At 56.7% G+C, this 113,987-nt stretch carries 106 protein-coding genes, 5 tRNA genes and 1 pseudogene (1 of these 112 running past the window's edge); 31 read left to right on the top strand and 81 right to left on the bottom strand.

The window, feature by feature from the left end:
• The 7 genes from EII23_RS13120 to EII23_RS01855 form a co-directional block, all read left to right on the top strand.
• Positions 1–1,017, top strand: the 3' portion of a protein-coding gene (locus tag EII23_RS13120) for a hypothetical protein (protein ID WP_221620358.1). Its footprint begins 249 nt before the window's first position; the window shows 1,017 of its 1,266 coding nt (coding positions 250–1,266); its start codon lies off the left edge, out of view; its stop codon occupies positions 1,015–1,017.
• Complete coding sequence (locus EII23_RS01880) at positions 1,014–1,565, top strand: bifunctional adenosylcobinamide kinase/adenosylcobinamide-phosphate guanylyltransferase (protein ID WP_221620356.1); 552 nt, start codon at positions 1,014–1,016, stop codon at positions 1,563–1,565. Before EII23_RS13120 ends, EII23_RS01880 begins: the two co-directional genes overlap by 4 nt.
• Positions 1,559–2,203 (top strand): hypothetical protein, encoded by a 645-nt coding sequence (locus EII23_RS01875; protein ID WP_124791541.1) that lies wholly within the window; start codon positions 1,559–1,561, stop codon positions 2,201–2,203. Before EII23_RS01880 ends, EII23_RS01875 begins: the two co-directional genes overlap by 7 nt.
• A gap of 90 nt (positions 2,204–2,293) precedes the next feature.
• Positions 2,294–2,369, top strand: a tRNA-Ala gene (locus EII23_RS01870).
• Between the two features lie 600 nt (positions 2,370–2,969).
• Positions 2,970–3,749, top strand: coding sequence for a hypothetical protein (locus tag EII23_RS01865; protein ID WP_124791539.1), 780 nt, complete (start codon positions 2,970–2,972; stop codon positions 3,747–3,749).
• Positions 3,750–4,475: 726 nt separating this feature from the next.
• Positions 4,476–5,306 carry an abortive infection family protein gene (locus EII23_RS01860; RefSeq protein WP_124791538.1) on the top strand — a complete coding sequence of 277 codons (831 nt, stop codon included), beginning with the start codon at positions 4,476–4,478 and terminating at the stop codon, positions 5,304–5,306.
• 28 nt (positions 5,307–5,334) lie between these two features.
• Entirely contained in the window at positions 5,335–6,312 is a 978-nt protein-coding gene (locus EII23_RS01855; protein WP_124791536.1) for a hypothetical protein, read from the top strand.
• Between the two features lie 32 nt (positions 6,313–6,344).
• Here EII23_RS01855 and EII23_RS01850 read toward each other — a convergent pair whose 3' ends face one another.
• The 3 genes from EII23_RS01850 to EII23_RS01840 form a co-directional block, all read right to left on the bottom strand.
• Positions 6,345–6,971: a hypothetical protein gene (locus EII23_RS01850; protein ID WP_124791534.1), complete on the bottom strand. Its 627-nt coding sequence runs from the start codon at positions 6,969–6,971 to the stop codon at positions 6,345–6,347.
• A 438-nt stretch (positions 6,972–7,409) separates the two neighbouring features.
• A complete protein-coding gene (locus tag EII23_RS01845) occupies positions 7,410–8,012 on the bottom strand; it encodes an Eco29kI family restriction endonuclease (RefSeq protein ID WP_124791532.1) in 603 nt (200 codons plus the stop codon).
• The gene (locus EII23_RS01840; RefSeq protein WP_124791530.1) at positions 8,012–9,220 is read right to left on the bottom strand and encodes a DNA cytosine methyltransferase; all 1,209 of its coding nucleotides are present in this window, start codon (positions 9,218–9,220) and stop codon (positions 8,012–8,014) included. The genes EII23_RS01845 and EII23_RS01840 overlap by 1 nt, the downstream gene beginning before the upstream one ends.
• A 446-nt stretch (positions 9,221–9,666) precedes the next feature.
• On the opposite strand from EII23_RS01840, the gene EII23_RS01835 reads away from it, so the two are divergent.
• From EII23_RS01835 to traI, 3 genes are read left to right on the top strand one after another with little or no spacing between them, the layout of a single operon-like run.
• Positions 9,667–10,302, top strand: a complete 636-nt coding sequence (locus tag EII23_RS01835) for a lytic transglycosylase domain-containing protein (RefSeq protein ID WP_124791528.1) — start codon at positions 9,667–9,669, stop codon at positions 10,300–10,302.
• A complete protein-coding gene (locus tag EII23_RS13605) occupies positions 10,196–10,456 on the top strand; it encodes a plasmid mobilization protein (RefSeq protein WP_124791609.1) in 261 nt (86 codons plus the stop codon). Before EII23_RS01835 ends, EII23_RS13605 begins: the two co-directional genes overlap by 107 nt.
• Positions 10,453–12,144, top strand: a complete 1,692-nt coding sequence (gene traI, locus EII23_RS01825) for a TraI/MobA(P) family conjugative relaxase (RefSeq protein ID WP_124791526.1) — start codon at positions 10,453–10,455, stop codon at positions 12,142–12,144. Before EII23_RS13605 ends, traI begins: the two co-directional genes overlap by 4 nt.
• Here traI and EII23_RS13600 read toward each other — a convergent pair whose 3' ends face one another.
• The gene (locus tag EII23_RS13600) at positions 12,145–12,387 is read right to left on the bottom strand and encodes a helix-turn-helix domain-containing protein (RefSeq protein ID WP_124791607.1); all 243 of its coding nucleotides are present in this window, start codon (positions 12,385–12,387) and stop codon (positions 12,145–12,147) included.
• A gap of 31 nt (positions 12,388–12,418) precedes the next feature.
• Between EII23_RS13600 and EII23_RS01815 the strand changes: the two genes are divergently transcribed.
• Complete coding sequence (locus EII23_RS01815) at positions 12,419–13,459, top strand: IS481 family transposase (protein ID WP_072312028.1); 1,041 nt, start codon at positions 12,419–12,421, stop codon at positions 13,457–13,459.
• Positions 13,460–13,738: 279 nt separating this feature from the next.
• On the opposite strand, the gene EII23_RS01810 is transcribed toward EII23_RS01815, so the two are convergent.
• From EII23_RS01810 to EII23_RS01665, 30 genes are all read right to left on the bottom strand, one after another.
• On the bottom strand, positions 13,739–13,933 hold the full coding sequence (locus EII23_RS01810; protein WP_124791524.1) for a hypothetical protein: 195 nt from the start codon (positions 13,931–13,933) through the stop codon (positions 13,739–13,741).
• A gap of 300 nt (positions 13,934–14,233) precedes the next feature.
• Positions 14,234–14,464 carry an ATP-binding protein gene (locus tag EII23_RS01805; RefSeq protein WP_124791522.1) on the bottom strand — a complete coding sequence of 77 codons (231 nt, stop codon included), beginning with the start codon at positions 14,462–14,464 and terminating at the stop codon, positions 14,234–14,236.
• 27 nt (positions 14,465–14,491) lie between these two features.
• Positions 14,492–15,199 (bottom strand): cytochrome c biogenesis CcdA family protein, encoded by a 708-nt coding sequence (locus EII23_RS01800; protein WP_124791520.1) that lies wholly within the window; start codon positions 15,197–15,199, stop codon positions 14,492–14,494.
• Between the two features lie 2 nt (positions 15,200–15,201).
• A complete protein-coding gene (locus EII23_RS01795) occupies positions 15,202–15,561 on the bottom strand; it encodes a co-chaperone YbbN (RefSeq protein ID WP_124791518.1) in 360 nt (119 codons plus the stop codon).
• Between the two features lie 62 nt (positions 15,562–15,623).
• Positions 15,624–16,676: an ACR3 family arsenite efflux transporter gene (gene arsB, locus EII23_RS01790; protein ID WP_124791516.1), complete on the bottom strand. Its 1,053-nt coding sequence runs from the start codon at positions 16,674–16,676 to the stop codon at positions 15,624–15,626.
• Between the two features lie 12 nt (positions 16,677–16,688).
• Positions 16,689–16,982, bottom strand: a complete 294-nt coding sequence (locus tag EII23_RS01785) for a thioredoxin family protein (RefSeq protein WP_124791514.1) — start codon at positions 16,980–16,982, stop codon at positions 16,689–16,691.
• 31 nt (positions 16,983–17,013) lie between these two features.
• The gene (locus tag EII23_RS01780) at positions 17,014–18,159 is read right to left on the bottom strand and encodes a permease (protein ID WP_124791512.1); all 1,146 of its coding nucleotides are present in this window, start codon (positions 18,157–18,159) and stop codon (positions 17,014–17,016) included.
• An 85-nt stretch (positions 18,160–18,244) separates the two neighbouring features.
• Entirely contained in the window at positions 18,245–18,610 is a 366-nt protein-coding gene (locus tag EII23_RS01775; protein WP_124791510.1) for a helix-turn-helix transcriptional regulator, read from the bottom strand.
• Between the two features lie 61 nt (positions 18,611–18,671).
• Positions 18,672–19,133 (bottom strand): rhodanese-like domain-containing protein, encoded by a 462-nt coding sequence (locus EII23_RS01770; protein WP_124791508.1) that lies wholly within the window; start codon positions 19,131–19,133, stop codon positions 18,672–18,674.
• 72 nt (positions 19,134–19,205) lie between these two features.
• The gene (locus EII23_RS01765) at positions 19,206–19,943 is read right to left on the bottom strand and encodes a rhodanese-like domain-containing protein (protein WP_124791506.1); all 738 of its coding nucleotides are present in this window, start codon (positions 19,941–19,943) and stop codon (positions 19,206–19,208) included.
• 36 nt (positions 19,944–19,979) lie between these two features.
• Positions 19,980–20,531, bottom strand: a complete 552-nt coding sequence (locus EII23_RS01760; RefSeq protein ID WP_260424556.1) for a disulfide bond formation protein B — start codon at positions 20,529–20,531, stop codon at positions 19,980–19,982.
• Between the two features lie 539 nt (positions 20,532–21,070).
• Complete coding sequence (gene topA / locus EII23_RS01755) at positions 21,071–22,888, bottom strand: type I DNA topoisomerase (protein WP_124791502.1); 1,818 nt, start codon at positions 22,886–22,888, stop codon at positions 21,071–21,073.
• Between the two features lie 63 nt (positions 22,889–22,951).
• Complete coding sequence (locus tag EII23_RS01750; RefSeq protein ID WP_124791500.1) at positions 22,952–25,201, bottom strand: zincin-like metallopeptidase domain-containing protein; 2,250 nt, start codon at positions 25,199–25,201, stop codon at positions 22,952–22,954.
• A complete protein-coding gene (locus EII23_RS01745; protein WP_124791498.1) occupies positions 25,185–25,397 on the bottom strand; it encodes a hypothetical protein in 213 nt (70 codons plus the stop codon). The genes EII23_RS01750 and EII23_RS01745 overlap by 17 nt, the downstream gene beginning before the upstream one ends.
• Positions 25,398–25,399: 2 nt before the next feature.
• A complete protein-coding gene (gene traF, locus EII23_RS01740) occupies positions 25,400–25,906 on the bottom strand; it encodes a conjugative transfer signal peptidase TraF (protein ID WP_260424550.1) in 507 nt (168 codons plus the stop codon).
• Complete coding sequence (locus EII23_RS01735) at positions 25,884–27,917, bottom strand: type IV secretory system conjugative DNA transfer family protein (protein WP_124791495.1); 2,034 nt, start codon at positions 27,915–27,917, stop codon at positions 25,884–25,886. The genes traF and EII23_RS01735 overlap by 23 nt, the downstream gene beginning before the upstream one ends.
• Before the next feature lie 64 nt (positions 27,918–27,981).
• On the bottom strand, positions 27,982–29,202 hold the full coding sequence (locus EII23_RS01730) for a TrbI/VirB10 family protein (protein WP_260424549.1): 1,221 nt from the start codon (positions 29,200–29,202) through the stop codon (positions 27,982–27,984).
• A 9-nt stretch (positions 29,203–29,211) separates the two neighbouring features.
• Positions 29,212–29,742, bottom strand: a complete 531-nt coding sequence (locus EII23_RS01725; protein ID WP_124791493.1) for a hypothetical protein — start codon at positions 29,740–29,742, stop codon at positions 29,212–29,214.
• Positions 29,742–30,674 carry a P-type conjugative transfer protein TrbG gene (gene trbG, locus EII23_RS01720; protein ID WP_124791491.1) on the bottom strand — a complete coding sequence of 311 codons (933 nt, stop codon included), beginning with the start codon at positions 30,672–30,674 and terminating at the stop codon, positions 29,742–29,744. The genes EII23_RS01725 and trbG overlap by 1 nt, the downstream gene beginning before the upstream one ends.
• Positions 30,675–30,682: 8 nt before the next feature.
• Complete coding sequence (locus tag EII23_RS01715; protein WP_124791489.1) at positions 30,683–31,405, bottom strand: type IV secretion system protein; 723 nt, start codon at positions 31,403–31,405, stop codon at positions 30,683–30,685.
• A 15-nt stretch (positions 31,406–31,420) separates the two neighbouring features.
• Entirely contained in the window at positions 31,421–32,554 is a 1,134-nt protein-coding gene (trbL, locus tag EII23_RS01710) for a P-type conjugative transfer protein TrbL (protein ID WP_124791487.1), read from the bottom strand.
• 8 nt (positions 32,555–32,562) lie between these two features.
• A complete protein-coding gene (gene trbJ / locus EII23_RS01705) occupies positions 32,563–33,363 on the bottom strand; it encodes a P-type conjugative transfer protein TrbJ (protein WP_124791485.1) in 801 nt (266 codons plus the stop codon).
• Between the two features lie 49 nt (positions 33,364–33,412).
• The gene (locus EII23_RS01700; RefSeq protein WP_124791483.1) at positions 33,413–35,839 is read right to left on the bottom strand and encodes a conjugal transfer protein TrbE; all 2,427 of its coding nucleotides are present in this window, start codon (positions 35,837–35,839) and stop codon (positions 33,413–33,415) included.
• Entirely contained in the window at positions 35,833–36,129 is a 297-nt protein-coding gene (gene trbD, locus EII23_RS01695; protein ID WP_124791481.1) for a conjugal transfer protein TrbD, read from the bottom strand. The genes EII23_RS01700 and trbD overlap by 7 nt, the downstream gene beginning before the upstream one ends.
• Positions 36,126–36,473: a TrbC/VirB2 family protein gene (locus tag EII23_RS01690; RefSeq protein WP_124791479.1), complete on the bottom strand. Its 348-nt coding sequence runs from the start codon at positions 36,471–36,473 to the stop codon at positions 36,126–36,128. The genes trbD and EII23_RS01690 overlap by 4 nt, the downstream gene beginning before the upstream one ends.
• A complete protein-coding gene (locus EII23_RS01685; RefSeq protein ID WP_124791477.1) occupies positions 36,442–36,657 on the bottom strand; it encodes a Com family DNA-binding transcriptional regulator in 216 nt (71 codons plus the stop codon). Before EII23_RS01685 ends, EII23_RS01690 begins: the two co-directional genes overlap by 32 nt.
• Complete coding sequence (gene trbB, locus EII23_RS01680) at positions 36,654–37,640, bottom strand: P-type conjugative transfer ATPase TrbB (RefSeq protein WP_311768146.1); 987 nt, start codon at positions 37,638–37,640, stop codon at positions 36,654–36,656. Before trbB ends, EII23_RS01685 begins: the two co-directional genes overlap by 4 nt.
• On the bottom strand, positions 37,640–38,104 hold the full coding sequence (locus tag EII23_RS01675; protein ID WP_124791473.1) for a hypothetical protein: 465 nt from the start codon (positions 38,102–38,104) through the stop codon (positions 37,640–37,642). The genes trbB and EII23_RS01675 overlap by 1 nt, the downstream gene beginning before the upstream one ends.
• A 9-nt stretch (positions 38,105–38,113) precedes the next feature.
• Complete coding sequence (locus tag EII23_RS01670) at positions 38,114–38,842, bottom strand: conjugal transfer protein TraL (RefSeq protein WP_124791471.1); 729 nt, start codon at positions 38,840–38,842, stop codon at positions 38,114–38,116.
• A 19-nt stretch (positions 38,843–38,861) separates the two neighbouring features.
• Positions 38,862–39,233: a TraK family protein gene (locus EII23_RS01665; protein ID WP_124791470.1), complete on the bottom strand. Its 372-nt coding sequence runs from the start codon at positions 39,231–39,233 to the stop codon at positions 38,862–38,864.
• Between the two features lie 317 nt (positions 39,234–39,550).
• Here EII23_RS01665 and EII23_RS01660 point away from each other — a divergent pair, with 317 nt between their 5' ends.
• The 3 genes from EII23_RS01660 to EII23_RS01650 all read left to right on the top strand — a co-directional run bounded on the left by EII23_RS01660 (position 39,551) and on the right by EII23_RS01650 (position 41,544).
• Entirely contained in the window at positions 39,551–39,856 is a 306-nt protein-coding gene (locus tag EII23_RS01660; RefSeq protein ID WP_124791468.1) for an immunity protein, read from the top strand.
• 18 nt (positions 39,857–39,874) lie between these two features.
• The gene (locus tag EII23_RS01655; RefSeq protein ID WP_124791466.1) at positions 39,875–40,099 is read left to right on the top strand and encodes a hypothetical protein; all 225 of its coding nucleotides are present in this window, start codon (positions 39,875–39,877) and stop codon (positions 40,097–40,099) included.
• Positions 40,100–40,350: 251 nt separating this feature from the next.
• A complete protein-coding gene (locus tag EII23_RS01650; protein WP_124791464.1) occupies positions 40,351–41,544 on the top strand; it encodes a site-specific integrase in 1,194 nt (397 codons plus the stop codon).
• A 15-nt stretch (positions 41,545–41,559) separates the two neighbouring features.
• Here EII23_RS01650 and EII23_RS01645 read toward each other — a convergent pair.
• The 3 genes from EII23_RS01645 to EII23_RS01635 all read right to left on the bottom strand — a co-directional run bounded on the left by EII23_RS01645 (position 41,560) and on the right by EII23_RS01635 (position 42,144).
• Positions 41,560–41,636: transfer RNA gene (locus tag EII23_RS01645), tRNA-Glu, on the bottom strand.
• A 9-nt stretch (positions 41,637–41,645) separates the two neighbouring features.
• Positions 41,646–41,720: transfer RNA gene (locus EII23_RS01640), tRNA-Gln, on the bottom strand.
• A gap of 348 nt (positions 41,721–42,068) precedes the next feature.
• A tRNA-Val gene (locus EII23_RS01635) sits at positions 42,069–42,144 on the bottom strand.
• Positions 42,145–42,295: 151 nt separating this feature from the next.
• On the opposite strand from EII23_RS01635, the gene EII23_RS01630 reads away from it, so the two are divergent.
• The 3 genes from EII23_RS01630 (at position 42,296) to EII23_RS01620 (ending at position 45,910) form a co-directional block, all read left to right on the top strand.
• The gene (locus EII23_RS01630; protein WP_124791462.1) at positions 42,296–43,186 is read left to right on the top strand and encodes a transglutaminase-like cysteine peptidase; all 891 of its coding nucleotides are present in this window, start codon (positions 42,296–42,298) and stop codon (positions 43,184–43,186) included.
• A gap of 10 nt (positions 43,187–43,196) precedes the next feature.
• The gene (locus tag EII23_RS01625; protein ID WP_124791460.1) at positions 43,197–45,290 is read left to right on the top strand and encodes an HD domain-containing phosphohydrolase; all 2,094 of its coding nucleotides are present in this window, start codon (positions 43,197–43,199) and stop codon (positions 45,288–45,290) included.
• A 197-nt stretch (positions 45,291–45,487) separates the two neighbouring features.
• Positions 45,488–45,910, top strand: coding sequence for a hypothetical protein (locus EII23_RS01620; RefSeq protein WP_124791458.1), 423 nt, complete (start codon positions 45,488–45,490; stop codon positions 45,908–45,910).
• 381 nt (positions 45,911–46,291) lie between these two features.
• Here EII23_RS01620 and EII23_RS01615 read toward each other — a convergent pair.
• The 14 genes and pseudogenes from EII23_RS01615 to EII23_RS01550 form a co-directional block, all read right to left on the bottom strand.
• A pseudogene (locus tag EII23_RS01615) lies at positions 46,292–46,436 on the bottom strand (integrase core domain-containing protein); the annotation flags it as partial.
• A 93-nt stretch (positions 46,437–46,529) separates the two neighbouring features.
• Entirely contained in the window at positions 46,530–47,510 is a 981-nt protein-coding gene (locus EII23_RS01610) for a plasmid pRiA4b ORF-3 family protein (RefSeq protein WP_260424554.1), read from the bottom strand.
• A 167-nt stretch (positions 47,511–47,677) separates the two neighbouring features.
• Positions 47,678–48,133, bottom strand: a complete 456-nt coding sequence (locus EII23_RS01605; RefSeq protein WP_124791454.1) for a hypothetical protein — start codon at positions 48,131–48,133, stop codon at positions 47,678–47,680.
• Positions 48,134–48,168: 35 nt separating this feature from the next.
• Positions 48,169–49,071, bottom strand: coding sequence for an NAD(P)-dependent oxidoreductase (locus EII23_RS01600; RefSeq protein ID WP_124791452.1), 903 nt, complete (start codon positions 49,069–49,071; stop codon positions 48,169–48,171).
• A gap of 128 nt (positions 49,072–49,199) precedes the next feature.
• Positions 49,200–50,906 carry a formylglycine-generating enzyme family protein gene (locus EII23_RS01595; protein ID WP_260424548.1) on the bottom strand — a complete coding sequence of 569 codons (1,707 nt, stop codon included), beginning with the start codon at positions 50,904–50,906 and terminating at the stop codon, positions 49,200–49,202.
• Positions 50,896–52,152, bottom strand: a complete 1,257-nt coding sequence (locus EII23_RS01590) for an ABC transporter permease (RefSeq protein WP_260424547.1) — start codon at positions 52,150–52,152, stop codon at positions 50,896–50,898. Before EII23_RS01590 ends, EII23_RS01595 begins: the two co-directional genes overlap by 11 nt.
• A 6-nt stretch (positions 52,153–52,158) precedes the next feature.
• Positions 52,159–52,947, bottom strand: coding sequence for an ABC transporter ATP-binding protein (locus tag EII23_RS01585; protein WP_124791450.1), 789 nt, complete (start codon positions 52,945–52,947; stop codon positions 52,159–52,161).
• 7 nt (positions 52,948–52,954) lie between these two features.
• Complete coding sequence (locus EII23_RS01580) at positions 52,955–54,937, bottom strand: vWA domain-containing protein (protein WP_124791448.1); 1,983 nt, start codon at positions 54,935–54,937, stop codon at positions 52,955–52,957.
• Positions 54,938–54,955: 18 nt separating this feature from the next.
• Positions 54,956–56,032 carry a sel1 repeat family protein gene (locus EII23_RS01575; protein WP_124791446.1) on the bottom strand — a complete coding sequence of 359 codons (1,077 nt, stop codon included), beginning with the start codon at positions 56,030–56,032 and terminating at the stop codon, positions 54,956–54,958.
• Between the two features lie 5 nt (positions 56,033–56,037).
• A complete protein-coding gene (locus EII23_RS01570; protein WP_124791444.1) occupies positions 56,038–58,659 on the bottom strand; it encodes a virulence factor SrfC family protein in 2,622 nt (873 codons plus the stop codon).
• Positions 58,660–58,671: 12 nt separating this feature from the next.
• Complete coding sequence (locus EII23_RS01565; RefSeq protein WP_260424546.1) at positions 58,672–61,812, bottom strand: virulence factor SrfB; 3,141 nt, start codon at positions 61,810–61,812, stop codon at positions 58,672–58,674.
• The gene (locus EII23_RS01560; protein ID WP_124791441.1) at positions 61,813–63,183 is read right to left on the bottom strand and encodes an SrfA family protein; all 1,371 of its coding nucleotides are present in this window, start codon (positions 63,181–63,183) and stop codon (positions 61,813–61,815) included.
• Positions 63,180–64,244, bottom strand: a complete 1,065-nt coding sequence (locus tag EII23_RS01555; RefSeq protein ID WP_124791439.1) for a S1C family serine protease — start codon at positions 64,242–64,244, stop codon at positions 63,180–63,182. Before EII23_RS01555 ends, EII23_RS01560 begins: the two co-directional genes overlap by 4 nt.
• 48 nt (positions 64,245–64,292) lie before the next feature.
• Positions 64,293–65,078: a YMGG-like glycine zipper-containing protein gene (locus tag EII23_RS01550; RefSeq protein ID WP_124791437.1), complete on the bottom strand. Its 786-nt coding sequence runs from the start codon at positions 65,076–65,078 to the stop codon at positions 64,293–64,295.
• A 280-nt stretch (positions 65,079–65,358) separates the two neighbouring features.
• On the opposite strand from EII23_RS01550, the gene ilvA reads away from it, so the two are divergent.
• Positions 65,359–66,894, top strand: a complete 1,536-nt coding sequence (gene ilvA / locus EII23_RS01545) for a threonine ammonia-lyase, biosynthetic (protein WP_124791435.1) — start codon at positions 65,359–65,361, stop codon at positions 66,892–66,894.
• 67 nt (positions 66,895–66,961) lie between these two features.
• Here ilvA and EII23_RS01540 read toward each other — a convergent pair whose 3' ends face one another.
• The 4 genes from EII23_RS01540 to dctP form a co-directional block, all read right to left on the bottom strand.
• Positions 66,962–67,444, bottom strand: a complete 483-nt coding sequence (locus tag EII23_RS01540) for a universal stress protein (protein WP_185702269.1) — start codon at positions 67,442–67,444, stop codon at positions 66,962–66,964.
• Between the two features lie 88 nt (positions 67,445–67,532).
• A complete protein-coding gene (locus EII23_RS01535; protein ID WP_124791432.1) occupies positions 67,533–68,846 on the bottom strand; it encodes a TRAP transporter large permease in 1,314 nt (437 codons plus the stop codon).
• Position 68,847: 1 nt separating this feature from the next.
• A complete protein-coding gene (locus tag EII23_RS01530) occupies positions 68,848–69,447 on the bottom strand; it encodes a TRAP transporter small permease subunit (protein WP_124791430.1) in 600 nt (199 codons plus the stop codon).
• 89 nt (positions 69,448–69,536) lie between these two features.
• Entirely contained in the window at positions 69,537–70,853 is a 1,317-nt protein-coding gene (gene dctP / locus EII23_RS01525) for a substrate-binding domain-containing protein (protein WP_124791599.1), read from the bottom strand.
• A 656-nt stretch (positions 70,854–71,509) separates the two neighbouring features.
• Between dctP and EII23_RS01520 the strand changes: the two genes are divergently transcribed.
• The 4 genes from EII23_RS01520 to EII23_RS01505 all read left to right on the top strand — a co-directional run bounded on the left by EII23_RS01520 (position 71,510) and on the right by EII23_RS01505 (position 73,958).
• Complete coding sequence (locus EII23_RS01520) at positions 71,510–71,848, top strand: hypothetical protein (RefSeq protein WP_124791428.1); 339 nt, start codon at positions 71,510–71,512, stop codon at positions 71,846–71,848.
• A gap of 129 nt (positions 71,849–71,977) precedes the next feature.
• Complete coding sequence (locus EII23_RS01515; protein WP_124791426.1) at positions 71,978–73,294, top strand: MFS transporter; 1,317 nt, start codon at positions 71,978–71,980, stop codon at positions 73,292–73,294.
• A gap of 35 nt (positions 73,295–73,329) precedes the next feature.
• Positions 73,330–73,572, top strand: coding sequence for a type II toxin-antitoxin system Phd/YefM family antitoxin (locus EII23_RS01510; protein ID WP_124791425.1), 243 nt, complete (start codon positions 73,330–73,332; stop codon positions 73,570–73,572).
• Positions 73,569–73,958: a type II toxin-antitoxin system VapC family toxin gene (locus tag EII23_RS01505; protein WP_124791423.1), complete on the top strand. Its 390-nt coding sequence runs from the start codon at positions 73,569–73,571 to the stop codon at positions 73,956–73,958. The genes EII23_RS01510 and EII23_RS01505 overlap by 4 nt, the downstream gene beginning before the upstream one ends.
• A gap of 14 nt (positions 73,959–73,972) precedes the next feature.
• Here the strand turns inward: EII23_RS01505 and EII23_RS01500 are convergent, their stop codons facing one another.
• Positions 73,973–74,866, bottom strand: coding sequence for a glycyl-radical enzyme activating protein (locus EII23_RS01500; RefSeq protein WP_124791421.1), 894 nt, complete (start codon positions 74,864–74,866; stop codon positions 73,973–73,975).
• Positions 74,867–75,195: 329 nt separating this feature from the next.
• Here EII23_RS01500 and EII23_RS01495 point away from each other — a divergent pair, with 329 nt between their 5' ends.
• Positions 75,196–77,607: a pyruvate formate lyase family protein gene (locus EII23_RS01495; RefSeq protein WP_124791420.1), complete on the top strand. Its 2,412-nt coding sequence runs from the start codon at positions 75,196–75,198 to the stop codon at positions 77,605–77,607.
• 80 nt (positions 77,608–77,687) lie between these two features.
• A complete protein-coding gene (locus EII23_RS01490) occupies positions 77,688–78,029 on the top strand; it encodes an ErpA-related iron-sulfur cluster insertion protein (protein ID WP_124791418.1) in 342 nt (113 codons plus the stop codon).
• 197 nt (positions 78,030–78,226) lie between these two features.
• Here the strand turns inward: EII23_RS01490 and EII23_RS01485 are convergent, their stop codons facing one another.
• On the bottom strand, positions 78,227–79,717 hold the full coding sequence (locus EII23_RS01485; RefSeq protein WP_124791416.1) for a sigma-54-dependent Fis family transcriptional regulator: 1,491 nt from the start codon (positions 79,715–79,717) through the stop codon (positions 78,227–78,229).
• Positions 79,718–79,947: 230 nt separating this feature from the next.
• Here EII23_RS01485 and EII23_RS01480 point away from each other — a divergent pair, with 230 nt between their 5' ends.
• Positions 79,948–80,772, top strand: a complete 825-nt coding sequence (locus tag EII23_RS01480; protein WP_221620354.1) for an MBL fold metallo-hydrolase — start codon at positions 79,948–79,950, stop codon at positions 80,770–80,772.
• A gap of 127 nt (positions 80,773–80,899) precedes the next feature.
• Here the strand turns inward: EII23_RS01480 and EII23_RS01475 are convergent, their stop codons facing one another.
• From EII23_RS01475 to EII23_RS01455, 5 genes are all read right to left on the bottom strand, one after another.
• Positions 80,900–82,783: an aryl-sulfate sulfotransferase gene (locus EII23_RS01475; protein WP_124791412.1), complete on the bottom strand. Its 1,884-nt coding sequence runs from the start codon at positions 82,781–82,783 to the stop codon at positions 80,900–80,902.
• 88 nt (positions 82,784–82,871) lie between these two features.
• The gene (locus EII23_RS01470; RefSeq protein WP_124791410.1) at positions 82,872–83,183 is read right to left on the bottom strand and encodes a co-chaperone YbbN; all 312 of its coding nucleotides are present in this window, start codon (positions 83,181–83,183) and stop codon (positions 82,872–82,874) included.
• A 14-nt stretch (positions 83,184–83,197) separates the two neighbouring features.
• Positions 83,198–84,124 (bottom strand): NAD(P)/FAD-dependent oxidoreductase, encoded by a 927-nt coding sequence (locus tag EII23_RS01465; RefSeq protein ID WP_124791408.1) that lies wholly within the window; start codon positions 84,122–84,124, stop codon positions 83,198–83,200.
• A gap of 16 nt (positions 84,125–84,140) precedes the next feature.
• Complete coding sequence (locus EII23_RS01460; protein WP_124791406.1) at positions 84,141–85,676, bottom strand: SLC13 family permease; 1,536 nt, start codon at positions 85,674–85,676, stop codon at positions 84,141–84,143.
• A 122-nt stretch (positions 85,677–85,798) separates the two neighbouring features.
• Positions 85,799–86,494 carry a Crp/Fnr family transcriptional regulator gene (locus tag EII23_RS01455; RefSeq protein ID WP_124791405.1) on the bottom strand — a complete coding sequence of 232 codons (696 nt, stop codon included), beginning with the start codon at positions 86,492–86,494 and terminating at the stop codon, positions 85,799–85,801.
• Positions 86,495–86,825: 331 nt separating this feature from the next.
• Here EII23_RS01455 and EII23_RS01450 point away from each other — a divergent pair, with 331 nt between their 5' ends.
• On the top strand, positions 86,826–88,364 hold the full coding sequence (locus tag EII23_RS01450; RefSeq protein ID WP_185702268.1) for an outer membrane homotrimeric porin: 1,539 nt from the start codon (positions 86,826–86,828) through the stop codon (positions 88,362–88,364).
• 62 nt (positions 88,365–88,426) lie between these two features.
• Here the strand turns inward: EII23_RS01450 and EII23_RS01445 are convergent.
• Positions 88,427–88,502, bottom strand: a tRNA-Lys gene (locus EII23_RS01445).
• Between the two features lie 245 nt (positions 88,503–88,747).
• Between EII23_RS01445 and EII23_RS01440 the strand changes: the two genes are divergently transcribed.
• Entirely contained in the window at positions 88,748–89,257 is a 510-nt protein-coding gene (locus EII23_RS01440) for a nitroreductase family protein (RefSeq protein WP_124791403.1), read from the top strand.
• Between the two features lie 23 nt (positions 89,258–89,280).
• On the opposite strand, the gene tilS is transcribed toward EII23_RS01440, so the two are convergent.
• From tilS to EII23_RS01415, 5 genes are read right to left on the bottom strand one after another with little or no spacing between them, the layout of a single operon-like run.
• Positions 89,281–90,339: a tRNA lysidine(34) synthetase TilS gene (gene tilS, locus EII23_RS01435; protein WP_260424545.1), complete on the bottom strand. Its 1,059-nt coding sequence runs from the start codon at positions 90,337–90,339 to the stop codon at positions 89,281–89,283.
• Between the two features lie 6 nt (positions 90,340–90,345).
• Positions 90,346–90,681, bottom strand: coding sequence for a hypothetical protein (locus EII23_RS01430; RefSeq protein ID WP_124791401.1), 336 nt, complete (start codon positions 90,679–90,681; stop codon positions 90,346–90,348).
• The gene (gene hemA / locus EII23_RS01425; RefSeq protein ID WP_124791399.1) at positions 90,681–91,970 is read right to left on the bottom strand and encodes a glutamyl-tRNA reductase; all 1,290 of its coding nucleotides are present in this window, start codon (positions 91,968–91,970) and stop codon (positions 90,681–90,683) included. Before hemA ends, EII23_RS01430 begins: the two co-directional genes overlap by 1 nt.
• Before the next feature lie 12 nt (positions 91,971–91,982).
• The gene (gene ccsA / locus EII23_RS01420) at positions 91,983–92,810 is read right to left on the bottom strand and encodes a cytochrome c biogenesis protein CcsA (protein ID WP_124791398.1); all 828 of its coding nucleotides are present in this window, start codon (positions 92,808–92,810) and stop codon (positions 91,983–91,985) included.
• A complete protein-coding gene (locus tag EII23_RS01415) occupies positions 92,797–93,486 on the bottom strand; it encodes a bifunctional precorrin-2 dehydrogenase/sirohydrochlorin ferrochelatase (RefSeq protein ID WP_124791396.1) in 690 nt (229 codons plus the stop codon). The genes ccsA and EII23_RS01415 overlap by 14 nt, the downstream gene beginning before the upstream one ends.
• A gap of 196 nt (positions 93,487–93,682) precedes the next feature.
• On the opposite strand from EII23_RS01415, the gene EII23_RS01410 reads away from it, so the two are divergent.
• On the top strand, positions 93,683–95,248 hold the full coding sequence (locus tag EII23_RS01410; protein ID WP_124791394.1) for a lysylphosphatidylglycerol synthase domain-containing protein: 1,566 nt from the start codon (positions 93,683–93,685) through the stop codon (positions 95,246–95,248).
• Positions 95,249–95,404: 156 nt separating this feature from the next.
• Positions 95,405–96,070 (top strand): tetratricopeptide repeat protein, encoded by a 666-nt coding sequence (locus tag EII23_RS01405; protein ID WP_185702267.1) that lies wholly within the window; start codon positions 95,405–95,407, stop codon positions 96,068–96,070.
• Between the two features lie 12 nt (positions 96,071–96,082).
• Here the strand turns inward: EII23_RS01405 and recJ are convergent, their stop codons facing one another.
• From recJ to EII23_RS01360, 9 genes are all read right to left on the bottom strand, one after another.
• Positions 96,083–97,816, bottom strand: coding sequence for a single-stranded-DNA-specific exonuclease RecJ (gene recJ / locus EII23_RS01400; RefSeq protein ID WP_124791390.1), 1,734 nt, complete (start codon positions 97,814–97,816; stop codon positions 96,083–96,085).
• Positions 97,813–98,748, bottom strand: coding sequence for a lipopolysaccharide assembly protein LapB (locus EII23_RS01395; protein ID WP_124791388.1), 936 nt, complete (start codon positions 98,746–98,748; stop codon positions 97,813–97,815). Before EII23_RS01395 ends, recJ begins: the two co-directional genes overlap by 4 nt.
• A 9-nt stretch (positions 98,749–98,757) precedes the next feature.
• Positions 98,758–99,468 carry an orotidine-5'-phosphate decarboxylase gene (pyrF, locus tag EII23_RS01390; protein ID WP_124791386.1) on the bottom strand — a complete coding sequence of 237 codons (711 nt, stop codon included), beginning with the start codon at positions 99,466–99,468 and terminating at the stop codon, positions 98,758–98,760.
• A 23-nt stretch (positions 99,469–99,491) separates the two neighbouring features.
• Positions 99,492–100,100, bottom strand: coding sequence for a guanylate kinase (gene gmk, locus EII23_RS01385; protein WP_124791384.1), 609 nt, complete (start codon positions 100,098–100,100; stop codon positions 99,492–99,494).
• The gene (locus EII23_RS01380) at positions 100,100–100,354 is read right to left on the bottom strand and encodes a DUF370 domain-containing protein (protein WP_124791382.1); all 255 of its coding nucleotides are present in this window, start codon (positions 100,352–100,354) and stop codon (positions 100,100–100,102) included. Before EII23_RS01380 ends, gmk begins: the two co-directional genes overlap by 1 nt.
• Before the next feature lie 3 nt (positions 100,355–100,357).
• Positions 100,358–101,239 carry a YicC/YloC family endoribonuclease gene (locus EII23_RS01375; RefSeq protein ID WP_124791380.1) on the bottom strand — a complete coding sequence of 294 codons (882 nt, stop codon included), beginning with the start codon at positions 101,237–101,239 and terminating at the stop codon, positions 100,358–100,360.
• A gap of 104 nt (positions 101,240–101,343) precedes the next feature.
• Complete coding sequence (locus tag EII23_RS01370; RefSeq protein ID WP_124791378.1) at positions 101,344–101,586, bottom strand: zinc ribbon domain-containing protein; 243 nt, start codon at positions 101,584–101,586, stop codon at positions 101,344–101,346.
• 231 nt (positions 101,587–101,817) lie between these two features.
• Entirely contained in the window at positions 101,818–103,185 is a 1,368-nt protein-coding gene (locus tag EII23_RS01365) for a MiaB/RimO family radical SAM methylthiotransferase (RefSeq protein ID WP_124791376.1), read from the bottom strand.
• Positions 103,186–103,207: 22 nt separating this feature from the next.
• Entirely contained in the window at positions 103,208–106,465 is a 3,258-nt protein-coding gene (locus EII23_RS01360; protein ID WP_124791374.1) for a DEAD/DEAH box helicase, read from the bottom strand.
• A 109-nt stretch (positions 106,466–106,574) separates the two neighbouring features.
• On the opposite strand from EII23_RS01360, the gene EII23_RS01355 reads away from it, so the two are divergent.
• Both EII23_RS01355 and EII23_RS01350 read left to right on the top strand, forming a co-directional pair.
• A complete protein-coding gene (locus EII23_RS01355; protein WP_124791372.1) occupies positions 106,575–108,251 on the top strand; it encodes a peptide-binding protein in 1,677 nt (558 codons plus the stop codon).
• A 117-nt stretch (positions 108,252–108,368) separates the two neighbouring features.
• On the top strand, positions 108,369–110,522 hold the full coding sequence (locus tag EII23_RS01350; RefSeq protein ID WP_124791370.1) for a bifunctional (p)ppGpp synthetase/guanosine-3',5'-bis(diphosphate) 3'-pyrophosphohydrolase: 2,154 nt from the start codon (positions 108,369–108,371) through the stop codon (positions 110,520–110,522).
• Positions 110,523–110,556: 34 nt separating this feature from the next.
• Here EII23_RS01350 and pgl read toward each other — a convergent pair whose 3' ends face one another.
• The 4 genes from pgl to EII23_RS01330 form a co-directional block, all read right to left on the bottom strand.
• Positions 110,557–111,312, bottom strand: coding sequence for a 6-phosphogluconolactonase (gene pgl, locus EII23_RS01345; RefSeq protein ID WP_124791368.1), 756 nt, complete (start codon positions 111,310–111,312; stop codon positions 110,557–110,559).
• Positions 111,313–111,425: 113 nt separating this feature from the next.
• Complete coding sequence (locus tag EII23_RS01340) at positions 111,426–112,499, bottom strand: translation initiation factor IF-2 (protein WP_124791366.1); 1,074 nt, start codon at positions 112,497–112,499, stop codon at positions 111,426–111,428.
• Positions 112,496–113,224, bottom strand: a complete 729-nt coding sequence (locus EII23_RS01335) for a class I SAM-dependent methyltransferase (protein WP_124791364.1) — start codon at positions 113,222–113,224, stop codon at positions 112,496–112,498. The genes EII23_RS01340 and EII23_RS01335 overlap by 4 nt, the downstream gene beginning before the upstream one ends.
• A gap of 138 nt (positions 113,225–113,362) precedes the next feature.
• Positions 113,363–113,749: a RidA family protein gene (locus EII23_RS01330; RefSeq protein WP_124791362.1), complete on the bottom strand. Its 387-nt coding sequence runs from the start codon at positions 113,747–113,749 to the stop codon at positions 113,363–113,365.
• Between the last annotated feature and the right edge of the window lie 238 nt (positions 113,750–113,987).

The following is a 113,987-nucleotide window of genomic DNA, read 5'->3' as shown; positions in this document are numbered from 1 at the left end:
CCCCCTCCGCCCCTGCCCGCCTCGGTTCTTGCCCCGCCCACAGCGCCCGGAACCCTGTCCGGCCGCAATGTGCAGGGCCGGGTGGGGGGCGGGGAGGATGCGCAGGCCGCTTCCGGCCAGTCCGGCACTCCCGGCGCATCTGGCGTGCCCGGCCCGGTCGGCGCCGGGCAGGCATCACTCCCGAAGGTGACGGAAGACAGCCGGGTGCGGCCGCAATTTGTGGAAGATCTGGCGGCATATCTTGTTTCGCGCTTCCGGCCGGGGCAGAGCGGAGGGGAACTCCGCGTCAGCGTGCAGGATCTCAACCAGCGGTACGGCGTTCGCCTGCCCGGCCCTGAAGAGCAGGGCAAGGCCGGGCGGGAGGCGATTTTGCGCTACGCCTTTCATCCCGCCATGCTGCAGGGGCTGTATGGGCTGTACGTCGAGCGTTTTCTGGAAAGTCTGGAGCGTGAGGCGTCGGCCAAGGGTTTGTCAGCCGTGCAGACCGGGCAGTTGCGTATGGCGCTGGCCGGGCGGCTGGTCATGCTGGCCGGGGCGTTGGAGGGCGTGGACGCCACGGCGGACCTGGGCACAAGGCTGCGGAACATGGAAAAGCGCGCACAAGACGTGGTGGACATCAATGCCCAGATGGCGGAAGCTGTTTTTGCTCTGGATCAACTGCGCGAAAGCAATGCGGGCGATGCGCAGTTGTCTGTCGCACGCTTGCGGGTAGAGGGACTGGGCGCGCGCTACCGGCGTGCGCTTGAGGAGCGCGCGGCAGCGCAGCGCGCTCTGCTCGGGGCTGTCAGGCAGTCTGGGGGGCAGGCCCTGGGGGACGATGACCTGCTTTTTGTGGCCCAATGGGTGGACCGCCGCATGCGGCAGGGCGAGCAGACCTCGGCATCGGTGCGCAGTGCCGCTGCCATTCTGCGCGACCTGGCCCGGCGCAGTGCCCACAGGCCCCAGGGTCTTGCCGCGCCGCAAGCATCGGAGCTTCCAGTCCCTCCACCTTCCGGACAGAAGGGGGAGGGGCGTTGAACGCGCCTTCCGTGCTTTTTGTGGGCGGCGTGCGCAGCGGAAAAAGCGCACTGGCCCAACGCTGGGCCGAAGCCCGCTCCTTTTCGCGACTCTATGTGGCCACCTGCCGGGCTCAAGATGCGGAGATGGCCGCGCGGGTGGCCCTGCACCAGAAGCAGCGCGGGCATGGCTGGCATTGTGTGGAGGCTCCGCTGGATCCGGCAGGCGCTGCGGAGAGTTTTCTGGCCGGACAGGACGCGGGAGTGCTGCTGCTGGATTGCGTGAGCCTGTGGGTGGCAAACCTTCTGGAGTGCGGGCTGGAGCAGGCGGCACTGCTGGAAAGCGCGGAGCGCCTTGCGCAGTGGGTGCGGGATGCGCCGCGGCCCGTGGCTCTGGTCAGCGGCGAAAGCGGTTTGGGCATGGTGCCGCTGTCTGCTGTGGGGCGGAATTTTCAGGACGCGCTGGGGCTGGTCAACCAACGGCTGGCTGCGGCGTGCTCTGCGGTGGTTTTTGTGTCCTGCGGGCTGCCTCTGGCGCTCAAGGGATGCGTGCCGGAGGAAATATGCTGAACAGGTTTGCGGCATGCGGTATCTTCTTGTGTTTTCTGGGGCTGTTTTTCGGCCCCGCAGCCCCCGCCGTGGCCGATGATCCCCGCGAGTGTGTGCTCCTTGCTGGCAGGGCGCTGGACAGTGCCGATGCCGCGGGCTTTGAACGCGCTGTGGACATGGATTCTCTGCTGGATCAGGCGCTGGATGTGCTTGCGCGCACATTGCAGCAGCCCGGCGCGGCCCAGGATCTGCCTCCCATGCTGGCCATTCTGTTCGCGCAGGCTGCCCGGGGAGACGGGGCTGCCGCCGGAGCCCGCGCCCTGCTGCGCGCCGAAGCCCGGGCTTTTGTCGTGAATGGTATCGCCTCCGGGGCTTTTGCGGGGCAAAAGCCCACGGGCCGTGCTGCACAGGGCTTGCTTGCGCCGCTTTTTGCCGATGCCTCCACAGGCCGCAAGGAGGTGCGTCAGGTGGGCGCTGCCCGCCCTGACGGTGCGGGCTGGCAGGTTCCCTTTGTGCTCCGGGACTGGGGCAACGGGCAATCGTATGACCTTGTGGGGCGCGTCACCATGACAGAAGGGCAGCCGCGCCTGACAGGCCTGGACAACATGGAAGACCTCGTCCGCAGGATTCTGGCGGAAGGCCGCGACGCAGCACTGTGAGCCGCGGCCGCATTGCCGGGACATCTCCCTGCCTTCTCAAGGCTTGACAAAAATGGAAAATGCTGCCTATAAATACTGATTGCGTATTTTGGGGAAGTAGCTCAGCTGGGAGAGCATCGCCTTCGCAAGGCGGGGGTCGAGGGTTCAAATCCCTTCTTCTCCACCAAACACACATGACCAGTTGAAATAAAAAACTGGTTATAAATAAAGCTCTTATTCTTTAGTGTAACACAAATATGCTACACACGGGGAATGAGAGCTTTGTCATTCCCCGCCCCTCTTTTTGGTGTAGCCCCCTGAATTCGGACAAGAGCCCGAATCGCTAAAAAGCAAGAGCGGCAAGGTTTTTATACCTTGCCGCTCTTTATCAACCAAAATTTGGCGTCCCCAAGGGGATTTGAACCCCTGTTGACGGCGTGAAAGCCGTTACACAACCCCACGTCACCGTACAATTTCAAGGGGTTACACATGCACGACGGTACAGAAAATACACAGCGGTACACAGCGCGGTACACAATTTAGGTACACAGTCCTCGTTTTCTTTCCCCTTCCAAACGGGCTATTTTGCCTCTTTCTGATCGCCGTAACCGAGCGGGCGTTTCTTATTTGTTTTGCTGTCTGCGGGCTGCTGCGAGTGCAGCCACAAAATAGACTGGTCGCCGGTTCAACTCCCCAATCGGGATTTGAAGTGCTCCCCATTTTCATTTGGATTTTTGTCAGCGGCTTTTTCAGCCGTTGTTTTCAATTTTATCCCGGCGAGTAACACATGCCGGGAAATCGCTGTGGGCACGATCCTTGTTGCCCCGCGCTGACGCCAGCCCGCCCTATCCGTAAAGGCAAGGGCGGCTTGCCGCGCATCCTCTCGCTTGCCGCAGAGCGGGCAAAGGCTTGGTATTTCCACCCTGGAAAATGCAAGCCCTTGCAATCACACCCGCACCGGAAAACCCGTTCCGAGCGCCGGGAGGCTTGCCAGATCGTCATTGAGACAATCCTATCCCATCTTGACCTAGCCTCTCTCTGTCTCGGTACGCCAACCATTGATGCCGGATTCATCGACATTGACATGCGAACCATAGTCCGAGATTCCGGCATCGGCCAGCGCCGTTGTGAGCGGGCTATTGCCCTGCTCAAAGAGGCGGGCTTTATGAAGGTGCAACAGCCTCGCGCCATAAATGATCACGGTGATTATGTGGGCTTGCGGGCAATCCGCGTTGTGACCAGCCTCTTTTTTGAGTTTCTTGGCCTTGGGCCGATGCTCCAGCGGGAAAGAGCCAGAGCTACCGCAAAATTGCAGCGCAGGGCCATGAAAGCCCAACGCAAGCTGACTGATCTCATGCACCGAATGACCAAAGGGCTTCGCAACTCATTCACATTCAAGCCGCAACGCTCCCGCGCAGATCAGGAAAAGCGCGACGAAGAAACACGGCGCTGGAACATGGCTTGCGCGAAATATATGATTGCCGATCTCGATCCAGACGAGTGCCGACGACGAACAAACGCGGAACTTGGATTGCCAGCCGACTACAGCCCCGGCAGACACGCTTAGAAAAGAGCGCGCATCTAGCTTTATGGGAATTTCCTAAGTTCTGAATATTTTCCAGCCGTGCTGTTCTCCCCAAAATCCAAGTTGTCGCCACAGGGCTGTTCATGAAAGTGTTCTCTCTTTGTTATGCAGCTAACGCAAAAAATAGGTGTCGCAGAGTTGGCCCATAGGTGTCGCGCATAAAAACCAAGAGACAAAAAATTAAGAAAGGAAAAGGAAGGAAGCCAATCTATACGGATTATTTTTCGGTTTCGGCATCTGGAATCCCAGAAATCGAAAACGGAAAAGACAAGCGCCTTCGGCGCGGCCAATAAATGAGTGAATCGCGATTTTACCCTATGAGAAGCTTTGCAATCTGATTAAGATGACATGCATTTCTGTAATACCAAACCAATATATTACACCAACTAGAAAACGTCGTTCCTGTTCGCCAAGTGGAAAATATTGTACTTTATGCTCGTACAATTGCTGCCAGAAGTGTTTATGCTGTCAAAGATTCTATGAATTTACTTTCTGTACATTATCAAACAGGCAAAATACAATAAACACCTTCGCATAGCGGGAACCACAGGTTCAAGATTTGTACTACCAAGCAAATTCAAGAAGTTGCGAAAATGATTCGTAAATTCAATTTGGAGAGGGGGATTTTGCCCTGCTTTTGCCCCGCTGGGGTTGAATGGGGCGAAGGTGTGGTATATTTAAAGTAATCAAACAGGAGAATATCCCCTAATGACATTGTCCCGTATACCCCGTCCAATTATTGGGCTTGTGGCTGAAATCATCAGCCAATATTACTCACACGCACAGCTTGATAATTTGTTCTTGCAGGCGGACGCTCCTGGAGAATCTCCGGTCGGCAACAAAATGGTAAAATGCCAAGCTTGGCTCGCTCGGTGCAATCAAGAGCAAGTTGACGGGCTACAAGTGCTGGGTGCTGTCATTGAAGATTTTATGGAACGGATTCTTGATCTGACTGACACATGGGGAACCCCAAACAAATGGGCCGAAGAATGGCAAGGCAATCGCGACAAAATACACGAAGCGTTGATGACACATGGCCTAACATACTTCTCAGGCGGAAAAATTTATACTGTCGGCGCTACGGGAGCCGTCAAATCTCTTGAGCAGATTCTCAAAAATAAAGATTTAGAAGCTGCGGAGCTGGAATTTGCACGGGCAATGGAAAATATTTCCATAGACCCTCCAGCTAGCCTGACAGCTGCTTGTGCAATTATTGAATCAGCTTGCAAGTTGTATATCGAAGAAAAGGGGTTAGCTCTTCCGAAAGAATGTTCCATAAAACCCCTCTGGGTTATCGTAGCCAATGATTTGGGCTTTGATGCTGGAAAGGTAGAGGATAATGATCTTCGTAAGATTCTTACTGGCCTTAGCTCCATTGTTGACGGCATTGGTGCCCTGAGGACACACGCAGGTTCGGCGCATGGTCGTGGTGGGATGCGATATAAGATACAGCCACGACATGCCCGCCTTGCTGTACATGCAGCACACACACTGACTGTTTTCCTTTTTGAGAGCTGGGAGAACAAAAGATCGAGCTAAGGCTATGATAATCAAAAATATATGAATTATGAATAATGAACTTGTTAAAATTATAAAACCAGGTCTTTTTTCAGACCAGAACTCCTATTGGGCTATGCACTATTGTGCAATATTTGAAACACTATACGATCAAAAAACAATTGAACATGGATTTCAAAAGAAATATATGCTTGGAGTTGAGCCAACATTAGAAAACTTGGCTGCAAAAGCTGGCTTTGCATTTTTTTATCAGATTCGGCAGTCCCTGCAGAATTTCGGCCTACAATGGCTTTTGTGTCATTTTCTATTAAGTAGCCAAGGAGAACCAATTTTTCGGAATATAGTAGAGAATCTTTCAAGCCTATATGACTATGACTTTACAGGAAGAGCTCAAGAGTATGGAATTTTTATTTCAGGAAAAGATTTTTTGACCGGTGCGAATTTCGCTAAAAACTATAATCCAATATTAGCCGGTCATGGCTTTTTGACACTACAAGATGTTGCGGAAAAAGTTGCCTTTGCTGACATGTGCTTTTTCTTTAAAAAAGAAGAAAATACTTACGCCATTCTCGGTGAAGTAGAGGGAAATTACGGTGCTCGCCTACTAACCAGCCCGTTTTGGGAGAAAAAGAAAGGGCAATATTACTCTTTCGGAATTGGAGTTAAGAAAAAAGATTATACACTAAATACAGTCAATGAAAAAGTATTGCCACCTGTAATTATTGGGCAATGGGTACGGACACCTTACGGAGATAAATATGTCATTATAATTGAGAGCGATCACGATGTCATAAAAGACTTTCATAATGCTATTGGGACTGTTCAGTTGTTTATGACAATGGGGCCAAATCAAAGGGCTAATTACGATCCCACATTGCTACCAGTCTTGAATTTAATTAAGCAGCATTGGGATAAAGACATTGTAGAATTAATTTTACAGCTTCGTAATCTCTTTGATGTTAGTAAATTCGCTACACTTGGCACTAATCAGATCGTAGGTAAAACCATTCCTATTATAACCGCATAAAAATAGTAGGATATTGGTACTATTAAAGATAGCTACCGTATTATCTGGGCGCCTTTGACAAAATCGATAAACTGCGCTGGAAAATAAGACAATTCCACGCTTTTGGCACACAAAGTTATATCTCTAAACAGCAGTGCGAGCGCTGATTCATAAATTGAATGGCGGGTAGCCCCATCCTTTTTGTCAGAATTAGTATAACTTAGCATAGAAAAATAAGGAGTTAATACATCGTCTGTCTTTATCTTTAGGGCAGCGTCCATATCTAAATTGTCAATTGCGTTTTTATCGAAGAGGTATATTAAATCCTGAGCAACAAAAACAAAAAAGACAACACTATCTAACAATTTAATATTTTTTGAAATAAAACTTATGACATCATATTGATTAGAAGGTCTGGCTTTTACCTCTATAATTGCCACATTTTTTCCATTGATAAGTTCTAAATCTGCACGATATTTCATGCTTGGAACAGCTGCACCCTCTACCTCCCACTCCCCGGACTTTATTTTCATCTCAAGGCATGAGCCACAAACATTAATCTGATTTCTATTTGGCCCCCATACAACCGTAAGCGGGCCAACGGTTTTTTTTGCCTCACAACCTTTCCCTTGAATATCACAGGCTCCAGCTACAACCATACCACTCGTTTCTATTAACATTTTTTATAAGACCTCGTTTAGTATATGCTGGGCGCACTTATGAAGAGTGGCCCTGTCGTCGTCAGATAGTGCTGGATAAAAAGCAGCGTGAAGACACGCTTCAGCTTCTTCAATTAATGCACCAATACCATCAAACGGCCTAGAAATTCCCATTCTATGTCTTTCGGCATGGGCTAATTCATGAGCGAGACAGGCTAATATGCTTAACTGCGAATGCGGCAAAAGACACATACTACTAGGTAGCGGGAGGACATCTGTTCCTATAAATACAACCTTCCTGGCATAGTCATATCGCGTATGAGATTTTTTACTAGAATGGTCAAAAATTATGCGTACGTTTCTACGCCGCCCTCCAAGGACTGCCCATTTGTCCTTGCATTCTTTTATGTGTCCCTGCCGTAAGGGGGATCTATTTCGCATTCCAAAAAGAAGCATCTTTTATCTCAAAAATGTGGATAGCTCTGTACAAATCGCTTCTGCCGTATCATAACGACTAGAGCACCTCAGTGCCCATTCGCGTCCAGGATGTAAAGTATCCCATTTTGACCGCATTTGCTGATAACGTCCTTTACCTGGGTCATGATTACCAAAGCCGTCAATAAGCTTGTTCCATACGGGCGAGAACTTGGCGATAAGTAAAGATTCCCCCAGCGGAATCCAAATATCTTCAACTACCAAAAAACGGCAGAAAAAATCCTCAATGTTCAAGTTTTCCGCCAGAATAATGCTCTCGGCATGTTCCCGCAGTCGTTTGTAAAGAGCTTGCCCCGGTTCAGAGTCTACGCCAAAGTTGCCTTTTCTGGCTCCGGGGGGAACCGCTTTGCCAACATAGATTGGGGCGGCGAACTGGTTGGCTTGATTCTTTGCGCTCAAAGGACGGTAAGCTTCAAAGCCTCCCGTATAATAAATGGCATAAATGCCAGCACCGACAAACGGCTCCAGACTGCCTAGCGAGTGTATATCGCTCTCAAGCATGGCGTCTGCCACGCTGTTGCCAAGGTTCGTCTTAGCCAGCGGGTTATACGGGGAATATTCTTTCATCAGGCCACACGTTTCAGTTTGGAGATAATTTTCTGAGCTTCCGCATCAATCAATTTTTCCGCAACGCTAGCCGTTATAATGCGAGCAAGGGCGACAGGGACGGCGTTGCCAAGCTGACGCATTGTTTCCGTCCATGAACCATGAAAAACATAGGTATCGGGAAACGTCTGCAACCGGGCGGATTCGCGTACGGTAAAGTAGCGCACTTCGCCAGTGGGCATGACAAGCATATTTTCGCCACCGGGAACGCCATGGTCGCCAGCTTTCAGCGTTTTGGCAGGCAAGTCCAGTGGGCTACCCGTGTGGCCCTCATAGGCGCGGGCACCGTCTTGAAAAGTGTGGTTATAGTGCCGCGAAGACTGTTTTTTATTTTTGGGGTCTGGCAGCCCCTGAAGCGCATCACGCACGGTCAGCCAAGGTTTGCCAAGCGACTCTTGAGAAAAGCCACGGAGTCGTTCAATGCGAGCAGTAGACTTGATTTTCGTTTGTGGGCGTTTTTTCAAGATAACTTCGTGCCTATCCCAATATTCACCGCTTACATACTGGCTGTAGAGCAAAGCATCCTGGGCGTGTGTTGCCTCCGGGAAAGACCAGCGAACGCCCATGTCGTGCCGAAAGCCGACAATAAATACGCGTTCCCGACGTTGCGGGATGCCATAGTCTGCGGCGTTAATTACGCGGCAAACCAAATCATAGGTCAATCCATTCGTCTTGCCTGAAGTTTTTTCTTTTTCTAGACGCGCAAGATGCTCCAGCCAAGTTTCCTTTCGTCCAATGGTCAATTCAGGAAAGGTTAGTTGCAGGAGGGTGTATTGTAGATAATTTGCGAATGTGGCCCTGGTAAGACCCTTAACGTTTTCTACTAAAAAAGCCTTGGGGCGAAGTTTGCGGACAACATCAATCGTCGTGGGGAACATATCCCGCTTATCTGAAGAGGCTCTATGTTTTCCGCCAAGAGAAAAAGGCTGGCATGGCGGGCCACCAGCAACAAGATCAATCTCGCCAGAAATGCCGGAGAAGTCGAATAAGCGAACATCCCCCTCATGGACGGGCCAATCCGCCACAAGAGGGTTCTGGCGCTGCTGATTTTCACGGATGGTATCACAAGCCCACTTGTCCCACTCGATAACGGCTTCCGGCGTAAAACCAGCCAAAGAGGCGCCAAGGGCAAGTCCACCAGCACCAGCGAATAATTCTATAGACTTCATAACTATCCTGCCCCTTGAGTTTACTTGGTCACTATATATGGGGAGCCAAGCGGTTACAATATCAAAATGGGCGGATTCCTCCGGAATTATCCTTACACTAGGCAAAGTTTGCCTCGAAAGCAGCTTTATTTTCGGGCGTGTACCTCAAAGGTTTGTCCAAGAACCTTTGAATGAGGATTAAGCGCACGCGGATACGTTTGTACCATAAACGGAACCCCTCATACACAAACGCATCTTGCCATATACGAACGGAACACATTGTAAATGTTCGTATAGTTTCTCCAACCCCCTCCAAAAATATTCCCCCGTGTGCTACTGTGTCTCGGATTAAGAGGACAGGACAAGCGAGGTGGGTACACTTTTCAAGTCTACCCCCTCCCATCCTGCCCTGCGGGGCTGCTTATTCGCGGTTCCGCTCAACGCCAAAACAGAGAGGCAATTACCCCATGAAAAAGGCACTCATTCTGGCCGTTCTGCTTTGTTTTCCTATGTCCGCACTCGCAGCGGAACCAGGGCCGCCCGCGCAACTGGTGAAAGCCGTGGCCCGGCAGGAATCCGGGCTGAATCCCTTGGCGGTCAATATCGCCGGAAAATCATACTACCCGACCACGCGAAAAGAAGCGGAACGGCTGATCCGGGAAGCCCTGGCAGCCGGGAAGTCGTTTGATGTGGGAAAGATGCAGATAAACAACTGGTGGATGAAGCGTTTTTCCATCAGCCCCTTTTCCCTACTCGACCCCGATGTGAACGAAGCATGGGGAAAGCGGATACTGGCCGAGGAAATAGCCCGGAACGGCCTGAACTGGAAAGCTGTGGGCAAATACCATTCCCCCGACCCGGAACGCGGCAGACAGTATGCGTGGCTCGTTTATCGTCACTACGCGGGCCAAAGAGCCTCTAAAATTAAGGAGGTTCCCCGTGCCGTCCAAGAAACTAATACTAAGAACATATTTGACTCCAGAGGAATACGCGCAGATCAGGGCATCGGCCAGCAAAGCGGGCCTGTCCCTTTCCACGTTCAGCAAAAGGGTGTGCCTTGGGTTTTCCGTCCCAAGTCTGGAGCATCAGGAAGCGCGGATTGAATTGCGCCGACTCAAAGGCGATCTGGGCAGACTTGGCGGACTGGTGAAACAAGCATTGGCAAATGGAGCGGACAGGCAAACAGTTCATCGGCTTTTGCGTGAACTGGACACCCGGCAGCGGGAACTCCAACTGGCGATAGCACTCATACGATGATCAGCAAAAAAGTGGGCATCAGCCAGAAAAACGACAATTACGCCCGTCTTGCCGAGTACATTGCCGATGTCGGGCATGAAGGCGAAAAGAGCCTCTTGCATTGGTGCGCCGGATGCCTTGGGGGTGATGATTACCGGGAGGGCATTGCCGAGGCTATGGACGTTCAGGCCATGAACACCCGCACCAAACAGAGCAAGACCTACCACCTTGTTATCAGCTTCCGCCCGGATGACGAAGCAAAGCTAACGCCGGAAGTGTTCAAGGCCATTGAGGAACGCTTTGCCGCCGCCTTGGGATACGCCGAGCATCAGCGGCATTGCGGCGTTCACAAAAATACGGCCAATCTCCATATGCACATTGCCTACAACACGATCCATCCGGAGAAACATACTCGCCATAAAGAGTTTCGGGACTATTGGATACGCGACAGCGTTTGCCGGACGCTTGAGCAGGAATATGGTCTTGTGCTTGATAATGGCCGGGCCAAGGATAAGCAGAACTCTTTAGGCGAAAAAACCGCTCTTATCGAAGCCCATACAGGTCAGCAATCCTTTGAATCATATGCCAAGGCCCATAGAGATAAAATCGTGCCTGTACTGGCAGCGGCATCGGACTGGCAAACGCTCCATGAGGGACTAGCCCTCTACGGCATGGAGATAAAACCCCACGGCAGCGGCTTGATCGTAGCGGATCGTCATAATCAACGGCACACGGTGAAGGCCAGCGCGGTAGATAGAGGGCTATCATTGAAAAAGCTAGTTGAAAAATTGGGGCCGTATATTCCGGCGCAGGATTTGGAAAAGGTAACGGAGCAAAGCCGCTATCAACATGCTCCATTGCACCGTTCTCCAGAGCGGGGAACCTTGTTTGCGGAATACCGTGAGGGTATAGAAAAACGAAAAAATAGCCTGGTTACGGTCAAGGAACAGGAAGACGCGGTACTTGCTGCAATCAAGGAGAAATGGGCCGCCAAGCGCAGGGAGTTGGAGCGGCTGAACATAGCCAAGAAGAACCGCCGCAATCTGCTACAATTGGCCCGGAAGCGTGAAGCCGAAGAAACGGCCAGAGTCAAGCTGCCGTTTCAATCTCCCCGTGAGGCCATACGCGGAGAAATTCCTTTCACTACATGGAATGGGTTCCTGCAATATAAGGCTGATCAGGGCAATGAAACGGCTTTAGCCATTCTGCGCTCCAAACGGGAAGCAGCGGAGCCGGAGCGGGAACCACAAACCGCCAAGGCAAAAGACTGGTCACAGCACGGTAAAGAGCAGCTTGCAACGAACCGTACGGAAATCCGTGCCGAATACGCGGCCAGGGAGGTTGCCGCCCTGGAGAAGGAAAACGTGAGCGTCCAGGGGAAAAAGCAGCTTTTGGCGGTATTACGCATGGAGCAACTTGCAGCCGTGGAAGGAAACACGGGTGAAGTCGCACAGATACACGGTTTTTCGGCAACTGTAGATCGCAAGGGGGTCGTTGTCTTTACATTGCCCGGTGGAGGCAGGGTTTTGGACAGCGGGAAGGAATTATTCTTTTCGGGCAACAATGACGCTGCCCGTCATGCTGCCGTGCAGTACGCACAGAAAAAATGGGGGAAAAGTCTGCGTGTAGAGGGGAATAAAATTGTGCGGCTGGAAAAAAAGCTGGAGAAAGAGCAAGTCCGAAATCAGCAACAGGGTATGGAGCGGTAGCTATTTTGTGGCAATTCTGTCTGCCATCTCGTTCACCAGATCGCCAGGACGGATGCCGAGGGCAGTCGCCAGTTTCAACACCATTTGTAAATTTGGCAGCTTTTTGCCTGTTTCAAGCCTATGTATGAAGGAATGTGCTACGCCTACCCGCTCGCCTAACTTGAAGTAGTCGCGATTTGATCTGACAGTTGTCCCTTGAAAAGCGAGGGGAACTCCGTTTTGATGGAAGTGTAAACGTACCATCAACCGGGCACAGCGCCCACGGAGTTTCCCCATGGAAAGTTTCAATCAAAACGTCATCAAACACAAGACCGGACTTCTCAACCTTGCTGCCGAACTCGGCAATGTCTCCAGAGCCTGCCGCATCATGGGCTTTTCCAGAGATACCTTCTACCGGTATCAAACAGCACGAGACGCCGGAGGCGTTGAAGCGCTGTTTGAGGTCAGCCGCAAAAAGCCCAACCTGAAAAATCGCGTGGAAGAGGCCACGGAGCTGGCGGTGTTGGATTTTGCGATAGCCTTCCCTGCTCATGGGCAAGTGCGGGCCAGCAACGAACTGCGCAAAACCGGCGTATTTGTGTCGCCGTCAGGGGTGCGTTCCATCTGGTTGCGCCATGACCTGGCCTCAATGAAGCAGCGCCTGAACGCCCTGGAGAAGAAGTCCGCTGAAGAGGGCATTGTGCTCACCGAAGCCCAGGTACAAGCTCTGGAGCGTAAAAAACACGACGATGAGGCTTGCGGCGAAATAGAAAGCCATCATCCCGGATATCTCGGCAGTCAGGACACATTTTACGTCGGCACCATCAAGGGCGTCGGCCGTATTTATCAGCAAACCTTTGTGGATACCTACTCTAAGTGGGCGGCTGCCAAGCTCTACACTACCAAAACACCCATCACCGGAGCCGACCTGCTCAATGACCGGGTTTTGCCATTCTTCACTTCAATGGAAATGGGCATTATCCGCATGCTGACGGACAGGGGCACAGAGTACTGCGGCAGACTGGAAACGCATGACTACCAGCTTTATCTGGGCATAAACAACATAGAACACACCAAGGCCAAGGCGCGGCATCCGCAGACAAACGGCATCTGCGAACGTTTCCACAAGACCATCCTGCACGAGTTTTACCAGGTTGCCTTCCGGCGGAAACTGTATAACTCTCTGGAGGAACTGCAGGCCGATCTGGATGTCTGGATGGAACATTACAACATCGAAAGGACACATCAAGGGAAAAAGTGTTGCGGCAGAACGCCATTGCAAACACTCCTTGACGGAAAACAGATCTGGAAGGAAAAGGTCGGACAACTCAACTAACCTGACAATCGGAACCATCAAAACGGAACCGACTGTCAGATCAAGTCTGAACTACTACACCTAACTGCTCCAGGGTTAGTTCTCTTTGTAGGCGATATTTGCGGAGGACAACTCCGAATGCGTCTGAATGGTTTTTGTCCTTTTCCATTCTGGCAACATACCGGAGAGCAGAGCATTTGTTTTGACCCTATAGGGTCAAATTTAATCCTATAGGTGCAATAGACGTGCATGTGTGCCCACTCCTATGGGCACAAAGGTTAAAGGGGTTGAGGGTAAAATCTATTTGCGCTTGAGCAGCGCCAGAAAAGTTCGTATGGATTCCTGCACGGCCATTGCAGCAAGAGGGAGGGCTTTTGCATATTCGTCTTTATATTTACGCCTTTGTGCTTCGCAAGTCGGGAAAAGTGCATCAAGCAGTTCTGCACTCAACTTTTCAAAGTCCTCCAACAAATAATTTTCATTGCCTTTACTCATACCATAACCCCTTTTGGAGTTTTCTGCACACCGCTACAATGCCGCTGCATATAAAAAAACCGCTTGCAATAATACAAAGCGGTTATTTGAACGCCACAAGCGAGAAACAGCCTGTCTATTTCTCAAAATACAACGCACAAAGGCATCAAAAACATACAAAGTGCAGTATGCTGATGTTGAATGCCTTGCTGTGCGCAGCAGCTTAGGCGACGTTATGTCTAGCAATTTTATTTAAAAGAATTTCCGCTTCCGATACGCTCCTGTTGACTAAAAAAGCGGGAAGACGCTAATGCATAAAAATCATATGGAGCAGCAAGTTGACGGAGCTTGGCCAACATCGCCAAAATAGCCCAAAGCTCCAGAAGGACATAGCTTCTGACAACCTCGGCAGTTAGTAATACAGCCGTCCGGGTAAATGACCGTTGGCTGCACCAGTTTTTTGTCGAAAACTCCGTTTTTACACTTTTCAATACAAGCTCCGCACTCCGTGCAGAGGCCTGCATCAATGACCGGATACCATTCCTTGGACATGTGACGCCTCCTTGTGTACTTGGTCCATCAAGAGCCAGTTATTGCCGAAATAATGAAATACACGCCAATAAGCATAACCAGCCCACCCGCGATTCTGCGCCCCCAAACCGTTGCAGTCTGCATTCCTTTACCCGCCAGCACCCTTTGTGCGAGAGCAGCGGAGCTGCCAGCAACTACTATCGGCAAGCAATGGCCCAAGGCGAAAAAGAGTATGAGGGAAAGCCCCTTCGCGACTTCCTCCTGCACGGTGATGATTGCCAGAATGGGTGCTATGAATCCGAATGTGCATGCACCTGAAAGAACGCCATAGGCAAGGCCAAGAAAAAGCGCCCCACCGTAGCCACGCATTTTCAAGTTGCCGAGACTGCCGGAGGGGAGCTTGCAAGCCTTGATACCCATAAGATTCAGGCCAAGCCAGATAAACAACCCGCCTATGGGAATACCCCACAAGGGTGAAATATCCCCAAGCATCCTGCCGAGCATGGAGCAGATCATGCCTACCAGAGCAATAGACACGAACAGGCCAGTGCTGAACAGCAGCGCATAGCCAGCCGCTTGCCTACCTTGCACAAGTGTTCCCTGCCCGGCCACATAGCCGACCATGAGCGGAATTGAAGCCAGGTGGCAAGGGCTGAACAAAACACTTACCAACCCCCACAGAAAGCAACCGGCAACGGCAAGCCCGAACCCGCCCATCATCCATTCATTAATGGTCAATAGAAACTGATCGAACATGCCTATTCCGCCAAGAGTTCATCAAGTGCAGCACGAATGGATTTTTCATCAAGAAAACCTTGATGCCGTCCAACTTCTTCGCCCTTTTTGTTGTAGAAAATTTGCGTGGGAATGGCGCTTATTCCGTATTTTTTGCCTTCCTCCGGTGATTGCCACACATCAATAAAAACCACGTCAGCCTTGCCACGATATTCCGCTTCCAGCTTTTCCAATATCGGAGCCATCATTTTGCAGGGGATGCAGGATTTTGCGCCGAGATCAATCATCGTTACGGTATTCGGCCTTGGCAAAGCGTTCGCCGCAAAAGCGGTTCCAGTAAAAACGAGCAGGAGCAGTAGCAAAGGTAGCAAGACTCTTTTCATATTTTTTCTCCAAATTGGGCAAAATTGAAGGCGGCTCCACGCTCATGCGAAGCCGCCATTAGTTAGGCAGTTGCTGGAAACCAGCGTTTTTTCAACCAGAGAGCCACGTTCACAAGCCCGATAAGCACCGGCACTTCTACTAAAGGCCCGATAACCGCTACAAACGCCTCGCCGGAGTTCAGGCCAAATACGGCAATAGCAACAGCTATGGCGAGTTCAAAGTTGTTGGAAGCGGCGGTAAAAGCCAGCGTCACCGACTGCTCGTAGTTTGCCCCAATGCGCTTTGCGATGAAGAACGAAATCAGGAACATGACCACGAAGTAAATCAGCAACGGCAGCGCAATCCGCAGCACGTCAAAGGGGAGCTGCACAATGTAATCGCCCTTGAGCGAGAACATTACAACGATGGTGAAAAGCAAGGCTCGCAGCGTCCACGGGCTGATTTTGGGGATGAATACCTTTTCGTACCAATCCAATCCCTTAACCTTGAGGCCATAAATACGCGAGGCCACGCCCGCTATAAAAGGAATGCCAAGGTATATGAACACGCTCTCGGCAATCTGTCTCATGCTTATCTCAACCACTGCTCCTGACAGGCCGAGCCAGCCCGGAAGCACGGTAATGAACACATAGGCGTAAACCGAAAAGAACAGCACTTGAAAAATGGAGTTGAAGGCCACCAGACCAGCGGCATATTCCCTGTCGCCCCCGGCAAGGTCGTTCCAGACAATGACCATAGCAATGCAGCGGGCAAGGCCGATCAAGATAAGGCCGACCATGTAGCTGTTATTCCCCGAAAGGAATGTAATCGCCAACAGGAACATCAGCACCGGCCCGATAATCCAGTTCTGCATGAGCGAGAGGAACAGGACTTTTTTATTGCGAAAAACCTGCCCCAACTGCTCGTATTTCACCTTTGCCAAGGGCGGGTACATCATCAGTATCAGCCCTATGGCAATGGGTATGTTGGTAGTCCCGACCTGAAAAAAGTTTATGACGTTTTTCACTCCGGGCGTGGCCCAACCCAAACCGACCCCGATTGCCATAGCTAGGAAAATCCACAGCGTCAGATATCGGTCAAGAAAAGAGAGTTTTTTCAGCGTTGATGCGCTCATGGGCCTTCCTTATCAGCACTTGCCGCCGCAGCAGCAGCCGCCAGCGGATGCGGCAGTGGGAGCTGAACCGGCAGCGCCGTCAATCCATGCCGCTATTTCTTCCTTGGAAGGAACTTTGCCGGTGGACTTCACAACGCCGTCAATAGCCACAGCCGGAGTAGACATAACACCAGCAGCCATCATTTCTTTGAGGTCGGACACCTTCTGAACCGTAATATTCCCGCCCTTGGCGGCAGCGACTTCCTTAACCAGATTTTCCGTTTCCGTGCATTTGGCGCAGCCGGGGCCGAATACTTTGATTTCCATTGCTTTTCTCCAGTTTTGTTATGAGTTGTTGTTACACAATGTATGGGCCAAGGATGTTAAACAGCCAGCCAACCAGGGTAAAAATTATCCACAAGTAACCGATGAACGCCGCTTGCAGCTTGATGGTCATAATCTGCCGGAGCATCATTACTTCCGGTATGCTGGCGGCAACTGCACTCATGCAAAAGGCCATTGTCGTGCCTATGGGCAGACCTTTAACCAGTAAACTTTCCATAATCGGTACGATGCCGGTCACGTTGGAATAGAGGGGGATAGCCACAAACACGGAGGCGGGAACCGTCCACCATTCGCCAGCACCGAGATTTTCCGCAAACCAGTTATCCGGCACAAAACCATGCAGGGCCGCGCCGATGCCCACGCCGATGATCACCCATTTCCAGACGCGCTTGAAAATGGAAAGCATTTCACCGTAGGCAAAGGTATGCCGTTGGCGCACCGTCAGCTTTTGAATCTCGCCCGCTTCGTTGACATACTGATGCGCCGGGGCGTTCTCCATGGCTTCACGAATAAAAGGCTGGAGCCATCGGTCAGCCTTGAGTCCGTCCATGACAAAGCCACCGATAATACCCGCCGACATACCAACCACGACATAAAGAACCGTGAATTTCCAACCAAGCAGTCCCCACAGTAAAACCACTGCAATTTCATTGATAAGCGGAGAAGTAATGAGAAAAGACATGGTGATGCCTATGGGAATACGGGCCGTTGTAAAACCAAGAAACAACGGAATGCTTGAGCAGGAACAAAATGGCGTGACCGCGCCGAATGTTGCGCCGAGGAAGTAGCCGAGGCCGCGCCGTTTACCGGCAAGATAATCGCGCACCCGTTCCACATTCAGAGAAGCGCGTATCCATGCGATACCGTAAATGAGCGCTACCAATAGCAGCAGGATTTTCACCGTGTCATAGATGAAAAATTCCAGCGACAAGCCAAGATGTGAATCCGGTGCTACCCCAAACAGACCGAAGACCAGCCAGTTGGAAGCGGGCAGGATATAGCTGTACGCCAGCCACCAGAGCGCGGCCAGTACCACGATAATAAGGAAGTAACGAGTATTCCATGCGCTGCTGGAATTGTTGTCCGCCGATTCTGGAGCCTTAACCGGGGAAGCACAGCAACAGCTTGCGCCGGGTAGGTCTTGTTTATCTGCGCCCATGGCCATTTCCTTCATTTCTGTTAATTGGTTAACACTAGTTGAATTGTTGATATATTAAGTAAAAAAAAGAGCATCCAGAATATTTTTAATCACTACAAGAGGGCTTATCCGGCAGTATGCCTGGCTCAACATGGCTGGCATTGCGGTATCTTTGGCACTGCTCCGGGTCATTGGCACAACATTCGTCCGTCAGATACGCCACAATGTCCAGCATCAAAGGAATACTAGCCTTGTAGCGCATAAACCGGCCCTCTCTCTCCACATCCACCAATCCGCTTTGCACAATGGCTTTCAGGTGGAATGAAAGATTGGTCGAGGGTATGTCAAGGTGCTTGGCGATGTCGCCAGCAACAAGACCGTCAGGCGCGTTTTTTACCAACAACCTGAACAGATCAAGGCGCACATCCGAAGACAAAGCCTCAAATATTTTACTAGCCTCTTTCGTTTCCATAGATTAATAATTCAACACAATTTGAAGTAAGTCAAGGGGCAATTCCGGCTCTTCAGCAAAACTATTTCCGCTTCAAGGCTTCATAGACAGCCTTGGCATTGTCACCGCGTAGTAAATCCATAAGTCCGCGCATCCCATCGGTCAGGTATTTGGCGTTGTACCCTTGAGTAACAAGATACACCCTGGCCAGGTTAGCCCTATCGTTGTGGGGACAAGCGGTTACGATTATTTTATCCTTGGGCAATTCTTTCAACCGGGAAGGCAACTCGGCCAAGGGGATTTTCTTGGCAAAATCAAATCCCCACAACGCCTGTTCTTCTTTGAAGCGAATGTCTACAAGCACAGCCTTGTCTTCAATAAGCCATTGGATCACATCCCGGCTCGTTGCTTTCATGTCCATTCGTTCTTCGTAATCAAACGAGGACAAATATTTTCCCAATACGTCAGCAGCTTGCGCTTGTGGTGGCAAGCAGAGTGTTATTAAGCCCACCGCCACAAATAATACCTGATATGTTTTTTTCATCGTAAGTCCCTTTGGATGTTGCCGCTGTATGTCTCCCCCGACAAAGCCGGGGGAGGGGCCGTTTCATCGTTATTATTGCCCTGAAACAACCTTATTCCCGGCCTGCATCCACCCGGAAAGGCCTTCTCTTGCCGCTATCACATGGGAAAATTTATACTTTTGCATGAGGTTGACGGCTTCTGGAGTCCAGCGTCCGCCCATGCAATACACAAGGTAGGTTTTCTCCTTGTCGAGTTGTTGCACTTTGGACTCAAAATCCGGGTTTCTTGCGGCCAACGATACGGCTCCTTCAATATGTGCTTTAACGTAAGCTGGTTCCGGGCTTACATCCAGAATAACAAACTTTGGGTTGTTCTTATTGTCAGCAATGAGTTTCATTACTTGTTGAGTATCAACCTGGTACGGGCCTGATGCGATAACTTTTCCGCCAGCTTCCATCCATCCCGCCTTGCCTTCGCTGGAAGAATACAGATTGGTAAAGTTGTTTTTTGTCATTACCGCCACGGCTTTGGGCGTCCAATTCATTTTGTGGCAGTAAACAAGATACGTTTTGCTTTTATCCAGATTTTGCAAACTCGCTTCAAAATTGGGGTCATTGGCAGGAAGCGAAATTGCTCCTTCCAGATGGCTACTTGCGAATGCCGCCGGAGGACTAACATCCAAAATAATGAAGTCGGGATTACCGATATTTTCTTGGACGATTGTTCGCATTTTCTTTGTGTCCACATCGAGGACTTCCGCAAAGGCTACGCTGTGCAGGGCCAACGACAAAAGCATCGTTACAACAAAAAGCCTTTTGAAATACCGCATTCCTTATCTTCCTTTCAAAGTTACGAGGTTACAGAATTATTTTTTCTTTGGATCAGGGCAACATTCATCTTCAAGAGATTTGATGGCATCTGGAGAAACCTCAAAATACTCGGTTGCCGCCGGACAAACATCAAGACCGCACTGGTTGAGCGTAGCGACAGAAAACGTCAGAGTTGTTGCCATCGCGATGCCGAAAAGCCCCTTGATAAAGATCGGCTTAATCTTGATTTCATTTTCTCTCTCGCCAATGCCAATAATGAGGATGATGGCGGAAGCCAAAATGGAACACGCAAAGACCAGCAACGCCCAAGTGTAAGTATGCATACCGAAGACGGTAGGCCCAAAGCCGGGATTGCCGGGCATGATGTACGATAAAATCTGGCGAATGGAGACAGTCGAGCCAAATAAAGCGAAAAGGATGATCAGCCCGTAGTTGAGTGTGCTTTGGCCGAATCGCAAATTAATGAGCAGGACGGCCATAATAAAAAACATGGTCATTCGCTGCCATGTGCATAGTCGGCACGGCTCCTCTCCGATAAAAAACTGGATGTATAGCGACCCCAAAAGGACGCCGAGTAATACTAGCACCCAAAGAACATTTCCGAGCGGTACAAGGCGAGACAACTTCACGGTAACACCCTAGAAAGAAAGATTTAGTTTAAAATTAATGTTTGAAATGTACCACATGGCCACAAAAGGAAGAATGGATACCAACACAATGGTAGCCACTTTCTTGTAACCTTTCAGGGCCAAACCCATTGAGCTGAAAATGCCAAAGAAAAAAAGAGCGTCCACATATCCTCCGAATTGATATTTTGATTGTTCAAAACTAGTTCGATTCTTGACGTAAGCAATCACCATGCCAGAACAGATCAACAAACGGGGATATGGCTTGTTTTATAAATAATATGATTGTAGGCGAAGCAGAAATTCGACATTCGCGGCAATGACTGTGCAGTTTTTTGCACACAGATACACACCTGTGCAAAAACAATCTGCACAGATGTGTGGGTAGTTTTCACCCATTACTCTATATGGATGGATATTTTTTATACAAGACATGATAAAGACGCCTAAGTTTACAAAACCTAGGCGTCTTATTTAAACGTAAAACCTAGCGTGAAGCCTTATGCTGCCGATGACTCCTTGCACTCCGGCCAGCCAGAGCAGCCCCAAAAATCATAGCCGCCCTTACCGTCTTTTCCAGGCTTTTTCACCCGATGCACCATAGGTTTGCCGCATTTTTCGCAGACCTTGCCCGTGGTCTTGGCGAACTCCTGCACTTCCCTGGAAAGCTGGTCATGGGCCGAAGCTATGACAGCGCCGTATTCCGCCTTCCCTTCCGCAATATCGTCAAGGGATTGCTCCATTGTGCGGGTGAAGTCATACTCAATGAAGGAGAAATGCCCGCAGAGGCCGGAAACAATCTTTTCTCCGAGCGGTGTAGGCACAAGGAAGCGTTTTTCCGTGGTGACATATTTCCGGCTGGAAATGGTGTCTATGATCGCCGCATAGGTGGACGGACGGCCAATGCCGCGTTTTTCCAGTTCGCGGATAAGGCTGGCTTCTGTGAATCTGGCGGCTGGCTTGGTCTTTTTCGTTGTGACGGCTCCTGTCAGCGCCGTAGCTTTTGTGCCGGGCTTCATGGCCGGAACGGGGTTCAAAGGCTCTTTCTCGCCTTCTTCTGCTCCTTCATCCGGGCCATTTTCCTGATCGGCCAGAACTTTCCAGCCTTGCGAAAGCAGAGTACGGCCCTTTGCCTCAAATAGTGCCTGTTTCCCGTCCATTTCCGCGCCGAGCTGGAGCGTCCGAACCGCATAAACCGCATCTTCCAACTGGCAAGCCAGGGAACGCATCCGAATAAGGCGATACAAGGCTTTTTCGTCTGCCGTTTCCCCGGCGTCCTCAATTTCAACGTGAGTCGGTCTAATGGCCTCATGTGCTTCTTGCGCCCCCTCTTTGGATTTCCATGTGCGGGGCGTTTCCACCAGCGGCCAGCCCTTTGTTTCGCAATACGCCCGGATAGCGTGTACCGCTTCTTGCGAGAGATTGGGGCTGTCCGTTCTCATGTAGGTAATCGCGCCTTGCTCATAAAGCCGTTGCGCCAGTTGCATTGTCTGCTTTGGATTGAATTTCAGTGACGAACTGGCGGCTTGCTGCAAGGTGGAAGTCGTGAAGGGAGCCGGAGGCGCGGTACGGCTCTCGGATTCCTTGCAATCCAACACGTCCAGCGCCCGCAGCGCAGCCGCTTTTTCAGCAAGAGATTTATCCAGCAAATATTCCTGCCCGGCAGCGGAATCTGGCAACCAGGGCTTGACCAGAAGCGCAGCTTTCCAGCCGTCAGTGATGTTGTCCACATTTTCAAAGGTCAGTTCCGCGCCGTAGTGCGTTGTGCTGGAGAAGGCTTTGATTTCCTTTTCCCGATCTACCACCAGACGGACAGCCGGGCTTTGCACCCGGCCAGCGGAAAGTTTTTCACCTGTGGCATTGGAGAGCGGCCCGGAAACCATATAGCCGCAAAAGCGATCCAGAACTCGGCGCCCTTCCTGTGCCGCCACCAAAGCCATATCAATGGAGCGCGGAGCGGAGAGCGCGGCGCGTATGGCCGCTTCCGTGATTTCCGTATAGGTGACGCGCTTGGCGTTCTTGAGTTTCAAGGCGTCTTGCAGATGCCACGCAATAGCTTCCCCCTCTCTATCGGGGTCAGTGGCAAGGAAAACCTCTTCCGCGTTTTTCACCATCCCGGCCAGCCGAGATAGAACATCTTTCCCCCTGTCCGTGGGAATATACTGCGGTTTGAAGTCGGGAGCGGCCACGCCCATTTCCTTGACGGGCAGATCGCGCACATGGCCGACAGAGGCAGCGACCTTCCAGCCGGGGCCGAGGATTTCCTGTACCTTTTTTACTTTACCGGGGGATTCCAGAATCAAGAGTTTCGCGCACATGACTTTTCCTTAAAGGGCCGTCAGGCGGCGCGAGATTGGGGCGCATGGCCCGCAGAAATACAATTAAAGGCTCATGCCTCTTTCCAAACCTTGAGAGCGTGATTTCTCCCGCTCAACCTCCTTTTTCAGAACAAGGCCCACTTGCCGTTTCACTTCGTCAAGGCCACGGGACTGGTGCAGATCGTTAAAATCCGTCAGCCCTTTGGCCCGTTCTTCATCGGTGAAGATCGGAGTCACCACCTTACCGCCTACTTCCTGGGCGGCTCTTTGCGCCAGTTCCACCCCTTTGTTCCAGTGTTCAACACCATCCGGGGTTTTGCGGGTGTGTTGGTGGTCATTGTCGGCGCAGATGGTAATGGCGGCGTTGGGGAATTTTTCCCGCAGCTTTTTGGCTACTGGCTCCAGATTGCCAGCGTCAAAGGCCACGGCTACAGGTTTTTCCGTTGCCATATGCAGGGTTGCGCCCGTGGCGTAGCCTTCGGCCAGGATTATTTCCCCTTGAGCCAAGTCTTTGGAAAGGTCTTTGTCGGGTTCGGCAATCAGATGGAAATTACCGTTTTTCTCCATTCCGTACATGAAACGCTTTTCACCTTCCGGGGAAATGGTTTGCAGACCGCGCAATTCCTTGTCTACCGTCATAACGGGAACAAGCAGAGTGCCGTCCACATCCTCACGCACCCCGAAAGGCTGAACACCCTTGGCCTGCAAATAGGGGTTATCGGCAGAGGCCCAATCGTGGGCGATCCATTCTGTATGTGCTTCTCGCGCTGTCTTTTGTTGCTGCTCCAGAATTAACCGCTGCCGTTCTTCCCGCTTTCGGGCTATCTCGGCGCGTTGGACTTCCAACTGCTCTTTGGTCAGGGTATGGCCTGTGGCAACCCAAGTCGTTTTTTCGCCGGCACTGAAATTCTGCATCCAGCCGGCAGGACGTTCATCGAGATAGCCGCAGTATGCGCCGTCAAGGTCGCCGCCGTTTCTGCCAATGAGCGGAACGCGGTGTATCTGTCCATCCATGATTGGAGCTTTGCCACGCAGATCCAGCCCGGCTTGTTCCAGGGCGTTGGCAAATTCTTCCTGTGGCGGCATGGACGGTTCCGGCACAGGGGCTTTTTCCGGCAGCCATGCTGCCAATGGCGTGAGGTCGGTTCCTTCCGGCGCGTACCAGAGCTTGTTTTCTTTGTCCCACTTCGCACCGAACTTCTTTGCCTGTTCCTTTTCCTTGTACGGAACGGCGAGGAAGGTTTTTTCCTTGGCCAGAGTTGCGGTATGTTCAGCGGGAACACCCATAGCGGCAATTCCCTCTTCTTTTTCAAGGGATTTTTCGCGCTGATTTACCTTTTCCGGCTGCACAACCTGTTCCGGGGCTTCCTGCCGGAGTTCTTTTTTCCGTTCCATGTCAAAGACGTAATCCTTGATTTTTTCCGCATCCCGGCAAGCCCGTACAATCTCGTAGGGGTCTTCTTTCAGAACTTGAATCCACGACTGCACATAGGCGGCATGTTGGCCGGGATCGTGGCCGATGCCGATTTCCTGTCCGAGCATCCATGACGCGATTTCCGCTCGTAACTCTTCCCGCGCATATTTTTCTGACCCAAAGGGGCCAAATTCGCGGTTCAGGCGGTTTTCATCACCCGTCCAGTGGCCGAGTTCATGCAGTGCCGTGGCGTAGTATTTATCCGGCGCGTCAAAGTTTTCCTTGGGCGGCAGATGAATGGCGTCTTCCATGCGGCGGTAGAAAGCCCGGTTACTCTGATCGTGCTTTATGGCCGCGCCGGAGGCCGCAAGGATGTTTTCCGCCTTTTCTATCGGTTCCCACTCATAGGCTTTATCCGTGAGTTGGAGCGGAGGAATACCGTCAACCTGTTCAGCGTTGAAGACGTGGGCGAAACGGACAATGGGTTTGTCCAGTTCCACTTTTTCTTTTTCCGGCTTGCCGTCCGCATCGAGGACGGGCTTGCCGTCATTATCCAGCTTGTTTTTTTCGTCCGTGAACTGGAAATAGACCACGGGCGTGGCCTTGCTGCCGGGCAAAATGCTGTAGCCGTTGTCATTGGCCTGTTTCAGAGTCATCCAGCGCGGATCGTCATAGCCGGAAAGCGCCAGATGCACCCGGTTCATGCCCCGGTACACCGTGCCGGAGGCGGGGTTGTGGGGAGCCAGAGTCGTTTGCCCAGGAGTCCAGGGAATTTGCCAGGGGGCCGTGCCTTCTTGAAGGCGCTCAATGATTTTGCTGGCAAACTCTTCATGGAACGGGGGCCGTTTCGCCTTTTCAGCCTTCTTGCTGGCCTTTTTGGTATCAGTTGTTGCCGACATACATCACCTCGCCGGAGTTGGTAACGGTTAAAAGGCCATCTTCCACAACATCGGCCAACGTAATGGCCTCTTCTTCAAATGCGCCCATGTAGTCCGCCACATCAGGATCGAGCGAAACGCCTATTACCAGGAGATTTCCTTCAATCTGCTGCGCGATAGCCTTTGCCGCAGCGTGTAAATATTCCTTGTTTTGCATAGTCAATTTCCTTTGGGGTTAAAGAGAAAAACGGGTTTCACCCTCTGGAGGGAATCCAGCGGAACAAACCCGAAATAACGGCTGTCAAAACTGCCGGGGTGATCAGCCAGCACCAGGGCCATGCCGGGCGGAACGACACCCGGAACCAGAGCAGGAGTCATGGAACGCCCGTGGCTGTCCACGGCACAGATCGGGTGCGAATATGGATCAACAGAGTCACCGGGCAACCCGGCCAGACGCTTGAGCAGGGGCCGCAGCCCGGAGGGGCAGGAACCAGGCTCCAGATAGCCGCGCTCCAAAGCCAGTTCCGCGAACTCGCCTTCCAGACAAAAACTCACCAGCTCGTTTTTCTCCGGAGCGCCGGAAACAATACGGTAGATGCCTTTTGGCAAAGACGGTGTTGGATTGAAGCGAAGGCCCGCGCTAAAGGCCAGGGCGAGAGCCAGAGCTAGCCAGATCACGGCGAACAGCGTCCGCCGCGCCAATCTACGCAACGAAATACTGTTCACTGGAAACCTCTTTCTGTTCAGGGGGAGCGGCGGCGGGAACCGGCGTTGCGGCATACCACGCCGCAGGGCGCGGATCATAAATGGAATCCGTTATGCCGCTTTGGTATTGGGGAGTCAGGCCGGGAACCGGGATTTTGGCGCGGGCCGAGAAAACCGGATCGAAGAAATAGAGGATTTGCCGACCGTAGATAGGCGATTGCCCGGCTGTGAAAATCAGCATATCGCCGGGCTTTATCACCTTGCCTTGCGAATCCTTCTCCGGCCCGGGGAGCCTCATGCACTCGTCAGGCGTGAGCAGCGGGCGGGCCGTTTCCGTCACGTTGACCGAGGCATTTTTCATATGCCCGGTTCTGGAGCCGGAGAGAGAAACCTTTTCTTCCACGACAGTGGTTTTCCCGGTCATGTCGGAAAGGGTTTTAGCCGTTTCAATGGTGTTCGGCGCGTAGGCAATGCGAACATGGCAGTTTGCCATGAGCGCGTTATCCTTGCCGTACACGGCGTTGAGTTGGGTAATGTCCTGAACGATGATGTAGACCTTGCCGCCGTACCCGGCGATATAGGCCAACGCCTTTTCCATAATCGGGAGCTTGCCCAGGCTGGTGAACTCGTCCAGCAGGAGCAGAAGACGGTGTTTGTATCCGGCTTTGCTGGAGCCGTCGGCAAATTCCATCTTGGCGCAGATGCGCCGCACAATCATATCCACCATGAGCCGGAGCAAGGGCCGCATCCGGTCAATGTCAGCCGGGGAAATCACCAGATACAGATTCACGGGCTTTTCATGGTTCATCAGGTCATGGATGCGGAAGTCACAAGAAGCGGTGTTCAGGGCCACCACAGGATCGCGGTAAAGCGCGAGATTGGTCAAAGCCGTGGAAACAACACCGCTGGCCTCGTTTTCGGCTTTGTTCAGCATTTCTCTGGCGGAACTGGCGATAAAGGTGTGGGCCTTGTCACCGCCTACACCTTCAGGGAACATTTCCTTCAGGAGATTTTCATGCGGTGTTTCCACCATTTCCTTGAATAAGTCCTGAATGGTGCGGCTTTCATCGGCCAACATGCAGGAGAGGTCATAGAGGGTTGCCGTCCGCTTTTGAGCGTGGCGGGTCATAACGCAGCAATGCAAGATAGCCCCGCCGAGCATGGCGAAAGCCGCTTTGCTCCAGTGGTCTTCAAGCCCCTTGCCGTTGGGATCGACCAGCATTGCGGCCATATTCTGAACATCCGGTATCCCCATCATGGTGTCGATGCGGAGTTCTTCCAGGGGATTGAAACGGGCCGAAGCGCCGGAAGGGTCAGAGGGATCGAAACGCAAAACAACCTGATCTTGCGACTTGCGCCACCCGGCAGTTAAGGCCCAGTTTTCGCCTTTAATATCAAGGACGATGCTGGAACCTTCCCAGGCCAGGAGAGTGGGTAAAATCAGGCCCACCCCCTTGCCGGAGCGGGTAGGCGCAAAGACCATGATATGTTCCGGGCCGTTGTGCCGGAGGTAGTGTTGCACCTCTTCCGGCTTTCCCCGAAAAGCGCGGAGTATGGACGAAAAACCAGCGTATTTTTTGAGCCAGCCGCCCACATAGACGCCCTTGCCTTCAAAGTAGCCCATCGTGCGGATTTCTTTCTCTTCCGCCCACCGCGCCGAGCCGTGCAGATTGGCGTTGGAACGCAGTTTTTTTTGGAAGCAGAGCCAAAATCCGATAATAAGAAATTGCGGGAGCAGGAAAAGAGCCTGGCTGTGAGTAATGGCCTGATCAATAAAACCGTAGGTATCGCTTGCCCCGAACCGCTCTTGCCAGACAAAGGCCGACCAGGGAGCATACCAGGGAAGGCCGAAGGCTATTCCCCACGGCTGGCCGAGCGCGGCCTGATAATCGAAAAACGCCGCAATGCGCTGTGTAGCCAGAACCATGCTGCCAAAACCGAGCAGCAGCATGAACGGCAGATAGAGCCAGCGCAGCGGCGTTTTTTGCGGGGATTTCTCCCCCAAACCGTATTGAACTTTTTTCGCGCACATGACGTTCTCTTGTGGAGGCCGTCAGGCGGCGCAAAGCCGGGGCGCATGGCCCGCAGAAGGAAAACTACCGCTGCGGGCGGTAGGGACGTTCAAAAACTAAATCTTTGGTCACAATGACGTTGAACTGGTAGCCGGGCCGGATTTCCAGCGTGGGCTTGATGTTCAGGTTCTTTTGCAGAAGTTGGAGCGTGGCCTGTCCGAGTTGCGCGGCCAGGGCGGAACCCATTTCATTCTGGAGCGTGGGATTATCGCTATCACCGCCGCTATCCAGTGAATCCATCGTGTAGGCCATGCCGCCGCTGATCATGCTCATGAGAATGGCCGAGCCGAAAATACGGAAGTAGTGATTGTCCACTTTGTCAGTGTATCCGGCGTAGCCGCTTTGGTCAGAACCGGGCATGGCTCCAAGGGTGACAGCCGAGCCGTCAGGGAAAACAACACGGTTCCAGGCCACCAAAACCCGTTCCTGTCCGTAGATTACGCGGGAATCATAAACGCCGAAGAGTTTTGCCCCTTGCGGCAGCAACAAGTGGTTTCCCGTGGCCGTGTCAAAGACGTTTTGGGAAACCTGGGCAATGATGTTGCCGGGCAGTTCGGAATTGATGCCTGTCACCATAATACCGGGAATCACCGCGCCCGTTTTGACTTCATACTTTTGCCCGGCTGTGCGTGAGTGCGGCAGAATCCAGCTTGTATCTTTCCCGGCCCGGTCAAAGAACGCCTCTTTATCCTTGTCAGCAGCCGGGTCATAACCGTTTTCCCGCAATGCGGAAGTATCGGGCATGGACATGGAAGGTCTGTCAGGCGCGGAGCCGGAGCCGGGGTACGAAGCCGGAGCCGTGCTTGACTGGCTGGCCTTTTGAACGCCGAGCGGCGCGGAAAGCGCGGTCAGTTGGGCTTGCGCCTTCATGCGCCGGAGGTTTTCCAATTCCTGACGGTAATTGTCTGATTGGCTTTTATCGGATTGCACCACGATCAGCGGTTCCCGCTTCGCGCCGTCCTGCGCGGGAGCATCCGGTACAACCAAAGCGGGCGATCCGGCTGGCGGGGCCAGGGCGAGGCCGCGCCCTTCGCCCATGAGCAGCGGCTTTTCTTCCTCTTTAATATCGACTTTCGGCGTCCCGGCCTGTTCCTCTTCCTGATTATGGGCAAAGTTCACGCTGTAAACCAGAATACCGAGCAGAAACAGCCCGACCAGCAGCACGGCATAGAGCGGCCATTTGCTCATGCGGGCGGCATTGACCTTTTTTGTCGGCTCCAGACTGTTAGGGGTGGTATCAGACATGATTTCCCCCTATTCCATGAGGAAACTACGGGGAGTATCATAGGCTTTCCCCGCCGTTTCCTTTGTTTTGTCCGCAGCCTTTTGCAACATGGAACGCTTGAACTCTATTTCCGTGCGGCTTTGCCCGGCTTCCGGCTGGCCGCTGGCGGTGTAAGCCCGCGCAATGGATTTTCCCTGTTCCGCTGTGTCCGAAATGCGGAGTTGCAGATACCATGCGCTTTTTTCGTCCATTGCATCCAGGGTGTAGGCGATAGCCAGGGCATCAGGCCGCGCATCGGGAATCAGCGTAAAACCCTTTGTCCGCAAACCGTTTTCAAAGGCTTGCACAAAGTTATTGCCCACGTCCTTGGCCGGGACAAGGTGAACGGAGGTATGCCCAGGAGGATACAAAGTAGAGAGGCAGTCCACGGCATCGGCGGCGATAGCAGTAACGGCGCTCTCTTCCGGCAGCGGCCCGCAGTAAGAGCCGACAGGCCCACGCCCCGCACAGCCAGAAGCCAGCAACACCATGAGTAACAGCGGAAAAATAAAGATACGCATTACTTTTCCCCCCTTATGACTTCGACTTTTTCTTGATCGCCGTCCACGCCGACAATGAGCGCGATCCGCTCAAACAGCCCGTCAACAACCATTGCCGCGTCTTTCACCCGGTAATTCACCAGTACGTCACGGCTCCCCTTGCGGACGAGCAGCACGGGCATTTCCCCGGACGCGGTTTTCTCCGGCAGCCGGATAAAGGTTTGCCGCCCATCATCATAGACGCGCTCCGGCTTCCAGGCGGCTTTGCCCTTCACTTCGTAGTTGAAATTCAGTTTGGATAAATCGGCTTGCTGGCCGTCAATGGTGGTGGAGTTCCATTCCTGTTCCTTGGCGGCTTTGGCTTGCCGGGCCGCGCTTTGGCGGTTCAGCGAATCCGCGTAAAGAAAACCGACATAGGGCGTGTAGCCTTTGCGTTGGGAAACAAGGCGCAGATGATAAACACGGCGGTTTGTGGTGATAACCGTGGAGCTTTCAAGCCCGGCGTCCACTGGCTTGATAAACAAATGTACTCTGGCGTCAGGGCCGGAACCAGCCGAGCCGGATTCCACCATCCAGCGGGCCGAGTCGCCCACAACGATTTCATTGACCACCTCTCCAGCTTCAAGCTCCACATCGGAAACTTGCATGGGTGTTGCCACAATCGTGGGCAAACTCGCCCCGTGGACGTAAACGACCTTGCCGCCACCGGACAAAACCGGATCAATGTTTTGCCGCGCCCAATCATTCGACAGGCTGAGAGCCTTTTTCTCCTTTGGCGTGAGCGGCACGACCTTGGGGCTGATATAGTCGATCTCCGGGGTAGCCCCGCCGTTATTTTGGGAGCCGCCGATGCCATCAATGGCCGGAGGATAACCGGGGGGAATGTCCTGGGCCGCAAACGCATTTCCGGCGCACAGCGCCAGGGCGAGAGTCAGAAATAGTATCTTTTTCATGGCGAACCTCATTGTTCTTTCTGAATGGGAGTGTTTTGCGCTCCAACGACCTTTCCGGCCGACAGCGCCGTGATGTAGACGCCGCCCGGATTGCGAAGCAGAACGGCGTCCGCCGTGGGCGGGTTGATCTGGATTGTCACCGTAGCTTCATAGGTGTGCGAATCCAGCATGACACCCGCATGACTGCGGACGGTTTCAACCCATTCCACCCGGTAGGAATCGGAGCTGACAGGCAGCGGCAGACCTTTGATTTCCACATGCACCAGCTTTCCGGTTTTGGCGATCTCATAGGGATTATTGGCCTCATACCATTGGCGCAAAACGCCCTTGGCGCTTCCGGCCATGAAGAAGGAAAGCCGCTCGATCATTTTTTGCTGAAGTTCCACGTCCGCCGTGACCGTGCGCCAATCACTGATGCACTTGGCAATTTCGGCCTGAATCAGCCGTTTCGGGGTTGCGCTGGCTCGATCCGCCCGTGCCACAGCCCCCATGTTGCCGAGCTTGTCTACCTCGATGATGTAGGGAATGGTTTTGACTTGGCTGGCCTGTATGACGTTGCCGGAGATAGAAACCACCGTGATAATCAGACAGATAAACGCCGCCATGCGCCATTGCGCCGCCCGGCTGATATAGGAGCCGTAGCGTTCAAGCCATTCCTCTCGCCCGTTCAGGTAGGGGCTTCCCCCTTTTTCCGCTACGGGCGGTTTTGCTTTGGATTTGAAAAAAGACATAGATACCGCCATAGGTTAAGAGTTTTCGCCGTTGTTCTTTTTATCGTTGCCCATGCGGGCGCGTTCCAGACGTTCCTGCATTTCAGAGCGGGTACGGGTACTAAGGGCTTTTTCCCCTGAACTCTTAGCGTCCTGCCGCGCCCCCCACATAGCTTTCGCCATGCCAGCCGCTTTGCCGAGGCCGCTTGCCCCGTCCATACCCGCCAGTTTCGATGCATCTTTCACGTTCTGAACGGTGTTGCTTCCGGCGACCATTGCGCCGATGGCCGCGCCGCCCACGGCGGCGGCAGAAGCAGTGAGCGCCGCGCCGCTGGAAACGTGGGAACCGTTGATAATGCCCGCGCATACATCCGGCAGGGATTTGACCAAGGCGAGAAGCACCACGGACGCGCCAATGACCACAAAAATATCCTGCAATTCCGCCGTGGACGTGGAAAAGCCTTCAATAAAGGCAATGCCCACCCCAAGAACGAGCTGCATGACAAAGAGTTTGAAGGCCACGGCCAGAACGTAGCGAATGGCGTTGACGGCATAATCTTTCAGGAAGGCGCTACCGCCGAAGGCAACCAGAATTATCGCCGCCGCCATTGCAATCATGGCTTCGCATTTGATGAACACCACTTGCGCGGAAATCAGCGCAAAGCAGACAATGATCACCAGGGCGGCAATAAGCAGAGCAATGGAATTGCCCGGCGACCAGATAGAGAGTTTGTCCAGAACCAGTTTGACGAGCTGCATCCCGGTCAAAAATGGAGATTCCGAAGAGTAGCCGCCCGGCGTGAGTTCTCTGCCGATTGCACCAAGGCCGTTAATCAGGTTCCAGGCCCATTCCTGATAGTAGTTGATAACGGCCATGAAAAACCCGGCCATGAGCAGGAGCATGACGAACTGTTTCAGAATATCGCCAAGCTGATCACGGTTGAGCGCGGCTTTGATACCCAGGAAGCAGACTTCCAGAATAACCAGCCAGCGGAACACGGTTAGCGCATATCGCTTTAAAGTCGGTTCCCAGGTGCTTGTTTTGGTATAAAACTCATGCACCAGCCGGGACACGAAATCTTCATCAGCCGCATACGCCTGTTCCGGCAGGAGCAGGAGCGCCAGCGCCGGGAGGCAGAGCGCGGCCAGAAGCAGAAAATGCTTTTTCATGGCCGCTCCTAAAAGGGATCGGCCTTGGCCTTCGCCTTGCCGATTCGGTCAGTTTTCAAGGTGTTTCGCCATGCCTCTTCCGACATTTGGCTTTCTTTTTCCGCTTTCATCTGGCTGGCCAAGTTCGACTGCACCTGTGTGGCCATGAGTTCGCGGAGCTGCCGGGCTTCCTGCACCTGGAGGGCGGAAAGCTGGTTTCCGGCCATAATCGCCTTTTGCTGGCCGTCAGGTGTGGAAAGCAGCTCGTCAAGGTATTGATCGAAGCGCCCGGCGTCTTTTTGCAGTTCTTCAAGCTGCTGGCCGGAAAGCTGGAAAGTGGCCTGGGAAGCCTGATCAACCGTTTCGGCCCATTTATCCCACTGTTCCCTGTATCTAGCATTTGCCGCCTCTACCTGTTCAGGAGTGGAAGCAGCCAAGCCGCCGAGGAAGTTCAGTTCAGGAAATAAAGAATTGAAAACTTCCCCAAGGGCCACAATGTCACCACGTTGGGTTTTCAGTTTGCTGGTGAGGATGGAAAGTCTGGTCAGGCTTCCTTTGACTTCATTGATCAGGTTCGCCGGAAGCTGCATGGTGTTCTGCACCATGTTGGCGTACTGCTCGATATTTTGCTGCACCATGCGGATTTGCTGTGCGGTTTGCTGAATATTTTCGTGGTACTGACCAATGACGTTCTGCAACTGCTCCATGCTGGTAATCCGATCAAGCAGTTGCACCAAATTCGTGCTGCAATTCGTGCATGTAACCGTCAGCGCATGGGCGGGTGTGGCAAACATCACCAGCACGGCGAGGCTCAAAAGGTACTTTTTCATAAGAACTCCCATAGAAAGGCCGGGGGAACGGATTCCCCCGGCGTTGTGGTTATGCCGCGCCGCGCTCCCGCAGCCATTCAGATTGCCAGCCGTTGACGCCGTATTCCGCCTCAAGCTCCTGAATACGGGCAATGCTTTCCTTGTCAGAGGAACCGACAAAGGCCAGCGTCTTGGGGCCAAGGGCAAGCTGCACTTGCCGTCTGCCGAGGGGAGAAACAACGTAGTAATCGCGCTTCGGCGTGGCGCGGGCGATAATGTTGATTTGGGTTTCATTCAGGCCCATGCCCACATAGAGTTCGCGTTGCGCCTCTTGTGTGGCCGTGATGTTGGGCAGGAATATTTTTGTCGGGCAGGATTCGGCCAGAACGTCAAGGATGCCGGAGTTTTTAGCATCAGAAAGGCTTTGCGTGGCAAGGATTACCGCGCAATTCGCCTTACGCATGACTTTCAGCCATTCCCTGATCTTGGCCCTGAATACCGGGTGGCCGAGCATGATCCACGCTTCATCCAGCACAAGGATGGTCGGCGTCCCGTCCAGTGACGTTTCAATACGGTGGAAAAGGTAGGTCAGAACCGGAATCAGGTTTTTGTCGCCCAGGTTCATCAGGTCTTCAATTTCAAAGACCATCATGGGTGAAAGCGTCAGATCGTCCGTATCCGCATCCAGCAGCCGCCCCATTGCTCCTTGCGCGGTGTAGTGCTGGATAGCGTCTTTAATCTGATTATCCTGAACGATGTGGTAGAAACTGGTCAGGGAGCGCAGATTTTCCGGCTGTGCCGACAAGTCCAGCATTGCCGCGTGAATGGCGTTGCGGTGTGACGGCATGACCGTGATTTGCTGCAACTCCATGAGGGAAGCTATCCATTCTTCCGCCCAGGCCCGTTCCGCTTCGGAATCAATGCGCTGGAGCGGGGCGAAAGAAAGCTGGTCAGAATTGCCGATGTTATAATGCGTTCCGCCGGAGCCGAGGCAGAGCGGAAACATGCTCATGCCCTTGTCAAAGGCGTAAATGCGGGAGTTTTCATAGCATCGGAATTGCGCGGCCAGCGTTGCCAGCAACGTGGATTTACCCGCGCCAGTCGGCCCGAAAATCAATGTGTGGCCGAGATCGCCCACATGGATATTGAACCAGAACGGCGTGGATTTATCCGTGGTCAGCACGGCCAGGGGCCGGGAGTTCGGCGGATAGAACGGGCAGGGGCATACGGGTGAACCCGTCCAGACCGAAGCCAGGGGAAGCAAATCAGCCAAATTCAGCGTATTGACCATAGGCCGCCGCAGATTGGCGTATCCGTTGCCCGGATGCGTACCGAGCCAGGCTTCCAGTGCGTTGATGTTTTCAATCCGGCAGCCGAAACCAAGCGTCTGGATATTCCGGCGCAGTTCCCGCGCCCAATCCTGCAACTGCTCCTGATTTTCGTGCATCAGAACGATGCAGGAAGTCAGATAGCCAGCGCCGACATACCCGCCCTGAACTTCGGTCAGGGCGGTTTCCGCGTCTTCGGCCATGAGCAGCGCGTCACGGTTGGCGCGGGCGTTGGGGTTATTAAAGAACTGATCAAGGAAGCGGTACACCTGTTGCCGCCAGCCCTTACGATAGGAGTCTATTTCCTTTGTGGCATCGTATTGATCCAGGCAGATGAACCGCGTGGAGAAACGATACTCCAGAGGGAGAGATTCCAAATCCGCGAACATGGCCGGGAAGGATTCTTGCGGCAGTCCGTCAATGGAAATCAGCGCAAGGTGTTTCCCGCCAAGCCGGGGGATTACTCCCCCGACCAGATCATTGCTGGCAAGAAGGTGATCCAGATACATAGGTTTTTCCGGCACTCGCAGCGGGTGCAAATCGCCGGAAACACAATGCTGGATATGGGTTAAAAGGTCAGATTGCGTATAGGTTTCACCATCATCGGAATATGCCTCATATTCCGAAAGCCGTTGCATATGCAGAACCGAAGACAAGGCATCTTCCAGTTCTTCCAGGGTGTTTTGAAACTGCCCCAAGGCTTTTTCCAGTACGGGGCTTGTCGCTGTTCCCGCCTGTACCTTCCCCGCCGTCCGTGCAGATAATTGGGCCGCTCCAAAGTTCGGCTTGTAGGTGACTGAAAAGACAGTGCTGGTACTGAAACAACGGTTTCCGCTGAAATAGGCCCGGCGTTCATCGTCAATGAGCTGCGTCACAGGATCGGGGAAATGGCCTTTCTCCTGCGCGGGGTAAGCCCGGTGACTGCTACGGATGGAATCTATATGGAGCATCCAGCCCGTACCGAGCAGCCGGATCGCGTTATTGAACTGCGCGGACACAAAGGCCAGTTCGTCAGGCGTGGAACTGGCGGTATCTTGCCCCCGGATTTCCCAGGCAGCCAGAAACGAACCGTCTTTGTTGAGAATGACGCCCGGCGCGACCAGCGCGGCATAGGGGAGCAAATCCGGTAGGCCTTTGGCCCTGGAACGGTAGTCGGTAAGTTTCAGCATTTGAAACCCCCTACAGGCCGCCAGCGGCTTGCCTTGGCCGGGTAAAACTCCTGTTGTTTGATATGCCGCAGCCAGACCCGGCTCATAATCGGATCAGCCTTTGCCATGCGCCGGAGCGCGAACACCGCCGCAATCCAGAAGCCGACTGCGGACGTGACGGAAACAGCCGTCAGGCCGCCCACGCCCACCAGCAGCGCGACCAGGGCGCTGGTCATAACCAGCTCCCTTTCCGCGCCAAGGATATGGGCATGGCGGTGCAAAGATTGATGAATGGGCAGCGGACGGCTCATATAACCGCCCCGGAGAAGGAAAACACGCTGTTGACGATGGATGCGGCAAAGGCAATGAAGCTGATGCCGAAGACTACCGAGAGCAGCAACTTGAAGCCCCCGGAAATGTCGTCCTTATTCATTATGAATATGACGCCGCAGAGGGCCATAGCGACAATGGAAATCCATTTACCAGCCGGGCCAGTGATGGTGTTCACCACCCGTTCCAGGGGGCTGGAAAATTCCGTGATGCCGCCCGATGCGGCGGCAATGTCGGGGAAGCAAAGGCAGAGAGCCAGAAAGCCGAAAACGGCAAGGCGGGAGAAAGAGGCTTTACGAGAGGGAAGGAAGTTGGTTACGCGCATAACGATCTCCGTGGAGGCCGTCATGCGGCGCGGCGTTGGGGCTTATAGCCCGCAGGACGATTCTGCTTTTGCAGCGAGGGCAAACGAGCTCGATTTCTCCAGCTTCTATGCGGCCCTTTGCCAGAAGTTTGTTGCACTTCCCGCAGCGAAGGTTGCCGGGATCGTGCGCCTGTTCAGTGTTCATGCGCCTTGTTCCGCCTTTACGTTGTAAAGATATTCCGTTTTGTAGGTGTCTGTTTTGGGGTCAAAGCCGTCCACGCGCAGGATGTTCGATATTTGCCGCCGATTGTCAGGTGTCTTTTCCATGAACACCACCAGATCAACCGCCCGGCCTATCAATTTCTGCTTGGGGCCAAGGCCAGCTTCCTCTACCAGTTCTTCCAGGCGGGGTAAGGCTTCTTCCGCGCTGTCCGCGTGAAATGTACCTATCCCGCCCGGATGCCCCGTGTTCCACAGTTTCAGGAGTTCCAGGGCGGCGGCGTCCCGCACTTCGCCTATCAGAATACGCTTTGGGGCGTAGCGCATACTGACCTTCGCCAGCTTCCGCATATCAACGTCAGCAATGACCGATGTACGGAAAAACACGGCGTTGGGGCTTTTGGATTGGAGTTCCGCCGTATCCTCTATGATAATCAGGCGGTGTGACGGCGTGAGCGTGGAAACAGCGTCAATGACCGCATTAACAAAGGTGGTTTTTCCGCTGGAGGTTCCCCCCACGACCACGATATTCCAGCGCCGCAGCACGGCGTCATGGATAATATCGATCACCCGCGCCGTGATGGAGCCGGAAGCCAAGTATTCTTGGAGGGTAAATACCCGGCTGGCTTTTTTACGGAGCGAGAACGAAGGGCCGGGGCCGACAATCGGCGGGAACGTCCCTTCAAATCGTGAACCATCCAGCGGAAATTCTCCTTCCACTATGGGGTTGCGTTCATTGACCGTCAGATTCAGGCCGCTTGCCACCTGGGATAGTATCAATCTGCCTTTGGCTGGCTCAATGGTGCTGATACATTCATGGTCTTGCCCATATTTCTCAATCCACAGCGTACCGTCAGGATTGAGCATAATTTCTATGACTTCCGGGTTTTCCAGCGCGTCAATAAAGACAGGCCCGCAGGAATGGCGCAGCCCGGCCAGCAGCCGGGGATCGTCACAGGCCCGGAGCATCAGTGAACCGCCTTCAATATAAAGACAGCCACATTCAAAAGCGCCGACATGCCAACAATGACGGCGGCGAGGTAGACATTGCTCCTGAATGTTTTCAAAGTGGCTGAGTGATCGTCAAAGACTTTGCGAATACCTTCAACCGAAGCAGAGGAAAGGCTTGCGGAAAGCTGATTTACCGCCGCCTGTACGCCGGAAACATATTCGTCCGTTTTTTCGGCCATGAGCCGGGTCAACCCCTTTTCATGCCGTGCCTGGAGCCTATCCACTTCCGTCAGATAGGCGTTGAGGATTGTGGCGATCATCAGCGTGGCATCGTCTTTCGGCAGCATTACATCATGGGCTTTGGAAACCACGGAACGGATTTGCTCGAGCGTGAGGCCCACGCCCGGCGCATTGCCCAATTCCGTTTCAAGAGGGGTGGGCGGTTCCTCTTTTTGCACGGCAGGGGGATTTTCTTGCGACATGGTTTCCCCCTACACCAGAGCCGCGCTGGTCACGGCTTCCACCAGTTCGTTCCGATAGCGTTGCAAACGGGAGCGCACCACTATGGACTGGCTGGATTCGATAGCGTTTTTGAAACTCAAACGCTTGGCGAACATGGTTTCCAGGTCTTTGCCGATGGTGGCCTTGTTGCCTTGAGGAATGGTGATAACAGCGTGGAATTGATTTTGAAATTCTTGGTACACCTTAAATTCTTCAAATGACATTCCATCCATGACGATTTCCCCGAAGTAGGGATTCAGCCAGACCACAATGGGCGTTTCGGGGAAACCGAGAGCCAGGGAGCGCAGACCGAGAACTGTATCAGCAATGGCTTGCCCACCCGTGATCACCGAATGAAAAAAGACGAAATGCCCGGATTCTTCCAGAATCCCGATGATGTCGTTTTCCTTGATATAGCTGTTGAGGGCGAGGAAGGAGGAAGCGCCATTATCCACAATAACGTGGGTTTCCGGGCCTTGTTCCATGATCGCGTCGATCAGCGTGTCAAACTGCCGGGGATCAATGTCGCCGTTTTTTAGAATATCAAGACATTTTACTTCCTTAAATTCTTGGAATCCGGTCAACGTAGCGTTTACCGGATCAGTATCAAATGCTGTGACTTTTTTACCGAGAAGGCCCAACACCTGATACAGAATTGACGCAATCATGGATTTGCCCACGCCGCCCTTGCCTTGCTGAATGAAATGCACTGTTGCCATTGTCTCGTCTCCTGTGCGGTTAAATACCGTCTGATATTTTCATCCCTTTGGGATTGGGGAACGGTTCTTTGTCTGATTTGATGATTCGGGGGCCAGAGCGGGGAGCTTGCTGCGCAAGCGGTTGCGGATTTGCCGCTGGCGGTGGATGGCTTACCGCTTTTTCGAGAACAGGAGCGGCATTGAGTTGCGGGGCAACGGGGAGAGAAGATTGTGCTGCCCTCACTGTGAGCTTACAGAAGGTGACGTAAGCCATTGTGAGGCGTTTTTCTTCAAAGAGCCTTTCATAAATGATGCGCTTGCTGAATCCTTGCGCCAGCATGGATTCAATTTTTTCCAAACATCCAAGAAATTCCACTTTTGCCATGTTGTGACGCAGCGGCTTACCGGACATGACTTGCTCCGGTATTCTGCTGAATTTCTTGTAGTTTCACGATAATGAGATTGGAAATTCGCGGCGGAAGTTCTTCTCCATGACGAATTTTTCTACGAATATTCCTGTATTGTCTATCGGAATATCCGAGGAAAAAAGCGACCTTTTCATGCGATCCAATAATACTAACAAGTGAATTTATTGCGTCATACATAGTTTTTTACCATTCCTTGGTGATAAGGATTTATCGTAAAATAACTACGAACATTCCTATAGACAAGGAAAGATTTTCCGGGTAGGGAAATTTTTAGAGAAAGTTGTAGCCGATTGGAGGGAGCATGGCCGGAGAAAATTATTCGCAACGCCTGGAACGGAAATTTGTTGATATTGTCGCCATGCGTATGGAAGAGGACAACCTCAAGAAAGGCCAGTTTGCCGTGAAGGTATGGCCGGAATTGTCCGGCAATGCGGCGGCGACCAAATGGGCGCAGATTCGCAGCAAGACATACCACACAGGCAAGCCGCAGAGCGTCACGATTGCCGATGCCAGCCGCATGGCTTTAGCCTTGGGGGATGATCTCGGTTATCTTTTGTCGGTTGCAAAAAGGGAACTGGATAAAGAAATTAGAAAAGGCATCAGATAATCATTACGGAGGGTTCGTATGGAACGGCACGAGGATGCTTTGCGGGAATATGAGGAAAAGGCGCGGGAGTTGCTTGATTTGACGATGGATCTTTGCGAAAGCCGTGTCGCCAAGGCTCCGAGCCGGGCGACAGCGCCACGTGAAGCGTTGACGGCGGCGGCAATGTCCGTGCAGGAATCGGTAAATACCTTTTTGGCGGTTAATCGCCTTAAAGACAAATATGGCACTCCAGAGACAGAGTGATTTTTTTTACCCCATTGTATAGGAATTTCCTAAGAAAAAAGGCATAAGATTGCCACAAAAATAGAAGTTTTGGCCTATGGGACTCAAAGAATTACAACAGGAATATGGCGCACCTATGACGGTTTCGCAAGTTGCGGAGCTTTTAGGGGTTGACCGCCGAACAATTACGAAATATCCTGAATTGTACGGTGGCGTGTGGGTTGCACCAGGACGCCTACGGTTCTTTGAAAATCGCATAAGGGAAATACTGGATGCCAACACGATACCCAACAAAGGCGGGTGTGCAATGGCGGGCGGTGGTAAAAATCGACAGGAAAGTCGTAGCCACAAAACTGTTCCCCAACGGATTGGAAGGGAAGCGGGACGCCGCCAAGTGGGAAAGGGAAACAAGAGAACAAATGCTGGCGGAACAGACGATAGTGACCCCTACGGTTACGCCGACTGTTACGGAATGGGCGAATAGGTATAGCGCCTACACCGAGCAGCAGTTTACCAAGCAGACTTTCAAGGAGAAAGTGCGCGTGTTCAAAATGTTTATCTCCCACACAAAAGTCACCCAACTGGAGGCAATTACGCCGGATATGGTTATGAGGTACTTGCAGAAGCAGAACGACACCCGTTCCGGCTTTTCCGCCAATAAGGATCGGAAGAATCTTGCGGCTGCATGGGAATGGGGAAGGCGCTACATGGACGGCTTTCCGACAACGCCGAATCCTTTCCTTTCGATTCCACGCTTCAAGGAGCAGCGGAAACCCCGCTATGTTCCGAGCGAGGAAGACTTTTGGAAGGTGGTGGCCGTTGCGGAGGCCCAGGATAAAGCCATGTTGCTGGCTTTCTTCTACTTGGGCGCAAGGCGAAGCGAAATCTTCCGCCTGGAGTGGGAAGATATTGACTTCAAACGGAACCGGGTACGTCTTGGAACGTGCAAAACCAGCGACAGATCAATGCGCCACGATTGGGTGCCGCTTGCGACTCCCTTGCGGGAAGCGTTGCTGTACTGGCTGGAAGTGCGGCCCTACAAGACGGCTTGGGTGTTCACATGTCTTGATGATTCGCCAAGCCCCTGGCACAACCCCGGAGAACCTTACCGGGCCAGAGGGCATTTCATGGACACGATATGCAAACGAGCCAAGGTGAAACCGTTTGGCTTTCACGCCATTCGGCACCTTCACGCCAGCATACTGTTCAACGAAGGCACGGAACTCAGCGTAGTGCAGCGCCAGCTCAGGCATACGAATCCGAACACCACGGCCCGCTATCTGCGGAGCCTTGGCTACGAAGCGGAGCATGAGCAAAAGGTGCTGGCGGTAATGGAAGGAAGAGGCCCCGCGAAGGTGCTCAACTTTGCGGACAAAAAAAATGGCTCTCCCGATTTGCAGATCAGGAGAGCCGGTACACAGTCCCGGTACACAGAACCGGGTAATTTAAAGGCTACTGGAGCGTAACCTATGGGAATCATTTGGCGTCCCCAAGGGGATTTGAACCCCTGTCGACGGCGTGAAAGGCCGTTGTCCTGGGCCGACTAGACGATGGGGACGCATGGGGCTGGCTGGGCTGCAAGGACTCGAACCTTGATTAGCGGAGCCAGAATCCGCCGTCCTGCCAATTGAACGACAGCCCACTGCGAAAAAGATGAATACAAAACCGTGCGGAAGCTGTCAACAGAAAAATGGCATTTTTCTGTTGAACCTTTGCCGTCCTTCCTGCCTTCTGGTTTGTTCTGGCTTTGGGCATGGCTGCATAACAGGATTTTTCAGCGTTCGATGATGTCCTTGGGACTGGCCTGCCCCCAAAAAAGGCGGGGAAAAGTGAAGGCAAAGGCAGGTTTGGCAGATCAGTCGCGAATGCATTTTCCCCCAAGCCGCCTTGTTGGACGGGGCAAATCCCGCCATGCGAAGTTTTCCCCGTCAGGCTGAAGCCGGATGCGGCAAGGTCTTTCGGCCCTGCTGCATCCGGCTTTTTGCAAATATGGTGGGCAGTACAGGACTTGAACCTGTGGTCCCCGCCTTGTAAGGGCGGTGCTCAACCAACTGAGCTAACTGCCCAAAGTTTATCAAGCATATACCTGCCCGGGCTGGTTGGCAAGTTCATTGGAACGGGACGGTAGATTTTTCCGGTTTCCGATGGTGCGCTGAAAGGGCTGGACGTCCCGGCCCGTAGCGAATATCCTGTATCGAAGACTTGGACAAAACCACTATGCGCAGACCTTTCCGAAAGCCCATACTCGCTATTTTTGCCGTTTGCATCATTATTGCATGCATTGCGGGCAGCTTTGCCGTGGCTGCGGAGCACGATACGGGCCGCCAGCCCGGCGCAAGTGGCTCGCCAGAAGTTTCCGAACGGCCAACGATGACGGAAGAAACTGCTCCCGCCGTGCCCAAAACCTTCGACAAGCAGGCAGAGGCAGCGTCGGGCACAGCGGCAGGCACCGTCGTAGACGCGGTGGCGGCCACGCGCGAAGGCCCGCAGGGGGACGATGCAGCCGCCCCGGCGGAGGATGCTGCGGGTGAGCAGAAAAGCTCTGCGCCCAAGGTCAAGCTTTTCGGCACGGTGGAGTTCAAGCGGCCCCTTTCTTCTTTGCCCGGCTGGATTGACCTGCTGCAACGAAACAAGGCCAATCATATTTTTTCCCTTGACCAGGTTTTCAAAAAAAATGTCACATGGAAAATTTTTCAGGACGGCAGCAAGGGGAAAAAATCGCTGGAACTTTTGCGGCATGTCAATGCGTTCTGGAATACCTGGCCGTACAAGACGGACATCGTCAACTGGGGAAAAGAAGATTACTGGGCCATTCCGATGGAGTTTCTGAAAAAGTCCGGCGATTGCGAAGATTATGCGATTGTCAAATATTTCAGCCTCAAGGAACTGGGAGTGCCGGCAGAAGACATGCGCATCGTGGTCGTGCGCGATACCGTCCGGAATCTGGCCCATGCGGTTTTGGTCGTCTATCTTGATGACAATGCCTATGTGCTGGACAATGTGAGTAGTGCGGTTCTGCCCCATTCTCGCGTCCGGCAGTACAGTCCCCAGTATTCGATCAATGAGCGCTCCCGCTGGGCCCACATCAAGGGGCGCACACTCAATTAGGATCTGGCTTATGACTACGCAAGAAATGGGTTCGCAACAAATTCTGGCACGCTACCGTCTGAAAAAAACAGTCGTGGCTGTCGTGTGCCTTGCGCTGCTTCTGGTAGCATCTTCCATTGCCTATGTTTTGTGCCATCTGCAACTGAAAAGCACCACCCATGAGGTGTTGAGCGTGCAGAGCGATGTGCAGCGGGCTTGGATTGAAAAATCCCTGGAGGGTATCCGCACGTGGCGATCCGGCCTTGTGGAGCAGGCCAGGTTTGTCAGTTCGGCGGAAATGTTCCGCCTGTTTGCCGTGGATGTGAGCGCCCTTGATCCGGACGAGCAGAAAAAGCTTTTTTTGCCTGCAACGGCCGAGAGTGACAGTGCCTTGTCCGGCCTTGCCGAACAGATGCGCTACATGCAGGATTTGCTGAAAGAATTTGCGCAAAGCCGCCACTGGGTTTCTGCGCGCATTCTTTCAACCGAAACCGCACCGCTGATCGTGCAGGAGCAGGAACCGGCCCTGAGTGCGGATCAGGCCCTGCTGGCGCGCAGCGCTCTGGAGAAGAAAAATACTGTTTTCGGCCCCATACGCGCTGTGGGAGCAGAATTGGTCATGGACATGGCAGATCCCATGTATGAGGCCTTGGGGCGGGGAGAAAACAGGCCGGTGGCGGTTCTTTTCGCCACAGTGCCCGTTGCGCGGAGCCTGACCGAGTTTCTTGCGGTCAGCCCGGAGCATGGGAATGACCTGTTCCCGTGCATTTTGCAGCGCACGTCCGGGGGCGGCGAGATGGTGGCCTTGCGTGACGGCAGCCCTGTCCTTTCCCGCCTTGCATCCGCTCCCGCCGAAGGCAATTTCGCTTTTCAGCGCAGGCAGGCTTTTTGTGCCACAGGCGAGGTCTATTCGCTCGGAAACCAGTTGTCCAATCCCGACTGGCAGATTGTTCTCGAAGTTCCCGCTCCCCTTATCGACAGCGCGCTTGCCGGGCAGGCGCGGCAAATCTACGGGCTCGGCATCCTGGGCAGCCTGGGTATTTCCCTGTTGCTGGCCTTTATCTGGGCATCGCTTGTCAGCCGTTCCCACAAGGCGACAGCCAGCCATTTCCAGCGCCTGTATACAGTGATCCGGCAGCAAAAGCTCATGCTGGACAGCGTCAACGCTTCCCTGCAAACAGGTCTGCTGCTGGTGGACAAGCAGGGGCTTGTAAAAATGGTGAATCCCGCCTTTACCCAGATTGTCGGGCAGAGCGAAGATGCTCTGGATTCCGTTGCGCTTGCCGATGTTCTGCCGGGGGATGCGTCCACCGGCCTGTTGCAGTGCATAGAGCAGGTGAGCGTCAGCGGCAAGGAAGGCTGCGCAGAGGTATCTTTGCCCCATGGGGACTCTACCCTGCTTTTCCGCGTGACGCTGTATCCCTTTACAGAGCAGGAAGGGGGGTTTTCTTCCAATTTTGGCGGCTGCGTCGCCATTTTCCAGGATATCACCGAGTTCCGCCGCCGGGCAGAAGAAGCGCGCAAGCGGCAGGCAAACATCACAGCCGCTCTGGTGCGGGCCATCGAAAGCGTGGACGTTCACTTTATCGGGCATTCGCAGAAAATGGAGCAGTTGGTGGATGCTCTGGCGGAAAGCATGCGCCTGTCCGCTGCCGACAAGGAAACCCTGCGACTGGCGGCACGCCTGTCCCAGATCGGAAAAATCTTTGTGCCGCACCATCTTTTGACCAAAAAGGACAAACTGACGGCCGAAGAACAGCAAGAGGTGCGGCGCGCCCCGGAATACGCATACCGCACCCTGCGCGACCTGCAACTCGGCCTGCCTGTTCCCGAAGCCATTTACCAGATGGGCGAACGCCTGGACGGCAGCGGGCAGCCGCGCCAGTTGTCGGGGGACGCCATCAATATGCACGCCCGTATTCTTGCGGTCGTCAATGCCTTTTGCTCGCTGGTCAGCCCCAGATCGTACCGTTCGGGCATGAGTCCGGAAAAGGCTTTGTCCGTGCTTGAACTGGACAAGGGCTTTGACCCGTCGGTGGTGGCGCAGCTTGCAGCCCTGCCCCCGGATGTCCTGCAGAAGGCAGTGGCTGAAGGCGCGGAAAATTCTGCCGCTTCTCCGTCATGAGGCAGCCGCGCTGCACGGTGGTGGGTGAGAAATCGTTTTGAAAGGCACAGCCCCGGAGGAAAGTGAAGCTCCGGGGCAGGCCGCGTTCGGAAAAAAGTCTAGACTTTTTTGGGAAAATTTGCTCAACTTCGCGTAGCGGTTGCCGAAACCGGCGTCAGACAATGCGCCGCAGATGCCGACAACAACCAGGGGGAAGCATGCCGCAGGTTGCAGCGCGCATCAATACCGAGCAGGAACGCTGGCTCAAAGACTACTTCCGGACCAAGAGCGCCGGGGCAGAATTCATTCTTCCCTGGGCTGTGGACACGTTTTTTCGGGCGATCTCCAGCATCAAGGCCGCGTTCACCGCTGCGGAACTGAAAACCGTTGTGGAGGCGCACAAGGATATGAAGCTCATGCCCGACCACACGCGCCTTTCGTATCTTTTACTGCGCATTGCGGATGCCTGTGATGTGAACAATGTGCACCTGCGCCACGGTGCGAGCCGGTCCAGCCTTGAGTCCAAACTGAAGAGCCTTGACGATACCCAGGCAACAGCCCTCATGGTCTGGGCATCAGCCTATTGGGTGAGCCGCAACTGCTCCGCAGAAAGCCTGGACGAGTACATCAGGGCATATTGATTGTGCAAAGACGGGTAGCCACGAGGCTTCCGCGCCTCTCCGTCCAGGGTGTCTACGGGTAGTCCGGTTCAGGGGCTACGTCCTCAACGGCGCTGCAGCGCGGGCATGGCAGAAGATGGACGAAGTCATTTCTGCGCCTTCGAGTTTGTCGCCGACCCGCAGAAATCTGCGGCCGTAGGCCAACGATTCTGACCTCCACCGCAAACAACACCATTGCGAAGCGCTTTTGCTGCGGCGTAGAAGATACGGGAAACAACGAATTTTCTTTTGCCGTCACAGACGCCTGACGCTTTGATCTTTGTCCCCGGCAAGAGAGTCCCCGGCGAAAACAGCGATTGTCCCTGTAATCTCCCCATTTGTGGTAGGCTTCGAAAGTAGAGCTTATGCCGCCCGTTTCAGTTTCATGGCCGGGGTGATGCCGCCGATGCCCATGTTGGGCCGTTCATTATTATAGGTCCAGAGCCAAGCTGTGGCAAACGCCTGTATCCAATGACTCAAAGAGATATTGATTCAGCCAGTCATACCGCTAAAATCTCCCGCTTCATGGGTATGGGGGAAATTCTACTTTCAAAGGCTACCATTTTCTGGAGGGGATTACAGAGCCTGCTTACAGGCCTTTTTATCTTTTTTTCGACGCCTTCTTTTTGTTTTCCTTTGGGGCTTCTTCTTTTTTCTTTGGGGAAGTTGGGGCGTTCGGCGAAAACGGAATCACCACACCTCCCTGTTTTTTGCGCAGCTGTTCGCGCAAATCGACGATGAGCCCGTCCAGAACCTTCAGCCATACATTCGGGCCATCGTTCGTGTACTCGGGGAGGCAAAACCGCGGATCCAGAGGGAAAGTATCAACGGCATCCCGGATTTCGCGGCTTTTCTTTTCCATGGTTGCCGGTGATACGCCAAAGTGCTGCGCAATGTCGCGCAGTTTCATATGCGGCTTGGAATCCGGAGCGTGCAGAAAATTGATCATGCCCGCTGCGTGCACCACGCCTGCTGCCCAGCTTTGCGCCTTGCCGCGTTCCAGCGGAAGCCATGTGCAATACGCCGCGTCAAGCAACTCTTCACAAATATCAATGTAGTTTTCCGTAAGGTGAGACTTGCAGAAGTTCTCCACAAGAGAAAAAATCTCGTCTTGTCGCTGCTCTGCCAGTGCAGCGGCAGCTCCTTCTATTTTCCGGACAATCTCTGGAAAAAGAAAATCTCTATCGTCCGATACGGAGCCGTTATCTTCCCAGTCAGCATACTGTGGAGGACTTTCACCTCTCCTTTCCACAATGCGGGGATAGCGGCCTTTACCCTTTACCGGGGGATTTATCTCCAGCAGGCGCACTTCATGCCACCAGTCGTCACCGAAATCAAACCAGTAGAAAAAGAGGTTTCCCGGTTTCAGGTTCAATGCGGCAATGGTAGTCGCCTTTGCGCTTTTTTCTTCCGGATACGCATCATCCAGGGCAAGACCATACCGGAGGGCTTTCCTGTCCATGGGCTTCTTGCCGCCGATCTGGAATTCGTACATGTGGTCGTCTTCACGGTCAAAAGCCCGAAATATGGTCATATGCAGCGCGTCCAGAGTCTGGGAGCCGCGAATGTCTATGACGCGCATTGGCGGTACGGGATTTCTTTTCCTATGGGACGGAGCAATGGGCCCGCTGAGCAGTTGCACGGCAAAACGGAAAATCGTTTTTTCAGCCGCTGTGTCATGGGGCGTTTCGGCTTTGACCCGCATACGGACTCCTTTGCTGAAAGTGCGAAAATTGGAGGTTGCCGCTCTCATCCCGCCAGCCATGCTGTCAGCGCCAGAGAAATTGCCCAGTTGCCCAGCCGCCATGCCCAGCGTGCCCCCGGATCCTGCCCTCTGCCGAAAAGGCGCAGGGCATGGAGCACTCCGGCGATGGAGCCCACGGTATGGAAGAAAAGAAAGCCGATACCCGCCAGCAATCCGAACTTTGTCAGGCAGACCAGAAAAAGCGCAAAGGTGACAAAGAAGGGCAGGCAGCCGCTCGTCTGAAACGATAATCCTGCGTGCGGGCCAAAATGTCGTGTACGGAATGCGCCTTCGTGACCGTGGCCCGCTCCGGCCGATGCCTGAGACGAAAAACGTTGCCGCTCCCCACTGTGCGTATCCGGCTCCAGAATTTCCGGCTCCACAGCCTTGCTGTTGCCCGGCGAAGCTTGCTGCCCGCCGTTTTGGAAGAGGTGGGCAGGAACATCAGGGGGAGCACTCATCAGAAAATCCTTCCTGTGCTTGCCTGCAACCGCGCTCAGCCGCGGCTGTGCCATTCCTTGTTGGACATTTCCGCCAGGCATTGGAGCAGAGCGTGTGTTCCCTTGCTCCCGTATCCCTTGGCCTGGCTGATGCGGTACAGTTCGTCCGCCAGCTCCGTGCAGGGCAGCACAAGGTTCATGCGGCGGCATTCCTCCAGGCACAAACCCAGATCCTTGACAAAATGGTCAATAAAAAATCCTGGGGAAAAATCCCCCTTGAGGGTACGCTTGCCCAGCGTGTTCATGGCCACGCTGCCCCCGGCCCCCACGGCCACCAGTTCCATCCACTGGGCAACGTCGAGCTTGGCCTCCTGAGCGAAGAGAAAGGATTCGCACACGCCAAGCGTGACGCCCGCAACAGCCAGTTGGTTCGCCAGCTTGGCCTTTTGCCCGAATCCGGCTTCACCGCAGTGCAGGACTCTTGTCCCCATTTTCTCCAGGCAGGGCAAAATGCGGGCATAGGCCGCCTTGTCTCCGCCCACAAAAATGGACAGGCTGGCCTGGCGCGCGCCCACATCCCCCCCGGTGACCGGCGCATCAAGAGCAAAGCATCCTTTTGCCTGCGCCGCGAGAGCAATTTTTTCCGCAAGGGCGGGGCTGGACGTGCTCATGTCGCACAAAATGCCTCCCGGCGCCAAGCCTTCCAGCACGCCGTTTTCTCCCAGATGCACTTTTTCCACATCGCGCGGGTAGCTCACAATGGAGAAGACCGCGTCAGAAGCCTGAGCCACGGCGCGCGGCGTGTCTGCCCACTGTGCGCCTTTGGCCAGCAGCGGCTCGGCCTTGCTTTTGGTGCGGGTATGTATGGTGAGCGGCCAGCCCGCCTCAAGAAGGTGCCCCGCCATGGACAGCCCCATGACGCCGATGCCGATCCAGCCGATACGCAAAGCGTCTGCCATTATGGACTCCTTTTGTTGTTGTCTGGCGCGCATGGCGCCAGGATGAAGGGCCGGAGCCCGCACGGGCAAAACGGCCTGTGCGCTGCAAGGGCCGGGCAAAAAATTTTCCGGAGAAAAGATGCCGCACCTTACTGGAAACGGCGCTCAACGATCTCGCTTTTCATGGCCAGACGCGACAGTGGCCTGTTTTTGCGCAAAAAATCCACATGGCGCTGGAACAGGGCAAGATGGCGGGCCATATTCTGGGCAAAATCGTCCTTTCCACGAAAATCCTTGCTCACCATGTCGCGGGCATCGGCAAAGGCCTGCGGGCTCAGTTGCGCGCCTTCTTCCACCTTGCTGCGGTAAAAGGTCAGTGCCTGCTCAATGTTGGCGTCAAAGGTGTCGACTCCTTTGCGGGCAGTATTCATGATCTGGCGCAGCTTTTCAAGGTCTGCGCCCCGGGCTGTGGCCTGTTCTTTTTCTATATCCGCGATTTTCAGTTGGAGGCTTTTGCGCCGTATGTTGTGGTTGCGTATGATCTCCACCATATAGGCGCTGGTGCGCAACAGGGACTGCGCCTCCACCTGCTTCTGGCGTTCTTGTATGATATTGTTTTCCTTGATGGTATTGCGCAGTTCCAGCAGGTTTTTGCGCACATTGGCGTCAGGCGCGGCTGCCAGAAGACGGTCAAGCTCTTCCAGCGGATTGCGGGCAATGTGGCCGGACTGGGGGAGGGGGGCCATTTCTTCTCCGGCCTTGTTCCACGCCGCCCTCAGGTCTTGCGGGCGGTTTCCTCCGGGGGTGTTGATGCCGGAAATGACAGGCCGAAAACCCAGATCGCGGGCATGGGCCGGGCCGTCGGTCAGGAAGAAAGGGGTTTCTTCCCGCCGCCCCGGCAGAATTTCCGCCTCTCCGGACAAAAAGGAGCCGCCCTTGCGCACAAAACCGCCCGCTGAACCGTGCAGGCGTCCGCCCAGAGAAAAGCGAAACGTGTCCAGCACCATTTCTGCGGCATTGCCCGCCGTGTCGTGAAGCCCGATGGGGTTGGGCTTGCGCGAGCCGATGGCGGCCAGAGATTCGGCGCGCGTCTGCCCTTCCGGGCGGTATACGGCATAATCTGCCTTGCTGGCAGCGGGAGGAAGCGGAAAAAAATCCTCCTGCGACAGTTGCTGGCTGCTGGCCGCATGGGCGCCGCGGGCGGCGTATTCCCATTCCGTTTCTGTGGGCAGGCGGAGAAAACCCACATTCTTGGCGTCTCCCGCAAAGCGCGGCAGGGCGGCGGGAGCGTTTTGCAGGAGCCAGGCCGTGTAGCGGCGGGTAAACTCCACGGCGTCATACCAAGTCATGTCTGTTGCGGGGAGCGCTGCTGCACTGTCAACAGTGTCGGCAGGGGGGCACATGTTGTCCATGACCGCCGCCCATTGCAGGCGCGAGACTTCGTATCTGGCAATGCCGTAAAAATGGTTGTGCCCTGCGGGCGCGAGCTTGCGCCATGCGGGGGGCAGGTCTTCCAGGGTAAAAGCGCCGGAAAGGGTGGCCGCATATCTGCGGTCATAAAACGCCCTGTCATGGTTGGCGCTGTCGTCAATGCCCGGCCGCATGGGCATGTCCCACAGCAGGCCCCGCGCGGGCACGGCAACGAGCCTGAAGATCATGGAAAGCCCGCAGGGCATGGGCAGCACAATGTCGGCAGGATCGGGCCTGGGGTTGCAGGCTGCGGTCACGCTGGTTTCGTTTTTGCGCGCCAGAGCGGCCCACGACGGCGGGCTTGTCAGCACAAGCAGGCCGCACAGCGCCATACCGGCGAACAGCGCCGCCAGACCGTGTGTTTTCCGGCCCGAATCAGTATTCACGGATGACCTCCGAAGGTTCGATGCGGGCGGCGCGCAGCGCCGGGCCGATGGCCGCCAGCAGGGAAAGCAGGAGAACAGCGGCAAGAGCCAGCAGAAAATGCTCCGGCAACAGGCGGCAGATGTGCTCTGCATCTGCCAGATCGGGGCGGAACATGCGGTTGATGACTGCGGCCGCTGCCGTGTAGACGCCGCCGGACAGCAGGAATCCGGCAAGGGATGTGAGCGCCGTTTGCGCGAGGGGAAAAAGCATGAGCGAGCCGGTGGTGAAGCCGTTGAGCCGCAGGAGGCCGAGTATGCGCTCCTTGCGTTTGATCCCTGCCAGAACGCTGCTGGCGGTGGATGCCAGAAAGCCCGCTGCCGTGGCTGCACAGATGAGCGCGAAAATCAGGTCAAGGGTGCGGGAAAGGCTGGTGACCTGCTCGATTTCTTCCGCGCGGGTATAGACCTCAATATTCTGCGCGGCAAAGGCCGCGCGCAGGGCAACCACAGCTTCCAGACTGCGGGCATGGAGTCTGAATCCGGGATATGTGCGTTCTTCGCGCGGCAGAGGATCTCCCGACCAACCGTTGTGCTCTCCCAGTTCGGGCACACCGCGCCCGTCGCGATAGTCTTCTGTTGCCTGCACAAGCGGCAGGGGCGCGTAGATAACGTCTTTTTGTTGCGCTGCCAAGGGCAGAATGCCCGCAACATGCAGAGATACCCGGGCTGTTTCCGCAGCGCCCCTGTAGCGGCGTTCTACCCTGCCCCAAAGCCGGTCGTTCGGGGCAAGCCCCAGTTTTTCCGCTATTGTCGCGGAAATGGTGATGCCGATGCTCTCTGCGGCGAGATTGGACGGCATGGGAGAAAACGCTGCCGCGTACCGGGCCAGCAGGGGGTCGCCGGGCCCGCTGGGCTCAAGAGACGCCACAAGCTCCCGGCGGCTGTCGCCGCTTGCGCCGCGCAGGGTCATGGTGGCGGAAATACTGCGGGTGCGCGGCACAACAAAGATCACATCCGGATGCGCCTGCAACCGCGCAAGATAGTCTGCCGTGAACTTGCCGCTGCTCACCGGAGTGATTTCCAGATTGCGCGGATCCTGCAGAAGGCGCTCTGTCAGTGTTTGCACCAGACCGTATTTGACGCCGTACAGGATCAGCAGGGGAGAGAGCGCCGCCACCAGCCCCAGCACCGCGCATGCGGAAAGCAGGCGTTCGTGCAGATAGTCCCGACAGGCGACTCCCAGAATGGTGCGAACATTTTTTGCCACAACGTTTCAGCCTTGTTCCTGTGAGTCCCGCACGACAGCGGCAGCCCCCTGCGGGCCGCGCACCACAGAAAAAGAAAGCGGAGAAAAACCCGCGTCTTCGGCCTGTTCCCGATTGTGCGTGACCATGACCACAGTGCAGGCAAAATCGCGGGCAAGGTCGGCAAAAAGGCGCAGCACCTCCGCAGCATGGCAGGGATCCAGAGCGGCTGTCGGCTCATCAGCCAGAATCACGGAAGGGCCGTGCGCCAGGGCTGCGGCAATGGCCACGCGCTGGCGTTCCCCGACGGAAAGCGTTGCGGGGTAGTGGCGCAGCACGTGGGATATGCCCAGTCTTGCAACAGCGTCGTGCACGGCATCGCGCTGTCTGTCCGCAATGCCCAGACTCCGGCAGCGCAGAAAAATATTGTCGTCAGCCGAAAGAAAGGGGAGCAGACCCCCTGTCTGGAGAACATAACCCAGATGGCGCTGCCGCAGGCGCGCAAGCAGGTCGCTGTTGCCCGCGCGCCAGGCGGCCAGCACGTCCACTACGGGGCTTTTGGCAGGGCGGAACAGGAAACGCCCTGTGTCCGCCTTGGGGGACGGCGCAGGGGGAGGAGGCTGCGGCGTCGGCCCCGCGTCCGGGGCGAGAATGCAGGCCAGCAGGTCGAGGGCTGTGCTCTTGCCGCATCCGCTCGGCCCCACAAGGGCAAGAAGGCTGCCGCGGGCAATGTCCAGCCGGGCAATGTGCAGGCAAAAGCCGTCCTGTCCCGGGCGGGTTTTCCCTATGCCGCGCAGTGAGAAGACCAGATCGTCCATGAGCGCTTCAGGGCAGCATGTTCAGGGGCACCCGGTATACCCAGTCGCCCGAATCCGCCTGGCCGAAACTTTCCCAGTTGGCGCGGTCACGGTCATATTCCTCATAGCGGGCCAGCCGCGACTTCAGGCGGTTGATGACGGCCGTCTGCTCCCCCACGCTCATGCGGTACCAGTCTTCCTCGCGCAGGAGCATGATGTCGCTTTTGTACGGCAGCCCTTCCAGAAATTCCGAAAGAACGCCCAATTCCGCAAGGCTTTTGCCCTGGGTGGGCATGTTCGGATCCCGCGCCATCCGGGTTGAGGCAGACAGCACCCCCTGAAAAAAGTCGCGCGAATCCGTTTTTTTGGTGCGTTCGGCATTGTCAATGACAGCCCCAAGCTGGCGGCTCAGATCGCTCAACTGGTTCTTGGTCAGCAGCACGGCCACCTCAACGCTGGGGCTGTGCTCGTCCATTGCCAGACGTTTCAGGTCCATGTCCGCAATCCAGGAGTTGACAACGGCAGGCGCCCTGTTCTGCCGTGTTTTGCCGAGGTATTCCAGTTGCATGGCATAGCCCAGGGCGGCGGCCAGCCGGGCGGCTTCCTCCTCCGGTGTCAGGCCTTGGGGCTTGTCGTTTGCTGGCCGGGTCATGATTTTTCCTTCGGCCGTGTTTTTGACCATATCCACCATTCCGGCGGCCAGGGTGCGCGCCACCGCAGCAAAGCGCGCCGCTCCGGCGGCCGGGGTGGGGGCCGGTATCTGCTGGTAGTTGGCCCGGTTTCCGGAAAGCCTGCTTAAGGAGCGGTAGTTCTGCTCGGCATAGGCGTGGTTTTTGCTCCCGGCAGGGCTTTTGACGTGCACGGCAGTGATCCAGATGCCCTTCTGGCGCGCAAGGTCGTTGAGTTCCCCCGCTTCGAGGCTCAGGGAGGCAAATTTGTCTGTGGAGCGGAGCGGCCCCGCATCGGTGATGAGCAGGATCAGGCGCGAGGAATAGTCCTCCCAACTGAGAGACTCCACAGCCCGGTACACGCCGGCCAGGGAATCCTCATTGAAATCGTGGCTGGAAACGCTGGCCTCCCGGACCTTGGCAAGCTTGTCTTCCAGGCTTTTGCGGTTGGCCGCCGTGGTAAAATCGCTCACGACTTCCGTGGTGTATTCCAGGCCGGGGACGGCTTTGGTGCTGCTGCGGAAGGCGACAACGCCAAAACCCACATTGTCCGCCATGTTGTCGTGCAGGATTTTGTCATAAATCTGCCGGACAACATTAAGACTCTGTTCGATATAGGGTTTCATGGAAATGCTGGTGTCAATGACCAGCGCAATGGCGGTCTTGGGTGGCCCCTGATTGGTTTTTTGCCCACCCTGGGGCAGAGTGCCCGGATCAATGGAGGCCACACGCAAAAATTTCACGCGGTCAAAGGGATCCTGCATTTCCAGAATGGGCATGAGGTAGAAGCGAGTTTCGGAAACAGCACCCGTGGCATCGGCCGGTTCGCTGGCGGTGACGGGCCAGTTTTCCGGCGCGGCTTCCGTGCCCTGCATGATCCTGTCTGCCTGGGCTTCCAGCCGGTCAATGCGCCGCACCATGTCCGTGGCGGAGCACAATTCGTCCAGCGTTTTGCTGTCCTGAAAAAAAAGCACGGGAGAGCGTCCGGCGCGCGGGGTGAAAAGCAGGGTGAGGGACTGGTTCCAGTCAGTGGCCTGGGACGCTTTCAGCCAGCCTTCGGGCCGGTCGGGGGAAGCTCCCACCTGAAGCCAGCCGTCCTTTCGCTCATAGACATAGAGCACCGTGAAAGGCGTCAGTTTTTTGCGGATTTTTTCTGCCGTGTCCGAAGGGGCGGCCATGAGGTCGCTGGCAGGGTGGGACACCACTCGCTGAAAGAGGGTTTTCTTTCCGGGCAGCAGCAGAGGGGCGGATGCGGCCGTGGCAGCAAGGGCAACCTCTGCAAGCGCGGTCAGACACAACAGAAGGGCCAGCAGGGCGGCCTTGCGGCAAAAAAGGGTGCGCATGCGATCTCCTTTTTCGGGTTACTCCCAGTTTTGCAGCAAAACGGCGGCTTCCGCGTCGCCTTTTTCTTTTTGCACGCGCGCATATTCCTTCAGAGCGTCCAGAGCCGGGCGCGCGTTCTGGTGGCCGTTTTTCAGCGCGCTTTCATACCAGCGCCGGGCCTGGGTCAGGTCTGTCGGAATGCTGCCCCGCGGCAGTTGCGCGGCAGGATCATAATATTGCCCCACAAGGAACATGGCTTCCGCAGTGCCCTTTTGGGCCGCGTCTTCCAGCAGGAGAAAAGCAGCATCGCTCTGCTCGGGCGTGGCATCGGCCCTGCGCAGGGGTTTGGCCATATCCAGGCTTGCATCCGGTTGCGCGGGGCCGCGCAGATGCTCGCGGGCTGCGGCCAGAGGCGACAGGGGCTGCGGCTGTGTTTGCTCACTGCCGGGCTCTGCGGGGTTGGGCGTTTGCTGTTCCGGAGTCTGCGCCTGCTGTTCCGGGTTTTGTGCCTCTTGCTCCGGCTTCTGTTCCGGCAGGGGGGGAGCTTCCGGAGAGCGGAGAAACATCCAGCCCGCCAGCCCGGCTGCCAGGCAAAGCAGGATTGCGGCAAAAAGCGCTCCTGTTCTGCTTTTTTTGGGGGGGGGAGCTTGTGGTGTTGGAGGTGGGGGCAGGAGAACCTCGTCCGGCGCATCCCCGGCCTGCGGCTCTGCAGGAGCTTCCTGAAGGGGGGCTTCTTCCTGCGGGGGGAGGGGCTCCGGCGGTGTTGCCGGAAAACCTTCCACATTCCGGACGCCCTGCATGGGCGAATACGCAAGATCGTGCACGGTCAGGACGCAGGCATCGCCGTGAAGGGAAAGGCGGTAGCTTTCCAGACTGTCGAGCCTGTCGATAACGGTCGGCCCCACATGCAGCCGGCATCCGCCGGCCTCTTTTTCGCACATGTCCTGCGGCAGAGGGCTTTCGCTTTCCTGCCAGCCCGCGCCCGACAGATATTTTCCGTCAGAGGCGCGCTGCAGAACAAAAAATGCCGCGTCGCCGGGATATTCGATCCCGCGCACCTCAATGCTGCCGTATCCGGGGCCGCGCCGTGAGTCCGCACTGATGCTGGCATGCATGCTTTCTATCCTTCAAAGGTCCGCAGGATGTTCCGCAGACGCTCGTTTTGTTCCGGGTTGGCTGTGTGCTGCCCGTCAAAATCGACATTGGCCGTCATGTTGTAGGCCAGAGCGCGCATCCAGTCGGTATACCAGGCGCGGTCATAGGCGGCCTGCTCTTCACTGATGCGCGGTTCCCCCCCGATTTCCGGGGGCGGGGCAAAAAAACACACGTTTTTGCCGTGAAAAAATACCGTGCGCTGGCTCTGATCGTTGAAGCGCGGGTCAAATCCCAGCCAGTCCACAAAGGCATTGATGGCATCGGCGGTCAGGCTGACCAGCTTCCAGACAAGCCTTTCGCGCGCGATTGTGCTGTAGGCCGTGTTGCGCCGGAGTTCCGACTCCAGCGTTTCCCGCAGCTTTTTCCGTGAGGCGGAAAGGAGCAGTTCGTGGCAGAACTGGTCCAGCATTCTGGCGGACAGGCCAAAGGAGTTTCGCAGTTCTACGCTGTTGCACACGTCACGCAGGCGTTCCGTCCAGTGGTCCACGGCAAGCCCCGAAAAAATCCCGGCCATGTCCCTGACCTGTTCCGCCTTTTCCTGTGGCGCAGAGAGCGTCCGGGGAGCAGCCTCTCCAAAAACGTCTTCCAGAATATCGTCAGCGGATACAAGCGAGCCGACCAGAGCCGGCCTCACGGGCACTTCCCCCTGTTCCGCCCCCTGCTGCGCGTTGATGCAGATTTCGTACAGGTCGTATTCCCGCACCTGAAGGGAACGCAGAAACTGCCCGAACATCTGTTTCTCGGCCACCCTGGCGAGTTGGGACACCAGTTCGCGGGACAATTCCGTTTTTTGCCTGCGCAGTTCCTCCCTGTCGTCACTGTGGTAAAAGGGGGCCAGGGCGGCCCGCGTCCGCTCCGATTTTTCCCTGACCGCATCAAGGATCTGCCTGCGCTTGAGCTCCGGATTGCAGAGGGGGCGCAGGCATTCCCGCAGCAGGCTCACGCCGCCGTCGTTGAGGGTCATGGCGGCCTGCCAGGCTCTTTCCGGCTGTGCCACATGGCGCTGCACCAGCGGGGAGCCCAGAAACGACTGGCGGACTTCCTCCACAAAGTCGCTCTGCTGCGCCCTGATGCCTGTTTCCCGCTTTCCCTCATACTCAAAAATGCCTTCACACAAGAAATTGGGGTTGCGCAGCAGAAAAACATTGTTGAAGGGACGGGTTCCGTCCCAGTTCTGCGGCCAGTCGTAGACCTGACCGAAGAAGTTGAGCAGGGAGGATTCCAGCCTGGTGGTCCAGCGGGTTTCCACTGAAGGAGAACCGGCCTTTTTTTCAAATTCCATGTCCATCTTGGTCAGGACAAAGAAAAGAGCCGGGGGCTTGTTGGCCCGCATTTGCGGTGTTTCGCCGTGGGTGGAGCAGATCCATTCGTACACGGCCTGCGGCAGGTCCTGCACCTCCTGGGTGCTGGGGCCGATGCAGAGCAGCATGCTGGTGAGTTCCTTTTCTTCGCGGTAGCGTTCAAACAGGTAGGCAACCTTGCCGCGCAGAAAGAGGTCTTTCAGCATGTCTTTTCTGCTGTCCAGTGCGGCCCGCAAGTCCGTGAACTTGTAGCGCGCGCGGTAGCCGGGAAAATCCAGAAGATCGGTGTGGTCAAAAAAATCGTCGGGCTTTTCGCTCATGTATACCGTGATTTCCGCCGTCAGTGCGGTGACAACGGCCCGCGGCAACAGGGCGGAGCGCCCCTGGGGGGTCGTGATCTGCAACATGTCGGCGGGCGCTTCGCCAAGCCCCTGCAAACGGGCAACGTCAATGATGCTGTTGGCGCGCGGTATGAGTGCCTCAATGGGGCAGTTGGCCTCCGTGGCATGGTCGAGTTCGGCCAGGGCGGCGCACAGGCGCAGATATGTTTCCTGAAATTCCGGCACACTGTCCCAGACAAGGCCCACAAGCCTGGCCCTGCTTTCCATATCCAGCAGGGGGGCGAGAGCCACGGCCCTGTGCCAGTATGTGTTCTGGAGCATTTGTACCCTGGGGCGGGAGAGGAAGTTCTTGTTCACATATTCCCGCAACTCTTCCATATCGTCGCCGGACAAGCCCCCGCTCACGGGTGCCGAGGCGGCGTGTTTTTCCAACTGTTCCAGCACCATGCCCACAGCTTCCGCGTCGGGCGCATCCTTGTGGTCGCAGTCGGCGTAGTAGGTATTGGCGAGCACGCGGGCCACATCCGTTTCGGAAAGCAGGCGCAGCCTGATGGGAAATTCCCCGGTAATTCCCGCCGGAGGCGTGGTGGTGAAGCGGGTGACAAGTCCTGTGGATTCCTTGCCGCCTTCCGGATTGATTTCTTCGATAAAGCTGAATTTTTTGCCGCAAAAATCCGCTTGCAGGACTTCGTGGGCATTGCTGGCCAGAGCGGAAATGAGGTAGGATTTGCCCGACTGGCTGGGGCCGAAGACGCCCACGCACATTTTGCGCAGTGCCGCCTGTTCGCATTTGCCGTAAAAACGCGCGGCAGTGCGCATGTTTTTTTGCAGGGATGCGCCTTCGCTGCCCACGGTGTCCGCATTGTCCCGAAGCCAGGCGCCCGCCGTGCGTGAGGTTTCTGCCAGTTCGCGGCAGCGCCGCGCAAGTTCCTTGTCCTGCTGCATGCCAAACCTCGCCTATCCTGCGTCGGTAACGATGCCGGTATCGAGCCAGTAGCCTTCGTCCAGCTTCAGTGTTTGCAAGTGGATTTCCAGATCGTGCCGGTCCACGCCGCGTCCCTGGTTGTCCACAATGGAGTCGATGCGGAATTCGCCCTCGCTGCGCTGTTCCTGCGCGGTATCGTTGCGCGGTTCGTCATCCCAGACATCTTCAACAAAAAGCCGCAGTTCCACAGTATAGGGCAGACGCCCTGCGGCGCGCGCCCTGGCCGCCTCACTGGAAAAGGCAAGCAGGTGATAGCGCGTGGTGGGCCAGCGTTCGGCATCCAGTTGGCGGTAGCCCACGGAGAGCGGGCCGCTGAAAGCGACATGGCGCGTCTGCTCCGTGCCCTCCCTGCTGTTCACATCCACGGAAAACCAGACCTTGGGGCGTTTGAGCTGGCTGTTGATGTCCATCTCTCCGATATAGCGCGCTGTGGACGTCAGGCGTAGCGCGCCGGGGTCAAAGGAAAAACCCTCCAGATGGCCTTCTGCCAGGGCGCAGAGTATGGCCCCCACCACGACGGTTGTCTTGGGGTCGGTGATGCGTCCCTGGGCATCGGCAAAGGGATACCACGAACCGGCATGATACCGGCGCATGGGCACGATCCTGTCCGGGGGGACGGGCAGTCTGGCGAGCACGGAGGCCGTGACCCCCTCCCAGGAACTGGGGCGTCCCGTCAACAGCAGAATATCGCAGTCATACATGTGCACAAGCTCGCACAGTGCGGACAGGGTGGAGCCGAGGGTATTTCTGATGGTAGCCTCAATGGCTGCGGGCGTCACCTGAATGGGAACGTCCAGAATGGAAAAGTTTCCGACGGAGGGCGCTGCGCGGCGCACCAGGCTTTCCACCGCGTGCAGGGTGGCCGGCTGCGGCCGGGGAGCCGGTTTCGCGGGAAAAAAGCCGCCTTCTTCCCCGTTTCCCGCCTCCGCGTCGGAAGCATGGCCGCGCGTGGCTTCTGCGGGGTCTGGCTCAAAAAAATCGCGGAGGGTACACAGGCGACTGCCCGAGCGCAGGCGCGGATCCTCGCACGCCGAAAGAAGGCCCAGAGCCACGGGAGCCGCGATCTGGCGCACAAGGCGGATGCGGGTATTGCGGTCTTCCTGCGACATGCCGATGGAGTCGCGCCCGAACATCTGCCCCAGCAGCGAGCGCGGCTCGGCAAGCCCGTGGCTGACCAGCGCCTGGGATATGGCGGGGATCACATGATTGGAAATGACTTCCCGGAGCACCTCGTCACCAGCGATATTGAAGCCGTCCCGGAATTCGGTGTGGGGGGAAATTCTGGCCGTATCGCCTTCGCCGCTGGCCAGTTCAAAGGTTGTGATGGATATGTCTGTCGTTCCCCCGCCGATATCAATGGAGGCCATCCGCACGCAGGGATGCCCAGCATAGGCTGCGCGCGGCTTCCCCATGAGCCGGAAAAGGTGGTGGGCATCCCCGTGGTGCTTGACCACCAGCTCATTGTACAGGAGCACAAGCTGCGAACAGCTTGCCTCGTCCCAGTCGCACTGTATCTGGGGGCTGCGGCGGTAATCGCCCGTCTGCTCTTTCAACTGCGGCTTGGGCAGATACCACTGGCTCCACCCCAGCGCGCTCCACACAACCCGCACGGCCCAGGTGACCCAGCGCCGGAAAATGCGTTTTTCCGCCACGGGCATGGCCGTGGGGACGGTAAAAATCAGCCTGCGCAGTCTGCGCGGCAGGTTGGGCAGTTCCCGTTTGCTGCGGGTGGCGGGAGAATTGATGGTCACAAGCGCCTGGGTAAGGATTTCTCCCAGCATGAAGAGCATGAGAGAGGAGCGGGTAAACAGGGACTCGAAAACAGGTTCGTTTTTCTGCTTTTGCAGCGCAGGGCTTTTTTTGAACAGGGGGTCGTCAAAGCACATGCGCGGTGTGCCGTGGGGGTTGAGCTGACGGGGAAAAAGTCCCCGGCTGACCAGAGGCTCTGCCTTGCCGCCGGTATTGTAACGCCAGCTTTGCTTCCAGGGGCGTTCGTCCCAGAGGTAGCGCTTGGGGCTGGACATGCCTGTGGCGCCTTCGGCGCACACGGCCATGGTGGACAGGCGCGCGGCTTCGGGGCCGATGCGCACGGCCGAAGGCCAGGCAAAGGCGGGGCGCTGCCTCCCGGACCTGCGGGACAGTGTATCGTTGCCAAAGGCCGCATCCACAAATTCCACCCTGGTTTCAAAGGGGTCGGCATACACATGTTCCGGCAGGCTCAGATCACGCAACTCCAGCAGATAACTGTCGTTGAGATTGGTCATCCGCTGGGGCAGCGTTTCCACCAGAATGCCGGTGGTGCGCGAATTGCCGATATCAAGCACCAGATCCACTTCCACCGGGGTATCACGGGCCGGATTGATGACCTGCACGGCCAGCGCCTTCAGGCTTTTGTGCAGCACTTCAAGCCAGGTCAGGTAGCAGGCCAGATGTTTGAGCCTGTAGGGCGACTCCTCGCTCCAGGAGCCGCGCCCCCTGTGGCGGGCCTGCTTCCAGCTGTCAAACAGGCCGTATACCCACTCGTCAACCCATGCGGCGTTGAGAAACCACGAGTTGTCCCGCACAAGGCGGGCAAGCATGAAATGCCCGTGCGCCGTGACATCCTGCGGCGAAAGGGCGTGGTAGTGTTCCCCCTGCGCGGGGCGATCCTCCACATTGGTGTCAAAAGCGACCACTGTGCGCAACAGGCCTGGAAAGCTCTCGGAGCGTGCAATCCGCGCTCTGGCCCAGTTGGAAGGGCCGCACTCGAAACGCTTTTCTCCATCGGGCCAGAGCTGTTCAAGGGTGCGCAGAAAGGGGATGGGAAGCCATTGCCCTTCCAGAATTTCCACAGCCCGGCGGGCCTCCACGGCATAGTCTTCCTCGCACGGAAGGTTGGTCAACTGATCCACAAGCCCGTTTTCTGTTTCCGTGAGGCAGCGCAGGTAATGGGTATACCTTCCGGACTCTCCGTTGTGCCCCTCTCCCTGTCCTTCCTGCTTTTTTTCTTCACGAAAATACATCCGCAGACGCCTGATGTCTTCCTCCGGGAGAGAAAAATCCAGAAACTGCGGGCATCCGCCGGGAATGATGCTGACAGGAGACAGATAGTGGGGCACAACGTCCTTCATCATTTATTTCCTTTTGAAACGGGCATCCCATGTGCGGTTTGTGCCGCCCAGTTCCTTGCCCTTGCACTGTGTTGTGTTCTCGCTGCCGGTGCAGTCCACTTTTTGCGGCACATATTTCCCGCCGCGCGGGCAGTTGGCCGGGTTGGCATCAAACTGCAGGCGGTTGCCCTGAAAGCGCGCACGGGCGGAACCGCTGCACACCTGGCCGTTGCGCTCTCTGACAAAGCGGCGTCCCTTGCCGTTTTTGTCAAAACAGTATTCCGCGACAATGGGCTCGTTGGAAGGGTGGGAAAAAAGCCCGGTTTCGCTGGTCCAGCAGCCTTCCAGAAAGCTCAGGTCATTTTTTTTCGCGGCGTCTTCGGGGATGTTCAGATCCTCATTTTTTGCGGGCGCGGGTTTTGGCTTTTCCCTGGGTTCCGGCTTGGGCTCAGGCTTGGGTTTTTCCGGCGCAGGCTGTTCTTTGGGCTCTTCCAAGGGGCTTTCGCCCAGAAAAGGTTCGATGACTTCCGGCTTTTGTTCCGGCTCCGGCTCTGGTTCCCGCTCGGGAACCGCCTCCGGTTCGGGAAGAACGGGCTCCGGCTTTTTTTCTTCCGGCGGCGGCGCGGGCTTGCACAGGGCTGCGCGTTCCTGCAACTGTTGCCACAAAAGGCGCAGAGCTTCCTCGTGCTCCGCCTGTTTGCGCATTTCCGCATCCAGAGCGCTGCGGTCGACATGCGTGCAGCCTGCGGGCAAGGGCGAAGGCAGCAGGCCCGCAACAGATGCCAGCAGCCAGGCCAGCAGCAGGAGGAGCAGCAGGGGCAATAGCCAGGGCAGGCATCCGCCGCCGGGGGGCATGGGTGGCACCGCGGCCACGGGCTGTTGGGACGGCGGAGTCGGAGCCCATGCGCCGAGGCGCGAAAGATCCTGCGGAACGGCTCCGGGGCTGCCGGGGGCAAAACCCCAGTTGACGAGCACGGGGCGTCCCCCCACAGACAGGATATCTTCGTCGGAAGGATGTTGCAGGGCAAGCGCCAGCAACTGTCCCGACAGGGCCTGGGACTGGCCCGGAGCGGGCTGCGCCTGGGCTTCAGCTGTCATGCGCCGGGAAAGCTCCAGAATATCCGTGGCAAGTGCGGCAATTTTTGCGCGCAGAATGCGGGCTTCGTCCTCGGGCAGGTCGGCAAGGGGCACAGCCGGGCCGGGCCCTTCGGCATACCAGTCAACATCCTGCCCGTCGGCACCGTGCTGCGGCTCCGCCAGAAGGGCGGCATGCTCCGGGCCGAGGTGTTGCTGAAGGAGGGAGGCAAGCTGCTCATGGCAGTCGGTGGCAAAAATTCCCTGGCTGCCCAGGGCGCGCATCCGGCCTCTCCGGCTTGTGGCGATGCGTATGCTCATGGCGCGCCTCCGCCTGCTGCCAGCGCGGGGCTCACTCCCGCCGAGCGGAGAAAACGGGCGAGTTCCACGTTGCTGATGGCAATGCTGGACTGGCGGTAGGATTCTTCATCAAGTTTGATGAACGTGTTGATTCCTACCACTTCCCCTTTTTCGTTGACCAGTGGCCCTCCGCTGTTGCCCTGCGAAACTGTGGCGGTATGCACGATGAGGGGCGGGGTGCGGTCAAGAACAACGCTGACCACCCCATCGGTATACACCACCTCCGGGGCAGCGGCGGCATTGCCCTTGAGCAGGGCCGCAAACTGGGGATCATCGCCGGTGACGGCTCCGGGAAAGCCCCATGCGCTCACCCGCTCCGTCCGCTGCACGGACGGTGCCAGCGCGAGCGGAGTGACGCCCGTCGCCCCCTCCACATGCAGGACGGCAAAATCCCTGCCCGCCTCCTGCACGGCTTTCCGGACACTGGCTGTCAGCGGTCTGCCGGTGGCCTTGTTGACCACAATGGCCCTGGCTGCAGAGCCCACCACATGCGCGTTGGTGACCACGGCATCGGGCGCGACAAAAAAACCGCTTCCCATGGAGAGGCCGCCTTCCTGCATGGCCAGTACCAGCACTGTGCCCTGCTCCATAAGCTCCGCAAAGCCTGCGGGCTGTTTTTGCGGGGCCGCCTCTCTGGTGGCGGGAGCAGAAGAACTGCCGCCTGTGAACGGCATATCGCTTTTTTCCGGCAGAGCTCCGGGTGTTGGGGGCCATGCCACGCCCGGCGGGGGAACAATTCCGGGCAGGCTTTTCTGCACACTGCACGGATCCTTGGCAAGCAGAGCCTGCAACTGTCGGAGAAAATGCTCAAAATGGGCGTTTTGCGCGCTCATCTGGGCTGTTTGCGCCGTCAGGGCGCGTTTTTCTTCTTGAACGGCAAGCCAGTGTTTTCCCCAAAACCAGAGCGCAAGCAGGAGCAGCAGACAAAAAAGCAAAAGACTCCAGAAGCCGGGCCGCCCGTACCACGGCTTCGGCGGCGTGTCGGCGGGCGGGTTGGCTGTGGGCGGCTGATTTTCCTTCATGGCAGAACTTCGCATTGTTTGCGGGAGAGTATTCCGAAGCCCGGCTTTTTAGCCAAGTTCGTTGCGCACAGCTTCATCCAGGCGCGAGATGCGGGTATTGGTGTCGTGCCGGGCCTTTTCCAGTTCCTGGTGCGAGTCTTTCCACGCGGAGGCCCTGGTGGTGATTTCCGACTGTCTTGAGGCCCTTGGGGGGGCTTTTTTCCCGGCAGAGGCGCGCGACGGCGCATTCACATAGTCTGCGGCCAGAGCGCGCTGGTATTCGGCATCCCTTTTGGCCATCACCGCTGCGGTGTCGTTCAGGATGTAGGCGGTTTCTTCCAGCCCGCTCCGGATCTCGGCATATCTGTCCTGAAACTCCAGGCGGCTGATCCGCCCGGATCTGTACAGGTTTGCCGCCAGGCGAAACTGGTCGTCATAGCATTTTCCGGCCACTTTCGCGGCCGCAGCGGCCCGGTTCATGCTTGCGGCATCAGCGCCAAGTTGACGGGCATATGCGTGCAGATAGGCCGCATCCCGGTTTTTCTGTTCGGACTTGCCGTAGATATTGCCTGCCACGGCTCCGGTCGCACCCCCGGCCACGGCACCGGCCAACGCGCCTTCCACCTTGCCTGTGGCAAGGCCGCCGATGAGCGCGCCCAGCAGGGCGCCACCGGCAGCGCCCACAGCGGTGCTTCGGGCGGTCAGGTTTTCATCCTCCCGCAACTGCTGTACCGGCTGGTAGCACTGGGGATAATGGTTGACCCTGGTTTTTGGCTCTCCATAATTGCTTTTGCATCCGGCAAGCAACAGGCTTCCGGCCAGAAGAAGGACAAGAGTTTTCGCGTGAGGGCGCATGGGCTGACCTCCGGCGGGGAATTTTTGCGGCGGTACGCTGCTGCCAACGGCAGCAATTTCCGGATCAATACTACGGCACAATATGGGCAGACGGCAAGGGATAGTATTTTTTTGTTGAAAATCACTATGTTATTATTTTTTATGCCTGCGAGGAATGCGCACCTTCCGGGCAGGCGGCAAAATCCTGCCTCGCGGATTGCGCACTCCGGGGCTTGAGATACGTTTGTCATCGGTATAGTTAGGGGGAGCAGAAAACACACTTTCCCCACAAGGAATGTTTATGAACAAGCACAGCGCATACCTGAACCGTATCCTCCTCAGTCGCGTGTACGACGTGGCTGTGGAAACGCCTCTGGAAGAAGCTGGCGGGCTGTCGCGCCGCATGGGCAACAGGATTTTGCTCAAGCGCGAGGACATGCAGCCGGTTTTTTCCTTCAAACTGCGCGGCGCGTGCAACAAAATGGCCCATCTTTCGCGCGAGGAATTGCAGCGCGGCGTCATCACTGCCTCCGCAGGCAACCACGCGCAGGGGGTTGCGCTCGCCGCGCGGCGGCTCGGCTGCGAGGCAACGATTGTCATGCCTGTGACAGCCCCGGCCATCAAGGTGGAGTCGGTGCGGCGTCTGGGGGGGCAGGTGGTGCTTTCGGGAGAGTCCTTCAGTGATGCCTGGCGGCATACGCTGGAACTCATTCAGGAAACCGGCTGCGTCTATATCCCCCCCTTTGACGACCCGGATGTCATTGCCGGGCAGGGCACCATTGCCATGGAAATTTTGCGCCAGCATCCGGAAGACATTCATGCCGTTTTTGTGCCCATCGGGGGGGGCGGTCTGGCAGCCGGCATGGCCGCGTACATCAAGAACCTGCGCCCGGAAATCCGCGTTATCGGCGTGGAGCCGGAAGATTCTGACGCCATGCGCCTTTCCGTCATGGCGGGGCAGCGGATAGAAAAGCGGGATGTGGGACTGTTTGCCGACGGCGTGGCTGTCAAGCTTGTGGGGGAGGAAACCTTTGCTCTGTGCCGCGACCTGCTGGACGACATCATCACCGTGCGGACAGACGCGATCTGCGGTGCCATCAAGGACATTTTCGAGGATACGCGGGTGGTGGCCGAACCGGCGGGAGCCCTTTCTCTCGCGGGATTGAAAACCTACGCAGCATCAAGCGGCATTCGCGGCGCAACGCTGGTGGGCGTGGTGAGCGGGGCCAACATGAACTTTGACCGCCTGGGGCATGTGGTGGACCGCGCCGAGATCGGCGCGCAGCGCGAAGCCCTGCTTGCGGTGGTCATTCCCGAGGCGGTGGGGAGCTTTCGGCAGCTCTGCGCGTCTTTTGGCAACCGGAATATCACCGAACTGTGTACGCGCTACTCCGATCCGGTCAAGGCGCGGGTTCTGGCGGGCATCAAGGTCAACGGGCCGGAGGATGTGGCCGAGGTGCTGGCAGAGTTGCGCGGCAAGGGTTTTGAAGCCATGGACCTGACGGACAACGAATTCGCCAAGGTGCATCTGCGCCATCTGGTGGGCGGCAATGCGCCACAACTGCACGACGAAAGGCTTCTGCGTTTCACCTTTCCCGAAAGGCCCGGCGCCCTGCTGAACTTCATGGACGCCATGCGGGTGGATTTCAACATAACGCTTTTCCAGTACCGCTACCACGGGGCGGATTTCGGACGCGTGCTTGTGGGTTTCGCCGCGCCCGAGGAAAAGCGTGAGGCATTTGAAGACTTTCTCCGGCGTGTCGAGGCAATGGGCTATCCCCATGTGGAAGAGTCCGGCAACGAGGCCTACCGGATGTTTCTGGGCTGGCACCAATAACAACGGGGCGTTGCCTTGTGGCGTAGGGGGGGAGAGCTGGAGTGCCGCGCAGGGGAGGGTACCTGTTTCATGAGCCGATGCGGTGATTCTCGTAATCCGGTCCGTTGAGGCCAATCGTGATAACGGGGATGGTCCCGGCGTGCCGCACCACCTTGGCCACAACGGCCCCGACCAGGATGCGGTTCACCATGCTGCATTGCCTTGCCATGATGATCATGTCACAGGCGGCATCCTTTGCCTTGCGGACGATCTCTTCCGCAGGAGAGCCTGTAAGGATGCATCCACGGGCTTTCATGCCGGGAAAATTTTCAGCAACATAGCCAGCCATTTTGTTTTTTGCGCTTTCCAGCGCGGCCATACAGAATTTTTCGGGAAAGCCTTCAGGCAATTCCCACTCCTTGAATTTGCTGATTGCCGGTGTGGCATAGGCAACCAGAATTTCCGCATCAAATGCTCGGGCAAAAATCCTTACCTGTTCGCAGATACCTTTACTGCGGGCGTAAATATCGACTGGATACAGGATCTTTGTGTTATTTTTCGTTTCGCTCATGGTCTTTTCTCTTTTTTTGGAATGGTGCGGCATATTTCTGTATGTCGCACCATCCGTGGGAAACACGCATTTTTGCCGTTTCAGAATGTTACCGGATACTGCCCATCATACTGTGCACCGGGGCCATGACGATTTCAGGCCAGACGCAGATAGCGACAACCGTGATAATAAGTATAAGGATGAATGGTGCTGCTCCTTTGTAAATACTTACTATCGGGATATGCGGGCACACACTTCGTACCACGAAAACGTTGAGCCCTACCGGAGGCGAAACGCCGGCCAGCACCAGCATCACGGTGACGAACACTCCGAACCAGACAGGGTCAAGGCCATACTGCTGGGTAATCGGGAACATGAAAGGCATAGTCAGCACGAGAATGGAGGTGGACTCAAGAATGCAGCCCAGAATCAGGAAGAGAACAAACATGCAGACCAAGAGTGTTGTATGGGACATTTCAAAGCCCACAAACATCTGCACCATATGCCTTGTCGTTCCAGTGGTCACCATGAAACGCGCCATGAGCCAGCCGCCGATAAACAGAAAAAAGATTGCCGCGCTCATTTTGGCTCCCTCTTTGAAGGCGGGAATGACGAGGTCTTTCTTTAGACGGCCCATGCAGAAAGCAATAAGCATGACGCCTATGCAGCCGAATGCTGCGGCTTCGGTAGGAGTGGCCAGCCCGCCGTAGATGCTGCCAATAACGATGGCGAAGGTCACCATAACGGGAATGGCCGCTGGCAAGCACTGAATGCGCTCTTTCCATGAGGCTGATGGTTGTTTTGGCCCCAGAGAGGGGGTTACGCAGCACCTGATGATGCAGTAGAGGGAAAATAATACGGTGGTCAACATGCCTGGTCCGAGAATGGCGATGAACATTTCGCCGGCGGACTGGTCTGTGAGTGCTGCATAGATGATGACAAAGACACTGGGAGGGATGATGGCCGCGAGACCGCCAGAAGCTGCGATGGCACCGGAAGCGAGGCTTTGGCTGTAACTTGCCTTTTCCAGTTCAGGAATGACGGTCGAAGCCATCGTTGCCGAGGCCGCGGCCGTGGAGCCTGTTACCGCACCAAAACTGGCGGCCGCCATGATGCCAGCTGCTGCCAGGCCGCCTGGCAGAAATCCGATCCAGCGGCGGAAGGCGACGAAAAGGTCGCTCACAATGCCCGTGTGGTATGCTATGGAGCCCATGAAAATGAACAACGGTATGCTCATCAGGGAGAAGTTGCTTGCCTGTTCCCAAGCCACGAACATGGTCTGGGTGGCGGCATTGATGGGACCGAGCGTGAAGCACATGCCTGCGCTGGCGACGATACACATGGCGTAGGCCATGGGCATGCCCGCCACGGAGAGCGCAAGCATGATGGCGATGCCGGCATATCCGAGCAGTACCATGTCCATGTTACTTGCCCTCCCTGCGAAATTTTCTGTAGCTGTCGATTGTGCTGTGCAAAAGTGTCAGCGCCAGCATTAGAAAACCGAAAGTCATGATCACACGTATGGGCCAGAAAGGAGCACGAAAGTCCGTGCCGCTTTCGTCCAGAAGGAAGGAAGTGTGGATTTCCACAGAACTGCGTATGGTGGCAGCCAGCATCCACAAACAGCCTACAGCCCGTGTGAGCATATCGCAGGCGAGTTGGGTTTTGTAAGAATAGCGGGCATACAGGATGTCCAGCAAAATATGGTTTCTGTCCAGTTCGACGCGGGGCACGGCAAGAAATATTCCTCCAATGAGAAAGAGGCCGCTGCCTTCAATGGCCCAAGAAAGCGGACTTGCAAAAAAATTGCGCCCTATCACGTCAACAAGGATGACAATCAGGATAAGCGGATACCAAACATACATGCTGACATGGAGAATAATGCTGGCCACCTTGTCCACCCACCGCATCCATGCGAAATGGGCGGGGTCGCCCTCCTGTGCGGGTTCCATGTCCCGCCTTTCATCCGGGGCAATTGCAGCCCACTCTGCGGTCAGGCTTGAGGGATTCAACGGTTCATTCATAACGCCACTCCGGGTATAGATGTTTTTGCGGCTCCAGAATAAAAATTCTGGAGCTCTCAGCAAATCAGCAGACACTCTGAAGGCGAGGATTAAAAACCGTCGATAATGCCATGGATTATGTTTTTGGGGTCAGCCACATATTCGCGAATTTCTCGAATGCTCATGTTGTTGTATTTGGCTGCTGCCGCGCGGAAATCTCTGATAAACTGATTTCCGGGGAGTCCTTTTGACTCACAGTCAGCTGCAAAGTTTTTCCAAATGCTGTCGCCAACCGCGACCCAGCGTTTCTTTTCTTCCGGGTCAAGGATGATGATTTCTGTTCCGAATTTCTTGAGACCTTCAAAACCACGATCTTCAAGTTTTGTGTATCCTTCGGACATATGATTGGCCGCCAAGCGAAACTTGAAATACAGTTCTTTCTGCATTTCCTTGGGGAGGCTCGCAAAGGTTTTTTTGTTGATTCCGTAGCTGATGGCGGTATTTGCCATGCCCGTGACAGTGAGATATTTGGCTACTTCATGGAAGCGCCACGGAATCACGCTGCCGACAGCCCAAGCCACACCGTCGACGACGCCGCGTTGCAACCCTATGAAGACGTCAGGGGTGGGAATCGCCACCGGTGTCGCCCCAAGGGCGATAAGTGTTTCACGCATGACACGACTGCCGAAACCCATGATGCGTTTTCCCTTGAGATCTTCAAGCTTGCGAATAGGCGTAGTGCAGATGAGGCCCTGCACATCGAAATGGGGAATCCACGCAAGATGTATCTGCTGGGCTTCAACTTCTTTTTTGAAATATTTTGGGTACATTTCTTCCATGATCTGGGTGGCGACTACCACGCTGTTGGACAGGAAGGGCAACCCGTCGGCATGGAAGAGATTGAAAGCACCTTGGTTGTGGATATGGTATATCTGGCCGATATCGACAAGACCGGAGCGGAGGGCTTTCCAGCCGTCAACGAGGCTATGCAGGGACTGGCCAAAATACCGGTCGAATTTGAGGCGGCCGCCAAATTGGTATTCAAGATAGCTGAATGTTTCCCAATGGATGCCGTGACCGATGTCGCCCGCATTGGGATAGTAGCAGGAGCATTTGAGTGTGATGGCGTCCTTGTTGAAGTCTTCAGGTTTCATCTGGGCCTTGTCTTCCGGATTCAGCGGCCTGTCGTTGGCTTCGGCACCGTAGTAGACCCACCCTGTATTGTTATCGGCTGTGCGTTCCGGAGTAATTTGGGTGACATAGGGCATATTTCCGGGAGAAGCTTCGAAATCTGCGGGATTTTCCGCAGCATGAACCAAGGCACCCAGAAGGGGGGAACCCAGAGATACTGCGGCGGCTGTCGCGGTGGCGCCTTTCATGAACGTGCGTCGAGGGATGTGAGATAATGCTGTCTTGTCAGTCTTCATCTACGCTCTCCTTTTCTTGGTTGCCGAAGCTGCACAATCCGCAACTCGCTTTCGCCCGGATCATTTCCGTTAATATCCGGGCATAGGGGGGTATTCTACGATCCGGCTCGTCCCTTTGTGACGCTTCAGTTATCCTCCGTATTGTATGGTCATGTGACACGGCCACAAGTGATCTGGCACTTCTACGCATACTTTCTTCAGAATATCCCTGGACTCGTTATTGAAACGGGCTTCATCAAGTGAGGAAAGAAAAGAACCAGTTTGTCAGAATCAAGGCCACCCCTGATCCCGTTGCACTGCCATTCGGGGCAGGCGCAAATCATGGCGCGGGCACCCGCGAGGTTGCCGGCAATGGGGTACCGTTTGGGCAGGTTTTCTTGTCGGTCAGCATTTTTTCAAAAAAGATGAACACGTTCTCCCCTTGTTCTTGTCATGGGGCTCCACGAGGAGCTTCAGGCGCTCGGGGGCCATGGTCTGTGCTTCGCGAGTAGCACGGTCTTTTGGCTGTAGATTCTCTAGATCAAGATGCTCCAGTGGATCGCGTATTCCGTGACAATACCATGAGAATTTTTTGGGGGATTACATAGTTAAAAGTATTGCCTTTAGTCCTTAACCTTGATGCAAGGTGCTTGCCAAGATCATATCTTCTGCATAACATGATTGATTTTCAATATGTTATTGGTTGGTGCCTGGACGAAGCAAAAGTGTCCGCCCGCCCTTTGGCACAAAATGTCTCATATGTGCAACACTTTGTTAAAAATACCACACGCAGTTTCATCTTGAATGTGCAAATAACTCTGGCAGAGTGGTGGTTTCATGCAGCAACCGACCGTCATCTTTGCAAGAAGCACACAGTCATACTTGACACAAGAGCAGGGTTTGCATGGCACTCAACTTGCTCTACCCCTTATTGGTTCGGACAAATGCATGACCGTGGAATGATGCAAGCGGCGGCTGCAACAGCCTGCTTTGTTCCAATTCAGATGGCGGCGTGACTTTTGGTGGTGGCAAACCCGCGGCTCTCAGGCTCCCGAATTCCACCATGCAAGCTTCACGGCGGCACTGAATCGCCTTGCAAATCATACTCTGGGAGCGACCATTACGGATTGACAGGCAGTATAGTGATGATGGGCACAGATGCTCTGGAAAGGCAGGCAGCGTCCACCCGTGCGTTGATTGCATATACGGCGTGCGGCACATTCCTGTACGCCGTATGCGCCGGTTTTCGTGACAGCTATGGCGTCCTTTTGCCCTATATTGTGGCACATACCGGCATTCCATACGCTATAATCAGTTTTATCCTTGCCCTGGAGCAGTTGTGTTTTGGCCTTATGCAGCCCGTGTTCGGTCTGTTGGCATTGCGAACCTCGAATCGTTTTGTTCTCTGTACAGGTGCCGTGATGATGTTCACGGGGCTGCTGACCATTCCCTTCTGCACGAGCGCGCCCGCGTTGGCCTTTGCTCTCGGCATACTGTTGCCCTCTGGCACGGCTGCGGCGTCATTTGGCATTATCATGAGTTGTATCAGCCCACGTTTGAGCGAATGCCAAGGGCATACGGCAGGGGGATTTGTGGCGGCCGGCATAGGTATCAGCATCTGCGTGCTCGCGCCGATGCTCCAGTCGATGGTTGCCGGCAGTGGACTCTTTGGCGCCATTGCCTTTCTGGGTTGCCCCATATTGCTGCTTGTGCCGGTGTCAGTGTGGGTGAGCCGCGGGGCGCAGGGCAAAGCAGGCGAACGAGATATCTGTCAGCCCTGCGAACATGTGGCGGATATTTTTCGCGAGGCCCTGGCCAACCCATCCTATCTGTGTGTGGGCCTTGCATTCTTCACTTGTGGCTTTCACATGGCCATGATCCAAACGCATCTTTTTTCCCAGCTGACGACATTTGGCGTGACCGAACAGGCGGCATCGTACGCCTTGTCTGTTTATGGGCTGGGGGTAATCGCCGGCGCAGTTGGCAGTGGCATGGCCTGCAACAAGTTGTCCATGTCAGTGGTTTTGGCAGGGCTATATGGCTCCCGCTGTCTGTGGGTTGCGCTTTTGCTGCTGCCATTGCCCATGCCCGGGCTGTTTGGCGTTGTTTTTCTGCTGGGATTGACAGGCGTTGCCACCGTACCCCCTACCTCTGGCCTGATCAAAAATTTTTTCGGGTCGGCACGGCTGGGCACACTGTTTGGTCTCGTCTACTTCGCGCATCAGATTGGTGCGTTCGTTAGTGCTTGGGCAGGAGGTTTGTGCCTGAAATTCACAGGTGGCTATAGCGGCGTCTGGCTTGCTGACATCCTGTTGTGCATGCTTGCAGCGATTGTCTGCCGCTGTGTCAGGGAAAAACCTCCGTCTGGCGCGCCGCCGAAGGCGGCGGAAGCGAGCCGAAACGGCACGAATATGCACGCTCTTCATTCCTGCCGAGTTGACAAAAGAATCAAGCACAAATAGACTTAGTTTACGACTTAGTTTGTTGAGGGGCAAGTATGCAACAGGTTAATATTCATGAAGCCAAGACGAATCTTTCCAGGCTGATCGAAAGAGCGGTTCATGGCGAGCCGTTTGTCATCGCCAAATCCGGCAAGCCCATGGTGACGGTGAGCGCCTATACGCCGCCGCCTGATCCGTCCGGGAGAGTCGGATTTCTCAAAGGCAGGCTGGATGTTCCGAGGGATTTTGACTCTATGGGCCAGGAAGAAATCCGGGCCATGTTCGGGGGGGCGGAGTGAAGCTGCTGCTTGATACGCACATGCTGCTCTGGGCCGCAGCCGGAACACTTTCGAAAGAAGCCGAAAAAATGGTGCTTGATGGCGGCAACACGCTGTATTTCAGCCCGGCCAGCATCTGGGAAATTGGTATCAAAAAAAGTCTCTGCAGGAGCGATTTCAAGGTCGATCCGGAAGTGCTCCGGCGCGGACTTTTGGACAATCAGTATCAGGAACTGCCCATCACCAGCCTGCACACTTTGGCTGTCAATGATCTTCCCCGGATACATAAAGACCCTTTTGACAGGATGCTCCTGGCTCAGGCCAAGATTGAAGGCATATGGCTCCTGACTTCGGACAGCCTTTTGTGCGAGTATCCGGGGCCGGTCATATTTCTTCCGAAACCGTGACCAGATGTGATCCCCTACGGCACAACGGTCACATTCAGATCGGCTTTGGAAAAACGCTCCAGAACCGCGGAAAGCTCATCCGGAAGATAGGAAATCATGGCGGGTTCAGGCTGCTTCAGGGCGGCGTATTTGCTGTGGCCGAAAGTATGGCAGGGCAGCACATCTACTTCGCGGTGTCCGTACCTGTGCAAAAAAGCGGCCACGGCCTCAATATTCCGTGCGCCGTCGTTGATGCCCGGCATGAGAGGGATCCGGATGCGGACGTTTTTGCCCGCGCCGAGCACGGCATGAAGATTTTTGAGGATGAGCCCGTTGTCCGCTCCTGTCAGGCGCTTGTGCTCCTCCGGGTCCATGTGTTTGCAGTCAAAAAGAAACAGGTCCACTCTCTCCATGATCTTTTGGAAGCGTTCCGGTTCACAGAGGCCGCATGTGTCCAGGCAGATATGGTAGCCCCGCCTTTGGGAGGCGTCGAGCAGCGCCAGCAGGAAATCGCCAGCTGCCGTGGGTTCTCCGCCGCCGAAAGTCACCCCTCCCCCTGAGTTTTCGTAAAAAAGGCTGTCGCTGTCGACTACCCGCATAACGTCGTCCACCCGCATGGCTTTTCCCGAAATCTCGCGTGCTCTGGCAGGACAGACGGGCACGCAGGCGCCACAGTTCGTACAGACCTGGCAGTCACGGTTGAAGGTTTTTCCTTCTCTGGTCACAGCCCCATGCGAGCATGCCTTTTCGCACGCCCCGCACCCCACGCAGAGATTGGGAAAAACCAGAAGCTGCGGTCTGAAACCCTGTGATTCCGGATTGCTGCACCAGAGGCAGTGCAGGGGACAGCCTTTGAGAAATACGGTTGTTCGCAATCCGGGACCATCCTTGGTGGACATCCTCTGAATATTGTACACGATCCCTTCCATTGACGTCTCCTGATTGTCTGATGGTCACAGGCCGGGCTGCATTTTTTGTGCCGGATGGCTGCAACATGTGCCGTCTCTGCGGACCGGTTTGCGTCTGTGTCCACCTGATCTGGCATGTCCGCCCTTGCGTGCCAGAAGTGAGACAAAGTGTGTTCCCGGTGGAGACACTGGCACGAATCGCGCCGTGCTGCATGGCGACACTTTTTGAATACCTCAACAATATCAATATGTTTATGCGAGATATCTCTTGGCAGACGCTTTGCATAAGACAGGCAAAAACGCTTAACGGAGCCGGGAATTTTCGGCTCCATCCCAGAAGGAGACCAGAAATGGGATACGCAATTGACTGGAGTGATCTGGAACAACGCATCAGTGACCAGAAGGCCGCGCTGCTGGATACGTCGCAGAATATGGATCCGGAGCGCCTGAAATTTCTTGTGGATGCCTATGAGGAGTGCAAGGGGGAAAGCGTCTTTATCACCCGCGCCAAACTGTTTGAAAAGGTGCTGACAAACAAGAAAATCTATCTCGACAACAACCCCATCGTGGGCAGTCTCGCCGGAGGCCGCGCCATGATTTACGCCTACCCCGAGTGGCAGTGCAACTGGATCAAGGACGACCTTGACTCCGACAAGCTGGCTCTTTCCTCTCTTGGGGAGGTGCGCTTTGATGACGATACGAAGGAAACTCTCAAAAAGGTATACAAGGCCTGGAAGGGCAAAACCACCTATGACCGGGCCAACAAACTGTACAAGGACATGTACGGCGGCAATGCCGAACTGCTTGTCAAATGCGGCTGGATTTATCCTGTCAATGACAATTCCACCGGATCTGGTGTGGCCGACTATCCCGCAGTGCTCAACAAGGGGATCCGCGGTTTGCTGGACGATGTGGAGGCCGCCTTCAAGGCCTTGCCCAAGCATGCCGCAAACTGGCCCAAAGTAGAATTTTATCGTGCCTGCAAAATCGCTCTCACCGCGGTTATCACCTATGCCCACCGCTATGCCGATTTGGCGGAAGAAACGGCAAAATCCGAAGACAATCCCAAAAAGAAGGCAGAACTGCTGGAAATCGCCGAGGTCTGCCGCCGTGTTCCCGAATTTCCGGCCCGCAATTTCCGTGAGGCTGTGCAGTCCTTCTGGTTCACACATGTCTGCATCCAGATTGAGCAGTGCGGTTGCGGCCATTCGCTGGGACGGTATGGTCAGTACATGTATCCTTTCTACAAAAAAGATATTGATGAAGGCAATTTGACCAGAGAGCAGATCATCGCCCTTCTCAAGTGCCAGTGGGTCAAGCATCTGGAAATTGCCGTATATCAGGGCGATGCCTACGCCAAATCCTTTTCCGGCCATACCGGGCAGACCATATCTCTGGGCGGCTACACTGCAGACGGCGACGATGCCTCCACCGAACTGGAAGAGTTGATCATGGACACCCAGATCGCCATGAACAATATTCAGCCCACCCTGGCGCTTTTTTATACGTCCAAAATGAAGCCGTCTTATCTGGAAAAGGCGGTGGAGGTGGTGCGCCACGGTACAGGTCAGCCCCAGTTCATGAACATGGATGCCGCTGTGGCCCGTTCGCTGGTGCGTTTTGGTTCACGCGGGATCACGCTGGACGAAGCCCGCACCCTGCCGGTTATTTTCGGATGCGTGGGCACCGGCATGCAGGGCAAGGGCTCCTATGTGACTTTTGAGGGTCAGCCCAATCTCGCAAAGCTGGTGGAATTCACCATGTATAACGGCTATGACCCGCACACACGCAAGCAGGTCTTCCCCGAAGTGAAGGCCGTCGAGGATTGCGCCACTTTTGAAGAGCTCTACGAAACCCTGCTTGTGCATATGGATCATGCCTATGACGCCCAGCGCAAGATCAGCGATCTGGGCAATACCACGCGCGAGCAGGTGGTTCCCAATATCTTCCGTTCCTGCCTGCTGGACGGTTGCATTGAAAGCGGACTGTGCGAAGAAGCCGGCGGTCCCAAATACTCGCAGTCACTGTGCATCACCACCAGCGGCATTGACGCCGTCAATTCGCTCTACGGTATCAAGCATCTTGTCTATGATACCGGCAGACTGACCTGGAAGCAGTTGAAAGAGGCTCTGGCCGCTAATTTCGAGGGTTTCGAAGATATCCGGAAAATGTGCTACGAGGCGCCCAAACACGGTAATGACATTGAGGATGTGGATCAACTCTGCCGCCGCTTCTTCCGCGATGTGGAGCGAATCTACCGTTCGCACGGGCCGGACTACTTCGGCTATGAACCGCATCTGGATCCCTTCTCCCTGTCCTTCCACAATTACTTCGCGGCCATGACGGGGGCGTTGCCCAACGGGCGCCCCAAGGGAGTGGCCCTGACCGATGCCAGCGTTTCCGCCATGCCCGGAACGGACGTCAACGGCAGTACCGCGCTGCTCAAGTCGGCGGCCCAGGCCATCGACACAGTGCGGAACAATTGCAACCACCTGAACATGAAGTTCCTGCCCTCCGTGCTGGAAGGTCCCAACGGCACCCGCACGTTGCTCACTCTGATCAAGACGTATTTTGATCTTGGCGGAGGGCACATCCAGTTCAACTGCGTGGATTCGGAAACCTTGAAGGACGCGCAAGTAAAACCAGAAAATTACAAGGATCTTGTGGTCCGGGTGGCAGGATTCTCCTCTTATTTCACAAGGTTGTACAAAGGTGTGCAAGACGAAATCATCAAAAGAACGGAATACAGAACAGCTTCCTGAGCCTTCTGCGAAATTTTCCGTAATAAATAAGGCGGAAGATACTTCCGCCTTATTTTCCCAAAAAACAAGGAGAATGCGATATGCTGGAAATTACAGTCTCTGCGGAAGTCGTCAAAAAATTCAAAAGTATTTTGTCTGAAGAAAACAATGAGGATGCGGTGTTCCGCATTCGCGAAACCAAGGTCGGTGGCGGTTGCAAAAGCCATATGGAACTTCGCGTAGGCATTGATGAGCGCGAAGATCCCGACGAGGAACAGGAAATCAAGGTGGACGGCCTGCCCTTTGTCGTCAGCAATGAGGTCATTGATTCCTACGGAGAGAAGTTTTCTGTCGCCGCGGACGAGAACGGCATGCCTGCCGTGAAGACGCCGGGGCGGATGCCGGACTGCACCCGGCCTTCGTGCTCACTCGGATCCGCATAGCATTCGCGAAATCAAGGTCAGCGACTGAAAAAAACGTACGGAACTCCGTGCGGGTATCGACGAAGCCGCGAATCCATTTTTCAAAGGAAAAACGGATTCGCGGCTACTATAATGCGATACTTTGCAAACCGTTTCCCTGCTCCTCTTCCCGGTACAGCGAAAAAATACCGTGCAGGCCGACGGTGGGCGACAGAGCGTCATGTATCGTCGTCCCCGAGCAGGTTGTAGGTGCGCAATTTCCGGTACAGTTTGCTTCGCGAGATGCCCAAAAGCTTTGCGGCAAGGGTTTTGTTGTATCTGGTCTTGATCAGGGCCGCCTGCAGGGCGTTACATTCCGCTTGGGCGCTCGCTGCGGTGAGGTTGGCGGGTACAGTCTGATCGTCCGCATGGTTCGGGAGTTTCAGTCCCGGCGCTTCTCTCGTGGCTGCGGTTGTGCATTGCTTCCCGTGCAGATCATGCAGAAAGCGATCCGGCAGATGCTTGAGGGAAAGGGGTGAATCTTCTTCGCCGAGAGTATACAGCGCATAGGTCAGCACATTCTTGAGTTCGCGGATGTTTCCGGGCCAGGGGTACTGGGAAAAAGCTCTGTAAAGAGCCGCATCCACCCGGATTTCCCGTGCGCGCTTGTCTCCTGCGCTGCTTGCGATAAAATGCTTTACGAGCAGCGGGATATCCTCAACGCGTTTTCTGAGAGGCGGGATCTCCAGTTCAAAAATGTTGAGACGGTGGTAGAGATCCTCGCGGAAATTCCCTTTCTGCACCATCTCTTCAAGATTTTTGTTCGTCGCCGAAATCAGCCGGAAGTCGGAGACAATGGGCTTGCCGTTATGGGCGAGCTTCTGTATCTCGCCGCTCTCCAGAACCCGCAACAGCTTTGCCTGCAAAGGCAGAGGCATTTCAGCGATCTCATCAAGAAAAATGGTTCCGGTATCGGCCATTTCAAACTTGCCTTTCAAACCTCCGGTTTTTGCGCCGGTAAAAGCACCGGAGGCATAGCCGAACATTTCCGCTTCCATCAGTTCGTTGGGCAGAGCGGCACAGTTGACGGTGACAAAGGGTTTGTTGCCCCTCTGGCTTGCCATGTGGAGCGCCTGCGCGGCCAGTTCCTTGCCGGTTCCGGACTCGCCTCTGAGAAGAACGGGCTCCTGACTCAGGGCGAAGCGCCGCCCCAGATTCCGCATGGTTTCTATCGCCTGGCTTTCGCCAAGGATTCTTTCAAAGGTACAGAGTCCGCGGATTTTTTTTGTTTCCTGCTGCTCGTAGTAGTTTGCCTGCAATTCCAAGCTGCGTACCGTATCCATCAGCGCCAGGAGCTTGTCCTTGCCGATACTGGTTGAAATACTTTCCACCACCACGCCACGCAAGTTTCCTCTGGTGTCCAGAATGGGGTAGCGAAAGGAAATGCCTTTTGCATTGGTTATGGTCTGGCTGGAGCAGATGACCATCTTGCGCGTGCGGATGGTGCTCATGACGCCAAGTTCACCTGTGAGAAAATAATCTGTAATGTGTTTTCCCAGAATATCCTGAGGAAGGTTGAACATGTCAATGAATGCCTTGTTGCAGTAAAGAAAGTTTCCCTCGGAGGACATCAGGGCTATCCCGCTGTGCAGCAGCTCGAAAATTTCCGTGTTGACGCTTCCCGCTATTTTTTCGAAAGACTCTGCGAGGAGACTCATGGTGTCGTTCATGCGGAACCTCCGATATTCAGTATTCTGTTTTTCGGGATATCCTGACACAATTTGTTTCATTGTCAATATGGGTTACGATTTTCTTGATTGTAATATGCTGATATCATAAAATTGTTTTTGCTTTGTTCGTTTGTCGGGCCGATCCGGAAAGCGCCCCCGCATGTTTTTTCAGCGCACCGGAGAACGGTTTGCGGTAAACGGCCGGTATCCTGCCTTTTTGGAGAATATTTATGGAAAAGCTTGTCGTGCTCGGCACGGGCAATGCTTCGGCCCGCAGGAATTACAATACCTGCTTTGTGCTTGATGACGGCCAGGGCAACCTTCTTCTCGTGGACGGCGGGGGCGGCAACCGTATTTTTGACCAGCTTGACGGAGCGGGAGTAAGCCTTGCCGCAATCCACAGTGCGGTACTGTCCCACGCGCACACCGACCATCTTCTGGGCATGCTCTGGGTGCTACGCGCCGTGGCAGACATGATGCGGCGCGGCGTCTATGAGGGTGAATTTACGCTCTACTGCCATGCGGAACTGGTCAGTTTTGTCAATATGTTCATTGCCATGTCCTTTGATGCTGGCGCACGTTCCCTGTTCGGCGCGCGAATTTTCATGCGTGAAGTTGTGGACGGAGAAACGCTGGACATCGCCGGGCACAGAGTCACTTTTTTTGACTTGGGCAGCACAAAGCTGCGGCAGTTCGGGTTTGCCCTGTCTTTGCATGCGGGGCGCAGGCTGGTGTTTTCCGGCGACGAGCCTTTGTGCCCTGCCGCGTGCGCACTGGTCCATGGCGCGGACTGGCTGCTTGCGGAAGCCTTTTGCCTTTCCGGCGAAGCGGAATACTTTCGGCCCTACGAAAAACACCACAGCACCGTGGCGGACGCCTGCCGTTTGGCGCAGTCTCTGGATGTAAAAAATCTCGTCCTCTGGCATACCGAGGACACACACGGGCCACAACGCAGGCAACTGTATGAGGCCGAGGGACGCCGCTTCTTTTCGGGCAACCTCTTTGTGCCCGACGATCTGGAAACCATCTGTCTTTCCGGAAAAGTGAGGCGGTAGGCCTGTGCAGGATGCCGGAGGGGATCTGGGGCAAAGCTGAAAAGGCAAGCCCTCACTGCACGCAATGAGGGCTTGCCAGAATCGGGATGCGCCTGTCGGTGCGTTGTCGTTTCAGGACAAAACTGCTCTAGCAGAAGAGGGAAACCCCTGTCTGGTAGATCTTGTCTTCAATAAGCACCTTGACGTCGTATCTTCCGGCAAGTCCTTCCTTGCTGATGTTCTGTTTGACGACGCGTTCGTCGGTTTCAAGATACGCGCCGGAGCACATGGCCAGGTGGAAGGTAGCCGCGGTATTGATAAAATAGCCGTGTGTTCCCCCAGCGCCCTGCAGCAGCACCATGACCAGCGCACCGCGCTCGAAGCGACCGTGGAAAACCAGACGGTCTTCATCTTCTTCAATCTTCAGTTGGTGCCAGGAGTCCACGACTTCTTCAACTTCCGGAACATCGGGGATGGTGCCGAAGGGCGGCGTCACACCGAGGCTCCCCAGCAACACACCCTTGCCAAAGGGGGCGTTTTCGCCGTCATGGTAGGGGGAGAGTTTTTCCGCGCGATAAAAGTTGCCGTCCACCTCCAGATAATACATGACCACGCCGTCTTTCTCTTCCACGGTTTTGGAGCAGATGTCCGTGCCGGGCATGGTCTTGGGGTCAATGAAGGCTCCCAGCGCATCGGAGGCATAGCCGTCCTTCCAGCCGATGCCGCCGGAATGGATGAGGTAGTGCCCTTCGCCGTAGTATTCCACGTTGCAGATATAGGGCGAGAAGAAGCTTTCTCCCAGTTCCTTGCCGTACTGCCACACCTGCTCGATTTCCATTTTTTCGGTATTGATCCGGTAGCGCACACCGCGCGAGAAGTTGTCACGGTTTTTGATGTACTTGTCCGGATTTTTGGAGCGGTATTGGCCGTTGTCAAAGCACATGACATCGCCGTCGGGGCAGATGACGCAGGCATGCTGCTCGTACTGCCAGTCGAATTTGGAAAGATCGCCCACGGGCTTGAAGAAATATTTTTTCTGCATCTCTTCGGGCCAGCCCTCGGGGTCGCCGATGATCCAGTTGAGTTTGCCGGTTTCGTAGTCAAAATTGACCACGGCATCCTGGTGGCGGCCGGAGATGGTCAGGGAGTTGGTCTTCTCATCATACCATACGGCGTTGTTGTGGAACCAGTCGTGGGCGTCCTGCGATCCGGAGCCGCCCACGTTCTGCGGCAGTATGGTGGTATAGTCCCATGTGCGCAGGATGTCTCCGGTTTTTCTGTCCAGCAGCACCACCATGTCCTCCACCGTGCCGCGCGTGAAGTCCTGCGTCAGGGCAAGAATATTGCCATCGGCCATTTCAAAGTGATCGTGATGGTAGCAGCCGGGGAGGCGGTATTCCTTGTAGATTTTGCCCAGCAGATTCAGTTCCACAAGGCCCGTGGAGTTATAGGGCATGTGGCAGAAGCGGTGGGAGCCGGTCATGATATGACCGTTCTTCAGCCGCTTGATGTCGAACATGGTGTTGATGGTCAGCATCCAGCGGATGTCGCCTGCATGGTCATAAGCTGTGGGCAGGTTTTTTCCCGCAGGCGTGAGGAACATGAAGTTGGTTCCAAAATAGTTCATGGATGTACTGATGTTGCGACAACGGCAAACATCTTCCGGCAGGGGCTGGGCCGTGACGGAGAAGGTTCTGCTTTCGCCGGTGGAAAGAGCCACAGTCACCCTGGTGTCCGTATTTTCGTGCAGGCCGATGACGGGCAGGGCATGACTGACCCCTTCGGGAAATTTGTGCACAAGGTTTTCGCGGGCATTGCGCCTGCCGTGCACGGTCAGCGTGGCCGAGGCAGGGGATTGCGTTTTGAAGAGAATCAGGGCGCAGAGCGGATTGATGAAGTACGGATTGACCAGCACATGCGCGTTTTCTAACAACGGTTTTTTTTCTTCAAATTCTGCCAGAAAGGCTTCTTCGGCGCGATTCTGACGGGTGATGAGATGATCTTCAAAGGTATGCGTGACGCGATTGTCCATGAGAGTCTCCTGAAAAGTTGAAGGTCCCTGACAGTTCTGCTCCGCCGGTGCGGAGCGCTTTCCACAATGTCGGCACGGGCAGCTGTGGTCAGTTTTTGATTTTTTCGATTTCCTTGGCGATAAGGGGCATTTGTTTCAGGCCTTCAAGGCGGGAAACCTCCTTGCCGTCCTTCATGAACAGCATGGTAGGAAAGCCCTTGACCCCGCAACGCTCCTTGAGTTCCCGGTTTTCGTCAAAATCCACGGTATAGATGGGAAAATCGGGATCGTTTTTGCTGATATCCTTGAGAACAAATGCGAGCATCTTGCACGGCCCGCAGGTTTTGGAATAAAATTCAAGCAGCATTGCGCCGGATTTGTCCAGTGCGTCATAGTCCGCAGTGCCGATTTCCACAATCATGTCCGTCCTCCCGGTTATGTACGCAATGATTCCACATGGGCGGCGGCATTGTGTGCGGCGATGGCCCCGTCGCCGCAGGCCGTGACCACCTGGCGGAGTTGTTTGGCAGTGATGTCGCCTGCCCCGAAGATGCCTTTGCGGCTTGTGCGCATCCGCTCGTCCACAACAATGCAGCCCGTCTTGTCCAGAATGCCGAGGTCAGCGCAGAATCCGGCCGTAGGTTCCAAGCCTATGTACTCGAATACGCCGTCGCACGCCACCGTGCGCTCCACGGCGTCCTCTCCGGTGGAGACAAAACGAACACCTTCCAGACTGTCCGTTCCCAGAAATTCCAGAACACTCTGGTGGGTGTGGATGGAAACGTTGGGCATGCCCCGCAGCTTGTCGCAGGCCGCAGGGTCGGCGGTGAGGTCGAACATGGTGACCATGGTGAGCTTGTTCACAATGCCCGCCAGATAAATGGATTCTTCCACAGCCGAATTGCCGCCGCCAATAACGACCACCTCCTTGCCTCTGTACTGTGCGCCATCGCAGATGGCGCACCAGCTGATGCCCGAACCGGCATGGGCTTCCTCTCCGGGCACACCCAGCCGGCGGGGGCGCGTACCCGTGGCGATGATGACGGCCGCAGCTTCATAGCGGGCATCGTCTTCTTCGCAGACCACGACTTTGCGCCTGCCGTGGTCTTCAATGGCAAGAACGGTTCTGTAGTCAAAATCAGCCCCGGCCTCTTGCGACTGCTCGAACATCTTGATGGCCAGTTCGGCCCCGTTGATAACGCCCACGCCCAGATAATTGGCAATTTCGTTGGTGTTCACAATCTGGCCGCCGGGAGCCAGGCAATCCAGAACAAGGGTCTTCATGTTGGCGCGCGCGGCGTACACGGAGGCTGTCAGCCCGGCTGGTCCGCCACCCACGATAACAATGTCATACGTATTCATGAAATCCTCGGTTCCTCTAAAAGAGTGCCCACGCCAGTGGCATACCCACCACAATGACCACCAGCACCACAACAGCCGATGCAATGACGCTGTGGCGCACAATATGGCGGGTGTCTATCCAGTCGCTGTTGCCGAAAAGCAGTGCCGCGAAGGGAGAGGCCGCCGGCGTGCAGGCCGCAATGAGCACGGCGTAGATGAAGCAGGCCATCATCGGCCCCGGGTTTACGCCAAAGGCATTGGCCACGGCCAGCAGGACGGGCGTGAGTACAAGGCCCAGTACCACCGAATTGCAAAAGTTGGTAAACACAATGCCTATGAGCACTACCGCGATGGAGAAGGTGATGTAGTGCATGCCCGAAAGAAGATCCCGCAGCATGTATTCCATGTACAGAGGCACGTTGGTTCCCTTGCCGGTCATCACCCCGCCCAGCAGAAAGGCCACCGCAATAAGCAGGAATACGCGCCATGCATAGAACCTGTTGGCAACGGAAATATCCACCACCGGCTTGCCTTTGATGAAGACCACACTCAGCAGCAGCGTTGCCAGAATGGAGCCTGCCATGCTGTTTTTGGCCACAAAAGCACCGACCACATTGTCCGTGCCGATGATGGAAGGCAGCAGCAGCCATGAGGCATACAGCAGAAAGTCCATCAGCACCAACTTCTGGCAAGCGTTCATGGGCGGCAGGGGGTCACGACGCAGCACTTCGGGATCAAGCGTGCGCAGGGGGGATATGTCAACGCGGAACACAAAGCGCATCATCAGCAGAAGCAGCGCGATGCAGCAGAGCGAAATGACGAGCGCAAAGCCCAGGTAAGCTGCCGTGTTCAGCACCGGAGCGCCGGAGCCTCCTCCGGCGGCCAAGCTTTGCAGGTTGCTGAGCAGATAGAAAGCTCCACCCTTGAACGGGTCGGAAGCAAAGGAGAGCAGAGCCATGATGGTGACGTACACCGTCATGATGGAAACATAGGAATCGCCTTTCTTGAAACCGGTTTCCTTGAAAACCGTGAACAGCACCGGCCACATGAGAAAGCAGGACGTTATCTGGTCCAGAAAGGCCACAAGAAATGTGGTGAAAAGGAACGTTGCCGTGAATACCCAGGGGCGGCCATTGACGAAGTCGCGTGTCATAAGCCATTTGGCGATCCAGTTGGCGAGGTCGCTGTGGATGATGGCGGCCGCAACCATGATCAAAAAGAAGATCATAACGACCATCGGATTGCCGAAAAACATCTGCAAGACCTGTGGCGCGGGCGCGTAGCCGCTGAAGATCAGCGCTACAATGCCCAGCAGGCCCGGCCAGATGGTATCAACAAATGTCCACAGGTAGATGACTCCGAAAAAAATCATGGAGACAACCATGCCGGTGCGTGTCACACTCAGCAGGAGTCCGCCGTCTGTTGGCGGCAGATTCAGTGCCAGCAGCTTTTCGCTGGGCTCAACAACCATGGAAAGACTGGGCAGAAAATGCCCGGAAAACATGATGGAAAGCCCGATCAAAACGTGCAGGACAGTCATGATCGGCAGTTTGGGGGTTTCTTTCTCCTCCATACAAACCTCCTCAGGGTAGATGCGGCCCGGCGAGAGGCATCATCTTCACGTGTACGTGAGGAGGGGAAAAGAAGACATTAGTCCAGGCTAATTTTGTTATTTTTTTCTCAAATATGTATATGTCAATTCTTCCAGGCCTCCAGCGATGCGGTGCAGCCTGTCGACATCGGCACGGTCAATCCGGCGTCCTTTTTGCGGATGATTCTTTTTTCGCGCAGAGTTTTGAAGATTTTTGCCACGGTGATGGGGTGGATGGAAAGGTGGGTGGATATTTCCGGATAGGTCATGTAGCGCGGCAGGGCATGGGGAGGCTGGTCGTCCATGATGTCTGCGAGCAGGCGGCAAATGCGCTGTCCTGCGGGCAGAAGGGGAGAATTGAAGGCGTGCGTGAGGAGATTGAGTATGTTTTCCGTCAGGGACCGCACCATCAGGGAATGCAGGGGAAGGCTATCGGCAAAGGCTTTTATGAATATCTCGTGCCTGACACGCAGAAAGCGGCAGTTGGTCAGCGCCCGGACGGCAAAAAACTTGCGTGGGACGCTGCGCCTGCGGGTCATGGGGTGGAGGGGATAGAGCCTGGACAGGCTGGGCAGAAAATTGAGGAGTCTTCCCGGTTCAAAATAGATCAGCGTGCTTGTTTCTCCGCACTGCCCGTAGACGCAGAGAGCGCAGCGCCCTTCCTGCAGATAGTAGATATGGTTTTCACGAAGAACTTTGCCCCTGGGCAACAGAAATTCTTCCCCCATGCTGTGCAGCAAGCTTTCGTATTCCGTTGTGTATTTTGTGTCTGCGGAAAGAGCTTCAGGGCCGTACTTCATGTCGTTTCGGTGCCTCATCGCCGCGTGCGCGGTCGTATTCGCATTGTGATACGGCATGTTTTTTCTCCATACCGGGAAGATTTTCATCCGGCAAGACCCGCCGTACCCTAAAACTCCGAGGCTGGAGACGTTCACCTTTTTAACGATTTTCCGAAAAATTCGTTTTGAATTTCAGATTGTTGAAGCACAAATTTCATTGAAAGCGTGAAACTTTCCGAGGCTGTAGGCTTTACAGCGCACCGGTTTTGTGCCAAGAAGAAATATCCTTTTGATATGCGGTTCACGGCGAGAACATCATGTCTGCAATCGACAAGCATATTGGGAGGATGACATGCACTCTTCTTTTTCATCCCGGTTTTTTTTCGGAGCGGGCATCGTTGTTTTGTGCCTGCTTTTCTCTTTTTCCGCTACAGTTCCCGCGCTGGCCGTTGATTTCAAGATTTCCGGCGTCTGGCAGGTGGGCTTTGAGCATTCCAATGTTATCCCGCGTGGCGTCAGGCACAGCGACAGCTTCGGGGCCAAACAGCGTTTTCACCTCCAGTTGGAGGCCATTGCCAGTGAGACTCTTTCCGGAACCGTGCAGTTTGAGTTCGGGGCGACAGACTGGGGCAGGGCGGCCAATGGCGGAGCTTTGGGAGCGGACGGTGTCATCGGCGAAGTCCGGTACGCCTGGCTCGACTGGATGGTTCCGCAAACTGACGTCAAGGTGCGCATGGGGCTGCAACTCCTGCGCCTGCCCGGCGTCCTTTCGCAGTGGGGCTTTGGCCCTGTCTTTGGCAAGGAGATGGCGGGCATCTCGGTTTCCTCGCCCCTCTACAAGAGAGATGGCCTGACTGTCGACGCAACAGCGTTCTGGGCGCGCCCGTACAACGACAATTCCGTGAATACCTATGGCGGGAGTCGCAATACCACCCATCTGGACAACATGGACGTATTTGCGCTTTCTCTGCCGGTGAAGGGCGACGGATTCAGGATCAACCCCTGGGCCATGTACGCGCTTATCGGCCAGTACAGCATGACCGGGGTTTCTGTGCGGGCTGTGGGCGGGGATCCCGGTGTCGTTGCGCCGCGTGGCGGACTGATGCCCATTCTGGGTAACGGCAACAATTATGCATGGTTTCAGACTCGCGGGCTCACCGCTCTGGACCGTGCCTGGGGAGACGGCTTCTGGTTGGGCTTGGCGGGCGATGTGGACATCACCACAGACCTGCGTTTCGGGTTTGAAGGAGGCTACGGTTCTGTCAATATGGGAACTGTGAAAAACTATACGGGCTTCGACGGTACAAGGCGCGATTTTGAGGTACGTCGTGCGGGCTGGTACGCGGGGGCGCGTCTTGACTGGGCGCAGGACTGGGGGGTTCCCGGCATCATTGCCTGGTACGGTTCCGGCGATGACGACAATCCCTGGAACGGCTCGGAGCGCCTGCCCCAGTACAACACGCCCTGGGGCGTGACAGCCCTTGGCTTCGGCGGCGGAACCTATGACGACAATACCTGGAAGGTGCTGGGGCACAATCCCGGCGGCATGGTTGCCGCCATCGCCCAGATCGACAAGATATCCTTTGTGGAAAATCTGAGCCACACCCTGCGCTTCGGCATGTTCTGGGGCACCAACAGCAACGACATGCCGCGCAGGGCCAACATGCCGTGGCCCAACCGCAGCGATGGCCCCATGGCGTACCTGACCACCTCCGACAACGCGTGGGAGGCCAATCTGGTCACTACCTACAAGATTTATGAAAACCTGCAGGTATCCCTTGAAGGAGCCTATGTGCGCCTGAATCTGGACAGCGACACCTGGCGCGGGGCGGAAAAGGCCATGTACAAGGACAATTATCGGGTCTCCGCGGTATTTACCTACACGTTCTGACGTTTCCGCGGACTGCCGCGAAAAAGCCCCTTCCGGCATCTGCCGGAAGGGGCTGAAAATTTTGGTGGGCCATCAGGGACTCGAACCCCGAACCAACTGATTAAGAGTCAGCTGCTCTACCAATTGAGCTAATGACCCGCAACGCTCATGAGCAATTACGCAAATGCCCGCGGTCTGTCAAGCGCAAAGGACAATTTTTTGTTGCTTTTTTTTCGCGGTCTTGGCCTGTATCCTGTGGCCGTGCCGCACATTTCGTCTTGACAGGGAATAGTGCGGACATATCTTTTTCTTGTCGGTTTTTTGCGCAAGCCCTTGCGCAAAAAGGCGGCAGCCAGCGTCCGCAATGCGCGCGGACGGCAACATGCGCATCAGGAGGAATACCCGTGGACATTTTTGAAGCACTGTTCACCCGCCGCAGCATCCGCAGCTTCACCGCCGAAGGCGTGAGCGAAGAAGATCTGGATATGGTGCTTCGGGCGGCCATGGCGGCCCCCAGCGCGCACAACAGCCAGCCTTGGCATTTTGTGGTGGTGCGTGACGAAGAAGTGCGCAAGGCCGTGGCCGCACGCCACCCGTACGCCAAAATGGCGGCTGATGCGCCGGTGGTGATCGTGGTCTGCGCAAACCCGGCGGAATGCAAGGAAGAAGGCTTCTGGCAGCAGGACTGCTCCGCAGCTCTGGAAAACATCCTTCTGGCCGCGCGCGGCAAAAATCTGGGCACGGTCTGGTGCGGCATGCACCCGATGGAAGACAGGGTGGAGCCTGTGCGGGAAATCCTCGGCATTCCTGCCGGGATCAACATTCTGGGGCTGGTGGTCATGGGCCATCCGGCGCAGCCTTTCCGCAAGGTTGACCGCTACAAGGCGGAAAAAATCCATTTTGACCGCTGGTAGCCCGAACGCAGTCCCGAGAACGTTCAGTTTTTGCGCAGGCAAAAGCGGATGCTGCCGCCCGCAAGCAGGGCTTCTGTGCCGCCGGGCAGTTGAAAGCGGGTATTGCCCCGCCCCTGCTCCAAAGCCTGATCCAGGGCCAGCAGGGTCTGCGCCCGCGCCTGTCCCTTGCCTGAAGCATGGCGGCGCAGAACGCGCATGTAGAGGCGCAGGCGCGCGGCGGGGTGCAGACCGCGCAACAGTGGCGCGGGCAGGGTCAGGCTTGCGCCGTCCGGATCTGCCTGCCAGGGATGCTCCGCCAGGCGGCTGTCCAGCAGGCTGTCCCAATAGTCTTGGTCAATGCGGGCCAACTGCCAGAGAGTGTGCACGCTTTTTTCCAGAGACGGATTTTCCGCGCGCAGCAGGGGCAGGGCATCAAGCCGCAGGCGGTTGCGCCGGAATTTTTTGTCTTCATTGCTGGCGTCAGTGCGCCAACCGATGCCGCACTCGGTGAGCAGGGCCTTGAGCGCCTGCGGTTCCACAGCCAGCAGGGGCCGCAGTATGTGCCGCTTGTCATCGCGGGCGGGCATGCCGCCCAGAGCGGGCCAGCCGGTTCCGCGCACAAGGCGGAGCAAAACATCCTCGCTCAGGTCTGCGGCATGGTGCCCCAGCACAATATGATCCGCCTTGTGTTCTTGCCGCTCTTCTTCCAGCAGAGCATAGCGCAGCCGCCGTCCCGCGTCTTCCAGCCCCAGTCCCTCGCGCTGTGCCATGGCGGCCACATCTGCGGCGCGGGCGGAACAGGGAATGCCCAGAACCCGGCACAGGTTCAGCGCATGGGCTTGATCCTGCGCGGCTTCGGGGCGCAGGCCGTGGTTGAGGCTCATGCCCCGCAAATTCAGGCCGAGTCCGGGCGTGAGAACGTGCAGGATGACAGCCAGAGCCGTGGAGTCTGCGCCGCCGGAAAGGGCCAGCAGCAAACGGGAGTAGGGCTTCAGGCGCAACTGGCGCAGGCAGAAGCGCCGCACATTCAGGCAGAGGCGGGCCGCCTGGGGCGAAAGGTCTTGCAGGCGGGGAGGGGGCGGCAGGGAGTCCGGGCGGGGCATGGCGCGTCAGTGGGCAATGTCCAGACCGGTCAAAAACTGCTCCAGCCAGTCGATCATATGGCTGCGAAGCCCGCTGTGGGCCTGAAGCACGCAGTCGCAGTGCATGCGCCCCCGTGCCCGTACCAGAAGCTCCAGCCGCAGGGCATGTTCTTCCACTTCCAGTCCCATGACGTGGGGGCCGCAGCTTTCCTTGTGCTCACGCTGCACGGGAGAAAGCTTTTCCGGGGGAACAGGCAGCCAGAACAGGCCGTCCATACCCGAAGCCAGTTCCATGTCCGCAAGGGCGGCGGTCAGTTTGCGCGTGTCTTCTGTGGAAAGTTCGTCAATGGCGTACCAGCGCATCAGGAATTCTCCGAGTACATACAGCCCTTGTCCAGATTGAAGATGCGCCGCACCGCGTTGATGCGCGGGTCGCTCCCTTCCTGGGCCATGCCGTCCTGCTTGAGAAACATGATGGGGTCGTGGTTCAGCTTGCGCACCAGAGAACCTACCAGTGCCAGCAGGGCATCGCGGGTTTCGTCGGAAACCGGCCCCAGCCTTTTGAGGGTCTTGGCCAGTTCTTCCTGTCCCAGGCGCTCGCCGCGCTGGATGAGGTCAATGATGGTGGGCTGTACGTCAAGGCTGGACAGCCAGCGCCCGAAGGAAAGTACTTCCTCGTTGACGATCTTTCCGGCCTTGACGGCTTCTTCCTTGCGCGTGGCGAGGTTTTCCTCCACCACTTCCTTGAGGTCGTCAATGTCGTACAGATAGACGTTGTCCAGTTCGTTGACATCCGGGTCAATATCGCGCGGCACGGCAATGTCGATAAAAAACATGGGGCGATTTTTGCGCGCCTTGAGCACGGGGCGGAGGTCGCTTGCGCGGAGGACGGGATCACGGGAGCCTGTGGAAGTGATGATGATGTCCGCTCTGGTCAGTTCCGCCCCCATTTGTTCAAAGGGAACGGCGCGGCCGCGAAACTGTCGTGCCAACTCCTGCCCGCGTGCCAGCGTGCGGTTGGTCACCACGATTTCGTCAATACCGGCCTGCAAAAGGTGCATGGCAGCCAGTTCCGCCATTTCCCCCGCGCCGACCAGCAGGGTTTTGTGCCCCTTCATGTCGCCGAAGATGCGTTTGGCCAACTCCACAGCGGCATAGCTGATGGAAACCGCGCTGGATGCGATGGCTGTTTCCGTGCGCACCCTCTTGGCTACCGAAAATGCCTTGTGCAGAAGGCGGTTGAGGATGACACCCGTGGTGTGGCTCTGGATGGCGTTGCGGTAGGCCGTCTTGATCTGTCCCAGAATCTGCGGCTCGCCCAGCACCATGGAGTCCAGGCTGCTGGCCACGGAGAACAGGTGGCGCACGGCTTCGAGATCCTTGTGTACATAGATGTAGGGGTGCAGGTCTTCCGGTTTGGCATTGCAGAGCCGTGCCCAGTTGTCGAGCATCTGCCCCTGGGTATCGCCGTTGCCTGTGGCCAGCAGTTCCACGCGGTTGCAGGTGGAAAGGATCAGGCTTTCGCTCACCGCGCCGCTGCACGGCAGAGCCCGGATTGCTCCGTCACCGTTGCTGCCCAGGGAAAAACGCTCCCTGATGTCCACGCCGGCCGTGCGGTGGTTGAGGCCCACAAGAAGAATGGTGCGGTTCATGTCAACGCCCGGTCAACGCTTGGTGAATGCGTGGTGCGTTTCCATGACGGTATTCACCACAGTGATGGAAAAAAGACAGAGAAGAAAAATGAGCACCGCCAGTTGCGCCGGTTTGCGCCCCTTCCAGCCGCGTGTCAGGCGGTTGCTGAAAAGGGCCGCCAGCAGCAGCCAGACAAGAATGCTGAACACTTCCTTGGGGTCACCGCTCATGGTCGTGCCGAAAACGGGCTTTGCCCAGACAAGCCCTGACACAAGGCCCAGCGTATAGAGAGGAAAGGCCGCCGCCGTGGTCATGGAGTTGATCCTGTCCAGCACGGAAAGTCCCGGCATGTCCTGCCAGAAACCCTTGATGTACTGCTTGCGCTTGATGCGCAGATCAGTGAGCAGAAACAGGGCCCCGGCAGCGAAGGACAGGGCCAGCAGGCCCAGGCTGAGGAACAGGGCACCGATATGCAGGGCGTAAAAGGAGGCCGTGAGCGAGGGAGGAGCCTGCACCACTGCGCCCAGATAGGGCGCTGACACGGCAAAGAGCATGAGCCCCAGAGGGGCGGCAAAAATCAGCGCGGATTCCTGCCGGAATTTTGCCAGAACACCCATGCCGCAGAGCACCACAAACCAGGCCAGCATCTGCAAATACGCCCCCAGGCTCAGGCCGTCGGGCAGTGTGCGGTGAAAGCCCATCAGCAGCATGAAGGTCTGGCTGGCAAAGCCGGTACAGGCCAGAACACAGCCCAGCCTGCGCCAGAAGGGCCTGCGCGCCAGCACGCCCCCGATGCCCGCTGTGCTGGCAAGGCAGTACAGCGTCAGGGTGATGCCGGTGGAAAGTTCAGGAGAGATCATGGAGCAACTCCGTGATATGGGCGTGCAGATCCGGCGGAAGCTCCTCCAGCAGGTAGCGGCGGCAGCTTTCATGGTCGTTGTGCGCCAGCCAGTCCTGCAGGGGGGAGGCGGCCAGTTTGCGGAACAACTGTGTATTTTGCCCTTTCCCGGCAGGCAAGGCAAGGGCCAGGGGGCGCAGACGGCCCAGAAGCTTTGCCAGTTGTGCCCGCGGAGCGAGCCAGAGTTCCAGTTCGCGTTTCCAGCGCCGGGCCAGCGCCGGGCTTGTGCCGCTGGTGGAAAGGGCGGCTGCCAGCGGCGCGTGCCGTGCCACGGCGGGCACATGAAACGTGCCCTGTTCCGGGTCACTGGCGCTGTTGCAGAGAATGCCGCGCATGCGGCAAAGGTTCGCGATACGCCGGTTTTCTCCAGCGTCTCCCGTGGCGGCAAAGACCAGAAAACGGCCGGAAAGATCCTCCTCCGTGCAGGCACGCCGGGCAAAACTGACCCGCACGTCCCGGAGGAGACATTGCCCCTCGGCGTCCGGCGGGCAGAGGTCCAGCACCAGCACCGAGGCGGGGCCGCAGGCCAGAAGGCCGCCGAGCTTGCGCTGCCCCACGGAACCGAATCCCGCCACCAGACAGTGGCAGTTTGCCAGCGAGAGATAGAGCGGATATGGCGGTGCGGTGGTATGCTGCATGGCGCTTCCGGACAGGGAATGCCATATTCTAACAGCAGGTCGGGCACTTTGCAAAGTTTTGGCCGCGAAAGAAAAATTTCTTGCCGCGCATTTTTCCCCGCCCCGCCGCTCCGGGGCTTGCGTGGCAGAAGTGCAGCGTATAGAATGGCAAAAAAGCGGAAAGATTCTTCCGCGTTCTTTTCTGTATCACGAAAGCATGAAAAAATATTTTCGCTATCTCGGGCCGCTTCTGGTGACAGCCATTTTTCTTCTGGCTGTCCATCTTTTGTATCACAAGCTCAAGGCATACAGCATTGCGCAGATCCGTCACAGCCTGGAGCAGATCTCTCCGGAGCGCATTGCTGTTTCCCTGCTGATCATGGTTGCCAGTTATCTCATTCTTGTGGGCTATGACTGGTTGGCCCTCAGGGCCATACACAAAAAACTGCCCCTGCTGCGCGTGGGGCTGGTTTCTTTTGTGGGGCAGGCCGTGAGCTACAATTTCGGGGCGCTTTTGGGGGGGACCAGCGTCCGCTACCGTTTTTATTCCGCCTGGGGCTTCTCTCTCACAGACATTGTGCGCCTGGTGCTCATGCTGGCGGTCACGTTCTGGGTGGGCGCTCTGGGCCTGTGCGGGCTGATTTTCATGGTGGCTCCGCCGACCATCCCCGAAGCCCTGCTGGCAAACATGCCCCTGAAGGATGTGCGCATTCTTGGCGTGGTGCTTTTTGCGCTGGCCTGCATCTACCTTGTGCTCTGCTGTGTTGTGCGCAGGCCGGTACACGTTTTCGGCAAGGAATTTGTGTTTCCCCCGCCCAAAATCGCCTTTGCCCAGGCGCTGGTCGCCAGTGTGGACATCATTGCGGCAGCCGCCTGCATGTATGTGCTCCTGCCCGGAGATATGGGCGTGAGCTTCATGGACTTTCTGCCCAGCTACCTCATGGCGCAGGTGGCTGTGGTGCTCACGCACATTCCCGGTGGCGTGGGCGTTTTTGAACTGGTCATCCTGCACCTGACCCACACCACGCACGAGCAGATGGTGTTTGCGGCCGTACTGCTTTTTCGGCTGATCTACTTCATCATTCCCCTTCTGGCGGCCGCCCTGCTGCTGGTTGTGTACGAGATGCGCCAGAGGCGCGGTGTGCTGCGCGATGCCGGGCGCTGGTTTTCGGTGCTTTCGCATTCTGTCTCGGCCTATGCCGTCTTTGTGGCGGGCATCATCCTGCTGGCATCCTCCCTGTTGCCTCCGGCGCACCATGCTTTGGCCTTGGCGGAAGAATTTCTTCCATACCGGCTTGTGGCTGTGGGGCATTTTGTGGCTGCGGTCGCGGGGGCGGCGCTGCTCTTTGTTGCCCATGGTCTGGAAAGGCGGCAGAAAAGGGCTTTCCGCATGGCTGTCTGCTTTCTGGTTCTGGGGATAGCGGGAGCTTTGCTGCACGGTTTTTCGTGGATTGCGGCGTCCATGGTCTGCGTGGTTCTGCTGACGGTCTGTCTGGCGCAGCGGCGTTTTTACCGTTCTTCCTTTTTCTGGGAGGAGGCCCTCCCCGCCCACTGGCTGGGAGGGGCTTTGGCTGTTCTGGCGCTGGCCGTCCTTGTTGCCTGGACACTCTACCATCCCTCATGGAACAAGGCCGCCCAGTGGGGATTTGACCGCCCCCATATGGCGGCACAGACGGCCTATGCCTTTGCGGGCATCGGCATGGGGCTTGGCCTTTCCTGGATTTGGCGCGTCTTTTTGCGCTTCCGGGCGCGGCAGCGTTTTGCCGCGTCCCCAAGGCGCTAGCTGGCGGGCTTGGCAACAAAGAGAAATCTGTCGTTTTTCCTGGCGGATGTATCTGCGCCTACTTTTTCCCTTGGCTGCGGCGCGCTGTGCAGGCGCAGAACAAGGCCGCGCTTTTCTGCCGTGACTTTCTTGCGGCACACTCAAAGGATGGCATGTATGGAAAAACTTGTTCGGAGCGCTGTGCTCGCTGTTTTTGCAGCCTGTTGCGCTCATTGGGGCGGCCCGGTTTTCGCGCAGGAAGCCCGTGCGGTACTGGAAGAAGCCTGGCGGGCGTACAACATCGGGCAGTATGCAAAGGTTGTGGAGATGGTGCAGCCTCTGGCCGTGGAGGGCAACGCCCGCGCGCAGGTTCTTCTGGGGCGTTGCCACGAAAACGGCTTGGGCGTTCCCCAGGACATGGCGGTGGCGGCCAAATGGTACCAACTGGCCGCAGAACAGAACGACAGTGAGGCGCAGGTTCTGCTGGCTCACCAGTACGAGCTTGGCATCGGGTTGCCTGCCAACGAGGCCGCTGTGGCGGACCTCATGAAACGCGCGGCGACCGCAGGCAATGCCGAAGCACAGTTCAATCTTGCCCTGTACCACAGCCAGGGGCGCTACGGTTTCCCCAAGGATCAGGCAGAGAGTTTCCGCTGGGCCAAGGCCTCCGCTGCGCAGGGTTTTGCGCAGGCGCAACGCTATGTGGGCGCCTGCTACGAGTTTGGCGTGGGCACGCCGAAAAATCCGGAGGAATCCGCCCTGTGGTACGGCAAGGCTGCTGCCCAGGGGCTGGAAAAGGACGGGAGCGTTTTTACCATCGTGCGGGAATATTCTCTCCCGTAGGATGGTTCGGCGTCAGGCCGGCCGCCAGTCCTTGATGGCGATATCCACGGAGGGAACCCCGTTGTAGGCGTCAATCCTGGGCGTGTAGGCAATGCGGATATGCTGGCTCACAAGGCTGGGCGGCAGGTCTTTTGCCATGCGCCAGGCCTTGGCCGCAAGGGTGACGCCGCTTGCGCTGTCGGTCAGGCGCAGCAAAACATGCTCACGGCTTCGCCCGAGGAAAGAGCGTTCCCGAACCTCAAGCGGCGGCGATGCGAAAACAGGCTCCCTGTTGCCCGGCCCGAAGGGTTGCAGGAGTTGCAGTTCCTTGAGAAAGGTCAAATCCCCGGCTTGGGCGAACGTGAGTTCGCCTTCCAGAGTAAGGCTCGGATCCAGGGGGGAGGGGCCGAGATTTTTTTCCGTAAGGGTTTCAAATGCGGCACGGAATTTTTCCAGATTTCCCGGAGCAATGCGCACACCGGCTGCCTGGCGGTGCCCCCCGAAACCCAGCATGCAATCGGCCATTTGCGCAAGCCCGGCGTACAGGTCAAACTCACGCACGGAGCGTCCCGACCCCTTGAGGCTGTCCTGATCATCGCAGAGAACGATGGTGGGGCGGTAAAATTCTTCCATGATGCGTGAGGCCACAATGCCGATGATACCCGGATGCCAGTCCGGGCCATAGAGCACCAGCCCCGCGCGCGGCTCTCCGGCAAGGAGGGCTTGTGCCTGTGCGCGGGCCTCAAGGTGGATTCTGTCTTCTTCCGTACGCCGCCGGGTATTGAGTTCGTCCAGTTCCTGCGCCAGACGGGTCGCCTCCGCGTGGTTTTTTTCGCGCAGGAGGCGCAGTGCGGTCTGCGCCTGCCCCATGCGCCCCGCAGCGTTGATCCGCGGCGCCAGACGAAAAACCACCTGCCCGCTGGTCAGTGCGGCGGAGGCGTCTATCCCGCTGACGGTCTTGAGTGCCGCCAGACCGGGGCGGGAGGGGCTTGTCATGCGTTGCAGGCCCCCGCGTACCAGCACACGGTTTTCTCCGGCAAGGGGCATGACGTCCGCCAGTGTTCCCAGCGCGACCATGTCCAGACAGTCGCTCATGGGGTGGCGTTTGCCGGTATGCGCGGCAAGAAGCTGGTTGACCGCTCCCATGAGGTAGAAAGCAACCCCCACACCCGCCAGATGGGGGCAGGGCACATTTTCCGGCGGATGCAGGCGCGGATTCCAGATCGCGTGCGCGGGCGGCAGGCTGTCGGGGGGCAGATGGTGGTCTGTAAGTACAACGGTCATGCCCAGTTCACGGGCGCGCCGGACTGCATCCACATCGGAGATGCCGCAGTCCACCGTGAGCAGAATGCCGCATCCCTGTTCCGCCAGCATTTCCATGTACGGAATGTTGAGTCCGTAGCCCTCGCGCATTCTGTCCGGTATGTGCCAGCGGGCTTCGATGCCGTGGCTTTCCAGCACATCCAGAACAACGGTGGCGGCGGTGATGCCGTCAACGTCATAATCTCCCCAGACGGCCAGCTTCTTCCCCGCCAGCAGGTTCTCTGCCAGCAGGCGGGCGGCTTCCGGTATCTGCGGCCAGCTTTCGGGCGGGGTCAGCGAGCCAAGGCGGGCGGACAGAAAGGCGTTGATGGCATCCTTGTCGGCAAAGCCCCTGCGCCAGAGAAGCTCCAGCAAAAGGGGCGAGATGCCCAGTTCTTCGGCCCAGTGCTGCGGGGGCGCGGAGGCGCGGCCTGCGGGCGGGGTGCGCAAAATCCAGTTTTTCATTGCGGCTGTGTTGCCGTTTTTTCGGGGGTTGCGGGCGCTGCGGAAGTTGCGGGGCTTGCAGGGGCTGCGGGAGTTGCGGAAGCGGCGGGGGCTTCCTGACTTGCCGCCTGTATGGCGGCCCGGACGGCGTCCATCTTGTCCGCCGGGATCATGTTGTGCTGGATGAGCCAGGCCAGAAATTTGAGCGACATGGCATGCCGCGGGGCAAGTTCCAGAGCGCGCAGCAGATTGTCGGCGCATCCCTGCATGTCCTTGAGTTCCAGCAGAACGCGGGCCATGTTCATGTAGAGGTTCTCGTCGTTCTTGGTCAGTTCCAGAGCGCGTTGATAGTAGCTCAGCGCCTGGTCGAGCATTTTGTTTTTGCGCAGGTTGATGCCGAAGTTGTTGAAAAGATGGCTGTGTTCCTCCTCGAATGTGCCTTCCAGATTGAGCAGGCGTTCAAAAATGTCCTGTGCCTTGGCCGTGTCGCCGCGCTCCAGATAGGTGAGGCCGATGCCAAAATTGGCGCGCACATTTTCTTCGTCGATCTTGAGCGCGCGCGAATACTCGTATTCGGCGGCAAGGGTTTCGCCCTTGTCCCTGTGTTCGTCACCGTTCGTGACGTTTTTTTGCATTTCCATCATCTTGGGAAAGACGGAGTTGAAGTAGAACTCCGGTTCGGGCGAAAACTTGCTGATCAGTTCGTCCATGGTGATCTTGCGTTTGGGGCCGCTGGGCACATAGTTGGCGTTGAGGGGCTGGCAGTGTATTTCGTCCCCTTTCTGTTCGGCATACCAGAAGGACTTCTGGACGGTCTTGCGCGTTGTCGTGCCTGTGCCCACTTTGCGGATTTCCTGCGTGGAAAAAACGCCGCGCACCTCTGTTTTGCCGGGGGCGGAGGAGGCTGTGGCGGAAGAAGGGGCCGTTTGCGGGGACTCTGCGTGCGACGACATGACAAGACCTCATGGAGCGGCGGATGTTATTTCCTCAAGTATGGCCTGCGCGGCTTCTGCCGGATCGGCGGATGCCGTAACGGGCCTGCCCACAACAAGATAGTTCGCCCCCTCCATGACGGCATCGGCGGGAGTCATGACGCGCCGCTGGTCTGTCGCAGGGGATCCTGCCGGGCGGATGCCCGGACAGAGGCGGAGAAGCTCCGGGCAGGCGGCCCTGACCGCACTTGCTTCGTGCGCCGAGCAGACAACGCCGTCCAGATTCCAGTCAGCCGCGCACCTGGCCAGCGTCAGGGCAAAATCGGCCGGGGGCACGCTGATGCCCGGCATTTCTCCGGCGGCAAAGCTGGTCAGCGCGGTAACGCCGAAAATCAGCGGGCGGTTTGGCGCGGCGTGAACTGCCTCAACCGCTGCCCGGCACATGCGCTCTCCGCCCTGACAGTGGACGGTCAGCAGGCGCACGCCCGCAGCAGCCGCAGCCTTGACGGCCTGGGCGACAGTATGGGGGATATCGTAAAATTTGAGATCCAAGAAGACATGGTAGCCCAGGCGGTGCAGCTCCTCAAGAAAGTCAGGCCCGGCAAGGGTAAAGACCTCCATGCCCACCTTGCACCAGCGAACCGTGCCCCGCAGCTTGAGGGCCATGTCCAGAGCCGCCTTTCTTGTCGGCAGATCCAGGGCGACGATCAGTTGGGCTTTGGTGGCGTCCGCGTGCGGCATGGGCATCGGCTCCGGGCAAGACATCAGGATGCGAGAATGCTGCCGGTCAGGCCGGGGTTGCGTGCGGGAGCCAGGGTGGCAGCCATGTAGGCGGCCCGGAGTTCGTCATAGGCTGTATCCAGGCTGTCGTTGACCACCAGCGCGTCGTACCAGTGGGCCTGCTGTATTTCCGCCCTGGCGTTGGCAATCCTGCGGGCAATGCTGTCTTCAGAATCCTGCCCCCTGGCGCGCAAACGTCTTTCAAGCTCCTGCATGTCCGGAGGAAGAACGAACACAAATACGGCCCCGGCCAGTGTGAGCTTCAGTTGTGCGGCGCCCTGCACGTCAATGTCAAAAAGAATGTCCTGTCCCTGATCCAGCAGCGTTTTCACGCTCTCCAAAGGGGTGCCGTACAGATTGCCGTGCACCTCGGCCCACTCCGCAAAATATCCTTGGGCGCGGCGCTGTTCAAAACTTTCACGGTCCATGAAAATGTAGTCTTTTCCGTGTATTTCGCCCTCTCTGGGCGCGCGCGTGGTGCAGGACACGGAATAGCAAAAATGCGGAAATTCCGCCAGCAGGCGCTTGAGGAGCGTGGTCTTGCCCGTCCCGGAGGGGGCGCTCAGAACCAGGGCGATACCTTGACGGGGCATCAGGAACTTTCCTCCTGCGCAAAACGCTGGCTGAGGGTTTCCGGCTGGATGGCCGACAGGATGACATGGTTGGAATCCGTGATCAGGATGGAGCGGGTCTTGCGCCCCTGTGTCGCGTCGATCAGCCGCCCTGCCGCCCGCGCGTCTTCGCGCAGGCGTTTCATGGGCAGGGATGCGGAACTCACCATGCCGACGATGCGTCCCGCCAGCACAAAATTGCCGAATCCGATATTGATGACGCGTTCACGGGCCATGATTCATTCCAGATTCTGCACCTGCTCGCGGCACTTTTCCAGTTCGTTCTTGAAGTCCACAACCATGCGCGACAACTGCACATCCGGCAATTTGCTGCCGCAGGTATTGATTTCCCGAAAGCATTCCTGCAGCGTGAACTCCAGGCGGCGTCCGGCATCCTTGCCGTTTTGCAGCAGGTCGTGCATGCGGGCCAGATGGGTGTTCAGCCGTGTCAGTTCTTCGCTCACATCCAGCCGGTCAGCCAGGACGGCGACTTCCTGCAACAGGCGGCTGTCGTCCGGCTCCTGCCCGCATTGGGCCAGCGCATCGGCCAGGCGTTCGCGCAGGGCCTCGGCCCTTTCCTCTCTGATGGCGGGAGCGCGCTCCGCAAGCAGGGACGCCCAGGCCTCCATGCGCAGAATCCGGGAGCGCATGTCCGTTCCCAGAGCGCGGCCTTCGGCACGCCGCGCCTCATTCCAGTCTTCCAGCGCCACGGAGAGGCCGTGCTCAAGCCCGGCAGCGGTTTCCTCGTCCACTTCTTCGCTGGTGTCGCCCCAGAGCGCGGGAATATGCAAAAGGGCGTTGTAGTCGGCGGCAAAGTGTTCGCCGCGTGCTGCGGCAAGGTCTTGCAGGCTTTCCAGCATGGAGGCAGCCTGGGCGCTGTGGAAGCGCAGGCCCGGCGTCTTGTCCTGCGGGTATTGCAAAAGCAGGCTGACGTCCACCCTGCCGCGTGTGGCGTGGCTGCGGACGATTTTTTCCAGCCGGGGCTCAAGGCCGCGGATGGTCAGCGGCAGACGCCACCTGATTTCCAGATGGCGCCCGTTGACGCTTTTTACTTCCCACTGCTGGACGTTGTGGGCTGTTTCCACCAGGCAGCGGCCAAAGCCGGTCATGCTGTGCAGCATAGAAAGCCTTCCTGAAAGACAATGCCCCACTGTAGAGCAAGCCCACGCCGAAGGCAAGGAGTGCCCCGCGCGACAGACTTTCCGGAGTGTGCCGCACTACGGGTTTATGGCGTGCAGGGAGAGCCGCTGCCGCAACCGCCGCCGCACGAAGGGGGCCTGCCTGTCCCCAGAGGGCGCACCGGCCCCGGTTTGTAGGGAAAGGCCCCTGTCTTGAGCGGGCTTGGGGCGCTCATCTGGCGCTCTGTGGCGGCGGACCCGCATGTGGGGCAGGGGGGAGTTTCTCCGCCAAAGGCCAGTTCTTCAAATCGGGCACCGCATGCGGTGCAGAGGAAGTCGTAGAGGGGCATGGTTTTCTCCTTGAAAGTGCGGGCAGGGCGTGAGCGGCGCAAATTCCACGAAAAAAGGCGCAATCCGGCCCGTCGATGCTGCCCGGAGCGCATATCCTCACAAAATAATGCCTGAAAAGCAAAAGACAAGGGGAGGTAGGGAGCTTATGGCGGCTCTCCCCGTCAGTAGCGGGCAGTCCTGACCAGTTCCTGTCGCCGGTCAGCCCCGCAGCGAAAAAGTGTGGAGCAAAGTTATGCGGGCGTCTGGTGCGCGTGGGTAGCGGCGGGCCGCACCGTCAGCCCCCTGTGGTCAAAACCCGTGGGAGAAACGCAGAGAAGCCCCGAAAAATCCGGCGAAAGGCCTGCCGCGCTTTCGGAGGGGAGGGTGCAGGCGGCATAGTATTCGTTCACCCCCCGCAGGGCCTGCCCGCTGCCTTTGCGCCGCAGGCCACGGGAGCCGCTGTCCAGAGCCAGGCGCATGAGCGGCAGGGAGAGTTGTTTTTGCAGAAAATCCTGATGTTTGCGCTGTACAACGGCGCGGATGCGCTGTGCGCGTTCCAGCTTGAGGGCATGGGGGATGTGCTGGTCAAAACTGTCTGCCGCTGTGCCCGGACGGCGCGAATACGGAAAAACATGGGCGTCCGTCAGAGGGAGCCGCTCCACAAGATCCAGCAGGCGGCGGAGATCGTCTTCTGTTTCGCCGGGAAATCCGGCGATAATGTCCGCGCCCAGCCCCATGACCGGCCAGTGCCGGGAAAGGCCTTCCACAGCCTGTTCCAGCATGCCGGCCGTGTAGTGCCCCCGCCCCATGCGCCTGAGCACGGCCTGGCTGGCATGCTGCAACGAAATATGCACATGCGGGCAGAGCATAGTGCAGGAGCACAGCACATCCAGACCGCGCGGGTTCAGTTGGCCCGGTTCCAGCGAACTGATGCGCAGCCGGGCGCGCCCGGCAAATTCGGGCGCAAGGGCTGTGTCCAGAGTCTGGAGCAGATGCCAGAAGTCGCCGGTATGCGCATCACGGCCGTACTGGCTCAGGTTGATGCCAGAAATCATGATTTCCGCATGCCCGGCGGCCAGCAGTCGCCCGGCCTCGGCCACAACGTCCGCCACCGGGCGGCTGCGGTGCGGCCCTCTGGTCAGGGGCACGATGCAGTAGGTGCAGCGGTGCGAGCAGCCGTCCTGCACCTTGAGCACGGGACGGGCCCTTTTGAAGGAGGAGATGCGAAAGGGGGGAAAGTCCGCGCTGGCGGCATTGCCGGAAAAATCGCCCCAGGGGCCGCGCAGCAAGGCGTCCTTTTTTTCCTGGGGCACAAGAACATCCGGCGCGGCCCAAACGGCCCCGCGGCGCGGCACATATTGGGCAAACAGGCGCGTCGCGCAGCCCGTGAGGATGATGCGGGCTGCGGGCGCTTCGCGGCGCAACCGGAAAACGGCGTTGCGCGCATCGCGCTCGCCCTTTGCCGTGATGGCGCAACTGTTGATGCAGATGACGTCCGCCCCGGCCGGATCTTCGCATTCTTCCCCGCCCTGCGCGCTCCAGGCTTCACGCAGGGACTGGGTTTCGTACTGATTGACCTTGCACCCGAAGGTGACCAGAAAAAACTTCCAGCCGGACATGCCCCGTGCCCCTTGCCGAGCCCTATACCTCAAAAAGCATTTCCAGATCTTCGCGGGTCAGGGATTTCCAGGTGTCCTGTCCGGGAATGATGGCTTCGGCCACTCCCCGCTTGGCCTCCTGCAATTTGAGGATTTTTTCCTCCACCGTGTTCTGGCAGATGAGCTTGTAGGAAAAAACCTGCCGCTTCTGGCCGATGCGGTGGGTACGGTCTGTGGCCTGGCTTTCCACAGCGGGATTCCACCACGGGTCATAGTGGATGACGTAATCGGCAGAGGTGAGGTTGAGCCCTGTGCCGCCTGCCTTGAGGGAAATCAGGAAAATGGGAATATCGGGGCTGGTGTTGAACCGGTCAACCTGTTCAAAGCGGTCCTTGCTGGCACCGTCCAGATAGCAGAAGGGGATGCGCGAAAATTCCAGCCATTGCCGGATGATATGGAGCATTTGCACAAATTGCGAGAAAACCAGCACCTTGTGCCCGCCCTCCACAATTTCCAGTACCATATCCTTGAAAGCGTCAAACTTGCCCGAAGGCAGATTGGTGGAGAAGCCTGGCATATCCAGCTTGAGCAGGCGCGGATGGCAGCAGATCTGCCGGAGTTTGAGCAGGGCATCCAGAATGGACATCTGGCTTTTGGCCAAACCTTTTTCGTCCACATCTGTCAGCACCTGGGCGCGCAGCTTGCGGGCCAGGGCCGCATACAGTTCTGCCTGGGCTTCTTCGAGGGCGCAGCATGTGACGCTTTCCACCTTGGGGGGCAGGTCTTTGGCCACTTCGGCCTTGGTGCGGCGCAGAATAAAGGGGCGGACGCGGGTGCGCAGATAGTCCAGGGTTTCCGGGTCACCGTCCTTGATGGGCTTGACGATGCCGCGTTGGAAGGCGTGCTGCGAGCCAAGAAAGCCCGGCATGAGAAATTCGAACAGCGACCACAGTTCAAAAAGATTGTTTTCGATGGGCGTGCCCGACAGGCAGAGGCGCATGCGCGCGTTGATGCGGCGCACGGAACGGGCGGTGATGGTATTGGGGTTTTTGATGTTCTGCGCCTCGTCCAGAATTACGGTATTGAATTCGTGCTTTTCGATTTCTTCCAGATCCCGCCGCAACAGGGCGTAGGTGGTGATGATGAGGTGGGAGTCCGCAATGTGCTTGAACATGCCCTCGCGGCGCGCGCCGTAAATGGTCAGGCGCTTGAGGCCGGGCACAAACTTTTCCGCCTCGCGTTCCCAGTTGGGCAGCACGGACGTGGGCACCACAATCAGGTTGGGGCCGGTGAAGCGGTTTTCGTGCATGTACTGGATGAAGGAAAGGGTCTGCACGGTCTTTCCCAGGCCCATTTCGTCGGCCAGGATGCCGCCGAAACCGTATTCGGAAAGAAAATTGAGGTAGGCAAGCCCCTGCTGCTGGTAGGTGCGCAGCGTGGCGTTGAGTCCCGCTGGCGGATCAACGGGGCGTATCTCCCGGAAGGAGCGGATTTTCTCGCACAGGGTATTCCAGAAGGAGTCCGTGCTGGCATTGGGCAAATCTTCCAGCAGGCTGTCCAGCACAGGGGCTTCAAACTGCTTGAATTTCTGCTGGGGCGGCTTGGAGGGGTCCAGCCCCAGCGCGGTGAGCTTGCGTGAAAGTTTTTCCAGCCAGGCTTCCGGCAGGTTGGTATAGGAGCCGTCCTTGAGCTGCACATAGCGTTTGCCGCGGGCCCACGCTTTCCAGATTTTTTCCAGCGGCAGGCTCTGGCCCTCGTACTCCACGGCAATGTTCAGGGAGAACCATTTTTCCTTCTCGTTGCTGACCACCTGTGCGGTAATGCTGGAACTGGCCGTGCGCACCTTGTAGCGCGAGAGGGCTTTTTCGCCGTAGACGCGGTATGTGTCCACCAGTTTGGGGTAGGAATCGAGGAGAAAGGCAATGGCTTCCTCCGGCTCCAGAAACCAGAGCTTGCTGGAGCGGGCCTGAAAGTCCATGGCCGTCAGTTCGGCCATGAGCTGGGCTTCTTCTTCCTGATGGCGGCGGACAAGGTATGTCTGCCCTTCATGGGTATAGCTGCCGGTCTGGAAATCGGGATTGGGGCCGTTGAGGGTGAATTCCCCGTGGCGTGTTTCGTAAATATTGTCGATTTCCAGGGTCAGCAGGCTGCCTTCCTCATCCAGGAACAGCTTGGGATTGTAGGTGGCTGGCTGGAACACCGGCTCCATGAGCTTGAGAAACTGCTGCGGCTCATACAGTTCGGAGGCGGGCAGGCGCGTCCATACACGGTCGAGAAATTCCGAAATGTCTTCATACGGCACCACGGGCCGCTCGTAAATGAGATTGCGCACCAGCGACGGATAGAGGCCCGTGTGCACCGGGTAAAAGCTGTTCTGGTAGCAGACCCACAAGGGCATCTGCCCGTGAAAGGTAACTGCCGAATCTTCCTGGGAGCCGTCTTCTCCCAGCACGCGGTCCGCCGAGCGGCCCGCGCGGATGGGCAGGGGCTGGCGGCCTTCACGCTTGAGCAGAACGTCAAAGTGAAAGCCGGAGTCGTCCAGGATGGGTTTGAGCTTGAGGGCAAAGGGCATGGTTTCGATGCGGCAGGGCTTGTCCGTATCTTTCCAGAGCAGATAATACTCCTTGCGCACTGCCCAGAAAAACCAGGAGGTGAGCCCCTGGGGTATTTCCACACGGTGCCCGTAATACTCGAGGTGCTGGCCGATCTGCCGGGCAACGTGCGGCAGTTGCGGAGAAAATTCGCACCAGTCGGGATTCTGGATGATCTGTTCCAGGGTGATTTTTGTGTGCACGGTGGACAGGCCGGACTTGTTCTGCCTGCCACGGTAAAAGGAAACCAGCAGACGCCCCTGCTCCGGCTCAAAGCGGAAAATGAGATAATGGTGCCCCGCCTCCGGTTCCATTTCCGTGGAAAAAAAGTTCCGGAAGCTCTGCTTCCAGTCCGTTACGGGCGGCGGAGTTTCTTCGGGATCCCCCTGTTCCTTGCGCAGCTCTTCCACCAGCCGCAGGGCCAGAGCCGTCACATGGCGGCAAATGCCGGTAAAGGCGTCAGAGCAGTTGCACATGTGGCGGGTGGTGCGGTCCGTGATGGTCAGGGTCAGGCTGGGGGTGTAGACCTGCAGGTCTTCTCCCTGGATCAGCCCCTGCACCTCCCATGTTTCGCCTTCCTGAATATTTATTTTTTGCACCTCTCCCTCGGAAAGGATATAATAGGCCGCGTCACGGATGTACTCCGGCACATTGTCCTTGAGGAAGGTCTGGCATATTTCCAGGATGACACTCTGTTCGGATCGGCTCATGCTTTCCTCGGGCCGCCGGCGGGAAATTGTGGAAAGCCGGGGGCAGGTTACGTCATTTGGGATAAATAGCACAGGTATGTGCGGCAAAGCAACATCATGCGTGTCTGTCATGAAAAAAATATTTTTTCCCTGCCTTGCGCAGCGGGCGTTCTGGGTTGTGCCCGCCATAGTCCTTTTTTTTCTTGCCTGCCCCTGTGTGCGGGCCGAAGACGCGCGCGGGGAGGGTGGCCGCGCTTCTTTGGAGCATGCCCCTTCCGCGCCGGAAAACGGCGGCAGCATTCTTTTTGGCAGCATCGGGGAGGCGTCCAACCTCATCCCCTATCTTTCCACGGATTCCGCCTCGCACGAAGTGGCGGACCTCATCTATGTTGCCCTGCTGCGCTATGACAAAAACCTGAATCCGGAGCCGTGGGCCGCGGAATCCTGGAGTATGGAAGAAGGCGGCAAGCTCATGCGCTTCACCCTGCGCAAGGGCATTTTGTGGGAGGACGGGCACGAACTGACAGCAGAAGACGTGGCCTTCACCTGCGCGCTGGTGGCCGACCCGGCCACCGGAAGCCCCTATGCCGAAGATTTCATGCGGGTCAGGGAAGTGCGCGTTCTTGACCGCTATACCCTGGAGATACGCTACGAGGAGTATTTCGCGCGGGCGGTGGCCTCCTGGATGAACCCCATTCTGCCCAGGCACGCGCTGGCCGGGCAGGACATCCGCAACACGCCCTTTTCGCGCAAGCCTCTGGGGGCGGGCCCGTACCGTCTCAAATCCTGGGAGGCGGGCAGCCGTATCACCCTGGAAGCTTCGCCCACCTATTTTGCGGGCAGGCCGCACATTGACACGGTGGTGTACAGAATCATCCCCGACAGCGCCACCATGTTCATGGAAACCCGTGCCGGGCGTCTGGATGTCATGAACCTTTCGCCCCTCCAGTACCAGCGGCAGACCTCCGGCCCCCTGTGGCAGCGGGAATTTTGCAAATACCGCTACCTGTCCTCCATGTATGTGTTCATGGGCTTCAATCTGGAGCATCCGTTTTTTCGGGATGTGCGCGTCAGAAAGGCCGTTTCTCTGGCCATTGACAGGGAGAGCATGATACGGGGCGTTCTGCTGGGCGAAGGGGTTGCGGCTTTCGGCCCCTTCAAGCCGGGAACCTGGGCCTACCATCCCTCCCTGCAACCTGTGCGGCAGGATGTTGCCGCCGCGCAAAAGCTTCTGGCCGAGGCCGGTTTCGCGGACCATGACGGCGACGGAATTCTCGATCGTGACGGCAAGCCCCTGGCCTTCACCATTCTGACCAACCAGGGCAACGAGCAGCGCATCATCACGGCCACCCTCATCCAGTCCCAGTTGAGGGCGGCGGGCATTGACGTGCGCATCCGCACCGTGGAGTGGGCCGCCTTTATCCGCGAGTTTGTCAACAAGGGGCGCTTTGATGCGGTGATTCTTGGCTGGACCATTCCGCAGGATCCCGACCTCTATCAGGTCTGGCATTCTTCGCAGGCCGAAGGCGAAGGGCTCAACTTTGTCCGCTACCGCAATGCCCGGGTGGACAGTCTGCTGGAGCAGGCCCGCTCCACGCCGGATCAGGCACAGCGCACCCGCCTGTATTGCCAAATTCAGGAAATCCTGCATGAGGAGCAGCCCTACTGCTTTCTTTTTGTCCCCCAGTCCCTGCCTGTGGTGCACAGGCGTTTTCAGGGCGTTTCTCCCGCTCTGGCGGGCATCATGTACAATTTCGAGAAATGGTGGGTGCCTGCGGCATTGCAGCGCTCTGTCGCGCTGCCGTAAATGCCCGCAACGGAATGCCCGCCCAAGGCCATTGACAAGGGCGCGGGGCTCGTTGAATAGTCAGACGCGGCATCGGCGGCCCGATGCGCGCACAACCATCTTGCCCCGGTGTCCCGCATGATCCGTATTCAGGAAATTCTCGACAAGGTTGCGGCCAACAACCGCGATGCCGATCTGGAGATGATCCAGAGGGCATATGTTTTCGCTGCCACGGCGCACGCCGGGCAAACCCGCCTTTCGGGCGAGCCCTATCTCTCGCATCCTCTTGCGGTGGCCGACACTCTGGCGGAAATGGGCTTTGACGAACCGACCGTGGTTGCGGGCCTTTTGCACGATACGGTGGAAGACACCAGAGTCAGCATCGAGGAACTTGACGAGCGTTTTGGCGAAGAAGTGGCCGACATTGTGGACGGCGTGACCAAGATCAGCCTGATCCCCTTTGACAACAAGGAGGAGGCGCAGGCGGAAAATATCCGCAAGATGATTCTGGCCATGAGCCACGACATGCGTGTGCTGATGGTCAAGCTGGCCGACCGCCTGCACAACATGCGCACCCTGGATTTCCAGAAGGCCCACAAACAGAGGCGCATTGCCCAGGAAACCATGGACATTTATGCGCCTCTTGCCAACCGTTTGGGGCTGCACGTCATGAAGCGCAGACTGGAAGACCTGAGCTTCAAATATCTTCGCCCGGACATTTCCAACCAGATCGAACACTGGCTGGACAACCATCAGGTTGTGGAAAAACAGATCATCGAGAATGTGGTGACCATGATCAGGGATCTGTTGCAGTCCAATGCCATTGCGGGGCAGGTGTACGGGCGCATAAAGCACAGGTACAGCATCTACAAGAAGATGCAGGCCCAGTCCATGACCCTTGACGAGATGCACGACATCATGGCCTTTCGGGTGCTGGTCAAGGATCTCAAGGACTGTTACGCAGTGCTGGGGCTGGTGCACTCGCAGTGGCGTCCGGTGCATGGGCGCTTCAAAGACTATATTTCCATGCCCAAGGCCAATGGCTACCAGAGCCTGCACACCACGGTCATCGGCCCCGAGGGCGAGCGCATCGAAATCCAGATCCGCACGGAAGACATGCACCGCCAGGCGGAACACGGGGTTGCCGCCCACTGGCTGTACAAGGAAAAAGACCGGGTCAACAGCAAGGATCTGGAGCAATTTTCCTGGCTGCGGGAAATTTTTGAGCGGCAACGGCAGGAGTCGGATTCCCGCGAGTTTCTGCACGCGCTGAAGCTGGATCTCTTCAAGGACGAGGTGTACGTCTACACTCCGGCAGGGGATGTCAAGGAACTGCCCGAAGGCGCAACCCCGCTGGACTTCGCCTTTGTCATCCACACCAAGGTGGGGCATCACTGCTCCGGGGCCAAGATCAACGGCAGGCTCATGCCGCTGGGCACGGAACTGAAAAACGGCGACGTGGTGGAAATTCTCACCGATCCGGCGCGCCATCCCAACCGTGACTGGCTCAAGATTGTCAAAACGGCCAAGGCGCGCAGCCGTATCCAGCACTATCTGCGCACGGAGGAGCGCGCGCATGCTGTGGCGCTTGGACGCGACATGCTGGAAAAGGAAGGGCGCAAGGTCAGCCTGAACGTGGGCAAGGCCCTCAAGGAGGGGCATCTTGCCCTGGTCGCCCAGGACTTGAATTTTGACAGTGTGGACGAAATGGTTGCTTCGGTGGGCTATGCCCACACGACCCCGCGCAGGGTGCTCAACCGCCTCTATGCGGTGCTGCACCCGGAAACCGCGAGCGCAGCCGCACCCCCCACCATACTGGAGAGCAGGGAGGCGGCTACCCGCAAAACCGAGGGTGTGGGCATTTCCGGCGTGGACGGCGTGCTCATGCGCATCGCCAAGTGTTGCAATCCTGTGCCCGGAGATCCCATCATCGGCTATATCAGCCGGGGGCTTGGCGTCAGCGTGCATCAGGCCGACTGTCCCAATGTCAACAATATGGAGCCGGAGCGCCTCATTTCCGTGCACTGGGACGGCATGGAAGAAAAACCCTACGAGGCGGGCATCTTTATCATTGCCAAAAACGAGCACGGCGTGCTGGCCATGATCGCGCGGGTGATGGGCGAGGGGAGCGTCAATATCACCGACATCCGCATGGACAAGCAGGTGGACGGCCGCGCGCGCATGCACTTTGTGGTGGAAGTGCGCGATGTGGCGCAGCTCTACCAGCTCATCGAAAACATCCGTACCCTGCCGCCCATTCTGGAAGTGGTGCGCGACAGCGAAAACTCCTGACAGCAGGGGCGTTCTGCCCTTGCGGGCACGCTTTTCAGTGTGCCCTCTCGCCCAGGGCGGCAGCCTCGTCCGCAATCCAGATCAGGTCGCCAAAGCCGGGCCGCACCTTTTGCGCGGGCAGGGTCGGCTGTTCCAGCAGGTTGAGCGCCTGCGAAAGAACCTGATGTTTTTCCCTGCCTGTCACCAGAAACATGCAGCAGCGGGCATTGTTGAGAACAGGCAGGGTGAGGGTCAGCCTGTCCGCCTTGCGTTCGGGCACATACTGGTCAATGACCAGGCGCTTTTTTTCTTCCATCGCCGGAGAATTGGGAAAAATGGAGGCCGTGTGCCCGTCTTCTCCCATGCCCAGCAGGATGAAGTCAAAACGCGGCAGTTCCTGCGGGGAGATGCCGAATTCGGAGCGGATCTGCTCCTCATACCGGGCTGCGGCCTGCACGGGATCTTCCTCGCCGCGCATGCGGAAAAAATGGGTGGCCGGCACATGGCTCAACAGTTCGCGGCGGGCAAGATTGTAATTGCTGTCAGCATGTTCCGGGCCAACGCAGCGTTCGTCCGTCCAGAAGAAAACCATTTTGTCCCACGGCAGGCGATCCGCCCAGTCCTTGCCCGCCAGCAGCCGGAACAGGGGGATGGGGGTGTGCCCTCCGGAGAGGGCGATGCGAAAAGTGCCCCTGTCGGCAACGGCTTCCTCACACGCGGCGGCCAGAATATGGGCGGCCCGCTCCGCAATGGCCGCAGGGTCCTTGTGGATGTGTACCGAAAGGTGGATAGAACGACTGAAGGCCGTCATGCTGAGGCTCCTTGCTTGATGTGGAAACGCCAATTCCAAACTATGGCACAGAATTCCTTGCAAGAAAAGCCCTTGCGGGGTGGTGGCCGCAGAAACTGCCCCCGATTGGCGGCCTAACGGAATTCTTCCAGCAGGTCCGGCGTATCGGCGGTATGCAGCACTTCTCCGCTGGCCAGGCCCAGTGTTTTCCAACTTGCGCGGCACTGGATGCCCTGCGCCGCCAGCACGCCGGCGCCCGGCTCCTGCTGGCTGTCCAGTTCAATGGTCCAACTGCGCTCCATCTCCTCGCCCGGCTGGGTGGGCTGCACGGCATTCAGGTAGCGGTGCAGAAGCGGTTTTCCATCAGGGGTTTCCAGACTTGCGGAAAGATTCATGTTGTTGACGGCCGCAGTACCCTGGTTGCGCGCCCGGACGCGCACCACGAGCAAAAGCGTTTTTCCGTCGGAAATGAGCCCGGCATGGGCCTGACATTCGAGCAGGGGAAAGGACTCGGCCATGCGCCGCTCTGTGATGGTGTTCTTGTCCACAACCTGCTGGCGTCGCGCCTGCATGCGTTTCATCTGGGCCGCGCGGTACTGCTGGGCCAGATCTCCGCTGTTGCCGAGCCTGCGGATTTTCCAGCCGTCCTGCGTTTTTTCCATGAGCAGATGCAGCGCAAACTTTTCGTCCAGCAGCGCGTGACGCACTGTTGCCGTGAGCAGCGCCGAATCGGCATCGGCCAGCTTGAGCGAGAGGTTCTGGGCCACCTGCGCAAGAAGATCGGGCGGCAGGGCATAGAGTGGCATTTTGAGGCGGGCCTGCGGGTCTTCCTCCTCCTTGGGGGCTTCCTCTCTGGTGCGCGCCTGCTTGAGCAGCGCGGCCTGAACCGCAGCGCTCAACTCCCTCTGCTGGTCTGGACCTTCTTTCAGAAAAGGGTATTGGGGGGCAATGGCTTTGGCCAGATCATCGGCAAGGGAAGAAAAATCCACAAGTTCCGCCAGTTTTTCCGGGTCCGCCGGATGCAGGGCGCCCTGAAAGCTCAGGTATGCGTACTCCGGCGACTGGCGGTATTGATAATAACTCCATGCGCTGTAGCCCCCTGCGGCCAGCAGCGCCGCCAGCAGGGCACAGGCCAGGGCAAGGGCGTGGCGGCGCAGAAAGGCGGTGATCCGGGGCAGAATGCCCGTGAGGGCAGGAAGTTTTTTCATCGCTGTTTTCCGTATTCCATGACCGGTTCCGGCTGCCGCAGGGTTTTGCGTTTCAGCCGCAGGCCCAGAGGGGTCAGGCTGCGTGGAGGCCCCAGGCGCAGGCGAATCAGCCCCCATGCGCCGAAGGGCAGGGCGTGCAGGCCGCGGTTGCAAAAGGCCAGAGGACAGTTGGCGTGCCACGTGACGCGCGGAGCCGCGAGGGTGCTCATGCCGCTCATTTGCCCTGCCGCCAGTTTTTTCATGCTGTGCCAGACCCGCCACCAACTGTGGGCGGGCGCGGGCCAGGCTTTTTTTCGCCTGCCCAGGCGGTAGGCCAGATACGGCAGGGATGTCGTGTTCCAGAAAGTCACGATCAGCCCGGCCGAAGCCACGCGCAGCGACTCGGCCAGGGAGCGGGAAATTCCCTCCGGATCCTGTGCGGCCAAATGCAGCACAACCCAGTCAAAGGAACTGTGCTCAAAGGGCAGATGGTCGTCGGCGGCGGCGAGAATGTCCGCCCGTGTGGAGATTTTTTCCATCGCCTGCCGCCGCAGTTCCGGGCAAAGCTCCGTGGCGCTGACGTCAAAGCCGCATTCCCAGAGAAGCCGCAAAAAAGTGCCCTGGCCGGAATTGACTTCCAGCAGGGTGCGCCCCCGGCGCTGCCAGGCGGCCACGCCGTGCTGTAGGAGTTTTTGCCGCATGTTCAGGGCAAAGCGGCCTGTGGAATCTTCGTGCCAGGATGTCATGCCCGATACCTTTGCCGTGCTTCGGCGGGCGCCCGGACTGTCACCCCCGGCCCGTGTTCCGGCACTTCACGTCCGGCGTTTTGCCAACCGCACGGCCACATCCGCTTTGCCCCTTCTCTGCCCTTACAGGACGCCCCCCTATGAGGGAAAGGCGGCCACAGTTTCGATTTCCACCAGAGCGCCGAGAGGCAGTTTGCTCACTTCCACGCAGGAGCGCGCCGGGCACGGTTCCGGAAAATACTGCTTGTAGACCTCGTTGACCGAGGCAAAGGAAGCCATGTCCGTGATGAAAACCGTGGTTTTGACCACATGGGCGGCAGTGAGCCCCTGGGACTGCAAAAGCCCGCAAATGTTCTTGCACACCTGGACGGCCTGTTCTGCGGCGTTGCTTCCGACCATTTTCCCGGTGGCAGGGTCCAGGGGAACCTGCCCGGAGAGAAAGAGGAGGTTTCCGGTTCTGATGCCCTGACTGTAGGGGCCAACGGCCGCCGGTGCCATATCTGTGCTGACGACTTTTCTGCTCATGTTTTTTCCTGTTGCCTGCTGTTGAGGTTGCGGCGCTTCACGAATGTGGGGAATGCGCCAAAAAGGCGTGCCGCATGTGTGCACGATCCCGAGATTCATCGCACAATCCGCCTGCAAAAGTCAAAGCATGGCCCGGATGCCCCTAGATAGTGTCGTCAAACTATGAATAGTATGATAACACCTCTTCCTGCATGACAGGAGAAGCTATGCGCGCACATCGACGACACGATATTTGTGA

The organism is Desulfovibrio sp. OH1186_COT-070, assembly GCF_003860215.1.
GTDB lineage: Bacteria > Desulfobacterota > Desulfovibrionia > Desulfovibrionales > Desulfovibrionaceae > Desulfovibrio.
The sequence above is the reverse complement of the archived record's forward strand: the minus strand, read 5'-3'. Positions and strand labels throughout refer to the sequence as shown.

Coding starts and splice junctions, on each gene's coding strand:
- EII23_RS01565 (WP_260424546.1), bottom strand. CDS start 61,812: ATGATGAAGGACGTTGTGCCCCACTATCTGTCTCCTGTCAGCATCATT.
- EII23_RS13600 (WP_124791607.1), bottom strand. CDS start 12,387: ATGGTACGTTTACACTTCCATCAAAACGGAGTTCCCCTCGCTTTTCAA.
- EII23_RS01670 (WP_124791471.1), bottom strand. CDS start 38,842: ATGGCAACAGTGCATTTCATTCAGCAAGGCAAGGGCGGCGTGGGCAAA.
- EII23_RS01745 (WP_124791498.1), bottom strand. CDS start 25,397: ATGCAAAACAAGGAATATTTACACGCTGCGGCAAAGGCTATCGCGCAG.
- EII23_RS01845 (WP_124791532.1), bottom strand. CDS start 8,012: ATGAAAGAATATTCCCCGTATAACCCGCTGGCTAAGACGAACCTTGGC.
- EII23_RS01405 (WP_185702267.1), top strand. CDS start 95,405: ATGGAAAAACTTGTTCGGAGCGCTGTGCTCGCTGTTTTTGCAGCCTGT.
- EII23_RS01500 (WP_124791421.1), bottom strand. CDS start 74,866: ATGGAAGGGATCGTGTACAATATTCAGAGGATGTCCACCAAGGATGGT.
- EII23_RS01630 (WP_124791462.1), top strand. CDS start 42,296: ATGCGCAGACCTTTCCGAAAGCCCATACTCGCTATTTTTGCCGTTTGC.
- EII23_RS01575 (WP_124791446.1), bottom strand. CDS start 56,032: ATGCATGCCAGCATCAGTGCGGACTCACGGCGCGGCCCCGGATACGGC.
- pyrF (WP_124791386.1), bottom strand. CDS start 99,468: ATGCCGCACGCGGACGCCACCAAAGCCCAACTGATCGTCGCCCTGGAT.
- EII23_RS01770 (WP_124791508.1), bottom strand. CDS start 19,133: ATGAAAAAAACATATCAGGTATTATTTGTGGCGGTGGGCTTAATAACA.
- EII23_RS01350 (WP_124791370.1), top strand. CDS start 108,369: ATGATCCGTATTCAGGAAATTCTCGACAAGGTTGCGGCCAACAACCGC.
- EII23_RS01360 (WP_124791374.1), bottom strand. CDS start 106,465: ATGAGCCGATCCGAACAGAGTGTCATCCTGGAAATATGCCAGACCTTC.
- pgl (WP_124791368.1), bottom strand. CDS start 111,312: ATGACGGCCTTCAGTCGTTCTATCCACCTTTCGGTACACATCCACAAG.
- EII23_RS01580 (WP_124791448.1), bottom strand. CDS start 54,937: ATGCGCACCCTTTTTTGCCGCAAGGCCGCCCTGCTGGCCCTTCTGTTG.
- EII23_RS01700 (WP_124791483.1), bottom strand. CDS start 35,839: ATGCTGAAACTTACCGACTACCGTTCCAGGGCCAAAGGCCTACCGGAT.
- EII23_RS01515 (WP_124791426.1), top strand. CDS start 71,978: ATGATGGGCACAGATGCTCTGGAAAGGCAGGCAGCGTCCACCCGTGCG.
- EII23_RS01620 (WP_124791458.1), top strand. CDS start 45,488: ATGCCGCAGGTTGCAGCGCGCATCAATACCGAGCAGGAACGCTGGCTC.
- EII23_RS01795 (WP_124791518.1), bottom strand. CDS start 15,561: ATGAAAAGAGTCTTGCTACCTTTGCTACTGCTCCTGCTCGTTTTTACT.
- ilvA (WP_124791435.1), top strand. CDS start 65,359: ATGAACAAGCACAGCGCATACCTGAACCGTATCCTCCTCAGTCGCGTG.
- EII23_RS01780 (WP_124791512.1), bottom strand. CDS start 18,159: ATGGGCGCAGATAAACAAGACCTACCCGGCGCAAGCTGTTGCTGTGCT.
- EII23_RS01415 (WP_124791396.1), bottom strand. CDS start 93,486: ATGCAGCATACCACCGCACCGCCATATCCGCTCTATCTCTCGCTGGCA.
- EII23_RS01750 (WP_124791500.1), bottom strand. CDS start 25,201: ATGTCGGCAACAACTGATACCAAAAAGGCCAGCAAGAAGGCTGAAAAG.
- traI (WP_124791526.1), top strand. CDS start 10,453: ATGATCAGCAAAAAAGTGGGCATCAGCCAGAAAAACGACAATTACGCC.
- EII23_RS01805 (WP_124791522.1), bottom strand. CDS start 14,464: ATGTCCAAGGAATGGTATCCGGTCATTGATGCAGGCCTCTGCACGGAG.
- EII23_RS01455 (WP_124791405.1), bottom strand. CDS start 86,494: ATGAAGTACGGCCCTGAAGCTCTTTCCGCAGACACAAAATACACAACG.
- EII23_RS01475 (WP_124791412.1), bottom strand. CDS start 82,783: ATGGACAATCGCGTCACGCATACCTTTGAAGATCATCTCATCACCCGT.
- EII23_RS01355 (WP_124791372.1), top strand. CDS start 106,575: ATGAAAAAAATATTTTTTCCCTGCCTTGCGCAGCGGGCGTTCTGGGTT.
- arsB (WP_124791516.1), bottom strand. CDS start 16,676: ATGAGCGCATCAACGCTGAAAAAACTCTCTTTTCTTGACCGATATCTG.
- EII23_RS01840 (WP_124791530.1), bottom strand. CDS start 9,220: ATGAAGTCTATAGAATTATTCGCTGGTGCTGGTGGACTTGCCCTTGGC.
- hemA (WP_124791399.1), bottom strand. CDS start 91,970: ATGAACCGCACCATTCTTCTTGTGGGCCTCAACCACCGCACGGCCGGC.
- EII23_RS01860 (WP_124791538.1), top strand. CDS start 4,476: ATGACATTGTCCCGTATACCCCGTCCAATTATTGGGCTTGTGGCTGAA.
- EII23_RS01470 (WP_124791410.1), bottom strand. CDS start 83,183: ATGATTGTGGAAATCGGCACTGCGGACTATGACGCACTGGACAAATCC.
- EII23_RS01340 (WP_124791366.1), bottom strand. CDS start 112,499: ATGAAAAAACTTCCTGCCCTCACGGGCATTCTGCCCCGGATCACCGCC.
- EII23_RS01850 (WP_124791534.1), bottom strand. CDS start 6,971: ATGTTAATAGAAACGAGTGGTATGGTTGTAGCTGGAGCCTGTGATATT.
- EII23_RS01800 (WP_124791520.1), bottom strand. CDS start 15,199: ATGTTCGATCAGTTTCTATTGACCATTAATGAATGGATGATGGGCGGG.
- EII23_RS01550 (WP_124791437.1), bottom strand. CDS start 65,078: ATGCGCCCTCACGCGAAAACTCTTGTCCTTCTTCTGGCCGGAAGCCTG.
- EII23_RS01725 (WP_124791493.1), bottom strand. CDS start 29,742: ATGCGTATCTTTATTTTTCCGCTGTTACTCATGGTGTTGCTGGCTTCT.
- EII23_RS01430 (WP_124791401.1), bottom strand. CDS start 90,681: ATGCGCTGGTACGCCATTGACGAACTTTCCACAGAAGACACGCGCAAA.
- EII23_RS01520 (WP_124791428.1), top strand. CDS start 71,510: ATGATTGATTTTCAATATGTTATTGGTTGGTGCCTGGACGAAGCAAAA.
- trbG (WP_124791491.1), bottom strand. CDS start 30,674: ATGAAAAAGATACTATTTCTGACTCTCGCCCTGGCGCTGTGCGCCGGA.
- EII23_RS01465 (WP_124791408.1), bottom strand. CDS start 84,124: ATGAATACGTATGACATTGTTATCGTGGGTGGCGGACCAGCCGGGCTG.
- EII23_RS01855 (WP_124791536.1), top strand. CDS start 5,335: ATGAATAATGAACTTGTTAAAATTATAAAACCAGGTCTTTTTTCAGAC.
- EII23_RS01625 (WP_124791460.1), top strand. CDS start 43,197: ATGACTACGCAAGAAATGGGTTCGCAACAAATTCTGGCACGCTACCGT.
- dctP (WP_124791599.1), bottom strand. CDS start 70,853: ATGAAGACTGACAAGACAGCATTATCTCACATCCCTCGACGCACGTTC.
- EII23_RS01815 (WP_072312028.1), top strand. CDS start 12,419: ATGGAAAGTTTCAATCAAAACGTCATCAAACACAAGACCGGACTTCTC.
- trbL (WP_124791487.1), bottom strand. CDS start 32,554: ATGAAAAAGCATTTTCTGCTTCTGGCCGCGCTCTGCCTCCCGGCGCTG.
- EII23_RS01410 (WP_124791394.1), top strand. CDS start 93,683: ATGAAAAAATATTTTCGCTATCTCGGGCCGCTTCTGGTGACAGCCATT.
- EII23_RS01875 (WP_124791541.1), top strand. CDS start 1,559: ATGCTGAACAGGTTTGCGGCATGCGGTATCTTCTTGTGTTTTCTGGGG.
- EII23_RS01730 (WP_260424549.1), bottom strand. CDS start 29,202: ATGTCTGATACCACCCCTAACAGTCTGGAGCCGACAAAAAAGGTCAAT.
- EII23_RS01665 (WP_124791470.1), bottom strand. CDS start 39,233: ATGTCCGGTAAGCCGCTGCGTCACAACATGGCAAAAGTGGAATTTCTT.
- topA (WP_124791502.1), bottom strand. CDS start 22,888: ATGTGCGCGAAACTCTTGATTCTGGAATCCCCCGGTAAAGTAAAAAAG.
- EII23_RS01585 (WP_124791450.1), bottom strand. CDS start 52,947: ATGGACGATCTGGTCTTCTCACTGCGCGGCATAGGGAAAACCCGCCCG.
- EII23_RS01540 (WP_185702269.1), bottom strand. CDS start 67,444: ATGAGCGAAACGAAAAATAACACAAAGATCCTGTATCCAGTCGATATT.
- EII23_RS01775 (WP_124791510.1), bottom strand. CDS start 18,610: ATGGAAACGAAAGAGGCTAGTAAAATATTTGAGGCTTTGTCTTCGGAT.
- EII23_RS01690 (WP_124791479.1), bottom strand. CDS start 36,473: ATGCGCGTAACCAACTTCCTTCCCTCTCGTAAAGCCTCTTTCTCCCGC.
- EII23_RS01655 (WP_124791466.1), top strand. CDS start 39,875: ATGGAACGGCACGAGGATGCTTTGCGGGAATATGAGGAAAAGGCGCGG.
- EII23_RS01785 (WP_124791514.1), bottom strand. CDS start 16,982: ATGGAAATCAAAGTATTCGGCCCCGGCTGCGCCAAATGCACGGAAACG.
- EII23_RS01495 (WP_124791420.1), top strand. CDS start 75,196: ATGGGATACGCAATTGACTGGAGTGATCTGGAACAACGCATCAGTGAC.
- EII23_RS01810 (WP_124791524.1), bottom strand. CDS start 13,933: ATGAGTAAAGGCAATGAAAATTATTTGTTGGAGGACTTTGAAAAGTTG.
- trbD (WP_124791481.1), bottom strand. CDS start 36,129: ATGAGCCGTCCGCTGCCCATTCATCAATCTTTGCACCGCCATGCCCAT.
- EII23_RS01370 (WP_124791378.1), bottom strand. CDS start 101,586: ATGCCCCTCTACGACTTCCTCTGCACCGCATGCGGTGCCCGATTTGAA.
- EII23_RS01380 (WP_124791382.1), bottom strand. CDS start 100,354: ATGGCCCGTGAACGCGTCATCAATATCGGATTCGGCAATTTTGTGCTG.
- EII23_RS01660 (WP_124791468.1), top strand. CDS start 39,551: ATGGCCGGAGAAAATTATTCGCAACGCCTGGAACGGAAATTTGTTGAT.
- EII23_RS01335 (WP_124791364.1), bottom strand. CDS start 113,224: ATGACATCCTGGCACGAAGATTCCACAGGCCGCTTTGCCCTGAACATG.
- EII23_RS01485 (WP_124791416.1), bottom strand. CDS start 79,717: ATGAACGACACCATGAGTCTCCTCGCAGAGTCTTTCGAAAAAATAGCG.
- EII23_RS01530 (WP_124791430.1), bottom strand. CDS start 69,447: ATGAATGAACCGTTGAATCCCTCAAGCCTGACCGCAGAGTGGGCTGCA.
- recJ (WP_124791390.1), bottom strand. CDS start 97,816: ATGAAAAACTGGATTTTGCGCACCCCGCCCGCAGGCCGCGCCTCCGCG.
- trbJ (WP_124791485.1), bottom strand. CDS start 33,363: ATGAAAAAGTACCTTTTGAGCCTCGCCGTGCTGGTGATGTTTGCCACA.
- EII23_RS01395 (WP_124791388.1), bottom strand. CDS start 98,748: ATGTCGTCGCACGCAGAGTCCCCGCAAACGGCCCCTTCTTCCGCCACA.
- EII23_RS01600 (WP_124791452.1), bottom strand. CDS start 49,071: ATGGCAGACGCTTTGCGTATCGGCTGGATCGGCATCGGCGTCATGGGG.
- EII23_RS01605 (WP_124791454.1), bottom strand. CDS start 48,133: ATGAGTGCTCCCCCTGATGTTCCTGCCCACCTCTTCCAAAACGGCGGG.
- EII23_RS01675 (WP_124791473.1), bottom strand. CDS start 38,104: ATGTCGCAAGAAAATCCCCCTGCCGTGCAAAAAGAGGAACCGCCCACC.
- EII23_RS01570 (WP_124791444.1), bottom strand. CDS start 58,659: ATGCAGCAGGACAAGGAACTTGCGCGGCGCTGCCGCGAACTGGCAGAA.
- EII23_RS01490 (WP_124791418.1), top strand. CDS start 77,688: ATGCTGGAAATTACAGTCTCTGCGGAAGTCGTCAAAAAATTCAAAAGT.
- EII23_RS01685 (WP_124791477.1), bottom strand. CDS start 36,657: ATGAACACTGAACAGGCGCACGATCCCGGCAACCTTCGCTGCGGGAAG.
- EII23_RS01865 (WP_124791539.1), top strand. CDS start 2,970: ATGCCGGGAAATCGCTGTGGGCACGATCCTTGTTGCCCCGCGCTGACG.
- EII23_RS01330 (WP_124791362.1), bottom strand. CDS start 113,749: ATGAGCAGAAAAGTCGTCAGCACAGATATGGCACCGGCGGCCGTTGGC.
- ccsA (WP_124791398.1), bottom strand. CDS start 92,810: ATGATCTCTCCTGAACTTTCCACCGGCATCACCCTGACGCTGTACTGC.
- EII23_RS01450 (WP_185702268.1), top strand. CDS start 86,826: ATGCACTCTTCTTTTTCATCCCGGTTTTTTTTCGGAGCGGGCATCGTT.
- tilS (WP_260424545.1), bottom strand. CDS start 90,339: ATGCCCCGCCCGGACTCCCTGCCGCCCCCTCCCCGCCTGCAAGACCTT.
- EII23_RS01560 (WP_124791441.1), bottom strand. CDS start 63,183: ATGAGCATACGCATCGCCACAAGCCGGAGAGGCCGGATGCGCGCCCTG.
- EII23_RS01375 (WP_124791380.1), bottom strand. CDS start 101,239: ATGCTGCACAGCATGACCGGCTTTGGCCGCTGCCTGGTGGAAACAGCC.
- EII23_RS01650 (WP_124791464.1), top strand. CDS start 40,351: ATGCCAACACGATACCCAACAAAGGCGGGTGTGCAATGGCGGGCGGTG.
- EII23_RS01735 (WP_124791495.1), bottom strand. CDS start 27,917: ATGTGCGCGAAAAAAGTTCAATACGGTTTGGGGGAGAAATCCCCGCAA.
- EII23_RS01535 (WP_124791432.1), bottom strand. CDS start 68,846: ATGGACATGGTACTGCTCGGATATGCCGGCATCGCCATCATGCTTGCG.
- EII23_RS01715 (WP_124791489.1), bottom strand. CDS start 31,405: ATGTCTTTTTTCAAATCCAAAGCAAAACCGCCCGTAGCGGAAAAAGGG.
- EII23_RS01510 (WP_124791425.1), top strand. CDS start 73,330: ATGCAACAGGTTAATATTCATGAAGCCAAGACGAATCTTTCCAGGCTG.
- EII23_RS01610 (WP_260424554.1), bottom strand. CDS start 47,510: ATGCGCGTCATAGACATTCGCGGCTCCCAGACTCTGGACGCGCTGCAT.
- EII23_RS01365 (WP_124791376.1), bottom strand. CDS start 103,185: ATGTCCGGCTGGAAGTTTTTTCTGGTCACCTTCGGGTGCAAGGTCAAT.
- EII23_RS01835 (WP_124791528.1), top strand. CDS start 9,667: ATGAAAAAGGCACTCATTCTGGCCGTTCTGCTTTGTTTTCCTATGTCC.
- gmk (WP_124791384.1), bottom strand. CDS start 100,100: ATGCCCCGTCAAGGTATCGCCCTGGTTCTGAGCGCCCCCTCCGGGACG.
- EII23_RS01460 (WP_124791406.1), bottom strand. CDS start 85,676: ATGGAGGAGAAAGAAACCCCCAAACTGCCGATCATGACTGTCCTGCAC.
- EII23_RS01480 (WP_221620354.1), top strand. CDS start 79,948: ATGGAAAAGCTTGTCGTGCTCGGCACGGGCAATGCTTCGGCCCGCAGG.
- EII23_RS01765 (WP_124791506.1), bottom strand. CDS start 19,943: ATGCGGTATTTCAAAAGGCTTTTTGTTGTAACGATGCTTTTGTCGTTG.
- EII23_RS01555 (WP_124791439.1), bottom strand. CDS start 64,244: ATGAAGGAAAATCAGCCGCCCACAGCCAACCCGCCCGCCGACACGCCG.
- trbB (WP_311768146.1), bottom strand. CDS start 37,640: ATGCTCCGGGCCTGTGACGATCCCCGGCTGCTGGCCGGGCTGCGCCAT.